The organism is Salipaludibacillus sp. CF4.18 (assembly GCF_051262595.1).
In the GTDB taxonomy this organism is placed as follows: Bacteria; Bacillota; Bacilli; order Bacillales; family Salisediminibacteriaceae; genus Salipaludibacillus; species Salipaludibacillus neizhouensis.
In genome coordinates this window covers 1-91,810 of record NZ_JBIMEV010000015.1, presented here as the reverse complement: position 1 = coordinate 91,810, position 91,810 = coordinate 1, and the positions used below count along the sequence as shown (strand labels likewise).

Annotated in this window: 75 protein-coding genes and 1 pseudogene; 16 read left to right on the top strand and 60 right to left on the bottom strand. The window is 36.4% G+C overall.

Annotation, left to right across the window (positions count from 1 at the left end; all coding sequences use genetic code 11):
• Positions 1-441 precede the first annotated feature (441 nt).
• The 8 genes and pseudogenes from ACHABW_RS11765 to ACHABW_RS11730 form a co-directional block, all read right to left on the bottom strand.
• Entirely contained in the window at positions 442-921 is a 480-nt protein-coding gene (locus tag ACHABW_RS11765; RefSeq protein ID WP_435755489.1) for a Ger(x)C family spore germination C-terminal domain-containing protein, read from the bottom strand.
• Between the two features lie 19 nt (positions 922-940).
• Positions 941-1,318, bottom strand: coding sequence for a hypothetical protein (locus tag ACHABW_RS11760; protein ID WP_435755488.1), 378 nt, complete (start codon positions 1,316-1,318; stop codon positions 941-943).
• A gap of 8 nt (positions 1,319-1,326) precedes the next feature.
• Positions 1,327-1,533: pseudogene (locus ACHABW_RS11755) on the bottom strand (spore germination protein); the annotation flags it as partial.
• A gap of 142 nt (positions 1,534-1,675) precedes the next feature.
• Complete coding sequence (locus tag ACHABW_RS11750; protein WP_435755487.1) at positions 1,676-3,316, bottom strand: response regulator transcription factor; 1,641 nt, start codon at positions 3,314-3,316, stop codon at positions 1,676-1,678.
• Between the two features lie 14 nt (positions 3,317-3,330).
• Positions 3,331-5,121, bottom strand: coding sequence for a cache domain-containing sensor histidine kinase (locus ACHABW_RS11745; protein ID WP_435755486.1), 1,791 nt, complete (start codon positions 5,119-5,121; stop codon positions 3,331-3,333).
• A 233-nt stretch (positions 5,122-5,354) separates the two neighbouring features.
• On the bottom strand, positions 5,355-6,707 hold the full coding sequence (locus ACHABW_RS11740; RefSeq protein WP_435755485.1) for an ABC transporter substrate-binding protein: 1,353 nt from the start codon (positions 6,705-6,707) through the stop codon (positions 5,355-5,357).
• Positions 6,708-6,822: 115 nt separating this feature from the next.
• Entirely contained in the window at positions 6,823-7,623 is an 801-nt protein-coding gene (locus ACHABW_RS11735; protein WP_435755492.1) for a carbohydrate ABC transporter permease, read from the bottom strand.
• A gap of 52 nt (positions 7,624-7,675) precedes the next feature.
• Positions 7,676-8,623, bottom strand: coding sequence for a carbohydrate ABC transporter permease (locus ACHABW_RS11730; RefSeq protein ID WP_435755484.1), 948 nt, complete (start codon positions 8,621-8,623; stop codon positions 7,676-7,678).
• Between the two features lie 220 nt (positions 8,624-8,843).
• Between ACHABW_RS11730 and ACHABW_RS11725 the strand changes: the two genes are divergently transcribed.
• Complete coding sequence (locus ACHABW_RS11725) at positions 8,844-9,473, top strand: YesL family protein (RefSeq protein WP_435755483.1); 630 nt, start codon at positions 8,844-8,846, stop codon at positions 9,471-9,473.
• 43 nt (positions 9,474-9,516) lie between these two features.
• Here the strand turns inward: ACHABW_RS11725 and ACHABW_RS11720 are convergent, their stop codons facing one another.
• From ACHABW_RS11720 to ACHABW_RS11705, 4 genes are all read right to left on the bottom strand, one after another.
• Positions 9,517-9,891, bottom strand: a complete 375-nt coding sequence (locus tag ACHABW_RS11720) for a DoxX family protein (protein WP_435755482.1) — start codon at positions 9,889-9,891, stop codon at positions 9,517-9,519.
• 157 nt (positions 9,892-10,048) lie between these two features.
• Positions 10,049-10,480 carry a DoxX family protein gene (locus ACHABW_RS11715; RefSeq protein WP_435755481.1) on the bottom strand — a complete coding sequence of 144 codons (432 nt, stop codon included), beginning with the start codon at positions 10,478-10,480 and terminating at the stop codon, positions 10,049-10,051.
• A 60-nt stretch (positions 10,481-10,540) separates the two neighbouring features.
• Positions 10,541-11,323 (bottom strand): dioxygenase family protein, encoded by a 783-nt coding sequence (locus tag ACHABW_RS11710; protein WP_435755480.1) that lies wholly within the window; start codon positions 11,321-11,323, stop codon positions 10,541-10,543.
• Between the two features lie 24 nt (positions 11,324-11,347).
• Positions 11,348-11,992: an alpha/beta hydrolase gene (locus ACHABW_RS11705; protein ID WP_435755479.1), complete on the bottom strand. Its 645-nt coding sequence runs from the start codon at positions 11,990-11,992 to the stop codon at positions 11,348-11,350.
• 265 nt (positions 11,993-12,257) lie between these two features.
• Between ACHABW_RS11705 and ACHABW_RS11700 the strand changes: the two genes are divergently transcribed.
• Positions 12,258-12,797, top strand: coding sequence for a helix-turn-helix domain-containing protein (locus ACHABW_RS11700; protein ID WP_435755478.1), 540 nt, complete (start codon positions 12,258-12,260; stop codon positions 12,795-12,797).
• Between the two features lie 716 nt (positions 12,798-13,513).
• On the opposite strand, the gene ACHABW_RS11695 is transcribed toward ACHABW_RS11700, so the two are convergent.
• The 6 genes from ACHABW_RS11695 to ACHABW_RS11670 form a co-directional block, all read right to left on the bottom strand.
• The gene (locus ACHABW_RS11695; protein WP_435755477.1) at positions 13,514-14,122 is read right to left on the bottom strand and encodes an ATP-binding cassette domain-containing protein; all 609 of its coding nucleotides are present in this window, start codon (positions 14,120-14,122) and stop codon (positions 13,514-13,516) included.
• The gene (locus ACHABW_RS11690; RefSeq protein WP_435755476.1) at positions 14,115-15,110 is read right to left on the bottom strand and encodes an ABC transporter ATP-binding protein; all 996 of its coding nucleotides are present in this window, start codon (positions 15,108-15,110) and stop codon (positions 14,115-14,117) included. The genes ACHABW_RS11695 and ACHABW_RS11690 overlap by 8 nt, the downstream gene beginning before the upstream one ends.
• A 17-nt stretch (positions 15,111-15,127) precedes the next feature.
• Positions 15,128-15,991, bottom strand: a complete 864-nt coding sequence (locus ACHABW_RS11685) for an ABC transporter permease (RefSeq protein ID WP_435755475.1) — start codon at positions 15,989-15,991, stop codon at positions 15,128-15,130.
• Positions 15,988-16,983, bottom strand: coding sequence for an ABC transporter permease (locus tag ACHABW_RS11680; protein ID WP_435755474.1), 996 nt, complete (start codon positions 16,981-16,983; stop codon positions 15,988-15,990). Before ACHABW_RS11680 ends, ACHABW_RS11685 begins: the two co-directional genes overlap by 4 nt.
• 48 nt (positions 16,984-17,031) lie before the next feature.
• Complete coding sequence (locus ACHABW_RS11675) at positions 17,032-18,633, bottom strand: ABC transporter substrate-binding protein (RefSeq protein ID WP_435755473.1); 1,602 nt, start codon at positions 18,631-18,633, stop codon at positions 17,032-17,034.
• A gap of 444 nt (positions 18,634-19,077) precedes the next feature.
• On the bottom strand, positions 19,078-20,472 hold the full coding sequence (locus ACHABW_RS11670) for a glycoside-pentoside-hexuronide (GPH):cation symporter (RefSeq protein WP_435755472.1): 1,395 nt from the start codon (positions 20,470-20,472) through the stop codon (positions 19,078-19,080).
• A 157-nt stretch (positions 20,473-20,629) separates the two neighbouring features.
• On the opposite strand from ACHABW_RS11670, the gene ACHABW_RS11665 reads away from it, so the two are divergent.
• The gene (locus tag ACHABW_RS11665) at positions 20,630-21,838 is read left to right on the top strand and encodes a helix-turn-helix domain-containing protein (protein ID WP_435755471.1); all 1,209 of its coding nucleotides are present in this window, start codon (positions 20,630-20,632) and stop codon (positions 21,836-21,838) included.
• 53 nt (positions 21,839-21,891) lie between these two features.
• Here the strand turns inward: ACHABW_RS11665 and uidA are convergent, their stop codons facing one another.
• The 20 genes from uidA to ACHABW_RS11565 form a co-directional block, all read right to left on the bottom strand.
• On the bottom strand, positions 21,892-23,694 hold the full coding sequence (gene uidA, locus ACHABW_RS11660; RefSeq protein ID WP_435755470.1) for a beta-glucuronidase: 1,803 nt from the start codon (positions 23,692-23,694) through the stop codon (positions 21,892-21,894).
• A gap of 316 nt (positions 23,695-24,010) precedes the next feature.
• The gene (locus tag ACHABW_RS11655) at positions 24,011-25,483 is read right to left on the bottom strand and encodes an MFS transporter (RefSeq protein ID WP_435755469.1); all 1,473 of its coding nucleotides are present in this window, start codon (positions 25,481-25,483) and stop codon (positions 24,011-24,013) included.
• 283 nt (positions 25,484-25,766) lie between these two features.
• Positions 25,767-26,975: an MFS transporter gene (locus ACHABW_RS11650; RefSeq protein WP_435755468.1), complete on the bottom strand. Its 1,209-nt coding sequence runs from the start codon at positions 26,973-26,975 to the stop codon at positions 25,767-25,769.
• A 103-nt stretch (positions 26,976-27,078) separates the two neighbouring features.
• Positions 27,079-28,359, bottom strand: a complete 1,281-nt coding sequence (locus ACHABW_RS11645; protein ID WP_435755491.1) for a TRAP transporter large permease — start codon at positions 28,357-28,359, stop codon at positions 27,079-27,081.
• Complete coding sequence (locus ACHABW_RS11640) at positions 28,359-28,862, bottom strand: TRAP transporter small permease (protein WP_435755467.1); 504 nt, start codon at positions 28,860-28,862, stop codon at positions 28,359-28,361. The genes ACHABW_RS11645 and ACHABW_RS11640 overlap by 1 nt, the downstream gene beginning before the upstream one ends.
• 71 nt (positions 28,863-28,933) lie before the next feature.
• Positions 28,934-29,962 carry a TRAP transporter substrate-binding protein gene (locus ACHABW_RS11635; protein WP_435755466.1) on the bottom strand — a complete coding sequence of 343 codons (1,029 nt, stop codon included), beginning with the start codon at positions 29,960-29,962 and terminating at the stop codon, positions 28,934-28,936.
• A gap of 346 nt (positions 29,963-30,308) precedes the next feature.
• Positions 30,309-31,682, bottom strand: coding sequence for a hypothetical protein (locus tag ACHABW_RS11630; protein WP_435755465.1), 1,374 nt, complete (start codon positions 31,680-31,682; stop codon positions 30,309-30,311).
• 59 nt (positions 31,683-31,741) lie between these two features.
• Positions 31,742-32,212 (bottom strand): nickel insertion protein, encoded by a 471-nt coding sequence (larC, locus tag ACHABW_RS11625; protein WP_435755464.1) that lies wholly within the window; start codon positions 32,210-32,212, stop codon positions 31,742-31,744.
• A 14-nt stretch (positions 32,213-32,226) separates the two neighbouring features.
• A complete protein-coding gene (gene larB, locus ACHABW_RS11620; RefSeq protein ID WP_435755463.1) occupies positions 32,227-32,973 on the bottom strand; it encodes a nickel pincer cofactor biosynthesis protein LarB in 747 nt (248 codons plus the stop codon).
• Between the two features lie 45 nt (positions 32,974-33,018).
• Positions 33,019-34,494, bottom strand: a complete 1,476-nt coding sequence (locus tag ACHABW_RS11615; protein ID WP_435755462.1) for a gluconokinase — start codon at positions 34,492-34,494, stop codon at positions 33,019-33,021.
• Between the two features lie 228 nt (positions 34,495-34,722).
• Entirely contained in the window at positions 34,723-35,523 is an 801-nt protein-coding gene (larE, locus tag ACHABW_RS11610) for an ATP-dependent sacrificial sulfur transferase LarE (protein WP_435755461.1), read from the bottom strand.
• Between the two features lie 47 nt (positions 35,524-35,570).
• The gene (locus tag ACHABW_RS11605; protein WP_435755460.1) at positions 35,571-36,341 is read right to left on the bottom strand and encodes an SDR family oxidoreductase; all 771 of its coding nucleotides are present in this window, start codon (positions 36,339-36,341) and stop codon (positions 35,571-35,573) included.
• Positions 36,342-36,359: 18 nt separating this feature from the next.
• A complete protein-coding gene (locus ACHABW_RS11600) occupies positions 36,360-37,628 on the bottom strand; it encodes a lactate racemase domain-containing protein (protein ID WP_435755459.1) in 1,269 nt (422 codons plus the stop codon).
• A gap of 354 nt (positions 37,629-37,982) precedes the next feature.
• Positions 37,983-39,056 (bottom strand): Gfo/Idh/MocA family protein, encoded by a 1,074-nt coding sequence (locus ACHABW_RS11595; RefSeq protein ID WP_435755458.1) that lies wholly within the window; start codon positions 39,054-39,056, stop codon positions 37,983-37,985.
• Between the two features lie 63 nt (positions 39,057-39,119).
• Positions 39,120-39,980 (bottom strand): sugar phosphate isomerase/epimerase family protein, encoded by an 861-nt coding sequence (locus ACHABW_RS11590; protein ID WP_435755457.1) that lies wholly within the window; start codon positions 39,978-39,980, stop codon positions 39,120-39,122.
• Positions 39,977-40,987: a Gfo/Idh/MocA family protein gene (locus tag ACHABW_RS11585; RefSeq protein WP_435755456.1), complete on the bottom strand. Its 1,011-nt coding sequence runs from the start codon at positions 40,985-40,987 to the stop codon at positions 39,977-39,979. Before ACHABW_RS11585 ends, ACHABW_RS11590 begins: the two co-directional genes overlap by 4 nt.
• Before the next feature lie 64 nt (positions 40,988-41,051).
• Complete coding sequence (locus tag ACHABW_RS11580; protein WP_435755455.1) at positions 41,052-42,209, bottom strand: Gfo/Idh/MocA family protein; 1,158 nt, start codon at positions 42,207-42,209, stop codon at positions 41,052-41,054.
• A gap of 369 nt (positions 42,210-42,578) precedes the next feature.
• Positions 42,579-43,433 (bottom strand): AraC family transcriptional regulator, encoded by an 855-nt coding sequence (locus ACHABW_RS11575; protein ID WP_435755454.1) that lies wholly within the window; start codon positions 43,431-43,433, stop codon positions 42,579-42,581.
• Between the two features lie 56 nt (positions 43,434-43,489).
• Positions 43,490-45,487 carry a transketolase gene (tkt, locus tag ACHABW_RS11570; RefSeq protein ID WP_435755453.1) on the bottom strand — a complete coding sequence of 666 codons (1,998 nt, stop codon included), beginning with the start codon at positions 45,485-45,487 and terminating at the stop codon, positions 43,490-43,492.
• Between the two features lie 79 nt (positions 45,488-45,566).
• The gene (locus ACHABW_RS11565; RefSeq protein ID WP_435755452.1) at positions 45,567-46,406 is read right to left on the bottom strand and encodes a LarC family nickel insertion protein; all 840 of its coding nucleotides are present in this window, start codon (positions 46,404-46,406) and stop codon (positions 45,567-45,569) included.
• Between the two features lie 185 nt (positions 46,407-46,591).
• Between ACHABW_RS11565 and ACHABW_RS11560 the strand changes: the two genes are divergently transcribed.
• On the top strand, positions 46,592-47,758 hold the full coding sequence (locus ACHABW_RS11560) for an ROK family protein (RefSeq protein ID WP_435755451.1): 1,167 nt from the start codon (positions 46,592-46,594) through the stop codon (positions 47,756-47,758).
• Between the two features lie 258 nt (positions 47,759-48,016).
• Here ACHABW_RS11560 and gndA read toward each other — a convergent pair whose 3' ends face one another.
• Positions 48,017-49,426 carry an NADP-dependent phosphogluconate dehydrogenase gene (gene gndA / locus ACHABW_RS11555; RefSeq protein ID WP_435755450.1) on the bottom strand — a complete coding sequence of 470 codons (1,410 nt, stop codon included), beginning with the start codon at positions 49,424-49,426 and terminating at the stop codon, positions 48,017-48,019.
• A gap of 33 nt (positions 49,427-49,459) precedes the next feature.
• Complete coding sequence (gene uxaC / locus ACHABW_RS11550) at positions 49,460-50,857, bottom strand: glucuronate isomerase (RefSeq protein WP_435755490.1); 1,398 nt, start codon at positions 50,855-50,857, stop codon at positions 49,460-49,462.
• A gap of 324 nt (positions 50,858-51,181) precedes the next feature.
• On the opposite strand from uxaC, the gene ACHABW_RS11545 reads away from it, so the two are divergent.
• From ACHABW_RS11545 to ACHABW_RS11530, 4 genes are all read left to right on the top strand, one after another.
• Positions 51,182-52,024: a MurR/RpiR family transcriptional regulator gene (locus ACHABW_RS11545; protein WP_435755449.1), complete on the top strand. Its 843-nt coding sequence runs from the start codon at positions 51,182-51,184 to the stop codon at positions 52,022-52,024.
• Positions 52,025-52,339: 315 nt separating this feature from the next.
• Positions 52,340-53,029, top strand: coding sequence for a sporulation protein (locus tag ACHABW_RS11540; protein ID WP_435755448.1), 690 nt, complete (start codon positions 52,340-52,342; stop codon positions 53,027-53,029).
• A gap of 277 nt (positions 53,030-53,306) precedes the next feature.
• Positions 53,307-54,839, top strand: coding sequence for an MFS transporter (locus ACHABW_RS11535; RefSeq protein ID WP_435755447.1), 1,533 nt, complete (start codon positions 53,307-53,309; stop codon positions 54,837-54,839).
• 48 nt (positions 54,840-54,887) lie between these two features.
• Positions 54,888-55,211, top strand: a complete 324-nt coding sequence (locus ACHABW_RS11530) for a hypothetical protein (RefSeq protein ID WP_435755446.1) — start codon at positions 54,888-54,890, stop codon at positions 55,209-55,211.
• A 228-nt stretch (positions 55,212-55,439) separates the two neighbouring features.
• On the opposite strand, the gene ACHABW_RS11525 is transcribed toward ACHABW_RS11530, so the two are convergent.
• The 8 genes from ACHABW_RS11525 to ACHABW_RS11490 form a co-directional block, all read right to left on the bottom strand.
• On the bottom strand, positions 55,440-56,513 hold the full coding sequence (locus tag ACHABW_RS11525) for an ABC transporter permease (protein ID WP_435755445.1): 1,074 nt from the start codon (positions 56,511-56,513) through the stop codon (positions 55,440-55,442).
• A gap of 25 nt (positions 56,514-56,538) precedes the next feature.
• Positions 56,539-58,122 carry a sugar hydrolase gene (locus ACHABW_RS11520; RefSeq protein ID WP_435755444.1) on the bottom strand — a complete coding sequence of 528 codons (1,584 nt, stop codon included), beginning with the start codon at positions 58,120-58,122 and terminating at the stop codon, positions 56,539-56,541.
• A gap of 1 nt (position 58,123) precedes the next feature.
• Positions 58,124-60,784 carry a family 78 glycoside hydrolase catalytic domain gene (locus tag ACHABW_RS11515; RefSeq protein WP_435755443.1) on the bottom strand — a complete coding sequence of 887 codons (2,661 nt, stop codon included), beginning with the start codon at positions 60,782-60,784 and terminating at the stop codon, positions 58,124-58,126.
• Positions 60,785-60,811: 27 nt separating this feature from the next.
• Positions 60,812-61,711: a carbohydrate ABC transporter permease gene (locus tag ACHABW_RS11510; protein WP_435755442.1), complete on the bottom strand. Its 900-nt coding sequence runs from the start codon at positions 61,709-61,711 to the stop codon at positions 60,812-60,814.
• Positions 61,711-62,574 (bottom strand): carbohydrate ABC transporter permease, encoded by an 864-nt coding sequence (locus ACHABW_RS11505; protein WP_435755441.1) that lies wholly within the window; start codon positions 62,572-62,574, stop codon positions 61,711-61,713. Before ACHABW_RS11505 ends, ACHABW_RS11510 begins: the two co-directional genes overlap by 1 nt.
• Positions 62,575-62,691: 117 nt before the next feature.
• A complete protein-coding gene (locus ACHABW_RS11500; protein WP_435755440.1) occupies positions 62,692-64,041 on the bottom strand; it encodes an ABC transporter substrate-binding protein in 1,350 nt (449 codons plus the stop codon).
• A 188-nt stretch (positions 64,042-64,229) separates the two neighbouring features.
• The gene (locus tag ACHABW_RS11495; protein ID WP_435755439.1) at positions 64,230-65,729 is read right to left on the bottom strand and encodes a response regulator transcription factor; all 1,500 of its coding nucleotides are present in this window, start codon (positions 65,727-65,729) and stop codon (positions 64,230-64,232) included.
• Positions 65,730-67,541: a cache domain-containing sensor histidine kinase gene (locus ACHABW_RS11490; RefSeq protein WP_435755438.1), complete on the bottom strand. Its 1,812-nt coding sequence runs from the start codon at positions 67,539-67,541 to the stop codon at positions 65,730-65,732. It abuts the gene before it with no gap.
• A 382-nt stretch (positions 67,542-67,923) separates the two neighbouring features.
• Between ACHABW_RS11490 and ACHABW_RS11485 the strand changes: the two genes are divergently transcribed.
• On the top strand, positions 67,924-69,216 hold the full coding sequence (locus ACHABW_RS11485) for an APC family permease (RefSeq protein WP_435755437.1): 1,293 nt from the start codon (positions 67,924-67,926) through the stop codon (positions 69,214-69,216).
• A gap of 94 nt (positions 69,217-69,310) precedes the next feature.
• Here ACHABW_RS11485 and ACHABW_RS11480 read toward each other — a convergent pair whose 3' ends face one another.
• The 8 genes from ACHABW_RS11480 to acsA all read right to left on the bottom strand — a co-directional run bounded on the left by ACHABW_RS11480 (position 69,311) and on the right by acsA (position 78,432).
• On the bottom strand, positions 69,311-70,861 hold the full coding sequence (locus tag ACHABW_RS11480) for a polyamine aminopropyltransferase (RefSeq protein WP_435755436.1): 1,551 nt from the start codon (positions 70,859-70,861) through the stop codon (positions 69,311-69,313).
• 326 nt (positions 70,862-71,187) lie between these two features.
• The gene (locus tag ACHABW_RS11475; RefSeq protein WP_110934649.1) at positions 71,188-71,580 is read right to left on the bottom strand and encodes a DUF350 domain-containing protein; all 393 of its coding nucleotides are present in this window, start codon (positions 71,578-71,580) and stop codon (positions 71,188-71,190) included.
• A 21-nt stretch (positions 71,581-71,601) separates the two neighbouring features.
• Positions 71,602-72,207 carry a DUF4247 domain-containing protein gene (locus tag ACHABW_RS11470; protein WP_435755435.1) on the bottom strand — a complete coding sequence of 202 codons (606 nt, stop codon included), beginning with the start codon at positions 72,205-72,207 and terminating at the stop codon, positions 71,602-71,604.
• A gap of 312 nt (positions 72,208-72,519) precedes the next feature.
• Positions 72,520-73,188 (bottom strand): PspA/IM30 family protein, encoded by a 669-nt coding sequence (locus ACHABW_RS11465; protein ID WP_110934647.1) that lies wholly within the window; start codon positions 73,186-73,188, stop codon positions 72,520-72,522.
• A gap of 22 nt (positions 73,189-73,210) precedes the next feature.
• The gene (locus ACHABW_RS11460) at positions 73,211-73,717 is read right to left on the bottom strand and encodes a DUF4178 domain-containing protein (protein WP_435755434.1); all 507 of its coding nucleotides are present in this window, start codon (positions 73,715-73,717) and stop codon (positions 73,211-73,213) included.
• 128 nt (positions 73,718-73,845) lie between these two features.
• Positions 73,846-74,862, bottom strand: coding sequence for a potassium channel family protein (locus ACHABW_RS11455; RefSeq protein ID WP_435755433.1), 1,017 nt, complete (start codon positions 74,860-74,862; stop codon positions 73,846-73,848).
• Positions 74,863-75,220: 358 nt separating this feature from the next.
• Complete coding sequence (locus ACHABW_RS11450; protein WP_435755432.1) at positions 75,221-76,483, bottom strand: L-lactate MFS transporter; 1,263 nt, start codon at positions 76,481-76,483, stop codon at positions 75,221-75,223.
• A 233-nt stretch (positions 76,484-76,716) separates the two neighbouring features.
• Positions 76,717-78,432: an acetate--CoA ligase gene (acsA, locus tag ACHABW_RS11445; RefSeq protein ID WP_435755431.1), complete on the bottom strand. Its 1,716-nt coding sequence runs from the start codon at positions 78,430-78,432 to the stop codon at positions 76,717-76,719.
• A 387-nt stretch (positions 78,433-78,819) separates the two neighbouring features.
• On the opposite strand from acsA, the gene ACHABW_RS11440 reads away from it, so the two are divergent.
• The gene (locus tag ACHABW_RS11440; protein ID WP_435755430.1) at positions 78,820-79,482 is read left to right on the top strand and encodes a LytR/AlgR family response regulator transcription factor; all 663 of its coding nucleotides are present in this window, start codon (positions 78,820-78,822) and stop codon (positions 79,480-79,482) included.
• A 146-nt stretch (positions 79,483-79,628) separates the two neighbouring features.
• On the top strand, positions 79,629-80,159 hold the full coding sequence (locus tag ACHABW_RS11435; RefSeq protein WP_435755429.1) for a DUF6241 domain-containing protein: 531 nt from the start codon (positions 79,629-79,631) through the stop codon (positions 80,157-80,159).
• A gap of 97 nt (positions 80,160-80,256) precedes the next feature.
• Here ACHABW_RS11435 and ACHABW_RS11430 read toward each other — a convergent pair whose 3' ends face one another.
• Positions 80,257-81,036 carry a manganese catalase family protein gene (locus ACHABW_RS11430; protein ID WP_435755428.1) on the bottom strand — a complete coding sequence of 260 codons (780 nt, stop codon included), beginning with the start codon at positions 81,034-81,036 and terminating at the stop codon, positions 80,257-80,259.
• A gap of 188 nt (positions 81,037-81,224) precedes the next feature.
• Complete coding sequence (gene nagE / locus ACHABW_RS11425; protein WP_435755427.1) at positions 81,225-82,625, bottom strand: N-acetylglucosamine-specific PTS transporter subunit IIBC; 1,401 nt, start codon at positions 82,623-82,625, stop codon at positions 81,225-81,227.
• Positions 82,626-83,061: 436 nt separating this feature from the next.
• On the opposite strand from nagE, the gene nagB reads away from it, so the two are divergent.
• The 3 genes from nagB to murQ are packed head-to-tail and all read left to right on the top strand — an operon-like array spanning position 83,062 to position 85,526.
• Entirely contained in the window at positions 83,062-83,811 is a 750-nt protein-coding gene (gene nagB, locus ACHABW_RS11420; protein ID WP_110934630.1) for a glucosamine-6-phosphate deaminase, read from the top strand.
• A gap of 54 nt (positions 83,812-83,865) precedes the next feature.
• Positions 83,866-84,591 carry a GntR family transcriptional regulator gene (locus ACHABW_RS11415; RefSeq protein WP_435755426.1) on the top strand — a complete coding sequence of 242 codons (726 nt, stop codon included), beginning with the start codon at positions 83,866-83,868 and terminating at the stop codon, positions 84,589-84,591.
• 26 nt (positions 84,592-84,617) lie between these two features.
• The gene (murQ, locus tag ACHABW_RS11410) at positions 84,618-85,526 is read left to right on the top strand and encodes an N-acetylmuramic acid 6-phosphate etherase (protein ID WP_435755425.1); all 909 of its coding nucleotides are present in this window, start codon (positions 84,618-84,620) and stop codon (positions 85,524-85,526) included.
• 18 nt (positions 85,527-85,544) lie between these two features.
• Here murQ and ACHABW_RS11405 read toward each other — a convergent pair whose 3' ends face one another.
• Positions 85,545-86,933, bottom strand: coding sequence for a cobyrinate a,c-diamide synthase (locus ACHABW_RS11405; protein ID WP_435755424.1), 1,389 nt, complete (start codon positions 86,931-86,933; stop codon positions 85,545-85,547).
• Between the two features lie 404 nt (positions 86,934-87,337).
• Between ACHABW_RS11405 and ACHABW_RS11400 the strand changes: the two genes are divergently transcribed.
• Positions 87,338-88,924, top strand: a complete 1,587-nt coding sequence (locus tag ACHABW_RS11400; protein ID WP_435755423.1) for a spore germination protein — start codon at positions 87,338-87,340, stop codon at positions 88,922-88,924.
• A gap of 19 nt (positions 88,925-88,943) precedes the next feature.
• The gene (locus ACHABW_RS11395) at positions 88,944-90,116 is read left to right on the top strand and encodes a Ger(x)C family spore germination protein (protein WP_435755422.1); all 1,173 of its coding nucleotides are present in this window, start codon (positions 88,944-88,946) and stop codon (positions 90,114-90,116) included.
• Positions 90,117-90,332: 216 nt separating this feature from the next.
• On the opposite strand, the gene ACHABW_RS11390 is transcribed toward ACHABW_RS11395, so the two are convergent.
• Positions 90,333-91,430: a GerAB/ArcD/ProY family transporter gene (locus ACHABW_RS11390; protein WP_435755421.1), complete on the bottom strand. Its 1,098-nt coding sequence runs from the start codon at positions 91,428-91,430 to the stop codon at positions 90,333-90,335.
• Positions 91,431-91,810 lie beyond the last annotated feature (380 nt).

Below are 91,810 nucleotides of genomic sequence, written 5' to 3'. Positions count from 1 at the left end.
TTTAACATGGCTTGTCCTAAACAGAACAGTTTAGGGCAAGTTTTTTGTTGGCTTTTGGCAGGGAATAACTTGGATTTATTCCAATATTTTTGCGAATGGTTTAAATATTTCTCCCACTAGGTTTGTTGGGCTAGGGGTATCTGGAAAATAGATAAGCATGACCGATTAGCAAAAACCAATGAAAGTAACCCAGATAAATGCTTTTTTTTCCTTTTTTTCTTTTCTATCTATTTTGGGCCATTCAATTACAGTCATGCACATAATCAGAATAATTATTAGTAATACAAATAGTATTTCCAACGTTAATGTTCCTTTCTTTATTTAATGGATAAGATTTTCTTCACAAGAGTGCTATTTATATGAGATGGTACACTATTAATAAGCTATGGAGAGCATCGGATTGAACCGAAAATACTTGAGACTCCAATGATTTTCTCTCATTCAGCTACCACCAGTCTCTAATCCTATTCTTCTTACATAAACTTTCATATCATACTCTACTTCAATACTAGCTATAAACTTGTTCCAGTCGTCTTTATGTTTAGCCCATTCATGAGGATACTTCCTACGGAAGACTTCTCCGAATCCTAACACATCTGTTTTCATTTCCTTTTGTACTTTTTTTGCTGTAGCTTCCATGATATTTTGTATATCATCTTCCAACACTTTTTCCACTGAACGAAGCGTATCTACTTTACTTAAATCCAAGTCTGTTGTATTTTGGATAACATCATCTTCGCATATCACGTTGATTGTTATTTTCCATTTCCCATTTTTAATTTCAGGAATTAATTCCGTTTCAGCCTTAATGATTAAAGCTGAAATAAACCCATCTTCCTCATCTGGTTTAATCGTAATAGTACCGAGGTCAATGTCATTTTTAAACCAAAGTAAACCTCTTGTGAGTGAAATATCTATCATGTCATGCATCTTATTTCCTTTAAAAATAGCTGTAAGAATTGGTTTTTTTCTTCAGCACCACCTGAAATATTTTTTGCTTTATTTGTTGTGACAAAAACGCGGTCTCGTAGACGTGCTTCTGAAAATGGAAAAAATAAACTAGTTCATCTTTAATTCCTTTTTCTCGTACAAGTTGTTCACTGAAAACAACGACTTGGTTATGTCCAAAAAAAATTCTTATTGGAAACTTCCTTTGTAAATGCGATATCGCCTCTGCCGTCGTTTTTCCTGTTGCCGATTGTACAAATGTTTGCTGCTCTCCTTCTCCATCACCCTCCTCTTCCGGTATTTTCGCTTCAATAGAAACCTCTATTTCTTCTTCATCGTGATAATCCAATCCAGTTGCTACCACGATCATTATTTCATTTATCTCTTCACGATCCCAACTGCTGCTCCAACTTGCTTAGGTAGACGTAGCCCTGCTTCAAGTAGTACTTCGAACATCATCTCCATCAATAGCGCTTCAATGAGAACAGGAAAAGGAACCGCCTCCCTCGTGTTTGCGATACTGATGGCGAGGATTGTAGGGTAACATTTCTGATGGATGGAAAGAACGGTAATATACATTGGAAGAAATAAAGTGGCTCTTTACATTACTACTATCAGTCTTTTTAACCAAAGTTTGGAATATTACTCCAAAGGGTGCGGAATTCATGGCCACCCATGTAAAAAATCCTCCACACAGCATCGTCATAATAATTGTTTGGTAAACAAATTAACTTTTTAGTGTAGGAAATAGTTTATTTATCTGTACTTCTTTATATTTATAAGCTCTGGGTGGCATACCATAAAACTTTTTAAAAACCTTTAGAAAATAACTTTTGCTATCAAAACCGAGATCAAATGAAATCTGGTCGATCGTTTTTCCTGTGATATCTAACATTTCTTTAGCTCGTTCCATTTTAACTCTAGTTACATACTCAACAAAACTCTCTCCAGTGACCTTTTTAAAGAGTCGACTAAAATAGCTAGGATTCAAGTGTAAGTAATTAGCAACATCACTTAATGTTATTTTTTGATTAATACGAGTTAAGACGAACTTTTGCGCTTTTACTACCTCACTATTGTGGGGGAGTTTATGAATACTTTCTAGATGCGACATTAAAAGTTTACAAGTATTAAAAATCATCTCTTCAAGTTGCTCAAAAGTTTCCAGCTGATCGACTATTTTATCTGTCATTGTAATAAAGTTTTTATCTTCAAGATTTGCAAGTGCTTGTATGTTTAGTTTAATATCTAAAATAAATTTTATAGCCCAGTCTTGAACAATTGGTGGCTGATGCCTTTTTTGCTTTAATTTTGATAATTGCTCTTTCAGATAGACTTCAACTTGTTGTTCATCTTCTTGGATCATTAATTTAGTAGTTTCTTGGACAATTTTCATATAGTTTTGAGCTGCTGGTTGATCACAAAGCGTTTCCATCTTCAAGTACTGAATGGAACAATTAGAATAATAAAAGCGCTGTACTTCATTGTGCAATAGCTCTCGCATTGATTCAACTAGCCCTTTGCGCAATGGACTTCTCTTACCAATAACGGATGTAATTGTTATTTTTAAGTAACTCTCTAATTTGATGTGAATTTCACGTAGAGCCCGTTCAATCATTGGATCCACTTCATTAACTTGGTTATCATGTGGAAAAATAATATAAAACTTTTGCTTTAAATAAAATATCTGTACATCTTTCTGGATTTTTTTTAATGTTTCACTAATAATATTATCTATACTAAATTGGAGTAATGGTTCTTTCTCAAATTTTGTGATTGCATCTGCATGTTTGTCAATGAAACATAAAATGGGTGTATAGTGCTCACTGGAAAATTTCATGCCAAGGAGTTCCCCTTGTTCTCGCAACCATACATCGTCATTTGCATATTTATCTTCCATTAACTTTTCGATGAATTGAGTTTTTAGCTTCATGTTATTTTGTTTCAAAAAGTATTCAATTTTATTCGTTTTATTAACAGTTTGCCGCTTTTTATCAATAGTCACTTTTAATCGTTTGAGTAGGTCAACAATATTTTCCTGATCCATTGATTCTTTTAAAATGTAATCAAATACTTCCAATTTTAGCGCTTGCTGAGCATAATAAAATTCGTCATGACATGACAAAATTATTTTAAACGTATCCATATCATTTTTTCTTAATAACGAAATTAATTCAATGCCATTTAAACGTGGCATCCCGATATCTGTTATCAATACATCGTAAGGATGTTGCTTCAAGTGTTCATATGCCACAACACTATCCTTAAATGACCCTAAAACTTCAAAACCATATTGATTCCATGGTATCATTTTCTCCATAAATTCAAGTACGAGTACATCATCATCTACCAATGCCACTTTGTACACTAATATCATTCCTCCTACTTCCTAGGGATATGAAAAGTATATACTGTTCCTCTTCCTAACTGACTAGAGAGCTTCATTTGAAATGCTTCTCCATAAATGATTCGCATACGCTGATAAACATTTTGCAAGCCAATCCCATTAAAAGAGTAATGATTTTTGGAGCTATCCGATGCAGATTCAAAAAATCTCGCTTCCACTTCCTGCATTATTTCTTGATTCATACCTGGTCCATTATCGCTTACTTTTATCGTTAAATTATTAGCTTTGTCCAATACAGCTGAGATTGTAACCTTCCCCTTTATTTCATTATATCCATGAGTAATAGCGTTTTCAATAACTGGTTGTAAGAAGAATCTTGGCACTTCTTCTTTGCCAGCATTTGGTTCAATTTCTAATTCCAGTACTACATAATGCCCGTGCCTAAAATTCATCAACTTTACATAGTGTTGAATAATATCAATTTCTTCCTGTAATGAAATAAACGCATTATTTCTGTTTATCGTCATGCGTAGTAGGGAGGATAGAGACTGAATTAATTTTGCGCTGTCTTTGTCACCATTCATTGAAATATTCAATCGAATTGCGTTTAACACATTAAATAGGAAATGTGGATTTATTTGCGCTTGTAACATTTCTAGTTCTGCGGAACGTTTACCTTCTTCTTGTATTTTAATCTCTTTAATTTTATTTTCTATTGTATCTAACATAAGGTCAAATGACTGGCCAAGCTTTGCAACATCGTTATTACCAATTACATCTGCTCTAACCTGTAAATTCCCTTTTTCCACTTCCCTTGTTACATGGCTTAATCTCGTTAGTGGCTTTGTTGTTTCTCTTATTAATACAATCAGCGCTATTAAGAACAAAAGTAGGAATGTACCTTGAATAATAATTGTCGTTCTAGTTACTAGATTAATATTTCCAATTGTTTTTTTATACGGAACGAGACTAACTAACTTCCAATCATTATAAGCTACAGGGTACGTTACCAATAAATGGTTTGTATCGTTATATTCTACGATTTGATATGATTTATCTTTAGATAAATCATAAGTAAGTTCTTCTCCTATTTCATCGGTAACAACACTTGAAAAAATGACACCATCTTTATCTGTTAAGTAAAACTTTTGCTCCATTTCGTTAGAAAAATTCCGGAAAATATTACTAATATCTGATTCATGAAAACTAATGATCACATTTGCTTGTACTTGATTTGATTGTTTAATTGAACGCCCAATACTAGATAAATAAGGTTCGCTGTCCACATCTGATTGAATATAAGTGGGATGTGTACCTATCCAATACGTCTCATAAAAGGTCAATTCACTTAGTCCATCGAACCATGGTTCATTATAAAAGGTTAATGGGTCATATTCAGATGCAGGATAGTTCATATAATATAACTCATCATTTAGTAGAATAGTAATGTAGGAGGGTCCAAGTAAATCTGTAACACCTTCTAAATAGTTGGTAATCTTGATATTATGCAAAGCTATCTTTTGGCTTACGTTTGGGGAATCTTGGTCAATTAATTGATATGATTTTAATAATTTATTAAATTCTGTATCAAATTGAACAAAATTCGATATATACATTAATTCATCCAATGAATTTATTAAACTCATTTCTATCATTCGTAAAGAATCTTCTGATTGCTTTACTGCTCTTTTCTCCAATACATCTTTCGTAAAATAATTCGATACAACATACGTCATTGCCCAAGGTAATAAAATACATAAAACAACGGCAATTATTAAACGATAACGTAACGAGATATTATTTAACCGTTTGATGTAGTTAATCATATCACTATTCACCTACTAAAATATATTTAAAGTGCGTGTTCAAAAAGTTGCCAAATTAGAAGAATTTAGGTCCTAGGCTGCTTAACTACGTAGGCTATTATTACGTCAGTAGCAAATAAGCAAGCCAAGAGATTCGACGCTTACCATATACCAATAGTTTACTAGCAAAAAAAATAATGCAGGGAGAATGACTGCTTCTCCCTACATTATATCATGCTTATTTTTGTTAGATATTATTGGTTTGCATCGATTACTGCTTGCGCTCTTTCCTCAATATTTTCCATTGTTGTATCAATGTCTTGTTCATCTAATAGATACATCTCTACTTCGGCATCAAATTCCGTTAAAACTTCTGTAATATAACTTTCTGGTGCAAACGTTTTAGTTGGATTAGAAACATCTAATGTGTGCTCCAGTGATTCCATATGAACTGCTTCAGGATTTGTCGTACCACTAGCCAAAGTTTCCAATATAATTGAAAGCTCAGCTTCCTTCCAGGATGGTACCCAAATCCCTTGTTCAGAAATCCCTTCTGTAGACAGCCAACGCATAAAGTCATAGGCTTCTTGCTTGTACTCTGAGGATTCCGCAATGCCAATTAAGTCGCCACCCATAACTGTATAAACTTCACTGTCTGGTTCATTTTTCGGCCATGGAGCCCATGCGATTTCAAAATCAGGTGTAAAGTTCCCCCACTCTGTAATCATAAAACTTGCAATAGGTATCATGCTTGCTTCCCCAGTAAAGAATTGCTGGCGGTAATCTAATTTTTGGGATAGAATTTCTGCATATGGAACAGATGATTGATCTTCTTGCTCTAACTGATAACGTAATTCTAACGACTCTCTAAGTAATGGATTATCAGCATTAGATGTTCCGTCTTCATTTAAAATAACTGTACTACCCTCTGTATTACCCATCAACTTTAGGGACGATTGGAAATTATGCCATGTGTGCAAATAAGAGCCATAATGTTCATCTGTCGTCATCGCTTTTGCGTATTCCCGGTAGTCTTCCCAAGTCCAATCTGTCGGAATCTCTAATCCGGCTTCATCTAAATGGGCTTTATTTAGCATGACTAAGTTAGTTACGTTCTTCATTGGTAAACCATAGTATTCCCCGTCCACTGGTCCGTAAGAATTATTATAATCTTCATCGATATCGATTCCTTCTTCTTCCATAAATGAGTCGATAGGTGACAATAAACCGGCATCGATCCGTTTTACGAGATCATTTACATTATTAAACATAATAATATCCATATCTTCTCCTGCTGATGCAAACAAGTCAAGTTGCTTAAAATAATCCAATGAATTCATATTGTCCACTAATGGTATAGATTCAATTTCCACACCTGGATTTTCTGCTTCATATTTTTCAATAACAGGTTCCCATTTACCATTATCTTCATTAATCCAATGAATAAATTTTAGTGTAACTACTTCATCACCACTACTTTCACTTGAAGAATCATCAGTCGATGAACTGTCTGAATCACTAGATGATTCATCGCTACCAGAACAAGCCACTAGACTAAAGGTAGTTATCAAAACAAGTAACCATACTAAACCCCATTTTTTCATCATTTCTTTTTCCCCCTTATAATAATTAATTTATGGTAAATTTAACTTCACACTTTTAAGTAAAGTCAAGTTATCCCCTTAATCCTCTGGCAAAGTCTATACACTATTCATTTAGTTATTAACCTTTTACTCCACCGAGTTGAATCCCTTCAATCACGTGCTTTTGACCAATAATAAAGATAATAAGTAGTGGTATGATCGCAGACACAGATGCTGCCATCATTAGTGAGTAAATGCTACCATGTTCATCAGCAAAGCTTTGTACACCTAACTGTATCGTATATAATGACTCTGTTCTTAAGAAGATTAATGGATACTGAAAGTCATTCCAAGTCCAAATGAATCGTAATATTGCATATGTTGCAATTGCAGGCCGAACTAGTGGTAATGCAATCCGGTAGAAAATTGTAAAATGTCCTGCGCCATCCATTCGAGCAGACTCAATAATCTCATTACTAATACCTAAATAAAACTGACGTAGCATAAAGGTCCCAAACACACTAAAGCTATTTAGCAAAATTAGTCCAGTGTGAGTATCGTATAGACCAAGCCACTTATAAAGTAAAAACTGCGTGACCAACAAGGTTTGTGGTGGAATCATGAATGTTGCAAGCACAATGATGAATAGTACATCTCTGCCTTTAAAATTAATTTTTGCAAAACCATATGCAGCTAAACCAGATATTGTCACTGATACAAGTGTTGTTAACACAGTTACTTTTATCGAATTCCAATACAGTAGTAAAAAAGGCATTGATCCTGTCCAAACTTCTTTATAGTTTGTTACAGCATTCCACGATTCTGGTATCCATTGAATCGGAAAAATTAGCACTTCTTCTTCTATTTTTAGTGATGCAGAGATCATCCAAATAAACGGCATTAAAAAGACTAAGCCAAGAATTAACATGATTATTGTCATAATAATTTTTCTAGTGTCTAAACGTTCTATCACAGTAATTCCTCCTCTCAACTTAGTAATTCACCCATTTTTTCTGACCAAGAAACTGAAAATACGTAATAATTAAAACGATAACAAACAGTACAAGCGCAACTGACGAAGCATAACCTGTTTTCAATTCTAAAAATGCCTGCTGATACAGATACACAACTGGTGTAATGGTTGAATTAGCTGGACCACCATTAGTTAGTACAATAATCAGATCGAAAACTTTAAAACTAGAAATGGTTCCAGTTACTAATAGTAAAAAAGTTGTTGGCGATACTAACGGAATTGTAATCTTTAAAAACTGATACCAAGCCGAAGCACCATCAATTTGCGCAGCTTCATAAAGTTCCTTTGGAATACTTTGTAAGCCAGCCAGGTAAATAATTAAGTTAAAACCAATACTTGTCCAAATCATTATGAGCATAACGGAAGGTAATGAAAAAGCAACACTAGCAATCCAGCCTGGAGGATTTTCGACTCCTATTGCCATTAAAAATTGATTAATTGGGCCGTCTGTTGGATGAAATAACACTTGAAATACAACTGCCACCGCAACAATACTGGAAATAAACGGCATAAAGTATATGACTTTAAAAAAGTCTTTGAAGTAAACATACTTATTAATAATTACCGCTAGTGATAAAGAAATAAATAATGTGACTGGTATCGCTAGTAAAATGATAAAATTATTTATTAAAGATTTCTGGAAAAGTGGATTTGTAAACAACTTTTGAAAATTTTCAAATCCAACAAAACTTGCATTGCGATATCCCGAAACAAAATTCCAATCTGTAAAGCTTAATACGAGTGAGGATATAATTGGAAACAAGACTAATAAGGAAGTTCCAAGAAACATAGGAGCTATAAAAATATAACCAGATAAATTTTCTTTCCACCCACTAAATGGATCACCATTTCTTTTCTTTCTTTTCTTTTGTGGGGATATTGGTTGGTTTTTTATCCCTGTTTGCATGTTGTTCACCTCTTTTTCTTAATTGGTGTTCTCATTGTATAAAAGGAAAACGCTTTCAACAATGTACTATCTTTACTAATTCGAGAATATTTTTACTACTTAGTCAAGAACCTAAATCACATGAAAATATCATGGTATATTAAATTGACGAAGATTATAAAGAGTAATGGAATCGCTTCTTTCTTTATCAGCAAATAATTTTATTTAGGGAGGATTAGACATGCAATTAGATGTTTTTTCTGGAATAATCTATCAATTTTGCACTTGGTTTGCTCGACTTGCTTACATCAACCTACTGTGGATATTTTTTTCAATTGTTGGACTGTTTATATTTGGTTTCTTTCCTGCAACAATTGCAATGTTTGCAACATTACGACAATTTCTAAATAAAAATCATTCACCAGTCTTTAAAACTTTTTGGAAGTATTATAAGAAAGAATTTGTTTTTTCAAATAAACTAGGGCTTATTATTGTAATAATATCTTTCTTTTTCTACCTTAATATTACTTTCTTGCAAACTAACATCGGAGTGTTACATCTACTTTATTATCCAATGATCTTGCTTAGCTTGCTATTTGTACTATCAGTTTGTTATTTATTTGCTTGCTGCGTCCATTTCAACCAAAACATAGGTATTTTATTGAAAAATGCTGTTCTAATTATGGTTTATAATCCATTACCGAACCTGTTTATCATTTTTGGTTCTACAGCTGTTTATTACGCAATTGTTTATATCCCTGGTATCAGTTTCTTTTATAGCGGTAGTCTAATCGCACTTGTCATCCTATCTTCAGCGACATTTGCATTTAATAAAGTGGAACACGATCAAAATCAACTTTTAATGTCCTAAAGATCGAGCATCTAACCATCATCAGATCTTTCATTAACATTTTTTAGAAAAAGCCAATCAATAAATATTGATTGGCTTTTTCTTTATTATTGGTTTCCTTTTTAATCCACTCTGCAACTTGAACAACACGTTTTGCTTGATATTTTGCAGCTTCTTCTAAATCTTCTTGCATTTTCCCATCTTGACCGACTGTGACACTTACTCCGTATGGACCTTTGTTATAATGGCTCCAATTAATATAAGTGATTAATGTGGAAATAATTCGAGTTCCTATCCCTAAAATTAATGCGATGCCTCCGACCATTTCAATTGTCGCAACAATGTAAGCGAGAAAACCTAGTATATCAATACTATCAAACCAACCTGCTGTATTTTCGATTCCTCCTAGAAACTTATCAGACCCGTGAGCCGGATTCACATTAGAAATTATTCATCCGTAGAAAATTTATATTTTCAGTATAATTATCATTTACGAAACCACCGTGACGCAGCCTCAACTTCTTCAGTAGCCTTTTTTACATTCACAAAAAAGAAAACACAACCTCTGAAATAGAAGTAATGCTCTTTTAACCAACCTAGTTTAAAGTAGTTGTGTTTCCATTTTCATCTTTTCCTTTTAAAATGACATTATCAAGAGAATATGCGTTTGTACCATTAATCGCAATAAATACTGCCATTGCCAAAAATGCTAGATCCAGTTCGTAGCCTGCCATTTGGCCATTTCCTAAAAAGCCAACATCTAGTTTTACTTTTACAATGGCCCCAACCATGATTAGTGCTATCAAACCAGACACAACTCTGCTAAACAAACCAAGAATTAACGCAATTCCACCAAGGAGTTCCACTAATCCAACGCCATACGCTAAAAATCCTGGTAAACCAATACTTTCAAACCAGCCAACTGTATTCTCAATTCCACCTTGAAATTTATCTAATCCATGAATAAAGAATGTTAAACCTAATACAACTCTTAGAATGAACGTACCAATTTCGTATTTTTTTATCATTTTAATTTCCTCCAAATATGTTTTATTATTAGACCATTTCATTTAAACTTACTTACTCGATTATCCAAATTGCCAAACACTATGACTAAGATTGCCATATCGATAACTTCGGTGTAATAATTTTGCACTCTTTTCATCGTCTGCAGCGCCCATGGCATAAAATATGGGAATAAAGTGTTCCCTGCCATAAGATGGTACGGCAAGTTCAGCACTTGGAGCTAAAGATTGATAGTTAAAAAGGTCATCTAAATTCCAATTTTTTAAGCGATCTTCTAACCATGCATCAAACTCTAGCGCCCATTGATCAATCGTTCCACCCTCGCTCCCCATTTTTACTGCTCCTAAGTTATGAACCGTTCCTCCACTAGCAATAATCAACATGTCTTGTTTTCTTAATTCTAGTAGAGACTTTCCAATGTGATATTGCTCCATTGGTGTGAGGTTTGGGTTTATAGACATTGAAATAACCGGGATATCAGCATTTGGATACATCATTCTAAGAACGACCCAAGCCCCATGGTCTAAACCACGTTTTGTATCTACACTATAAGGTATACCTTGTGATACAAAGCATTCTTCTATTTCCTTTGTAACGGAGGTATCCCCATTCGCTGAATACTTGATACGATATAATGCCTCTGGAAAACCACCAAAATCATACATAGTTTCAAATTCATCTACTTTACTTACATTTTGAGTACGTGATTCCCAGTGCGCTGAAAACAATACAATCGCTTTTGGATTTGACCATTTCGTACCTAATTGCTCCAAAAACTGTGTATACTCGTTATTTTCAATTGCTAATAACGGTGCTCCGTGTGCAACAAATAATGAAGGTACCATTATTTTTTCCTCCTTTAGTATTTATTATTTAGCTAAATCTGCAAGCAGCCAATTCGTAAAATCTTGTTGATTTTCTATGGAAACGGTATGTCCTTCTGAATAGGTTTTAAAGGTTACCTGTGCATAAAGGCTTTCAAAGTATTCCTTACTTTCTACTCCCCACTCATAAGGCAGAATGTTATCACATTCACCATGCGAGATAAACAACGAAATCTGATTGACTGGTTTAGTATTATATTCGGCTTTGACAAAGCTTGGTATATACCCGCTAAGGGCTACAATTCCTTTCATTCGATTCCCTAATGTAAGCCCAAGCGTCATAGATACAATCGCACCTTGACTAAATCCAAGTAGGTACAAATGGTCACTATCCACGTTATACTGTTCCACTGCATAATCAATAAAGCTAGTAAGCTGATTGATTCCATTGTCAAACACTTCTCTATGTGGCTTCCCGTATCCTTGAATTGTAAAATAAGCATAGCCAGGAGGGTGTGATAAATGACCACGAACACTAAAAATATAGAACGTATCTTTTAATCCTTCTAATAAGGAAAACATATCTTGTTCATTACTACCGATCCCATGCATGACAAATAAAGCTGGGTATTTCTTATTTGGCTCCATATGTGATGGTTTTTGTAGTTCATAAATCATTGGTGAATTCATTCTTATCATCCCTTCATCATATTGTCTTCTCTATAGCAAAGCAGGTTTATCAAAAGCAGTTCCTCTATATCAAAAAGGTAAAATTTAAATAGAGATAAAATGTTTGTATAGGAATACAAAAAGCTCAAAAAAATATGCATCGCCTTTGTTCTCCAATATGAATATTTGTTACTTACAGGATAACAATATCAAATGTAGATTGTCAACAGATTTTTTGTTAATATATAAATATGTTTCTTATTAGTAAACTTATGAGGTGATTAGTTTGGATATAGGTACTAAAATTCGCGCAATTCGAAACCGGAAAAAAATTACCATTGCACAAATGTGTGAAGGAACTGGACTTTCAAAAGGCTTCATTAGCAACGTGGAAAACAATAACACTTCACCTTCCATAAGCACATTAAGTACAATAGCTTCGTTTCTTGGAATTCCCCTACCGTACTTACTTTTGGAAAAAAAACAAAATATGCGTGTCGTCCGAAATGACACAAGATCAAAATCAACGTTTAATGGTCTAAAGATCGAGCATCTAACCTCTAAGGGAGGTTTAAGAATGATGATTGTAGAGTTTCCCCCTGGAGCAACAATAGGAGAGCCCCATGCTCATGAGGGGGAAGAATGTCATCTAGTAATGGAAGGGAAAATCTTAGCTGAACAAGGGGAAGACTCTGTAATTGTTGAAGCAGGTGATTCCTTTAGCTGGAATGCAAGTGTCCCACATTTTGTAAAAAACGTTGGAAATAAGAAAGCTGTGGTATTAATCTCCATTTATTCAGATACTGAGTTACACGATTTATTATAGGAGTCAACTTTCATATCAATAAAAATCTAGTTTATTCAATTGGCTGTAATACCCGTAGCTATTGAAGTATGGTCATTGACAAGAAATATAGGAATGAAAAAACACCCGAACGTTTGATATAGTTGATTTGTTGAGAATTACATAGCTATACAGAAGAGGTGCTTCCTATATGATATCGAATAATGACCAACAAGCGACTACCAAATGAACATACAGCCACATAGTATAACAAAGTCTTTCGGTTTTTCACTCCTGTTGGACAGAAAGGCACCGCGGGTATGTAACCAAGAATGAGTATTTATGAGGGGGAGGACAAAGGCGTCTCGACACCAACCAACAGTCCCACGAGCTGAAATAAGGACGAAACCGGCAGGGAGGAAGCCCCGTGTTCGGGGCCCAATAGAAATAACGAAATGTGATAGCACGAAGACTGTTCACCGCATAGCTTAGTCAAAAGGGAACCACAATTCCAACCGACAATCGTCAAGGTCTCTGCTCCAACGACCGACTTCGATGCTGTATGCATCATAATGCTTGTATGAGAGATCCTTAGGTTATCGTTGTGGTGACTTCCTATGGGTCTCTCTTTTTTCTTTAACTTCTGAGGACAGTATACCTTTCAGATTTTGGTCAGCAATACTATCAGCAATAGGACAGAATTATATAGCATTAACACTGAATGATTAGACAAATAAGAGAGTAGTGGTGTGGTCATCTCACTTTAGAAGCAATGCATCAAAGTCGATAACTCTCGCACTAATTTTTTCAAGTAGATTTATGTCATGGCTTATAGCAAGTACTCCAATCTTACGATGTTGAACTTGGTCCATTATAACATTCCATAAATTCGCTTGCGTCACCGTATCTAACATCGAACTTATTTCATCTGCGATTATATAACGAGTGGAAGGACCCAGTGCCCTTGCGATACATATTCGTTGCAGTTCCCCACTCGACAATTCACTAGGCATACGCCTAAGCCACGTCTTTTTGATTTCCAGAGACCGGAGAATGTCATCCTCTAGTTGTCCAGCCTCATTAAGAGTTTGCTCAAGAATCCATTTTGGATTAACTACTTTTTCCGGATGCTGCCATATTAATTGAACCGGATTTATGCCACTTATCGGCGCTTTGCTACCATCTACTATTACATCACCTTCTTCCGCCCTGAGATATCCTGCCATAATTTTGGCAAGGCTTGTTTTACCTGCCCCACTCACTCCAAACATACCCACAATCTCACCAGGATTTACAGTTATATTGACTTGCCTCATGAGCCAAGGATGACTACCGAACCGAAAACCGACTCCCTCTGCTTTAAGCATGATAGCACTTCACCATCCCGCCAGTCATTGTCCTTGACTCTGGTTCTTCTTCAGAACAAACGGAGGTAGCATAGGGACACCGTGGTTCGAAAAGACACCCTTTTTCCAGTTCAGCAATAAATGGTTGGGATCCCGCAAGAGGGGTGAAACCATTCTGTGGTAAAGCATTCCATAACGCTTTCGTATAAGGATGACGAAGGGACTTGCCACTCCCAGAAAAGTCTTCTGTACTAGCAACTTCAACACATGTACCTGCATAAAAGATAGCAACTTTATCAGCAATTTTCTTTGCTATATTTATATCGTGAGTAATAAACAGTATCCCTCTTCCTTCATTTGCTAGATCCCGAATAAAGTTCATTGTCTCTTGCAACGAGTGTTCATCCATGCCAGGCGTTAGCTCGTCCGCAATAATTAACTGTGCACCGCTAACCATAGCGGTTGAAGCAAGAACTCTTCTGGCCATGCCTCCTGATAATTGAAAAGGATAGTAATTCTCAACCTTGGAGTTTAACCGGAATTTACGAAAGATATTTCTTTGAATATACTTTTTATTTTTTTCTTTAATTGATGCTCGAACTTGTTTTCCAATTTTCATTAATGGATCTAAAGAATTAACAGATTGAGGAACTAATGCAATTTCCTTTCCTCTTAACATTGTTTGGCTTTCTGAATCAAGCGTTACTCCTCGAAAATTAATCGTTCCTGTTACTTCTGCATTTTCAGGAAGTAACCCCATAATTGCATTTGCTAACAAACTTTTTCCTGAACCGCTTGCACCAAGGATGGCATGCACTTCTCCTTGATTTACAGTTATATCAAGTCCACGAATTACCTGTAATTTTGATTCAAGGAGCCCACTTTTATATTCACGGAATGAAATACCCAAATTCTTCACTTCCAGCAGAGCCTGTTCTCCTCCTCTGGTAGTGCTTTTATTGTCATCCCTCTTAGTTTCAACTCCAGATAAGCTTTTATAGAGTTTCATCCTATCCCTTCTTTCTATTATCTTTTAGCATGAAATGGGTCAATAAGCCTTCTGATATTTTGGCCAAGAAAATCAAATAACCCAACCATAATTAATAATAATAATCCAGGAAAAAAAGCAAGCCACCACATACCAGTGGAAAGATATTTCATAGACTCTGACAGAATAATCCCAATAGCTGGTTTTTCGGCAGACAAGCCAAATCCTAGAAAGGTAATAGCTGCCTCGTGTAATATAGCATGAGGAAATAGTAGAATAAAGCCGACTAAAATTTGCGGTACCAAGTGTGGGAGGAAGTGATGATAGGCAATCCACATTCTAGATTTGCCTAATTGCCGCGATACTTCTACGTATTCCTCATGGCGAACTTGTAATAATTCTGAGCGAAGAACACGGGCCAAGCTCGGCCAATGAGTTAACGCTATACCTATGATGACTCCTTTAAATCCTCCCCCCATTACAAAAGAAATCAATATTAGTGTGACAAGGTGAGGAATACTGAGAAAAAGATCTGTCAACCAGCTGACAATAATGTCGGCAGCTTTATTCCAGCTTGCTAAAAAACTGATGATCACGGCAATCACTGTACTTATCAGAGCACCTAGAATTCCTACACCCATGCTTAACGTAAGACCACTTAATGTCCTAGCTAGCATATCTCTCCCCATCCAATCTGTGCCGAACAAGTTCCAGAAAGAAGGGCTTTGATTTCTCATTTCAAAGTTCACATTTAACTTTTCTGATCCGATAAATAAACCAATTATAACGATTCCAATGAGAAGAGACAAACTAATTAATATAGCAGCCAAAGTACGTTGCCTAAGATTCAGGCCAAATAAAAGAGAAGAAGATGTTGTTTTTAAAGACGTCCTGTATTTCATAGTCTTCTTCCTCCACTCCTGATTCGCGGATCTATAAATGTATATAAAAGGTCAGCAATAAGGTTGCCAATAAATACAAATATAGCACTAAATAGTACAATTCCTAGAAGCAAAGGTACATCTCCTGTTAGTCCAGCTTGGACAATGGCTTGTCCAAGTCCAGGGTACGAAAATACCTGTTCCGCAAGGATAGCTCCTCCAAACAACTCGCCGAATGAAGCAAAATGTAGGGAAATTGCCGGAAGAGAAATATTCCTCAAGCCGTGACTCCAAAATAGAGCAAAACCTCTTTCTCCTTTTGCTCTGGCAAACCGTATATACTCACTTTCCAATACTTCGATAAGTTTCTCTCTCGTATGCAATGCAACATTAGCCACACCTACAATACTTAAAGTTAACGCAGGTAAAAATAAATGTTGTAGTCGATCAATTATAGTTACCTCCTCCGTTAAAACACCTGCAGGAGTTCCTAACCCGATCGGAAACCAACCTAACCATACAGAAAATAGCATTAACATGAGTAATCCCAGCCAAAATCCAGGAGTTGATGCAAGAGTAAAGCAATAGCCTTTAATAAATCGATCTAGCCACTTTCCTTGATTCATTCCAGCTAAACTTCCTAAAATTAATCCAAATAATGCAGACATTAACCAAGCTGTCGCCATCAAAGCCAGAGAAGCATAAAAGCGTTCAGCTATCACTTCTGATACTGGACTTCTATAAATGAGCGATGTCCCTAAATCACCTTGCAATAAGGATGTACTCCAATTTATAAACTGCTGTAATTTAGGTTCGTTAAGTCCCCAGTATTCAGATACATTTTCTTGTTGTTCCGGGCTCAGTATCATCATATCCGCTCCAATATATGATTGAACTGGATCTACAGGAGAAAAACTTACTAAGATATAAGAAATCAAACTTATTGCAACTAGCAGTGTTGCCAACCTAATAATTTTTCTAAATATATATATTAGAACGTTTCTTGTTTTCAATATTAACCCATCTTCCCCTAAAGGATTCTAATACCCTTGAAATTCGGATTACTTCCCCACCCAACGCCACTGGGTGATATAATCGGTCACAGGCCAGCCATGACCGTGTGGCTGCACTTTCTGTTCCCCTATATCCAGCCCTTCCCTGACAAAATAGAGATGATCGAGATTTACGAGCCATGCCCAAGGTGCATCTCCCTTTACGCTGAAACCTGTTTCACCATCCCATTGTGCATCTTGCCAGTACTCATTTGCTTCATCCATTGATGTAGCTTCTAGTGCCTGACTCATGTATTGGTCAACTTGTTCATTGGAATAATAGTTAGAATTATACCAACCTTCTCCTTTATATTTACTGCTGTAAAGGAAGTACATTTCAAGAGGATCATGACTTCCCCAACCCATCATGACAGGATGAGAATGTGCGAGATCTTCAAGTTCACTCCAGTTTTCCCCTTCGGTTTGAATATCTATCCCCAATGGTTTCATCATTTCAGCAAAAGCCATGGATAGTGTTTGCCTCACCTCATCATCTGCTGGATACAATAATGTAAAACCAGCAGCCAGACCATCTTTTTCACGAACACCTTCCGCATTCAATTGCCAACCTGCCTCTTCAAGAATTGCTTTGGCTCTTTCCATGTCTGCATCTTCTATCGTTGTATCTGAATTCCACCAAGGTAATTGATCGGCTACGGAATAGGCGGGAGTCCCATACCCCTCTAAAACATCATCTACCAATGCCTGTCGGTTTACAGCAAGATTGATTGCTTTTCGTATAGCTGCATCGGCGGTGACATCGTTTCCTATCACTACCCCCTCTTCTGATTCTTCTTCTTTTACATAGGGAAACATAATTCCTCGATTATCAACACTTTCGAGTTCAAGCAAGTCCATACCAGGTACATCTTGATCAGCAAAAGTTGGAGGGACAGAAACAATATCGACTTGACCAGCTTGTGCTGCAGCGAAAGCTGTATCTTCAGACAAAAACAAAAAAGTCAGCCTTTCAAAATGCGGTCGGTCACCATAGTAATAAGGGTTCGCTTCGACAATCAGCTGTTGCCCTTTATCCCACTGGACTATTTGGTAAGGACCTGACCCTAGAGGATTCTCATGATAATCCTCCCCATATGCATGTTTTGGAATGATACCAGTAGAAACTAGCAATGAAACAAATGTAGACTGTGGCTCTTTTAAATTAAATTCAATTGTAGATTTGTCTACCTTCTCTACACTTTCTAAATTACTTAAGTCAACGACTGATCCACTTTCACTTGCTTGTTTAAATGTAAAAATAACATCTTCCACAGTCACCCGCTCTCCATCCGCAAACAAAGCATCTTCCCGTATTTCCACCATCCAAGTCAACCCATCATCATTTATATGATAGTTTTCAGCTAAATCATTTTTAATAGAAAGATCTTTATCACGAGTTAAAAGAGTGCTTTGAAAAAGTGGCGAACCATATCGTCCCCAGCCCGTTGACGGATCAAAACCTTCTTCCGGCTCTCCCCCAACCGCCAAGACTAACTCGTCCGTTTTTGCTTCATGTGATTGATTATCATTTGTCTGGTCATCACTAACATCTGAACAAACACTAACGACAAATAATAATAATAAGTATAGTATGACTTTGCTTTGTTTCATTATATTTACTCCCCCAACATCTCTTTTCCACTATACATTTTATAGTTTATCTTTACATACTACAACTAGAAAAGAACGATTAACCATTCTCATCAAGCAGTTAATCGTTCTTATAGAGGTTGTTCAAAAAGTCCGTAAGAAAAACAGCATAGCCGTCTTTTATAAAATTCAGCGTCATCTTTCGCCACCCCGAGTAGCACCTCTGTAATGCGTGTAGGTGCTGCTGAAAAGGAGGTGGGTTTCAACTTGACACGCGTGGCGTAAAGATAGCTGTCAACTAAAACTTTCATATCTGTTTATAAATGGCTGTCGTATTTCTTCGTTGGCTTGTCCCTCCGCTACTCACGTATTAAAAGTATACGCTTCGGTGCAGGGTACCACGCCGCCTCGACCTACTCCGCTCTTTTTATGCTCCTTTTGAACACGCACTTATATATAAATCTACTATTCTTTAGCTGCTAAATCTGCTGAAACCTTTTCAAACGTTTTATCATCTAGTAAATAACCAAATTTAAAGATTATAAAACAAATGAGACAGGCAATCGCAGGTAATAAAACCATCATTACCATTAAGCCCGTTAAAGTTTCAGGAGTTTGAGCGACATTTGGAACATATCCAATTAATGTCAAGCCCATCCCCGCTGCCCAGCCAGCTACTGCTTGCGATAATTTCCTCATAAAGCTGTACAAAGAATAAGTAGTACCTTCTTGTCTAAACCCAGTCTTCCATTCTCCATAATCTATGACGTCAGAAATGAATGCCCATACAAGAATGTTTGGAATCATAATACCTAGCATACCGATCCATAAAAACAAAAGTACCGTTACAGGAGTTGGTGGCATCATAAATAATGCTCCGAATGCTGCGGCTCCTAATAAAAATCCGAATAGTGTAAGTTTCTTTTTCCCAAACTTTTTTGTCAATTTTGGAATGAATATGACAAGAAGAATGGTGGATGGGATATTTAACATATTATAGATAGGGAATAGCATTTCATTTTCTAAATAATAGGTGAAGAAATAAAGCCCAACAGATTGATTGATTAACATGGCTAACAGAACAAAAAATGACATAAACGAAAGTGCTAAAAATGGACCATTTTTCAATGTACGAGTCAACATCTTTATATTCATTTTTTCAGGTCTTGCAGATGCAACCGGTTTGATTCTTTCTTTTGTATTTCTGAAAGTTAAATAATAAGCAACTAAAGCAAAAACACCTATAATCCCCATGACAAATGGGAATCCAATCTGTTGACTAGGAAATAAGGCAACCATTGGAATGACAAGAACCCCTACAACAAACACTCCTATCATAGACCCTAAACCACGGAAGGATGCAAGTGAAGAGCGATCTACAGGATCTCTGGTCATAACAGATGCTAATGAACCATATGGAATGTTGATAGCTGTATAAGCCATTCCAAATAAAATGTAGGTCACATACGCATAAACTAGTTTCCCTTCATAAGTAAGATCCGGAGTTGAAAATAAAAATACTGCTATGACGACTAACGGAATGCCCCCCCATTTCATATAGGGTCTGAACCTGCCATTTGGATTGTTTCTTCCATATCGATCAACAACCGTACCCATCATAGGATCGGTAAACGCATCCCAGACTCGCGCTACTAGAAAAAGTGTCCCTACAGCCGCCGCACTAATACCAAAAACATCCGTATAAAACACGAGCAAATAGGTTGTAACCATAGAAAATGTTAAGTTATTTGCCGCATCTCCCATTCCGTAGGACATTTTCTCTTTAAGTCCTAACTTATCGTTTTTGTTATTGGACCTGTCTATTTTAACGGTATCGTTTGTTTGTTTAGACGTTTCCATTTTAAAATTCCCCCTCACACTTGAAATCGTTTTCACTTTTACATTATAATAGGAAAAGCATCATTTTTATAAGGATAATTATTGCATAATAAGGATAATAATAACGTCTTCACTTGATAGTATATTGAGATAATATATAAAGGAGCAATTCTCTACCATGGAAGAATCTAACATCATTTCAACAGCTATGCAGATACACCATATTACAAATTTAAATGTTTATATAATTGATTATCGTAATAACTCCGTCTTTTATCACGAAGAGATTACAATCCCCTCTTTCATGCCTGGAAGCAAGCAAGAGGATATCAGTCACTTCCATAAAAATGTTGACTGGGGAATTAACCAATTGTACACGTACGCTAATGAATGGGGGTTACACTATTTATGTAATACTTTTAGAACCGATCAAACTTATGCTGTTATTATCGGTCCTTTTATGGAATTAACCCCTAATATATTTAGCTTATCCAGAGAGTATAAACTAGCTAATAATGACAGTGAGTATTTGAAAAATCTTTGTCATAAAATCCAAGTTTTAAGCATTGAAAAAGTAAATAGTTACTCAAGGATTTTGCAGGAGTTCGAAAAACTTATTGGAGGAGAATTTACCCCAATAAATATAGCACCTGATAAAAACATTCACAGAAATAGTATAGAAGGTAATAGTCAGCTTGATCATGATAGTAATGAATTTATTAATATGAGATACAAAATTGAAAACGACTTATTACATGCTGTCGAACAAGGGGATAAGTCTAAAGCTCTTGATTTGTTACATTCAAATGAAATGCTGTTTTCTTTTACTGAAAGATTACCTAACGCACCACTTAGGAGAATTAAAAACTTAGCTATCATTTTAAATACCCTTTTACGATCCGCAGTGCGAAAAAGCAATGTCCCTACCATTTTTATACATCGTGTGTCTGAAAAATTTGCTTTTAAAATAGAAGAAACCAGTCAATTATCAAAATTACAGGAATTACATCATAACATGATTGAAGAGTACTCGGACCTTGTCACTTCCAGTTCTCACAGTAATTATTCAAGGATTACAAAAAGTGTCATCGAATATATAGTAAGCTATTATGACAAAAAAATTGATAAAAATAAATTATCCGAACTTTGCTTCACCCACCCAAGTCATTTGTCTCGTAAGTTCAAACAAGAAACAAATATGACGATAACTGCATATCAACAAAAAATTAGATTAAACAGAGCAAAACATCTCCTTAAACATGAACCTATCCCTATCGAGGAAATAGCATGGATCATCGGTTATGAGGATTCCTCTTATTTTACAAGAGTCTTTAAAAAAGAAACCGGATATACACCTTCTCAATTCAAGGAAAGTATGAATATATAAAGACAAACTGCAAGCATACCGAAAAGGTAGCTTGCAGTTTGTTTAAATTTACCCTATCCTTTATACCCGAAGTTTGGAATTGCACTCCAACGCCTACGGAATTCATGGGCTGCCATTTTCGGCTTACGATCTCTAGTAAAGATTCCTTTTTTATTTCCTTGAACTCGTAATATTCCTTGACTTGTCTGGAAGTCAGCGAAGTTCCAAACCTGTTCACCAACAAAATTAACAAATTCATCAAATACTTCGTGATTAGCACGCAAATATTCAACCTGGTATTCTTCTGTAAACATAACAGGATCCACATCATGCATGCCAGCCACTGTATCTGCACCATATTCTGTCATCATGATTGGCTTGCCTGGACAACGCTTGTTCCATCCTTGAAATTCTTGACGTAATTTCAATTTTGCCATTTCAAAGTCTCCACCTTGAACGTACCAGCCATAATAGCGGTTTAATGCGAGAACATCGATTAATTCTGCAATTTTATCCGTTTCTGGTGTCGACATTAAGTGAGTCACAATGGTTACCGGTCTATTTTGCGGATCAAGCTCTTTTGTTAACTCTACTAATGGCTTGAAGTATTCATATGCTCCCTCTTCTTCTGAAGCAGGCTCATTAGCTACAGACCACATGACAACGGAAGGATGATTTTTATCACGTGCAATTAGTTCTTTAATGACATCTTCATGATGGTCATACGTTTTGATTTCTTTAAAAGTATCACGCTTTGCTCCACTACCTAATAGTGTCGCTGCAAAATTCAAATGAACCCCTACTGCAGGTGTTTCATCGATGACGACCATTCCTTCTCGATCAGCAAGTCGCATCATTTCTTCTGAATACGGATAGTGTGCCGTTCTAAAGGAATTCGCTCCGATCCATTTCATTAAATTAAAGTCCATCACATTCGCTGCTTCAGAAATCCCTCGTCCGTGAATAGGTATGTCTTCGTGTTTACCAAAGCCTTTGAAATAAAATGGTTTATCATTAATTAAGAATTTACCGTCTTTTACTTCTACTGTTCGAACACCAAACGGCTGCTCATAAATATCAATCGTTTTATCGTCTTTTACTAATTCCACTTTTAATGTATATAAATAAGCATTAAGTGGTTCCCACAATTTCACTTCAGGGAATTCAATCTTTCCATCTGCACCTTCTGATTTAGCTACAACGGCATTTGCTTCGTCGACTATACTTGCTTTAATAGTTACATTTTCGCCAATTGTATCAACGCTATAATCAATTACACCTGTTGTACCGTTATAATCCGTTACAACTGTTACATCGTTAACGTACGTAGATGGAGTAGTATATATTTTAACTGGGCGTTGTAAACCTGCATAGTTGAAAAAATCAAAGTTTGGAGAATTTCTCACAACTTTCCCAATTCCTTCTATCTCTTCCTCACTGTAATTCCCAACTGGTAACGTTGTTTCATCAACGATATTATTAACAGCTACCGTCACTCTATTTTTTCCTTCATTTAAATAATCATTGATTTCTGCTTCAAATGGAAGGAAACCACCTTTATTTTCAACTACCAATCTTCCATTAACATAAACCTTTGCTGTATGTGTCGCTGAACCGAAACGCAATACAATTCGTTCTTTCCTAAAATACGTTGGAACCGTAAATTCACGTTCATACCAAACCCAACCGACGTGATTTTTAATTTCAGCTGTTACTCCTATATCGTTGAAAGAGGAGGGGACAGCCATATTCATTGAATCTTTTAATTTTGACTCATACCATTTACCTTCAAGTCCTATACCATCGTCTAATTTAAAATTCCAAATTCCATTTAAATCAATTACCCCGCGCGTTTCTGTACTGATTGGATATAACATATGAGCACCCTTTCTTTCATTAAATGTAAGTGTTTATATCCTTTATTATAGCCATACTCACATTCATTAAACAGGACTTATATAACATATATAGGACTTATCATGCAATCCTTTTATAAAAACTGTCTAGCAATTAGGGAATCATCTTCACTCTGTATGCTAGTAGAGCCTGCGATTACTCGTCGCAGATAAACATTGCGCCTTGAGATGATAGCAGATTTTCTTTTGCATTGAACTGTAAAGTACCACCTTATATAATAAAAAATAGATGCTGTCTCGGTGATCGAAACAGCATCTATTTTAAGAAGCTTATATACTATATAACGGCTTCCTCTTTTGCCCTTGCTTTTATTTCTGCAATATCTTTTTGAATCTCTTCCATTTTCTTACTATCAAGTTTATAGAACTTCATAGCTATTAGTGAAATGATCAACCCAAGTATCGGTATTCCAAATGCTAGAATTAGTGTTACCACTAGTAAAGGTGTTGTTAACGCATCACCTATTTGTGGAAATTCATCACCATAGCCAATCATAGCTACGGCAACACCTACTATAGCTGGTGCTAAGGATGAAATTAACTTATCCACAAAGGAGAAAATAGTTCCCAACATTCCTGGGATATAACGCCCAGTTTTATGCGTTTCATAATCTGAAATATCTGCAATCATTGGGATAACTAAGGAAGATGGAAGACCTCCAAAGCCCATTCCTAAAGTATATAAAATAATAAAGATCACTGTTGTTATACCAATGCTCTGAATTGATATAGTCGTAGGATCTATCACTAATAAAAACACAGCCAGAGCAATAAAAGAGAACAACCCTATCCACGTTGATAATACTAAAGATTTTTTTAGTCCTAATTTCCTCGCTACTGCAACACCGATAAAGGTTATTATAATGATTGGTCCAACAGTAATTAATGAAATAGTCCCACTGAGCGCATAATCTCCCATCAAAATTCCAAATAACATTACAAGAACTACTGGATGACGTACTAGACTAAAGGCTAATTTATCAGTTGATGCTGCAATAACAAGCATTTGCATTGGTTTATTACTTTTTAATATTGGCCAGTAATCACGAAATCTTGTATTTACAGTCTTATTTGCCAATCCATAAAATTCTTTGCGATCCTTTTTCCAAATAGCCATGACCGCTAGGAGAGTAAAGATACCCGAAATTATAACGGCATATGAATTTAATTCAGTAAATAAACCCATATTAAATTCTCCGCCATGTTTTTCAACAAGATAGGAAGCAACAAAAATCTGCCCGCCAACAAAGAGTACCGTATTATAAATTCCGTCGAATATAGTAAATAAGGGGCGCTGCTTAGGGTGATTCGTCAATACCGTTTGGGCAGCTTTAGTTGATGCCGTTTGAAAAGTATAACCAATAATATAAATAGCATATATCAGTATAAAAAATATAAACTGTAGATTTGTTGGCAAAATATGCGTTACGTTATACATAAGTAATATCGTAGCAGCCAATATGACATTTCCTAAAATCATTAATGGCCTAAATTTGCCGAATTTTGATTCTGTCTTATCGATAACATACCCAACTATAGGATCTGTGACCCCGTCAAATACTCGCATTGATGTTAAAATAGCACTCACAACAACTACAGTCAATCCAGCAATACCTGTAGCATAATAAGAAACAAAACCTATTGCGAACATATAAAGATTTGTTGCAGTATTGTTTAAAGTGAAAAATCCAATCTGCCATAATTTAGCCGTATTATACTCATGACCGCTGTCCATTGTTTTTGTCGACATACAACTTCCCCCTTAATTTAGTAAACCCTTACATTTTGTTGATTATTCTGAAAGAAATAAGTGCAAAAAAACACATCATCTATTATTAAGTTTGTTTGCCAAACAAATTTAATATATTTACATCATATATGTAAGCGTTTTAAAAAGCAATCTTTATTTTAACATTTATTAAAACACTTAAATAACCCTATATACACAGTGGCTATGAGAGCATACGGAGTATACTTGTAATCATATCTCTTTTATTTCCAGAAAATAATAAACGAATTAACTATCGTTATTATCACCCTAAATGATTATGATTCATGGATGATGTTTTTCGTTCTTTCGCCATATGAGATTTATACCTCTTATATCTCTTGAAACTATTAATGAAAAAGCCTAGGCATGCAAAAATTAAACTAATAGTTAACACTTGATATGTAAACCTGATCGTTGGATTGCCAAATAATACTCCGACGAAATCAAATACAATCGGTGACAAAAATTGTCCTAAAAACAACATACTCGTTACGATCGCCATCGCTTGAACTGTCTGTGACTTTGGTACTTCCCTAGATACTTGATCAAATACTGTTGGGATGATCGATCCCATCCCAAACCCAGCTATAGCGACTCCCACCCCCATTGTTAGGGAATTAGTCGAAAGGCTGACAACAAAAAATCCAATCGCAAACAATAATACCTGCATAGGTATAAAGTATGTTTTTAACCATTGATATACATATCCTAAAATTAATCCCGATACAAAGCCTGATGCTGTTCCTGAAGAGATAACAACCCCAGCTAGCTGAGGATTCCCAATGTCCTCTTGAACCATGAAAAGTGCAATATTTGAAGGGATACTAAAAAAGACCATCATTGTTAAAAACATTCCTAATCCATATAGATAGATTATTTTTGGAAGGCGAGAAGTTGGAATTTGTGATGGCGTAAAATTGTCCTCTTTTTTCGGGAGAAAGAAATACACGATCACCATCGAGACTAGAGCCAACAAGTAAACACTAAAAGTCATTCTCCAACTATAGGACACTAAAAATCCAGAAAGTACAAATAATACTACACCTCCAAGATTAGTTGCCGCGCTTAGTTGCCCCATCATTGCCGTACGTTCTTTCCCATCAAAAAAATCAGATACAATAGATGTGGAAATTGGCATCATTAATCCTACACCAATACCAAGAATCGCCCGAAACAGCAAGAGCGTTTCTATACTAGAGACTAGCCCACCACCAACTCCACCAATTAAATAAAAAACCATCCCTACTAACAAGACACTTTTTTTAGAGAAACGTTTAGTTAAGCTACTGGAAATAAAAATGAAAGGAATAATCATTATGGAAGGTAAAGTTAATAGGAGTTTTATCGTTGTTTCATTTGAATCAGGAAATGCAAGAGCGATTTCCCCAAGTGCAGGAGAGACGGCAGCCCCAGCCATAATAGTTAGAACTGAAACAGAAAGTATTGCCAATTTTAATAACAACTTGTCCATTTTACTTCACTTCCAAACTCTTGAATGTAATTTTTGGACCATGTAGAAAGAAACATCCAAGAGCACCTAAATTAATACAGGTGATAAGATGTTTCTTTCTTACTTATTGTCCAAAAATCTCTGGTAAAAGTAATACAAAGGCTGGGACAAACGCTACAATTAATAAGACAATAATCATGGCTATATAAAAAGGGATCATCGCTTTCGATACCTTTTCAATCGATATTCGCCCAATTGCTGAACCTACGAATAGTACTGTCCCTACTGGCGGCGTCACTAACCCTATGGATAAACAGAGAATCATTAACACACCGAAATGCACTGGGTCCATTCCTACATTCATTGCAACAGGGAGTAGTATTGGGGTTGCAATGAGAATAAGCGGAGCCATATCCATAATCATTCCTAACATCAACAAAATAACTACAATCAAAAGAATAGTTACAATATCATTTGGAGATATACTAATTAATGAATTTGATACCATGGAAGGTACTTTTAATAGTGCTAATAGCCAGCCAAATGATGAAGATGCAGCAATCAAAAATAAAACCATACTTAATGTATTAAATGTCCGTTTTAAAATAACTCCCATTCTAGTAAAAGGAATATCTCTATAGACAAAGAACGTGATGATAAAAGCATACAGTGTTCCAATTGCTGCTGATTCAGTAGCTGTAAAAAAACCACTAACAATACCACCAATAATGATGACGGCTGTAAATAGGCCTAACAGACCTTCCCAAACGATTCTAGGTATTTCTTCTCTTTTTACTACTTCTCCCTTAGGATAGTTACGTTTAACCGCTATCATGTAGGTTAAAATCATTAAACCTAATCCAAGTAACAAACCTGGCAGCAAACCACCCATAAATAGTGCTCCGACAGAAACACCACCAGCAGCTGTTGAGTAAATTATCATATTATGGCTCGGAGGGATCATCACCCCTTGAGCAGAACTTGAAATTGTTACAGAAACCGCATAATCCGAATCATACCCTTGCTTTTTCATCATTGGGATTAACACGGAACCTACAGACGAAGTATCTGCGATTGCCGAACCAGAGATTCCTCCAAAAAACGTACTGGCCAACACGTTTACCATTGCAAGACCACCTCTGATCTTACCAATAAGTACATTAGAAAGGTTGATTAGTCTACGGGAAATCCCGCCTTCATTCATAATTTCACCTGCTAAAACAAAAAAAGGGATTGCTAATAGCGAAAATGAATTTAATCCGCCAACCATCCTTTGTACAAGAGCTGCTAAGTCAATTCCTAAATATATTCCAGTAACTAATGAAGAAAGAATAAGAGAAAGGGCAATTGGAACTCTAAACATCAGTAGTAGCATAAAACTGCCAATTAAAATGAATACATCCATCATTTCTCACCCCCACTTACATCGTCATAATTCTGATGCAATCCCTTTATAAAAAGTAATTCGATACCATACACTGTTACAAAAAATCCTGTGACAGGTATTGCAGCATATAAATAACTAGAAGTCAGCCCCAAACCAGGCATTGTTGATCCGCTCATCAATTGGGTAAACTGCCATCCATAATAAATCATAATAACTCCGAAACCTAAAATAAGTACTTTGGAAAAATAATCAAATACGTGTTGAATCTTTTTTGGAAATAGGTTTACAACAAGGCCGACACCGATATGGAGTTTTTCCTTAAACCCATATGCAATTCCAAGAAAAGCAACCCATACAAACAATAGTCTTGATAGTGCTTCTGTCCATGCTGGTGTTGTTCCTAATAATTGTCGAGAGAAAACCTGGTAAATGATGACAAGAACCATTATTGTAAGTATTGTCAAGGAAGCTACCAAAAGTATCCGATCAAAAACGTATTTGATCATTTTTAATGTTTTCATGTTGTATCCTCCTGCATCCCTGAAAATGACAGGGAAGTGAGGTTTCCCTCACTTCTGCCGATCAGTTTTCATTATTCTGTAAATCTGTCAATCCATTCACCATATTCTTCTCCATACTCATCATAGACTGGTTGAACAGCTTCTCTCCACTCAGCTATATCATCAACTTCAATAAGTTCATTTCCATTTTCCTCAATAGCTACTCGTGATTCCTCTGTCAATTCTGCCCACGCTTCACGCTGAACATCAACAGATTCTCTTGCTGCTTCTTCAAAAGCTTGCACATCTTCCTCACTTAATTCATCCCATAAGCTTTGAGATGCTAATAAAACTTCAGGCACACCTTGATAGCCATTAACTGTGAAATAGTTGGCTACATCATAATGACTCGATGTGTAAAAACTTGGAAAGTTATTTTCAGCTCCATCAATGACTCCTGTTTGTAATGCAGAATACACTTCTCCGTATTCCATAGGAGTCGCTGATGCTCCTAACGATTCTACAATAGCTATGGCTAGATCAGATGATTGTACACGAATTTGAAGTCCTTCCATATCTTCCGGTGTTTCTAAAGGGCGTTCTGTATTATAAAAACTACGTTCCCCAGAATCATAATACGTTAAACCAACTAGGTTACTTCCTTCAAATGTGTCTAAGAGGTCTTGACCAACATCTCCTAACAAACGGTCCCATTTTTCTTCCTCATCTTCAAAAAGATACGGCATAGCTAACACACCAATTTCATCTGAGAATTCTGTTAACGGAATGGCATTCACACGCGTCAAATCAATTGAACCTAATTGTACTTGTTCTATTACTTCCGACTCTTCACCCAGTTGACCGCCCGCATATACTTCAATTTCATAACGGCCATCCGTTTTTTCTTCTACTAATCTGGCAAACTCTTTCGCACCAAGTGTAGTTGGATAGTCTTCCGGTTGGTTCTCAGCTAACGTTAAAGTAGTAGTCTCAACGTCTTCCGTTGCTTTAGTATTGGCTTCAGTATTTACCTCTGTAGTTTCTTCATTATCTCCACATGCCACTAAGACAATCCCTGTTAGAAACATAGTTGAAAATAAACTTAATACTTTTTTACTCATAAATAAAATCCCCCTTTATTTGTATTAGTTCTCTAAAACAGCTATTGAGCCTCCTTTTTTTAATTTGTTTACCAAACAAACTAATATATAGCTTTATTATAAATGTAAGCGCTCCAACAATCAACCTTTTTAAATTGTTTATTACGTTTACTACCTAGCTGCGATTCTATCAACTACAGTTTAAAAAAGATGGCTGTCCTAATTTAGACAGCCACTTTCCTTTAATTCTATTAATGTCTATCTTACATGAGGATTTTCACATGATCTGGTTTTTCTATTCCTAGACCTGGTTGATATCAAAATAAAACAATACGCGTCGCCATTATTACTTTTTGTTAGAGTAATACTATAAAAGTAAATATGCGACCAACGTTCCTATCCCTCCAAAACCTAATGCATAGGGGATATTATTTAATGTAATTCGATATGGACTTTGTTGCGTATTTATTGATGTCAAGGTAACAACTAATCCATAGGTCCCAACTGTTAACGTAGCAATGGAACTAGTTATCAAAACGAGAGCAAGGCTTAATGGATTTATTACTTGTAATAGAGGAGTAATTACTCCACCTAAAATACCGATTGTAGCAATTGGATGAATACCAAACATACTCAGAATGAGGAAAACTACTTGGATTATTATTAAAAGAATTAATGGATAATCTGTAAAAAATAAAATTGGTTTTTGAATAACATTTAGAAACGTTGTACCGTTGATGCTAGCCGCAAAAAAAGATAAGGATATAAATAAAACAACAAAATTTTGCATCGAGTTTGTTTTCTGTTTCCATGTATTCGATCCTATAATCCAAAAACTGCGGCCCCTTTTCATAAGAATAGCCCAGATTAAAGCAAAAGGGAAAATGAGTATCGTTACTGTTAAAATGAAGTCAATTTGAAACAGATTCCCTAAGAAAATGACAAGTGATAAAAATAGGACAAGAGAAATAATTAAATGACTAACCTTTTTCATTAACTTTTTCACGTTTATTTCTTTTCGTTCTCCTACTTTATCATTTTCATAGGAGTACTTTTTAAAGTAATAACGCCCCCAAAGCGAATCAAGTAGAAAAGTAATAAAAGATATTAAGAGTAGCCAAGGCAACAGAAAAACATAATTAACTCCAGTTGTGAAGACCGATACGGCTACTAACATTTCTAAAGGACTCCATACTAGCGCTAAAGAATATCCCCTAAGTGTTGCCATACTAATAAATGAATCTCTTAATTTTTTATTCAGTGAAGCCAAATTATTTTTTAATACATCTTGGGAGATAGACGCAGCTGATAAATTTAAAAAAGCAGCCAACGTTAGTGTAACCACTGAGCTGCGTGGATAAAGCCTGCCTAAGTCTGAAACATTCACTTTAATTAGTTCATTGAGGCTACGGTCAAACCTCCCGCTTCTTACGACACTATTCATCCAAGGCAACATCGCTAAAAGTGTTAACAATGACATATTTGAAGTAAAGAAATCTGGAACGTCTAATATCGATTGATCCGTTGTCGAATAAAGAAAACCACCTACTACAATAAATGATCCTCCGAGAATTTTAAATAATCTCGAAGCGCCAGAAAAGGATACAATAAGCATTATAATCGCTAAAATTCCTATGGTGTAATTTAAACTCTCACTTTCTAAAAATATATTGAAAATATGGATCGAGAATACAAACGAATAAAATATATATAAATAACGAAAAAGAGGATGTTGTTTCATTTCTATTCTCCTTAAGTTGTATTCAACGCAAAAAAAGATAGACTAGAGCAACAACTAGTCTATTTGTTCAGTTCCTTCCAAACATGTTCATAAACCTTTTTCAAAGGAACACCATGACGTTTTGCGATCGCTTTACATTCTTCAAATTCTGGTGAACTTTGAATAACTTCATTCTTGTATATCCCCTGCTTAACTGTAACTGTGCCCCACTCTGTTTTCACTTTCTTAAAATTTCTTTCAGATCGATAGACCGTTAATGGATAATAACGAATGCCTAATGTTGTCGTTTCTTTAAGCAGAATTTCTTTCATTTTGTCTAGGTCTACACGACGACAGAGCAATTGGAGTAAAACTCCTGGTCTGTTCTTCTTCATATATATAGGAGTATAAAAAACATCGTTTGCACCCGCTTCAAAAAGGATATCCATGACATAGCCGAGCCATTCCCCCGAAATATCGTCAAGATTCACTTCCATTTTGACCATTTGATCATCGACATGCTCCTCATCAGGAGGGGGATTGGAAATCAAGTTAAAAACTCCTCTCAACCTTTATTGTTTGCTATACGATCGATGAGTACAGCATTGTAAGCACCGCCAAAGCCGTTATCAATATTAACAACACTGATTCCTGAAGCACAGGAATTTAACATCGTTAATAACGGTGCCAGTCCCTGAAAGCTAGCACCATATCCGACACTCGTTGGTACAGCGATAACTGGATGTGAGACAAGTCCTCCAACCACACTAGGAAGAGCCCCTTCCATCCCTGCTATTATAATAGACACGTTTGCATGTTGAATTTCTTCTATATTATCTAGTAGCCGGTGAATTCCAGCTACACCTACGTCATAAATACGACGAACGTCGCTTCCTAAGGCCTCTGCTGTTACTGCAGCTTCTTCTGCTACTCTCAGATCCGAAGTCCCTGCGCAAACAACAGCAATATAACCTGCCGATTCTGTGACCTTCTCTTTGTTTTGCTTCCAATACAAAATTTCAGCAATTTCATGATAAATTAACTCTGGGTGCTGTTTTAACACTGTTTCAGCCTTGTCTTTTGAAATTCTAGTAACTAATACATCATTGTTTTTCTCTTTTATTGCTGTGATAATGGAGGAAATTTGCTCGGAAGACTTTCCTTCTCCATAAATAATTTCTGGAAACCCTTGTCGTTTTTTACGATGATGATCAACTTTAGCAAACCCTAAATTCTCATATGTAGCCAGTTTTTCTTTTGCTTCTGCTACGGTTAACGTTCCTGCTTGGACCTGCTTTAGTATATCTTCCATATGATCACTTCACCTCTTTTATTTTCTGCACGCCATGTCACAATATTAAATGAAATGCTTTGCTAAATCCTTCGCTATACTCTCATATTTTTCATAGATATTCGAATACTTTTCATGATTTACCATGTTAGGTCTTATCACCTTTTCACTTGGTAAATTCTCTTTAATTCCTTCAAAGGACTCTACCTTTTTGATTCCGACTAAGGCTGTCCAAGCAGCTCCCCATGCGGCATTATGGTGAGTATCAGAAAGGTGTATATCCTGACCAAATATATCTGCCATGATTTGCACCCATAGTGGAGATCTTGTTAATCCACCATTGACACTGATTTTTTTGGGTTTTCCTGCTATTTCCTCCAAAGATTTTCCTATTTCATAAATATTGAACGTTATTCCTTCGAGAACTGCACGTACTAAATGTTCCTTTTTATGGCCTATGCTCAGTCCATAGAAATTACCTTTAGCCTGCTGATTCCAGAGAGGAGCCCTTTCGCCATTCACATACGGAAGAAAGATGATTCCTTCTGCCCCAGGTTCCACTTTTTCAGCTTCTGTGGTCAGTTCATCGTGGCTACCTTTAAAGTCTAATAAGTCTTTTAACCATTGTAATGCAATACCGCCATTATTTGTTGGACCACCGATAATAGCCGTATCTTCTGTAAAAGCATACGTAAATGTTTCATGCTTCTCATTAACTTTTGCACCATTGATAAATTGTCTAATTGCTCCACTCGTTCCTACGGAAACGTTTACTTCCCCGGGAGAAATCGATCCATTTCCTAAGTTTGCCAGTTGGCCATCAGCAGCCCCTATCACAAACGGAATCTCCTTACTAATACCGATTTCTTCTGCAATAGCAGGATTCAGATTCGTTAACACTTCGGTCGGATGCACAGTTTCAGACAGTTGATCTTTTTTTAAACCGGCAGTTTCTAATGCTAACTCATCCCAACTATACGTTTTTAAATTAAATAGCCCAGTAGCCGAGGCCATTGAATAATCTACCACACGTCTACCGAACCATTTTTCTAGCAAAAATTCCTTCATGGACATGAAATATGTTGCTTTCTCATATGGTTCATAATTTGTTTCCTTCATCCATACTAACTTTAGGAGGGGAGACATAGGATGAATCGGTGTTCCTGTTCTAGAATAAATGTCCATGCCTATTGTATTCATTAGCTTTTCTGCTTGGGAACTGCTTCTTCCATCAGACCAAATGAGCATTTGTGATAATGGTTGAAAGTTATCATCAACACAAATAAGCGAATGCATGGCACAGGAAATACCTACAGTTAATAATTCATTACTTTGTACCTCTTCCTTTTCCATAACTTCTTTCATAGCAATTACAGCTGAACGTTCGATTTTATTCGGATCCTGCTCTACCCAGCCTGGTTGAGGATACTCTGTGGTAATCATCTGTTCAGACTCAGTAATCATCTTTCCACTTAAATCAAACAGGACGACCTTTACACTTGTTGTTCCTAAATCAAGCCCGATGACTAATTCCCTTAACATTATGGCATCTTCCTTTTCAAAACATTTTAATTTTTAAAACCTGGCTTTCACGAACCTTAATGTGCTATAGAAAATATAACCCTGTATGACAGAGCAGTCTTTTATTAATTACAGTGTAAGCTTAGGTCCCAACGTGCGGCGTGAAGCTAGCTGCCATATGTATACTTTCTTGTCCTTTGAAAAAAAGCTTTGGAGCTTCCTCCAAAGCTTTAGCTATCTTGTTAAAATCTATGATAGAACTTTATTCATACTCCCGCTCTTATATCCAATTAGATCTAATGTGATATATTTATATCCAAAACCTTGCAGTTTTTCGGAAATCACTCCATGTTTTTCTAACACGACTTTCATATCCTTTGGTTCCACTTCAATTCTAGCAATTTCGTCATGAGTCCTGACCCTTACTTGTCGAATGCCTAATGATTTCAGATATGCTTCTGATTTATCAACTTTCGTCAGTTTTGCTTGCGTAATCGTCTCTCCATAAGCAATGCGTGATGATAAACAAGCAAATGAAGGTTTATCCCATGTTGGTAAATTTCTTTCACGAGATAACTCTCTTATTTCTTCTTTAAACAAATCAGCTTCCTGTAAAGGACCTCGAACCCCTTGTTCCTTTGCCGCCTGCATTCCTGGACGGTACTCACTCAAGTCATCTGCGATAACACCGTAAACAACATTCTCGTACCCTTTACCTTTCATGATAGGTATTAAATGATCGAATAAACTGTTTTTGCAGAAATAGCACCGATTCTTATCATTTTCCGTATATCCAGGGATCGCTAATTCAGATGTCTCGACAATTTGATGTTCCACGCCAATCAATTTCGCAAGTTTTTTTGCTTCCAATAACTCACTACTTGGGTATGTTTCTGAATCGGCTGTTACCGCCAGAACTCGTTCTTTCCCTAATGTGTCTACAGCAGCTTTTAAAAGAAAAGTACTATCTACCCCACCAGAAAATGCTACGACAACTTTATTCATATCTTGGAGAATTGACGATAACTTTTCATACTTTACATTTAACATTGTCTCATCTCCTTTCTAAAGCTAAACATGATAATGTTGCTTACTTCTTATATTGTCATACTTCCAAATCCGCCGTCAACACGAAGGAATGTACCTGTAACAAATCCAGAAGCTTTATCAGAAGCAAGATAAACTGCAGCTCCTTGGAGTTCCTCAGGATCACCAAAACGATCCATTGGTGTGTGCCCCATTATGGAAGCAATCCGCTCTTCACTCAGGATTTTCCGGTTTTGTTCTGCAGGAAAGAATCCTGGAATGATTGCATTCACCCGGATGCCATATGGCGCAAATTCTCTTGCTAAAAATTGAGTCACATTATTCACACCTGCTTTTGATGCGGAATACGTAAACACCTTAGATAATGGTGTTGTTGAAGAGACAGATGAGATGTTAATGATACTGCCTTTTCTTTCTTGCTCAATCATTCTCTTAGCAAATACTTGTGTCGTTAATACGAGTCCTTTTAAGTTGACATCCATAATGTCATCCCATTCATCCATCTCTAAGTCAAAAAACGGTGTCGGACTATTTTTACCAGAAGAGTTTAACAAAATATCCCAACCACCTGACCACGCTTCAATTTCACTCGCAAGTTGTTCTACTGAATCACGTGAACTGACATCTCCGTAAAATGCTTTTGCGGTACCACCATTTGCCTGAATTTCTTTTACTACCAATTCCGCCTTTTCGATATTACGACCAACTATCGCTACTTGCGCACCTTGATCAGCTAATCCTTTAGCAATTGAACTGCCTAATACTCCATTACCACCTATTGCTACAGCTGTTTTACCTGTTAAATCAAATAAGGTACTCATGATTAATATCCCCCTGTTTTAAAACAGATTTCCGTCATTATTGAATTCTAGTTCGTATAAATTAGAAATCTGTTCCGTATTTGAATTTTCGTTTACATCTTTTATTAGTGCTTCTGACACTTCTATCTCACTTAACTCTAATGTATTTTTAATTCGAACCATCTTTACTTTTGTAAAGTCCAATATATTACATGTTTTAATCGCTGCCTGAATTCCCTGTCGATCATCTGGTAAAGTTGTAGAAATATGAGTTGGTCTAACTACTGTTGATGTTAAACCATTTGCATACGTAGTATCACGGTCCATCTTGTCCACAAGGCGTTGTGTCGTAAAATCTGATGTTCCGACTCCGTTCGCATTTCCTTCTGTTTGATCTGTTAAGTCGAGTACCACCATTTTCGTTACATCGGGGCCTCCGTGTGGATAAGGTGTCGGATATCGACCGGTAATATTCGGATCCATACCATCTCCACTAATATTTTTACCGATTTTATCGATCACCAGAACATCTATTTGGTCAAAATAAATCTTAGGCAAAAGTTTCTTTGCCATTTTTTGCAGCTCCGTCTCTCGTTCTTCTACTTCTGCTGGAGCTAAGGCTTCTATTTTCACGACCTTATCAAACGCATTTTCCACAGACGCAACTGCAAATAGAATTGGCATCTTATCCATGATCATCTTGGCCATTTCAGGTACGAACTCGTGCATATGCTTAAAGCCTAGTTGATGGCACGCTTCAGCTCCTTTTTGTTTCCCAAGTCCAATACTGATCATTTTCATAATGCCACTCTCAACTGGACCCCGAAATGCTGTGTGTGGCTTGACTCTGTTAATGACCACAATCCCATCTGCTTGTGACGATATTTTATCTATATAGACTGGCAGACCATTATCCAATTCTCCTATTTTTATTACTTCCATAGAAGAACGTATTTCTGCATGAACACTTTCCTTCGTTATCCCTAAATGTTCAAGAACAGCTTTCTGCCCCTCGTCGGTAGCACCTCCATGACTTCCCATGCAAGGTACTATGAAAGGTTTAGCTCCTAAATCCTGAAGAAATTCCACTGTACCAGCGGTCAAATCTACAAGGCGGTCCAAACCTCTGCTCCCCACGGCAACAGCTATTTCCATTCCTGGTTTTACTGTTTTTCTTATATAATCCTTATCTAATTCTGCTTGTAAGACGGCATCAAAGTCTTCTACTTTGGCTGTTGAAAAATTCTGCTTCACTTTTGCCATCTTTGGAACAGGGATATCCTTTAGCAAATCTTGAATAATACCCATGGATTATGATCACTCCTTTTCTCTACAATGTTAATAGTAAGTCCCTTTTATATTTTTATTCCCATTAAAACGCACGTTAATCCCTCTTATATACAAGTAATGCTATTACTTGTATCCTTTTCAAGACATTAAGTATGTTCTTTACTTTCATTTCGAATTAATTTACCCGTCAAACAAATTGATGATTATAGATTATCATTGCATGTATATTTAGTCAAGAAAAGTATAGTGGTACAAGCATTAGTTGGACTATTTGTATGTTTTTGCACCTCTTAAAAGACGCTAGAGATAATATATAAAAAGTGCTGCCTTAAAATCAGTCATTGACTAATTTTGAAAACAGCACTTTAAAACCTACTTTGTTACAACCACTGCTTGTTCTTGTGCCTCTAAACACAGTTCTGCAGCTTTAAATGCGTGAGCCTGAGTCATCGCATTTTCCGTACGATGAATACAATCCTTGATGAACTCACCAAAGAATGGGAACCCTACTTCTCCTGATAGTTTAAAGTGTTTTTCACCATTTTTATTTACAAGGAATAAGTGATCACCGGTTTCTTCTCGAGCCACATCAACGTATTTACGAATTTCAATCGTTCCTTCCGTTCCCGTAATGAAAGTACGTCCATCACCCCATGTGCTCAATCCATCGGGTGTGAACCAATCTACTTTAAAATATTGTGTCGCACCATTATCCCCACGTAACGTGGTATCACCGTAATCCTCTAATTCTGGATAGTCAGGATTATTATAGTTCCCCACTTTACTGTGTAATATTTCCGCATCTTCACAGCCTGCATAATATAAAAATTGTTCTATTTGATGACTACCAATATCACATAGAATCCCACCATATTGTTGTTTATTAAAAAACCAATCCGGACGACTTGAAGCATTTAATCGATGCGGACCAAAACCAGTCACTTGAATAACACGACCAATGGCACCATCTCTAATAAGGTCACCCGCAAACACCGCACCTTCTACGTGAAGGCGCTCACTGAAATAAACCATATATTTTTGTCCTGTCTCTTCAACTACTCGCTTCGTTTCTGCCAATTGAGCTTTTGTTGTGAAAGGCGTTTTATCTGTAAAATAATCTTTTCCTGCTTTCATTACTTTATTACCAAGTGCACTTCTCTCAGATGGTATGGCGGCACCAGCTATTAATTTAATCGATTCATCGTCTAAAATTTGTTCTAAGGAGTCGGCTACTTGAACGTCTGGAAACTTTTCAAGGAATTCATTCACTTTGTTCGTATCAGGGTCGTACACCCATTTCAAACTAGCTCCTGCTTCCACTAATCCATTACACATTCCGTAAATGTGACCATGATCAAGTGCTACTGCTGCGATTTGAAATTCACCTTCTTTTACAACTGGGTTCGGTTTCCCTTTTGGCGCATACGTCATTCCGTCTTTACTCATGAAACATTACTCCTTTATTCCAATCTATTTGATATTCTTTTTCATTTTCTTTTTTGCTACTCATTAAAACCAGTCAGAGTAACCTAACTTTCTTAAGTTATCACCTGATCTTTTCAAACAGTCAAAAGGATCCCGACCGTAAGTATCATCTTGCTCAATCAAGAAATATTGCGATCCACTCTCAAGTCCAGTCTCAATAATCGCTTTCATATCAAGGTTTCCTTCCCCAATTTCTGCAAATTCAATGAGATTGGTGAACTTTCCGAAGAATTTACCCATGTCTTTGAAATCTTCTTCCTTCACATCTAATGTTCCGATACGATAATCTTTTAAGTGCAATAATGCAATTCGACCTGCATATTGTTTAATCATTTTAACAGGATCTTCGCCTGCTCGCTGAATCCAGTGAACATCTAATTCAAAACCTAGTTTAGATGTGTTATTTTTCATCATATCCAATAGATATTCTCCATCGTATTTCTGGAATTCAATATGATGTGTATGATAATACAATTCAATCCCATGTTCAGCCAAGCGCGCTGCCATTTCTTCAGCATCGTTGATAAACTCCATTATTTTATTTTTATCCGCCATTTTATTGAATGGTAACATACCAATGCGTAAAAAATTACAGTCTAAAGTTTTACAATCATTAACAATCTTGTCGAAGTTATCTTTCAAGGTTTCCCCTTCCATTCCAGGTAGCATTGGCTCTAAAGGGGCAGAAAGTGCGGCAATTTCGATATTGAAATCTTCACTTGCTCGCCTTAACTCTGATACATTTTCTTCTGTCATTGGAATTTGAGAAACTTCCACTGCATGGTATCCCAGTTCATTTAATTTCCTCATCGTTTCATAGACACCTAGCTCTTCAACCTTGCCTTTAAGCATCATCATCTGAACTCCGATTTTACCTTTTTTCATTGATAGACCCCCATATTAATCTCTTTTTTTAATTCGGATGATTTTCGAATTGTACTGATCATTTCCATTGATACTTGTGCTTCTTTCACATGGATATAATCGTCTGTATCATTTATAATGCAATCATAGAACTGATCTATCAATTTTGAATGGCTCGCTCCGTAATAAAACTTGCTTCCGGGTAACTTTGCATCTTCAATTACTTTCTCTTTTTCCCCATCACAATGAGCCTTTGTCAAGATGCTATCTTTAATTGTTAACTTTCCTCTTTCCAAAAGAACTTGTAGTTCAACGGATGAGTTTGTTGCATTGGTCACGGTTGCAAAAAACAATCCTGTTGCACCATTTTTAAATTTAATATTAGCTGTAGCAGTATCTTCTACCTCATATCCATAATCAACTAAATTATCGATAGATCCTCTTATTTTATGAATTTCCCCACCGATTAACTGCATGAAATCCAACGTGTGAATGGCTTGATTGATCATCACACCCCCACCTGCATATTTCATGATCCCTCGCCATGGTTTGACATCATAATATGACTTAGGTCGAAACCAAGTAACAAGTCCTTTTAATCCAGTTACTTTTCCGTACTCACCACTATTAATAATCTCTTGAATTTTTTCAACGGTTTCATTTAATCGGTTTTGAAGACTCACACATATTTTAACATCTTTATATTTTTCTTCTAATTTGACTAGAGCCATTCCCTCTTCTGCATTCCGTGCAAGGGGCTTTTCAAGGAAAACGTCGATCCCTTTTTCAACACACGTTTTTGTTGCAATATAATGAAGATAGTGTGGCAAACAAATGTGAATACAATCTAATTTTTCCTTTTCCAACATATCCAAATAATCGGTATAGAAAGTGACGCCTTCCACTGAATTTTTTAAAGTAACATCAATATCACATACCGCCACTAAATGTACGTTTGGGTTTGCTTCAATAGCTGGTATATGAATTTTAGAAATGTCACCAAGTCCAATAACAGCAACGTTAAGCATAGACCCACCCCCTTTTGAAAACTAACTCACAACCTTAATCGGCAATGAGTTAGTTTAGATTGTATTATTTATTACGTGTTTGTTTTTCTTCTTCAATCTTTTTATTTAATTCAGAAAGATACAATTCTTCATCAACTGGTAAATCGACTTCTTTCCCTAACCAACTTGACAAATGAATGGCATTTGCTAAAGCAACGCCATGAATGCCATCACTTCCTGGTGCTAATAAAGGTTCACCTTCTAGAATATTTGCAGCAAAGTTCTCCATAACGGCAGTGTGTTGCGCCCCCCATACACTTTCATACTCTAGTACTTCTTCGTCAAAAATTTCACCAGCACTATCACCCATGAAAATTTTCATCACATCTTGCATGGTCATCGTATCGCTCATCTCAGACTCAGGTTGCTTTAGTCTTTTAATCGTCACTTTTTTACTATCATCTACAACAATTTTACCTTTATCCCCTAAAATTTCGAAACGGTCTGTCCCCATAATGTCATGTGTACAAGTAACAAATACACCAGTTGCGCCATTTCCATAATCGAGTATTGTCGTTACCTCATCCTCAACGGCAATGTCTCGCTGATACCCGTATTTCACATTAGAATAAACTTTTTTTGGAATCCCGCAAATCCATTGCAGTAAGTCTAATTGGTGTGGTGCCTGATTTACAAGAACGCCACCACCTTCACCGTCCCATGTGGCTCTCCAAGCACTTTGGTCATAGTACCCTTGTGGTCTCCACCAAGTTGTAATAATCCAGTTTGTTCGACGGATGCCGCCAATATCACCATTGTCAATAACTTCTTTCACTTTTTGGTATAGTTCATTTGTTCGTTGGTTGAACATTATACCAAATGTTAATTCCGGTTTTGTTTCAGCAAATTCGTTGAGTTCTTTCACTTGCTTCGTATAAACCCCAGCTGGTTTTTCTACTAAAGCATGGATGTTTCTTTTTAACGATTCGATTCCCATTTCAGGATGTAAATAGTGCGGTACACAAGTAACGATGGCATCTATATCTCCACTATCTAACATATCAACATAATTTTCATAAAATGGGACATCAGAATACTTTTCTTCTGCTATTGCTTTTTTTTCTGGATCAGTGTCACAAATTGCACCAATTTCCATGTTTTTGACTCTACCCTCTTTAATAAATCCTGCATATGCAGCACCTTGTGCACCTAATCCGATAATACCAAGTCTTACTTTTTTCATAATCAACTTCCTTTCATTTTTTTAATATAAAATAAACAAACTTGAATATTCTTAATATACTTGCACGTTAGTGCAATTTTTTTATGCTAAATTATTACTAAATACGTAAACAGTTTCAAGTCATCTTCCGAACAATGTAATCCTTTTATTTATTACAAGACGTGTAGTGGAACTAATTACATTGTATAAGAAAAAGACATGTATATCATTACCTAGTACTGTTTATATTTTTCGTGAAATTGACTGAGACTGCTCTACTAATGAAAAAAGTTATTCTAAAAGATTCCTCTTTGAAAATAACTTCATTAAAAATCTATTTATTTTGACTGTGGAAAGGTAATGCATCAATAGACAAAAGGAGTAGCCTAGCTAGTTACGATATTCACTCAGTCGTAATCGTCGGTATCCCTTTGGTGTTACTCCCACTTTTTGGCGGAAATAGCGGCTAAAATGGGCTACACTTTCAAAACCACAATCATAAGCTATATCTTTTAATTGTTTATCGGGTTCCATTTCAAGAGTATACTTTACCTGCGTTAATCGACATGCCATTAAATATTCCATCACTGTAAATCCAGTCATTTCTTTGAAAACATGAGATACATAAGATTTACTTAAATTTAAACTTTGTGAAATTTTTTCTATCGATAGTTTTTGCTTGAAGTTAACTTGAACATAAGCTGCTATATTTTCAGCATGTTCGGCTTTTGCTCCCTTGTTATTCGGAATTTCAGTATATTCTTTTTCACTAAGATGATCGACTATAATCAATACTTGTAATAACAACACTTTAAGTTCTGTTTGTGTTTGAATAGCTTGATATTTATGATTTTGTTGTAGATCAGTCATTTGTTGTATCAGGCTTGATAAGCGCACAGATTCTCTGTTTTCATTCGTTCGAATCAGACAATGATGTAGCTTTCGGAATACTTCAAGTAAATAGTGGCTACCCATCTCATCCAACACACCGCTTAGCCATTTAGGTGAAAAATGAATATGACTCCTAGTATATTCACTATGGTTTAGAACATTCGCTCTATGCAAAGCCATACCATCCATCAATAAAATATCACCTGGTTGTAAATCATAAATTTGATTGTGAATCAAATACCTGCATGAGCCAGCATGGAACAAATATATTTCATATTCTTGATGAGAGTGATAGTCAAAAGAATATCCGTAGCTTCCTTGTAAACGATAATGAACCATGAGTTCTTCATTCAACTAAATCACTCCTTTCAAGATTAATGTTATGGGACCCTCGTAATCACTATAACAATTTATTTTTCTACTAGTTGTTTGAAACGGGAGACCACACTTTCAACTGTAAATCCATATTCTTTCATGATACGGTCTCCTGGTGCTGAGGCACCGAATGTATCAATTCCAAGAACGGAACCTTGGTCCCCTGTGTAACGATCCCAGCCTAGTGTGACAGCCATTTCAATTCCTAAACGGAGTTTAATATGTTTGGGTAGAACAGACTCTTTATATTCAACAGACTGCAGTTCAAAGCGATCCCAGCTTGGCATACTAACGACTGAAACTTGGATACCTTCTTTATCTAGAGCCTTTTGAGCTTCTACTGCTAATGAAACCTCAGACCCGGTAGCAAGAAGAAGTCCATCTACGTTCCCACTTGCTTTTGACACAACATAAGCACCTTTCTTCACACCTTCATAAGCGTTCTCCTTCGAAGCAGGAAGCGTAGGCAAATCTTGGCGTGTCAGCACAAGTGCGGTTGGCTGGTCTTTCGTTTCAAGGGCTATTTTCCAAGCAGCAGCGACTTCGTTTCCGTCAGCCGGACGAATGACAGACAAGCCAGGTATAGCACGCAGTGCCGATAACTGCTCAACAGGCTCATGCGTTGGACCGTCTTCACCTACAGCAACACTATCATGGGTAAATACATATGTGACAGGTACATTCATGATCGATGAAAGTCTTATAGCTGGACGTAAGTAATCAGAGAAGACAAAGAATGTAGCTACGTACGGCCTTACCCCTCCATGAAGGGCCATCCCATTGGCAGCTGCGGCCATGGCAAATTCACGCACGCCAAACCAAATGTTTCGTCCGCCATAATTGTTTCGGCTGAAGTTCTCTTCACCTTTTAACATTGTTTTATTTGAAGAAGCTAAATCAGCTGAGCCTCCAATAAGACTTGGAACTTTTTTCGCTAGCGCATTTAGTACATCGCCTCCTGAAGCGCGTGTTGCAGCTTTATCTCCTTCTTCGTAAACCGGTACATCCTCAGCCCAACCTTTCGGGAGTTCGCCTTTGATCACAGTTTTAAGCTTTGCTGCAAGCTCTGGGTGTGCTTTATTATATCCCTCAAACATGTCATTCCATGCTTCTTCTTTTTGTTTTCCTTTTTCAGCAAGCTTTTCATAATGAGCTCTTACTTCGTCCGGTACATGAAAGTCTTCCTCAAATGTCCATTTGTAGGCATCTTTTGTTAACTTTATTTCATCTTCACCTAGCGGAGCACCGTGAGAGGCTGATTTTCCACTTTTATTAGGAGAACCGTAACCGATCACTGTTTTTACTTCGATAAGGGTCGGGCGGTCATCATCTTTAGCTGATGCAATGGCTTTTGAAATTTCCTCTAGATCATTTCCATTTTCCACTCTAATCACTTGCCAACCGTAAGCTTTATAACGACCTTCCACACTTTCTGAGAACGACTCATGCAAATCACCATCTAACGAAATATTATTGGAGTCATACATTACAATGAGTCGACCGAGTTTCAAATGTCCAGCTAACGATGATGCTTCTGCAGAAACACCTTCCATTAAATCTCCGTCACCACAAATGCTGTATGTAAAATGATCAACGACATTGTACTGATCACGATTGTACGTAGCAGCTAGATGACGTTCTGCCATGGCAAATCCGACAGACATAGCAAGACCCTGACCTAAAGGACCGGTGGTAGCTTCTACTCCAGGCGTTTCCCCCACTTCTGGGTGTCCAGGTGTACGGCTTCCCCACTGCCTAAATTCTTTTAGATCTTCCATTTTTAAATCATAGCCATGCAAATGTAATAAGCTATACAAAAGCATGGATCCGTGCCCTGCCGACAAAATAAAACGGTCACGATTAAACCAGTCAGGATTAGCTGGATTATGATTCATATACTCGGAAAACAGTTTATAAGCCATTGGTGCCGCACCCATAGGCATTCCTGGATGACCAGATTGTGCTTTTTCAATGCTATCGATGGATAATGTTCTAATCGTATTAATAGATAAGTTCTCAATATTTGTTGCCATAATAAATCCGCCTCTTTTCTTATTTACATAAATTAGTTACTCAAATTTGTTGCTTTCACTTACTTAAAAATGATTACTGTTAATTTACATCTCCGATAATTACTCTAAGTACGTTAGGATGTGCTTTAAAAGTTTTTGTTCCAGCACCATAACCTATTGTCTCTACTTTCATCGAAGGTATTGAAGAAAATACCTCAGCTAGTACTGCAATGATTGCTGCTCCTGTTGGTGTTGTCAGTTCTGCTTTTATGTTCGTTTCAGCGATTGGTACTCCCCGTAAGATTTCAAGCGTAGCAGGTGCTGGTACAGGGTATACCCCGTGATCAATATGGATTTTTCCTGATCCTACAGGGATAGACGACGATCTAACTTCATCTATACCTAGGTCGTGAATTAATATGGAAGTCCCAACAATATCAATAATAGAATCTACTGCACCCACTTCATGAAAGTGGACCTTATCCAAAGGCATTCCATGAATTTTTCCCTCTGCCTCACCGATTTTCGTGAATATTTTTAACGCTGTCCTTGTGACTTCTTCAGAAAAATCCGCTGATTCAATGAGCTCCACAATATCTTTATAGGATCGATGATGATGATGGTGACCATCGGCGTGACTATGCGTATGATTATGGTTGTGGTTGTGATCATGAGTATGACCTTGATGGCGGTGGCTATGTTCATCGTCATCATGCTTGTGATTGTGATGGTGTTCTTCACTCATTAATACAACATCGAATTTCAGACTATTAATTCCGTTTTTAATGACTTTCGTCCACTTTAGTTCATACTCATCTTCCATATTAAGTTTCTTTAACTCTTCTTCTAATATTTTTTTATCTGCTCCAGCGTCAACTAAGGAACTAATGGTCATATCACCACTTATGCCGGAAAAACAATCGAAATATAGGATTTTCATTTCAAACACCTCTTTTTTTGCTATAATAATGTATTATTAGCTTTCCTATAAAAATTATAAATGTTTCTCAAATGTCTAGAGATGTATATAAGTTTAATTATATCGCCACTTTAGTATAAACTTAGTGTCTATTTTAGTATATAATTTGTTTAGCTAACAAATTAATGATTTGAAGGAGGAATTTCATGATCACAGCTGATGGAGCTTTTATAAAAAAAATAAACAGGAGTTTAATATTAAGCAAAATAAACGAAAATGGTCTCATTTCACGAGCTGATTTATCAAAAATCACAGGATTAAATAAAGCAACAATCTCCGTTCAGGTCGCTCGATTACTCGAAGAAGAATTAATTATCGAGACACGTCAAGAGCACAATGTAGTTGGCAGGCGACCGATCATGCTTTCAATAAATCAAGAAGCAGGATTTGTATTAGGAATCGACTTAGACAAACATGAGATTCAGTATACAGTGTCTGATTTGCTTGGTAATCCCGTTTACAGTTATACTAATAAACTTGAAACCGATAATTATGAGGAGATTGTTCAGATTCTCATCAAACAAATAAAAGCTTATATGGCCAAGTGTACTCACAGTCGTTATGGCTTGATTAGTGTCATGATTGGGGTGCATGGGACTGTAAATAAAAACGAAAGTATCTTGTTTATTCCAAAATTCCAATGGCACCATAAAGATTTGAAAACCGATCTCGAAAAAGAAATAAATATTTTCATATCCGTTGAAAACAACGCTAACCTTTCGGCATATGCCGAAAATGTTTACCGACATGATAAAAGTGATCATCTACTTACCCTCATCCTATCCTCCGGAATCGGAACTGGAATCATGATTGATGGGAAGCTCGAGAAAGGATACCATGGATACGCTGGTGAAATGGGACATATGATCATCTTCCCTGATGGAAAACTTTGTGAATGCGGGAATTTAGGTTGTTGGGAAGGTTATGCCTCGGAAACAAGCTTTTTAGAACAACTAGCGAGATCATTGAACAATCCTAATTTGTCATTAAACGATGTTCAAAAATTACTGGCAGATAAAAATATAATAACTTGCAAGCAGATGGACCAATTCATTAAAAATATTTCAATAGGAGTGAATAACATTATTAACTTGTACAATCCAGAAACACTTGTCATAAACAGTGAACTATTGCGATTGTACCCTGATGCAGTAGAGGAAATTAAAAGTAATTTAGTCTCCTCTGTGAGTCAATATAGAGAAATAGTTCTGTCAGATCTAGGGAAAAAAGCTTGTGTCATGGGAGCATGTGCACTAGCCATCCAACATTTCTTAGATATTTCTCTATCATTGGAAGAAAAAGAAGTAAATTAATCAGCTTTACTATTCCCAAAAGTATCGCTCTAAAACATAATATTCATTTACTTTCAAATTTTATTAATGCGGCCAGTATAAACAAAACTCCTCACACCTAGTAATGGCTTTTCTCTCCGCACGCAAATTAAAAAATGCGCTCCTAATTGGCTTTCAAAAGCTGCAGAGACTTTGCTCAATGCATCTGAAGGGCACTGAAAAAATAAAACTCGACTTTTTCAGTGCCCTTCAATTTTTACTATTTGTTGCATTTGTTATTTAAACCCACTTAGTATGAAATACACCTTCTTTGTCTTTACGCTGATACGTATGCGCACCAAAGTAGTCACGCTGTGCCTGAAGTAGATTAGCTGGTAAATCTTCAGAACGATAGCTATCGAAGTATGCTATTGCACTAGAAAGTGTTGGTACCGCAATACCTTGCTGAATGGCTAGTGAAACAACTTCACGAAGTGCAGATTGATACTCTTCAACAATTTCTTTAAAATACGGATCCAACATGAGGTTCTTTAAACCTGGTTCGTTATCATAGGCTTCTGTGATTTTCTGCAGGAATTGCGATCGGATAATACAACCTCCGCGCCAAATCATTGCGATATTTCCGTATGCTAAGTTCCAATCACTCTCTTCGGATTGAGCACGCATTTGAGCAAAACCTTGCGCATAAGAACAAATTTTACCCATGTAGAGTGCTTTACGAACTGCTTCAATTAATTCTGCTTTCTTTCCATCAAATTTAGTAGTTTTAGGTCCTTTAATTACTTTACTTGCTTCCACTCGTTCTTCCTTCATCGCTGAAATAAATCGAGCGAATACAGACTCTGTAATCAATGGGAGTGAGACCCCTAAATCCAATGCATTTTTACTCGTCCACTTCCCAGTTCCTTTTTGCCCTGCTGTATCCAAAATAACATCCACCAGTGGTTTACCGGTTTCATCATCGACTTTAGTAAAGATATCTGCAGTGATTTCTATCAAATAACTGTCCAATTCTCCTTTGTTCCATTCTGCAAAAACTTCATGAAGTTCTTTTGTATCTAGACCTAATACATTTTTCAAAATGAAGTAGGCTTCAGAAATTAATTGCATGTCACCATATTCAATGCCGTTGTGTACCATTTTCACGTAATGTCCGGCACCATCTGGGCCAATATAATCTGTACAAGGTTGTCCATCTACTTTTGCTGAGATAGCTTCAAAAATTGGAGCAACGAGTTCGTAGGCTTCCTTTTGTCCACCAGGCATAATGGAAGGACCTTTTAGAGCCCCTTCTTCGCCACCAGAAACCCCCGTTCCAATAAAGTGAATACCTGTTTTGTCTAACTCTTTATTACGACGGATGGTATCTTCAAATAGTGTATTCCCTCCATCAATGAGGATATCGCCTTTTTCAAGGTATGGTTTCAATGATTCAATCGTCGCATCTGTTGCAGGACCTGCTTGAACCATTAATAAAATTTTACGTGGTTTTTCCAAAGAATTAACAAACTCTTCAATAGTGGTACCTCCAACGAAGTTTTTCCCTTTTGCTTCTTCGTTTAAAAATACTTCTGTTTTTTCATAAGTACGGTTAAATACGGAAACAGAATATCCTCTACTTTCAATGTTTAATGCTAAGTTTTTCCCCATTACTGCTAAACCTATAACACCAATTTGTTGTTTTGTCATGTTCATTTCCTTCTTTCTATTTTAGTTTATGTTTTAGATAGAAAAGTATCGTTTAGCATTTTCATAACAAATTCCTCTTACGTACTTCTCAAGTAATGCCATATCTTTTGGTACCTTTCCTTCTTCTACCCAAGTCCCTAACAAGTTACATAGTATTCGTCTGAAGTAATCGTGTCTAGATAATGATAAGAAACTCCTAGAGTCTGTTAACATACCGATGAAATTACTAATTAGGCCAGTGTTAGCTAACGTTTTCATTTGGTCTTCCATTCCATCAATCGTATCATTATACCACCAGGCAGTTCCGAATTGAACTTTCCCAGGGACTTCTGCATTTTGAAAATTACCAGCCATAGCTGCAAGAACTTGATAGTCCTGGGAATTTAAGCTGTATAAAACTGTTTTTGGTAGTTTTCCTTTTACTTCTAAAGAATCGAGAAATTTTGCAAGTTTTTCCGCAACCCTTCTGTCGTTCATCGAGTCAAATCCGCTGTCTGCACCGATCCTCTCAAACATTCTTGTATTGTTATTTCGAAGAGGTCCTATATGGAGTTGCATTACCCATCCTTTATCAGCATATAGTTCACCTAATGTCTGCAACGTATGTGTTTTATATTGATTTGTTTCTCTTTCTGTTAATTCTTCACCATTTAGTCGTTTTTTAAATAAAGTATCTATCTCGTTACGATTCGATTCTTCGTAAAACATCACGTTAATACCGTGATCTGAACTGCGACAACCGATTTCACCAAAAAATTCGACACGCTTTGCTAATGCTTCCAAGAAATCACCATAACTATTAATCGAGACACCTGAAACTTCACTTAGATTTTCAACCCATGAGATAAATTCCTCTTTTTCAATTGCCAAACCTTTATCTGGTCGAAATGACGGTGAAACTTTACATTCATAACCTTCTCTCAACATCTTACTATGACTGTGCAAATTATCTATTGGATCATCCGTTGTACCTACAAACTCGACTTTATCTCTTTTCAGTAACGACCTTACTGAAAATTCCGGTGTTGCTAACTTTGCATTAGCTTCTTCCCATATTTCCGGTGCTGACTCTTCATTTAGTACCTTGTCGATATCGAAATATCTCAACAGTTCTAAATGCGTCCAATGATAAAGCGGATTACCAAATGTATTTGGAACTGTTTTTGCCCATGCCAAGAATTTTTCGTAATCGTTTTTACCACCAGTAATATAGGCTTCATCGATACCATTTGCACGCATTGCACGCCATTTATAATGATCTCCAGCAAGCCAAATTTCGGATAGGTTTGAGTAATTTTTGTCCTCCAAGATTTCTACATCGTTTAAATGATTATGATAATCAATAATTGGTAGATCTTTAGCGATGTTATGGTAAAGTTCTTTTGCTGTTTTATTGAAAAGTAAAAAGTCTTCTGTTATAAAAGTTTTCATCACACACCATACTCCCTTTCTATGATTTAGATCCTCTTAACCAAAAGATCCTATATGAACAATCTTCCCACTATCCTCCTTATTATTCTTAATTTGTTTGCCAAACAAACTATTTAAATATATATTAAATGTTAAAGGAAAACATTTCAACGATTATCGGGTGATTTAATCCGTTTTGCGAACCTTATGTTTTAACTCTTGGTTCCATTATATGATATTTCCTTTCTTTTTTCTACTATATTCAAAAAAAATATTTTTTTACCTATCCATTTACTCATTCTAACTGTAGATTTTATCAACAATAATTTATTTGGAGATGATCAAATGACTTCTAAAGAAAGCTGTCATTCTAAACATCGTATCCTTGCTTTATATTCTAGCTTTCGAGCAAAAGATAAGAAGATTGCAGACTATATTCTAGAACAACCTGACGAAATTATTCATTCGTCCATAAGCCAAGTAGCAGATAATCTTTGTGTTGCTGAATCGACTATTTTTCGTTTTTGTAAAAAAATTGGATTCAAAGGTTATCGGGCGATGAAAATCTCACTTGCCTCTGAAGTAGCTACTTGCAGGGCATATTTAAATGGATTCAACCAAGAATCAATCACAGAGAAAGTCTTTAAATCGAACATTCATGCGTTGGAAGAGACTCTATCTATTATTGATGGTGAGGTATTAAAAGAAGCTGTGAAATCGATTTTACTAGCTAATCTAGTACATTTTTATGGAGACGGAGGTTCTGGCGCAACAGTCTTAGACGCTCATCATAAATTCATAAACACGGGAATTCCGACTGCATCTTACACTGACTCACACCTTCAACTTATGTCTGCTTCACAGCTATCCGACCAAGATGTAGCTGTGTTTATTTCCCAAACCGGTTCAAATCATGACATCTTGAAAGCATTAGAAATCGCTAAAAATAATGGCGCAACAACGATAGGTATTACTACGCTAACTAAATCCCCCCTCAGTGATGGTGTCGACATTCCGCTTTATACTATTTCAGATGAAACTGATTACCGTTCTGAAGCCCTATCATCACAGCTCGCACAGCTTAGTATCATTGATGCACTTTATGTTAACGTCAGAATTGGCCTAAATGGACAGATGCAACAATCTTTATCTAAAATTCGTGATCTAAATTCAATGAAGAAAATCTAATAAAAGCGGTTAATTAAACACAATTTCTCGCGTTCATAATATCATGCCGTTGTAGTATTGTGTATGGTAGCTCGTGCTCTGGCTGACGTGACAGAGCACGAGCTACCAATTAAAAACAAAATTGTTTTTTCCATATAGGGATTGATATAGTGACAGGGTTGTAGTATGTTTTTTATAATTTGGTAGTTATGTTCTGAATATTTTTGACTTCACCTATATTATAGTGTGCGTTCAAGAATCTGTTGCAATAGCTACCCTTCATTGCTTCGAAGTTATTCAACAAGGGGAAAATCCATCTTTTGGAGGGAGTTTGTTATGTTTGAAAGACTATTTTCATCAATTGGAATTGGATCTACAAAAGTAAATACCGTTCTATTTCAAGGTAAGATTGAACGAGGGAAGGAAGTGACTGGCGAGATTCATGTCTTTGGGGGAGGAAAGGCTGAACAGACCATCTCTGAAATTTATATCCATGTTGATACAGAGTTCCATAGATTTGATGATGACATGACGGAATTTCCAGATCTTACAGAACCTATATTAGAAATAAAAATTACCGATCCATTAGTAATTAAACCACACGAAGAGAAAATTGTTCCGTTTTCATTTATTTTGCCTTTTTATACGCCCGTTACATTTAAAGAACAAAAAATTCATATTCAAACGGATTTAAGTATTAACTATTTCAATCATCCAATTAATACATATGATTTTGACGTCATTGATCCATTAGTTGATGAAATTAATAGTTATTTTATAAAACAAGGCTATCACCATGAAAGCCGGAGTGGGCTTTCTAGACTTAAACCACCTACCAACACAAATCCAACTCATTGTTTACAAACCTTTCAGCTTATCCACGACCAAGGAAATCAGGTTTATTTTGTAGGTAATGAGAAAGACATTAGTGTATATGTACGTGAAAAAGATACAGTGCAACATTATTCAATAAAAAGAAATGGAGATATAAAAAATCAATTACTTATGATTCCACTTCCTAAGTAAGATAAAAAAACAACTTCATCATGCCTCTTCTTAGTTAAAGGCTTAGTATGTTTGTTTGTCTCTGAGAGTAATCTTAAGTCTGTTATATCAACAAAATGTGCACAACATCAAAAAATCCGATGTGCTTTCTAATCTACGTAGTACAACAAATTATATTTATTTGTTTGCCAAACAAATAAATATAATCTATAATAACAAACTATGATACTAATAAACAAAATCGTTTACATTTTATTGGAAGCGATTGCACTTTGTTTTATTTTTAGGAGGGTAAATCATGGGAGTTTCAGAAGAAAATAAGAGAGAAGGCACGTATCACACTGCAAAAATTTGGCAAATAGCTTTTTTCGCTTTGAATAACACGGCGACGAATTTGTTCTTGTTTGCCATCGGTTTTGTGACTTATTATGCGACAGGTATTGTTGGACTATCTGTTATGATCATAAGTACAATCTTAACACTGATGAGAGTTTTCGATGCGTTCACCGACCCAATTATCGGATTCATCATCGATAGGACAGAAACTAAGTTCGGTAAATTCCGACCGATCATGTTAATTGGTAATATTATTTTACTTATCTCATTCTTGGTAATGTACAATGTTACTCACCTTGTACCAGAGGCCATGCAGTTGCCGTTTTTCATCGGTATTTATGCTCTTTACATTATCGGTTATACGTTGCAAACAACTGTCACACGTGCAGCACAAACTGTTTTAACAAATCACCCGAAGCAACGACCTTTATTCACCATTTTCGATTCTGTTTATAACATTTCTCTGTTTACTGGAGGACAAATTTATATTTCCTCTTATTTAGTATCTAAGCACGGAGACTTTTCAACAAGTCTTTTCACAGAATTGTCTCTTGTTGTCGTTATATTAGCCTTTGTGTTTACTATTTTGGCAATCCTTGCAATCAAGTCTAAAGACCGTCATAAATATTATGGTTTAGCAGAGATCGGTGTCAAGGTTCGATTCAGAGATTATTGGCCGGTACTTAAGAGAAACCGTCCTCTACAAATGCTTGTTATCGCAGCTTCTACTGATAAATTAGCTGGCCAAGTAATGAACCAACAAGTAGCGATGGTTATGTTATTCGGGATTATTCTCGGTGACTTTGCCTTAAGTGGCACCATATCCCTCATCGCCATTGTTCCAAGCTTTTTAATTACGTATTTGGGAGTTGTCTATGCGAGAAAGAACGGATTAAAAAGATCCCTTGTTCATTTTTCGTGGCTAGGGGTAATTGCATTTGGTATTCTCGTTGGTTTATTCACGTTTGGTGATCCGCAAAATATGACCCTTGATAATATTGGTATCATGACGATCCTTTTCATCTTGTTATTCAGTATCGGACGTGGGGTTTCCACTTTTACACCATCTATTGTGATCCCTATGATCGCAGATGTATCAGACTATGAAACACACCGAACTGGTCGATACGTACCAGGCATGATTGGAGCATTATTTTCCTTTATTGATAAAGCCGTATCTTCGCTTGCTCCCGCCATTGTTGGTGGACTCGTTGCAATCATTGGCTATCGAGATGAATTTCCACAGTTGGGCGAATCCCCTACTACGGATTTGTTCGCGATGACGATGATCATTTTCTTTGGTATCCCTATCTCCATGTGGTTAATATCAATCATCGCAATGCGTTTCTATACGTTGGATGGGAAGAGAATGGAAGTAATTCAAGAAGAAATGGCAGCCGTTAAAAATCAAATTTATGATGCGAAAGAGAAAAAAGCTCTTATAAAGGCTGAACAAGAAAAAAATGAAAATATTCATCCAAACAATGAAAAATAAGAGATAAACAAGGCTTGCCCTAAACGAAGAGTTTAGGGCAAGCCTCCTTTGCAGCTTCTTTTAGAGATGTTGTTCCACTTCTTCTTTTTTTATATCACGGAACGAGATCCGATAGGATTGCAACGAGAAAAACGGATTCAACAGGTACTCCATACCCATTTAAAATTAAACCGATTAATTGAAGATCTTTTTGAGATTCCCAAAATAGATCTAGACCAATTAGCCATGGAACAAACACTAGTAAATAGCGAAGAATATTTCACTAAGACACTTAAAGAATCAGAAATAGAACAAGGGAAGTCTTTTCTGGTGACAAGTTGTCGAAAGATTTTGTACTCTGTATTGAACCAATCCGGATGTACTTCCGAATGATTAATATCTTTTTCGTTAAAAGTCGTGATTACTGCGACTGCATAAGTTATCTCCTATTAAATAATGAAACTGTGGTTTTACTTTTCTAACCAATAAACTTTTCCCTATTATACTATTTAAACAGACTAGTCCGATTTTTTGCTTATATGTACAAACTGAGATCTTACTAACAAATCTCATAAATATAGTGCCTGCGCCCTGTGTTATACACTGGGAAAAGGCACCAATCTAATCTTTTTTCAACCGTGGATCTAATGTGTCTCGTAATGCATCACCAAATAAATTAAAGCCTAAAACAAATAATGCTAGTGTCAAACCTGGGAACAAGGTTATCCACGGTGCTTCAACAATGTACGATCTCCCTTCGCTCATGATTGAACCCCAACTAGGAGTGGGTGGTTGTACCCCTAATCCTAAAAAACCTCGTGTATTTAGATGAAAGGTGTACAAAGCTGTTGACCAAATCTCATTTAATCGATCGTTGGAGCTTTTAAAACTGCCACGGTAGTTGACTGGTAAATATTCATAAAGCATCGAGATCGACTCTATTTGAAAATCTTCCGTGGCTGGAACGATTTGGACATAGCGATAGGCTCGTGATTCCTTAAATGTAAAAGAGGAATCTGTTTGTGTGCTGTCTATTGAAACACGGTCTAACAATACACAGTGATCTCTATCTTCTGCCTCTTCTTTTGATTCCCCATAATAAACGGTAAGATCACTTCGGCCTTTTATTCCATTCAACTGGAGATATCCGAAAGTCTCTTTACCAAAGTCAACAAACCACCCATCGGTCCTCCGCTCTACAGTTAATGGCTGCTGCGTGCTCGTTTCCAATCGGAACTGGGAGGGCATTGTTTCAGGACAATTCAACACATCTTGCCAGCATCCGACGGTATGCCACTGTTTGTCATAACAGGATACTTGCCAATTACTGTCCGTCTTAATGTGTTCCCCTTCTATAAATAAGGCTGGAACACCAACATCATTAAAAACAGTAACGTTCAATTCATGCTTGCCTGCTGGCAACTTCATTCGATGATCGTGATATCTCTCATTATCTTTTTCATCTAAATATACTGCGAATTGTCCGTCTGCATGTATAGTGATTTCCTCAGGATACTCCAGTTCATACGCATAAGTGAAAATAACTGAACTATAATGCCGATCAAGTCTCCAATAGGCAGGGTAAATGACGCCACGCATTTGTCTTCTTACGGAAATTTGCTCATGTAAATAAATCTCCCAATCTCCTGGATACCAGATCCAACATCTATTTTCTCTAGTCAAATTCTTTTTCAATGCCTTCCTCACTCCTTACATGATTCTAGCTCTGTCTAGTATCAAGAAATGTACGAAGTAAATAAGTAGGTGTACAACTCCACGCATGACAATAACTATTAATCAGGTGATTACCGTACGGAGAAAATTCTTTGTCTTCTGGGTTATACAGCTCCCAAAATGTATCTGCTCCATCTTTAATCATTCCACCCCAATAGTGCTTTAAAAGTTTAATAGCTTCCTCTGTTTCACCGGTAAGGAAAAGTGCTTCTGCTAAATGATGATACATATATGGTGTATTCATACCGATTTCGGGTTTTTCTACTAGCAAATTTTGAAGCAACTTTCGACTTGCCTCCTTATCAAGAACCTCAGCTAATACCATCCAAACTTGGGTAGCCCACGAGATTTGGTTATTTTCTCCACTTACAAAAAATCCGGCTTTTTCATTCCATAAGTGAGTCTTTGCAGCCGTTGTTATTGTTTCTACTTTTAGCGTTAAATAAGCTTCTTCTTCTGTTTCTCCGAGTTCATTTGCTAGATTAATTGCTCGTTTTAACGCATAAATTAAGATTGCCTGGGAAGGTCCTTGCTTGTTTAAATCAGGATGCCAATCGATAAACGACCACCATGAAGAATCATCTTTTACGATCCCATTGTCCTTTACTCTTTCTAATGCTAATTCAATTTGCCGATGGGCTGTTCCCCAAAGTTCAACTAACGTTTCTTTGTCTTTCGTTACTTGATAATAATCAAAGAGTGTTGTTGTGAAAAAGAGAGAATAATCAAACAAGAAAGTATCATCCGGGATGAGGCTAGGTTCCACAAATAAATTTGCAGCTACTTGTCCGTTCTCATTTGGTACCGCTGCAAACTGATACAAATTCCGTTTCACTAGATCATTGTTTTTAAACGTGACATAATTTGCTAGTGCCTGCAATCGCAAGTCACCAAGCCATAGTCGCCGATCACGTTTTGGTCCATCTTCAAAAACGTCTTGCATACAATCCTGCAATGTTTTAATACTTACTTCATCTAACTTATTTAACAATGGATCCTCATGGTTCAGTTCCTTCACATTAGACACATCCGCCGAGGTTACAGCTTGGCACCGAACCTCGTCAAAAGACACATTAAATTTTTGGGATGTATCAAGGATTTCTACTTTCATATAACGGAAACTATAACGCCGCGGCAATTTAATCTCATTTGGTAGCACATCAACATGCAGAGTTTCTTCCTGTAACCACGAACTACTAATCCATCCATCATAGCTAGAAAATGGCTCAGATACCTCAACAGGCATTTCACCGAAAGTGAACCTCACATGAAGAGGAGCATCCGGTGGGCTGCCAACTGGGGACACATTCATGGAGACATATCCAACAACATGTTGACAAAAATCTAAAATAAAGGACTCCCCTTTTCCAAAACTTTGCGTTGCTAATTGCTGATAGTCTTCCGTTGGGACTACCTCCCAACCGTGAATGATATCCTCATTAGTTATCGTCTTCACTACACGATTCGGAGTAATAGTTTCTTGATAGATTTTCGGTTTAAGTGCGTCAGCTTTTTCTTCAAATAACTGATTACGTACAACTTTTTGATTAGGATCACTTTGAAAACTCATTTTATAAACCATCCTTTATATATTCAAAATGAAACGTACCTGATTCGACTCTTACAAGTAGTCCTTCTTTGACAGTCTCACACGAAAGAATACCATCAGTGGTTTCCATGTTTACACCACTTTCTTTCACGCGTTCTGCTTTAGCATTAGGAAGAATGATTTCTGCGGTTGTATTTGCCGGAACTGTAACTTCCATTGTCACGGTTTTCTCATCCGTTATTTTCCAATAGCTTCTAATTAATCCGTACGTCGATTCCAGTGAACCTTCTGCCCATTCTAACCCTGTTCCCATATGGGGAGATATCGTAAATGTTTTATAACCTGGGTTGTTTTCATGTAATTCGATACCAGCTACTTTACGATACAGCCAATCACCGATTGCTCCATATGCGTAATGATTGAATGAGTTCATATCCGCACTCCAAAAATCACCGTTTTCTTTCAGACCATCCCAATGTTCCCAAATCGTAGTCGCACCCTTTGTAATCTGGTAAAGCCACGATGGATAGTCCTTTTGAAATAATAATTTATATGCTGTTTCATTTTGATCATTTTCACTTAATACATGGTTTAAATAAGGTGTACCGACAAACCCTGTTGTTAAATGCCAATCACTTTCTTCGAGTAACTCCATTAGCTTTTCTACAGCACGATCTTTTGCTTTTCCTTCAAGTAAATCAAACATTAATGCAAGTATTTGTCCAGTTTGTGTGGAAACAGCTAACTTTCCATTCGGAGTCACAAATTCATCGGTTAGCATTTTAATGATATTCGTTTCGAGCTGTTGGTAATAAGCAACATCTTCTTCTTTTCCTAAAACCGCAGCAGTTTTCTTTACGAGTGACGTCGAGTATGCATAAAAAGCAGTTGCAATATACGAGCGGTCCGTTGCTCCGACATAGCTATCTGGTTTTGAATCCAGTGCTAACCAATCGCCGAAGTGAAATCCTGTATTCCAGAGATACTCGTTCTCCCCTTGATTGCGTATATACTCAATCCATGAAGTCATACTCTCATATTGTTCTTCCAAAATTCTTCGGTCGCCATAACACAAATATAACGTCCAAGGGCAAATAACTGCAGCGTCTCCCCAAGCAGCCGAGCTAAATGGGCGATCAAAAATATCCTCTTCATCATCGCCAGCAATCACATTTGGGACGACGAATGGTACTCCGCCTTCTTCATCCTGTTCTACTTTCAAGTCATGCAACCACTTTGTAAAGAAGGGAGCTACATTTGTTAAATAGGCGGCAGTTCTAATAAACATTTGCGCATCACCTGTCCAGCCAAGTCTTTCATCACGCTGTGGACAATCGGTAGGAACATCTAAGAAATTACCTTTTAATCCCCAAACGATATTGTGTTGGAGTTGATTAATCATCGGATCAGAACATTTAAAATCCCCTGTCACTTTCAAATCGGAATGTAAGACGATCCCTGTAAAATTTTCTAATTGAATTTGATCGGATTCAAACCCATCTAATTTAATATAACGAAAACCTTGGAAAGAAAAAGTTGGTTCAAAGGTTTCTTTTCCCTCTCCATTTAAAATATACCGAACGGTTTGTTTTGCTTTGCGTAAATTCTCTGTATAAAAATTACCCTGATGATCTAAAACTTCCGCATGACAGATTTCTACTTCTTGTCCTGATTTACCTGTAATCGAAAAACGAACCCAGCCTACCATGTTTTGTCCTAAATCAAGAACTATTTCTCCTTTTGGTGTCTCGATTAATTCGATTGGTGTTATTTCGTTCATTATTTTAACCGGTACATTTTCCTGCGCTACAAGGATGTCTTTTGAATAAGTGATGACTTCAGCTGATTTCCACTCCTGATGACTTTTCTTTATCCTTGCATCATAGGTTTCCCCGTGATAGATTTCTGACATTAAAATCGGACTTTTTGAAACTTTCCAACTATCATCTGAAAAAATTGAAATTGTTTCTCCACTGTGAAGTTCAATCTCTAATTGAGCTAATAACGCTAACCGGTTTCCGTAATGATTACTTTTTTCTTCAAATCCAAGGTTTCCTTTATACCAACCATTCCCTAGTAATCCAATGATCTCATTTAAACCTTGCTTCAATAAATCGGTAACATCGTAGGTTTGATATTGTAAACGATTCTCGTAACTGGTCCATCCTGGTGTAAAAAAGTCATCACCAATGCGCTGACCATTTAATTCAAGCTCATACAAGCCTAAAGCAGTTGCATATATACGAGCAGATTTAACAGGTGTATCTACTTGGAAATCACGTTTCAGTATTGGACAAGGTTTTCCATTGATATCGAGTGAAGGGGAAATCCAATCAGCTACCCAATCTCTTTGATTAAGCAGACCCATTTCCCAATAGTGAGTTTCTGACCATCCAGAAGATTCATCATGTTGGTTTTTCACTCGGATCCGATAATAGTATCTCTTCCGTGATTCCATCGTTAATTCTTTTAATTCTACAAGAATACTTTCCTCCGTGACTACTTCTCCGGAGTCCCAGATGATCTCTGAAAAATCATTTGATTTTGCTATTTGGATCTGATACGATTTTTGTCTTATGCCTCTTTGATCCGAAAGTGTTTTCCAACTAATTCTCGGTTGTGCGACATCAATACCCATTGGATTCTCTTTATATTCACACGTTATTTTCTCTATTTTGAACATTTGGTAACGCCTCCTAAATTAAATAGATTATCCCTTGACTGATCCTGCAGTCATACCTGCTACAATTTTCTTACTGAATATTAAAAATAAAATAAATGGAGGTATTGTTATAAGCAATACGTTTGCAAATAATAAATTCCAAGACGTATTATACATACTCATAAAGTTATATAACGTTAGCTGAACCGTCGCATTGTCTGCTCCCGGGAAAAAATAAAGCGGATGGACAAAGTCATTGAAAATCTGTACAGAATTTAAAATGATCACGGTCGCGTGAATTGGCTTTAGCATTGGGAAAATAATCTTGAAAAATAACTGCCAACTGCTACATCCATCGATAATTGCTGCTTCATCAATATCTTTAGGAATTGTTGCGATAAAGCCCGTATATAAAATAATGGAAAAAGGAATGGAAATAGCAACCATAACCAAAATAATACCTGGCATTGTTTTAAATAAACTTAATCTTTCCAACACCCAAATTGTTGGAACTACTGCAGGTGGGATCATTAAACCTGACAGGAATATCGCACCAATAACAGATATCGATTTCCCAGTACGTCGTTGTAAAATAAACCCTGCCATAGATGCTACTACCATCAATATTAAAATCGAGCTAACTGTAATAATAGAACTGTTAAAAAATGCACGGATTAACATGCCATTTTGTGCCTGGAGAACTTCTGTAAAGTTTTCAATAATTCGAAATTCCGTTGGCCAACTTATAGATAATTGAGAAGCTTCTGCACTTGTTTTAAATGAATTAACTAAAATAAAATAAAATGGAACTAGAAAAGTTAGAATTACAACAATTACTGCCATAACCTCAACAGCAATTTTAGTAAAGTTTACTTTCTTTTTAGGATTTTTATTTTTCTCATGCGCAGGTTGTGACATCGGTTTTTTATCATTCAAAGGTTGTTGCATCAAATATCCACCTCTTTTCTAGTGAGCATCTTAAATATCGGAAACACAATAAGGGCTACTAAAAGAAACAGAATTACGTTACCTGCCGTTGATAATCCATAGAAACCTGCTTGATATTGCTTGTAAATAATGGAGGCAATCAGGTCAGAACTAAACCCTGGCCCTCCGCCAGTCATAGCCCATACTAAATCGAATGTGCGTAATCCACCAATTAAAGCTAAAATAATAACTGCATTCGTTGCTGGACGAGAAAGCGGTAAAGTAATATTCTTAAAGGCATCAAATTTGTTTCCGCCATCAATTTGTATTGCTTCATAGTAATCTTTAGGAATAGACATCATCCCTGCGATAAATATAACCGTCGCAATACCGACACCCTTCCAGACATCTACTAATGCAACAGAATACAAAGCGAGGCTAGGATTTCCTAACCAGTTTGGTCCACTAATACCAAAAAACGCTAACACTTCATTGATTAATCCTTCTGACGGATGCATTAACACACTAAAAGCAATACCTACTGCGATCGTACTTACTAATACCGGAAAAAAGATTGCTGAACGTAAAAAGTCTTTTGTTTTTATTTTAGATGTTAAAAATACTGCAAACAGCAATCCGAAAATCACTTTTAAAATAGTCGTTACAAAAGCAAAGATAAACGTGTTTTTAAACCCAATTAACAAGGATGGATCATCAAAAAACATTTTAAAGTTATCAAAGCCGATCCAAGTCCATTCACGAAGATTCCACCTGGTAAAACTAAAAAAGAAAGACATAACCGTCGGAAATACAAACAAAAGGCCATAGATGATGGCAGCGGGAATTAATAATTTTAAACTATATATTTTATTTACTTTCAACATACTCACTCCCTTACTTCTAAACTTCATACATAATCAGACTTATTTAACTAATGCCCTGTTATAGAATCTATAACAGGGCATATAATATTAATAATATTGAGCTATCGAATAAGTTATCTATTCATTCCATCCTTCAAGGTCTAATTGTTGTGCTTGTCGTTCTACATCTTGATCATAACTTTCAGCACCTTCTTGAGCAGATGTCATTCCTAAACCTACTTCAACAAGGATTTGTTCTAAGTTTGGTCCTTTTAGTGGAGATAAGAATTCTAGTGCAGGTCCAACTCTACCTTCCTCTAAATATGGAACCATTTCCTTAACTGCTGGGTAAGCATCTTCTGGTAACTCGACTCCTTTAAGAACATATGGACCTTGCGCCTTCATTTCAGCCATATACAATTCCTGACCTTCTTCTGATAGGAAAAATTCCATGAATTGTGTCACTGCCTCAACATTCTCAGAATCTTTATTCGCATACAAACCTCCTGGCATCCATAGCGTCATTCCATGATCTTCAGCATTCTCTCCTGGTTGACCGAAAAAGCCAATGTCGTCGATTTGATCTGGATAGGTTTCTTCTATTGCAGGTAAAGCAAATGTTAATATTGGATAATGTGCTGCTTCGCCTTCAGCCAACATTCTCAAGGCATCTTCGTACGTTGTTGATGTTTCTTCCGAATTAAAATGTCCTGCTTCTTGTAGTTCTGAAAGTTTTTCAAAACCTCTTAATGCTTCTGGCGTATCTGCAAATTTTGCTTCATTTGCTGTAAAATCTTCTGCAAATGTAGGTGCTTGACTGTGTACATTATAGTAGTCAGCCAAAATTACGAGTTGAGATGTCCAAGTATCTCCATACGACGCAATTACAGGGACTTTTCCAGCTTCTTTTATTGCCTCATTATTTGCCATTAGTTCATCCCAAGTATTCGGTACTTCTAATCCTAGTTCTTCATAAACCTTTTTATTATATAACCAACCTCCAGCTGAAGCGGATTCACCTGGAATTCCATAAGTCGCACCATCTACTGAAACAGTTTCGATAAATGTTTCATCTATTTTTTCTACAAATTCTTCACCCGATAGGTCATAAAAGTACTCTTCAGGATTCAATGCTTTAAAAAGGGAACCAGAGTTATACCACATCATATCGGTCATTTCACCAGTAGCAAGACGGGTCTTTACAATATTATCTCCCTCTGTTCCGCCTGGACGAATTTCTGTATTCAAAGTGATGTTATACCTTTCTTTGACTTCAGCAGCAACAGCATCAATACCATCTGTTACAGTTTGGTTGTCTACAAGAAAGGAGATCTCTGTTTCTGGAAATTCCTCTTCCGTATTAGTTGACTCACCACTTGTCTCATTTGCTGTAGTATCTTCATTATTGTTTGAACCACATCCCACAAGAAACAATGATAATAATAATGCGGCACCTAAAAATAGCCATAACTTCTTTTGACTTTTCACTTAAATGACCCCCTTTGAATTTTAAGCACGTTTTATGTTTTGTGCTATGTCCTTATTATATAAGCGCTTTCATGTTTAAAAAACCGAATATTTTTACTATTTAGGGGGTGAGATTTTACTTTTCATCCTTGTTATAATTTTAAATTTGTTTATATAAACATATAAAGTCAATCCAATTATGCTTCCAACTAAAGGCGCTTTTTATATTCAGCCGGCGTCAAACCTTCCATTCTTTTGAAAACCGTAGTAAAGTATTTATCGTCTTCATACCCCACTAGTTTGCTCACTTCAGCCGTACGGGTAATCCCTTTGTTAAAATACTCTTTTGCTTTGTTAATTCTATAAATCATCAGATATTCCGAAAAAGTCTTCCCTGTTTGTGCTTTAAATTCTCTGGATAAATAACTTAAACTGACGTGATTTTCTTCAGCAAAGGTTTGAAATTTTAAATTGGTTTGATACTGTTGATGGATCCAATGCAGAACACGCGGTATCAAATTTTTAGGCGCCACTTCATGAATCAAATCTTCTTCAACAAGCTGATCAATCATTTGTTCTAATGAATGATATAATTCATTAAAGGTTGAAACTTCCTGCAAATAGTCAAAATTCTTTTTAACTGTCTCTATTTGAACATCTGAACCTTTTTGCTGTTCTAGTTTGAATATGAGTGCATAATACATATTTCTAAGAAATAAAGATAATTGCCTCAGCGTTATTTGTTTTTCTTTCAGACTTTGGACTATATGTTGAACATACTCTTTTGCTTTGATAATTTCCCCATTTCGAATAGCAGTTTCAATTACCCGAATGTTCATCCACTCACCTGCCAAGTCAATATTTCTTTCTGTTTCTTCTCCTTTTATAAAGGAAGGTTGTCCATAATTCATGTGGTTTTCTATTCTTTGCTCCAAGATGTGTACAATTGACATCAAGCTCTCATCACATTTTTTTCTCATGAAACTAAGATGAACATGAATATCTTGATTTATAAATTTATATAAATCATTGACTTTCGCTTCAAAAAGAGATTGTTGGTTCTCGTCTGTAGCAGCGACTAACAAAAGCTTTCGTTGATTATCTATGTTGATACAATAGATCTGCTCGTTAGTAAGATAAGTGTCTGATAAGATTTGCTTGAAATCTTCATCCGTGCCTCTTGATGAAGACCACCCTCGAGTAGCCTTCCAATTTTCAGCAAGCATATAAATAATATAATAGTCATCTTGGTTAAATACATTCATTTCGTCTAGTTCTTTCTCAGACTGCAACATTTTGTTCACCGACCAGTGCCTTTTCTCTTCAATTTCTTTATGCTCTTCTTCAATAATAGAAATCGAGCGATCTACAACATCATACAAAGCTTCTCTTTTAACCGGTTTAATCAGATACTCTATCACCCCTAATTTTATTCCCTGACGAGCATACTCAAATTGGTCATGGACGCTTAATATCACGCATTTTATCGATTCATCAAATGTTTTTATTTGTTCTATTAGTTCTAATCCACTCATACCCGGCATCGTAATGTCTGAAATCACTAATTGAGGTGTTACTTCTTCAAGCATATTTATCAAGTCTTCTCCATTAGCAAACGGGTATATTTTGTGCTTTGGTTCATATTTTTTTAAGAGTCCTTCTAATTCTAGCAACGACCAATACTCATCTTCAACAATAAAAATATTCATTTAATGTCCTCTCCCCTCAGGTAAATCATTCTCGGAATTGTAAGGAATTTTTAACGTTGTTATTGTTCCTGAACCAACCTCACTTCTGATCTCTAATCCAAAGGTTGGACCGTACATTAAACGTATTCTTTGTTGTATATTAATTAAACCTACTCCCATATGCGGTGCTTCCGTTTCAATTGGATTGGAATACGATAGTCTATTTTCAATTTGCTTCAATTTCTCTGGCTCAATTCCGTTCCCGTTATCTTTCACTTGTATCAATACTGTATTTCTATCTCTTAGTACATTTAATTCTACAATTCCCCCCATTTTTTTATCGGCTAAACCATGATTGATCGCATTTTCAATAATAGGCTGAATGGATAGCTTTGGAAGGAATGTTTCTTCTGCTCCTTCTTGCACATCAGATACAAGTATGAATCGATCCATAAAACGATGCTTTTGGATGTTAATATAATTATTGATATGGTCCAATTCCTCTTTTAATGGCACTGGCTTATCCAAATCTTTCATCGTGTACTTAAATAGATCGGAAAGGGATTCTGAAATCTCCGCGACTTCCTCCACCTGTTTTACCCGACTAATTGCCTTCATGACATTCAGAGTATTATATAAAAAATGTGGATTGATTTGTGATTGTAACGCTGATATCTTTGCGTTTTTCTCAGTGATTTTTGATTCATACACTTCTCTGATTAGTCGGTTAATACTTTCAAGCATATTGTTGTATACTCTTGTCACAATATCCATTTCCTTATTACCGGTAAAATTCATTCTTTCTGTTAAATCCCCTTGCTCTACTCCTTCCATTTTTAACGTTAACTCTCTTAATGGTTTTGCAATCTGATAAGAAAGAAAATAAGAAACTAACGCGATAAGTACAATTGCGATTAGACCCGTACTAAAAATAAACAATAAAATTTGATTTCGTTCATATATGATAAAGTCATCATCAATGAGAATGATTGTATCCCATCCTGTTTGTGGTGATTTATTATATGTATACAAGTATTGATCTTCCTTCCATACCAATTCTCCACCATCAGACTGATTTAAAAAAATGGATCTCTCAAAGCCGTCAATTTTAGCGCCCGTTAACTCTTCATCATAATCAAATATAACATTCTGGTCCTGATTCATAATGAGAAGTTGCATATACTCTTCTAATTCATTCACATCTTCAAATTCTAACAAATTAGTAAAAGCATCGATGTTAATATCAATTTTCATAGAGCCTATTTTTTGTCTCTGAGGAATATTGTATATATTTCGGACTAGTGACACTACTTTTCTTTTTTCACCATTTGCTAATGTAGTTTCAGTTGTTGGTAATAACATAAATTCGCTTTTCTCTAATGAATCCAATTCTTTTTTCCACTTTTGTTCTTCCAATAAATAGATAATATCCACATTTCCTTGCTTGACATATTCATAGGCGATATTTTCATTGGTGTAAATTGTAATTCTTTCTATGTCTTTACGTGGGTAAACATGATTAAACAACAAATTATATACACTATTTTTTATCAAATACGCTTCGTAAGCAGTTCCAATTTTTGTTTCTACTAAAAGACTTTCCTGTAAATATGGGTCAGTGAATATCGCCAATGAAAGTCTCTCTATATCTTGAAAATACAAGTCGATTGTTCGACTAAATTGAGTAGACAAGATATTTGATAACGACTCCGCTTGTTTTTTCATTTCATTCACGTTGCTAATATAAATAGCAATAGCTATGATACTGATTATAATAACGTTTACAATTGTAATTGTAATAAATAATTTCATTTTTAAACTGAAAGACTTCATTATTAACCCCACCTGTTCCTTGTGCCCTTTTTGACTAAGTCATAAGTTTTTTCTTTTGCTTACCTATGTTTAGATAGTAACACGCTATCTTAATTTATTGTTCTCGAATTCTTATTATATCCTAGGTAATGAGACTTTAGTTGGTTAAATATTTGAAATTTTTGTACACTTAGTGAATTTGTTTAGCAAGTACTGTCTCTGTTTGTTGCTTTCCCTGCTGGAGTCACCGCCAGCTTCTTTTATCCCTAAAAATAATGATTCAATAATAACAAAATCCCATCGTATTAATTTTCAAGTTATTATGCTAGTACTAGAAAAGATTAAACAGAACTAATAATGGGTATACATAAGTTCTATATGCAAAAAAATGAGGTGCTTTTATATGGAAGATTATAAAAAAAATAGTATTTCTCTTATTGGAGCAGTGGGGCTAGGGACGGGTGTCATGATCAGTGCAGGGATTTTTGCACTACTCGGACAAGTAGCCGAGCTTGCTGGATCATGGTTTCCAATTATATTTATAGTCGGTGGGATTGTAACAGCATTCAGTGCCTACTCTTATGTAAAACTAAGCAACGAGTTCCCTTCCGCCGGTGGTATCGGAATGTTTTTAGTGAAGGCTTATGGAAAAGGAACAATTACTGCCTCTGCAGCACTTTTAATGGCATTTTCCATGGTTATTAATCAAAGTCTGGTGGCAAGAACGTTCGGAACTTATACACTTCAACTCTTCGATGGGGAACAAAGTAGTTATTTTGTTCCTTTATTAGGTGTTGGTTTGCTTACTGTTGCATTTCTAATAAATATTTCAGGGAACAGTTTCATTCAATCGTTTACTTCGATTGCTTCTCTATTAAAAATTACCGGTTTATCGATCTTTGCAATAGCTGGTTTATGGGTGGCTGGCTTTTCATTCACACCTGCAAATGGAGGTGGCGATGTATCCGACCCATCATTTATTCATTACATTGCAGCTGTTGCTCTGACTATCCTGGCTTTTAAAGGGTTCACCACGATTACAAACAGCGGATCTGAAATAGTGAAACCGAAGAAAAACGTTGGCCGAGCAATCATGATTTCTATTTCGATCAGTCTCTTGATATACTTACTGCTTGCCTGGGCTGTATCAAGCAATTTATCTTTACCGGGAATTATTGAGGCAAAGGATTATGCTCTTGCGGAGGCCGCCAAACCCGCTTTCGGTAATTATGGTCTGTGGTTAACGGTTGCAATAGCCATTTTGGCAACGATATCCGGAATAATAGCTAGTGTATTTGCAGTGTCTCGAATGCTAGCCATGTTGACAGACATGAAACTTATACCTCATAAGCATTTTGGAATGCCGGGTAACATTCAAAAACACACTCTCGTCTATACGATTGTCATTGCGATGGCACTCACTATCTTTTTTGATTTAAGCAGAATTGCTTCAATGGGGGCCATCCTTTACTTAGTCATGGACATCATTGTTCATTGGGGAGTTCTGAAACATCTGCGAGAAAAAGTTGGGGCGAATATATTTATTGTAGCGTCAGCTCTTGTGTTCGACGCTGTTGTTCTCGGAGCATTTGTATGGGTTAAAGCGACTTCTGATTTGCTGGTAGTTGGCGTATCCATTTTGTTTATTGCTATTATTTTTGTCGGAGAGCGATTTTTTCTTAAGAATACCGCATAACTCTATCAATTTATAAAAAAAGATGTCTCAAAGTTAAATTTGAGTCATCTTTTTTCAATCGATCATCTATGAAGTAGTCCATGTTTGAGAAACTTTAATAGTTCAACCAGGCTTTACTGTACTTTTCAAGAATAATTGGGTGAATTAATGTATTAATTTCCAACGTAACTAAATCTCCATTTTCATCATAAATTTCTTCATCAATATCCTTACCGAAAAGAGTTAATCCTCTCATTACTTCACTCGTCAGAAAGGTGGTTTCTTTGTTAATTTCAATGTTGGATAAGTCGACCGGCTCTCTTTTGGCTAAAATAAAGCCCCAATTCCCAAAGCTAGGAATATCTACTTGAAAATTTTCTGTGTATAAATCTGTTGCTTCAATCGTCTTATTAATCGTCCAGTATACCTCTGTTGCAAAAGTTGGGCTTGTTGCTTGGACCATTAATGAACCACCAGGAGAAAGGTGGTTTCGCAACAGTTGATAAAATTGTAGGGTGTAAAGTTTACTCAGTGATTCATTGTTTGGATCAGGCAAATCAACAAGAATTACATCATAAAATTCAGCAGATTCCTTGATAAACTCAAAAGCATCGTCATTGATTACAGTTAGTCGTGAATCAGAAAAAGCCTCTTCATTTAGCTGTACAATATCATGATTATCTTTTGCTAAGTCGATGACAGCCGGATCTAAATCGACTAATGTGATGGACTGTACTTCATCATACTTTTTCAACTCTCTCACAGCAAGACCGTCTCCACCACCTAAAATAAGGACATTTTCCTTTGTTTCTGCCGTTGCCATAGCAGGATGGACAAGTGTTTCGTGATATCGGTACTCATCAACCGAACTGAATTGCAGTTGACCATCAAGAAACAACCTTAAGTCTCCTTGCTCTTTCGTTAAAATAATTTTTTGGTATTCACTATTCGAGTTATATATAATTGGATCTTTATACATCTTTTGTTCGAAGGAAAATGCCATCTCTTCTCCCCACAAAACACCTGCTGTAAGAAGAACTAGAATAGCGACTCCAGCAACACCATGTTTTCGGTACGTTGGAATCTCTTTTCGGAAATAAAATAAAAGCCACAGTGCAATGATCACGTTAATAATAGCTACAACAAACGCTGTTTTTACAAGCCCTAACTCAGGTCGAAGCAGGAAAACGAAAAGCAGTCCGCCAATTAAGCCGCCCGCATAGTCTGAGAAAAGAACGCGTGCAGCACTCCGATTAAGCGTTTCACCAATATCATTCGCTTTTCGAATTAAGATTGGCAGCTCTACCCCGGTTAATGTTCCAACAATTAAGGTAACCGTATAAAGGAAGAAAGCATCCGTACCACTGCTTAAATAAGCGGTAATACCAAAAAGAAGGAATGTGGATAATCCTCCAACTAAACCAATTAAGTATTCAATCCAAACAAAGGATAATATTAAGTTTTTCGTTACTTTTTCACTGATCGTTGCACCAATTCCCATTCCCGTCAAAAACAAAGAGATAACTAATGTGTATTGTTTTACTCCGTCTCCTAAAAGATAGGAACCTACCGCACCAAAAAGGACTTCGAAAATAATCCCACATATAGATACAATTCCCGAAGCCCAGTAAATTGCTTTTGTTTTGTTTAATTCTTCATTAACCACTTTATATTCTCCTTTATTTTGTATAAAAAGAGTACCCAACTCTATTCTCAAAGAGATTCTATAAGAAAAACGCAAAGCGTCTTTTATTAAATACAGCGTGAGCTTTCGCCACCATCATTTAAGCATCAAGAACGCCCCTCCCTTGATGCGTGTGGCGTAAAGATAGCTGTCATCTACTTTTTTACCTTCAAAAAAATTGAAATCTTTCAAATTCTTACCTTGTTATAAAAAACACCATGGTGTTCGTACCCATCCATTATGAAAGTGGGTATGTAAACACCATGGCTTCTCACTATATTTAATACTCATCGAGCGATGTCAATAAATTACGTGATGGATGCCCCAATCACTAAAGCAAGACCAATAGAAACAGCTAAACTAATCATCCCTACGGAAACATTGCCTTTCTTTAATTGTTCCTCAACAGAAAAGGATCGAGTCACTAATTCAAAAATAAAATAAGCAATCATTTGTAATGCTACACCCACGAGGCCCCAAATTAACGTTTCAACTAACTCGCTGCTGCTATATACTGCAAACGCTAAGATAATACATATACCAATGATTTTTCCTGAAATCGATAAAGCTACGGCATTATTGCCATTTAATACCTCATCCCAATCCTTGTATTTAGTTAAACTTTCAAATATCACTAAGCCGATGATAACAATAATGATAGCAAGTACGAAATACATAAGTGTTAATAAAAATGGTTCCATTTTATTACTTCCTCTCTCTATTTATTTACCCGATCCTGGGCCGCCACCTCGAACTGTACCGCCACGAACGGTGGGACTATTTTCGTATCCTTTATAATTTCCGCCTGAAGAACTATAGCCACCATAGCATTGACTTGGATTACTCCCACATTGAGACCTGCGATTACTACCCCAGTCGTTCGTATTCAGCGCAGAATTAAGAACCGACATTACCAACATTCCCTGGAAAAAACTTGGATTGTAATTGTCCTTGACAAATTCTTTATTTGCTAATTCAATTAACGTGTTTGAACTGTTTTCTTCATCTTCCGTTAACATGACAAAAAATTTATCATAGACAAGCACTTGTTTGTTGTCATTTTTATCACTAATTTTTTCTGGCTGTTTAGCTCCTTCTAGCTCAAGAGCAACGTCATCTATTTTTTTCCCTTCAGCCACGTAAACCTCCGAGTAATTAGATGAGTCAACAGCACTTCCTACAACGTCAAACAATGGATAATTTTCTTGAACAAAATTTGCTGGTTCCTCTTTGTATATTGTTTCATAATCTGAACTTTGTGATGAGCAGGCACTTAATAGTAAAAACACTGTCACAATAAAAGTTACAAATAAAAGATTTTTCACCACTCCCACCCTCTTCTAAGAAAAACGGCGTAGCCGTCTTTTATTAAATGCAGCGTCAGCTTCCACCGCCATCTTTTAAGTATCAAGGATGGGTTTCCCTTGATACGCGCGGTGTGAAGGTAGCTGCCAATTATATAAATTAGCTCTTAAGAAAAACGGCATAGCCGTCTTTTATTAAATTCCCCTCACTATGTAGCGCAAATTAAAATATGCGACAGGAAGGTAGTCCATTCCAATTTCTAACGATCGAAAAAATTGGAAACAACTTAAAGGTCTCCCCCCTCTAAAATTCAAAAGAAGAGAGAGACTTTTATATTAGTCTTTTGATATTTTCTTCTTTAACGCTGCGAGTTCATCATCAACATCGTTGCTGCCAAGCGAGTCAAGTTCATCGTCTAAGCTACGACTGGAAGAGCTTAAATCATCGCTTGTCTCAGCTTCTGCCTCAAGTTGCATGACCTTTTCTTCCATTCGGTCAAATCCTTGTCTAGACTGATCATCACCGATAGAAGACATGGAACGGTTAATATTCTTTCTTGTCTTTGCGGATTCTGCTCTAGCTTTTAACGTATCTTTCTTTATCTTCATTTCATTGTATTCCTGTTTCATTTCATCCAGCTTTGCTCTTAACATGTCAGCATCTGCTTTTGCACGCGTGTAGGATTCCTTGAACGATTCTGCTTGAGCCGAGTGAGTTTTTTTATCTTCCAATGCTCTTCTGGCTAAGTCTTCATTTCCTGATTCTAACGCTTTAAGAGCCTGTTCTTCTCGCTTTTGAACCATTTTATCTGCTTCTTCAAATTTCTTTTTTAGCAATTTTTCATTAGAAATCATTTTCGCTACAGAAGCTTCAGATTCACGAATATCCTCCGCCATCTCACGCATAAATTGATCTAGCATTTTTACAGGATCCTCCGCCTTATCAAGCATTGAATTTAGCTCGGAACCGACTACTGTCGAAACACGTTTGAAAAATTTAAACATTTATATTTCCTCCTCTATAAAATTAGTTGCCCGCTATGATTTTTATTTCATATTCTTCAATCGAAAACCCGTAACTTACTTCAATCTCACTGCCCCAAATTTCAACTGACAGGAAATGTTCTTCCTCGTCGTCACAGTAATCAAAGTAACGACAATCCTTATTGTTTACGTTTGCTCCTCTTCCTTCACCACTCACTCGAGCTGTACCCTTTTCATCTAAATAATAAGTAACATCATCATGCTCTATTTTTTTAGGTAAAGGTTCAGTTAGCTTCTTTGGTATCGATTCGTACATTCCTACTTCTAGTTCATCATCCATTTCAACACTTAACCACAATGTCTTCTCACCAAGAAGCTGATAGGCAGTCCATTCATACCCATCATCATTATACGTTAGTTTGCTAACAACTTGATAGTCTTCGAGATCATAATTTACAATATCATCAATCTCTATGTTCATCACAGTTCGTTCCTTCACCTTTGCGGTGTTTTCTTTTTTACCACCAAAAAGTTTTTGAAAGAATCCCATCCAGTCACATCCTTTACTGGCGTTAAATAGCCACTCTTACTCTTACGTAGGTTATTAATAAAAGTTTCACATTTAATCTTTTTTTTAGCATTTTTTTCAAAATCATCAAAAATTACGGCAACAGCCTATTATTTTAATAAAAGTTTGTATGTTTCCGTATCACATATAACATAAAGAACCGCTTCTTTTGGTATTTTTTCGTCCAACCGTCTGTTTATATTTAAATGATCACGGTCAGCAATTAACGTCGCTCCTTGCTGTAGCAAATCTTGAAAAGCATCACGATATGTCAGCCATTTTTCATTTACTTCCACTTTATAAAGATCATCACCATGTTGTCTACTCATAAGCTGAGAATAAATTTTACTAACCCCTTTATACATTGCTGAACGTACGGCTAAGGTAGATGTGGTATTCTGCGATAAAATAACTTCATCGACTTTCACGTGCGCAAAGTTAGAAGCATTTTTCTCAACCATAATTTCAACGGTGGTATGAACATTTGGAGCAACTCGTTCTACTGTTATAGCTATTGATAATGTTTTAGCATCCTGCAGGGAGTAGCCTTGAATTTTATCATCTGAAAAAACAATCACTGATTTTGCTTTTGTAATATTGGCTTTTAGTAATGTATCTTCCTCTGTGGCCTCACCTTGAATATAATGAAGCCTGTTTTCAGTTATATCAAAAGGAGACTTTGGTAAAACATCGATAACAACAACTTCACCATCTACACTTGATTCTAATAGCTCCGTCACTGCAGATTCTGTTTTCTTTCCCCAACCGATGATAATAATGTGATTTTCATTCACATAATTCAATTTACCTTCCTCCTTTTTTCTCCTGAATATCGAAAATGCATCAACAATTTTACCAATAACGACACCTAACAAACCTATACCTAACAAATACATCAAGACAGCAAACATTTTTCCAGCTAATGAAACCGGAGAGTAATCACCGTATCCAACAGTGGAAAACGTTGTCATGACAAAATAAAAGGAGTTTGCAATACTTTCGAAATTATCAGGTTCTAGCCAATAAACAATAAGAGAGCATAGTGCAACAAAAATTAATGTGAAAAGAATGATCGTAGAGTTCCTCATTTTTATGAGGTTAAGTCCAAACTTGAAAAAAAAGTGCATCTATTTGTCTCCTTCACTTAGAATGTCGGATGTATAATAATATTAACTCTAACATTGTAACATAGGGAAAAAGAAGCGTGTGGTGACTACAGAAATTTCCAAATTTAGTTGCAAAAAAACAATAAAAAGCGAAATGACTTCTTCCATAAAATAAGAAGTCATTTCGCAATTAAGAGTCAAAAGGGTTCCTTAAGAAAAACGGCATAGCCGTCTTTTATTAAATACAGCGTGATCTTTAGCCACACCGAGTAGCACCGACGTAATTTCGTGTAGGTGCTACTCGAAAGGAGAGTGGGTTTCCCTTGATACTTGTGGCGTAAAGATAGCTGCCAATTTTATAAATTCTCTTAAAAAACTATTAAGCAGTAATTTGTTGTTTTTCTTGTTTTTTCTTTTCGACACTTTTAATTTCTAATTGAAGGAAGATAGCAACTACAAAGGCAACTAATATTAACCCTGTAAAAACATAAAATACCGGAATATAACTATCCGTTCTCTCTCTAATTTGTGAGACTAAGACAGGTCCTAAAATCCCTCCTAAAGACCAAGTCGTTAAAAGAAAACCATGAATGGCACCCAGTTGTTTTGTCCCAAATAAATCACCAATGAAAGCTGGAAGATTTGAAAATCCACCTCCGTAACAGCTGACAACTACTAATATCAGTGCTTGAAACACTAATACGCTTGTGATATTTGGAAGCGTGATGAATGTAATTAGTTGGAGGATAAAGAAAATGATGAATACAGTTGGTCTTCCAATGTAGTCTGAAATAGCAGCCCACGCAAGTCTACCGCCACCATTAAAAATCCCCATAATTCCTACTAACGTTGCAGCAGCTGCCGCAGTTAATCCAACAACTTCCTGCGCCATAGGAGAAGCGACTGAAATCATCATAATTCCTGCAGTCGTGTTAATGAGCATCATTGTCCACAGCATCCAAAAACGTCTTGTTTTCACTGCTTGTTTTGCAGTTAATTCTGACAAGTCTTTCTTAACAACTTTTTTACCAGAAGCAATGTCTTTTTTCATCCCGTCCGGCATCCAATCCTTAGGAGGTGGAGCAATATAGGAGGCTCCTAATAAAATAAGAACAAAATAACTCGCACCTAAAATATAAAATGTGTTTGTAATTCCCACAGAACCCATCAGGCTAGCTGCCACTGGTGCAGTGATAAGTGCTCCTGCACCAAAACCCATGACTGCCATTCCTGTAGCTAACCCTCTTCGGTCAGGAAACCATTTAACGAGAGTGGAAACCGGCGCGATATAGCCTATCCCGAGCCCTAGTCCACTTGCTAAACCGTATGTTAAGAGAAAAAGAAGAAGCGAATCAATCTGAGTGGCAAAACCTGCTCCTGCCTGTCCCAGACCAAACAGAATTGCGGCCAGTATAGCAGATTTTCTTGGACCGTTTTTTTCAACAAAACTGCCAAAGAAAGCAGCTGACAATCCACCGAGTGCCATCATGATTGTAAACGCATACGTAATTTCCGTTGTCGACCACCCCATCGCATCGTTGATTGGATTTGTATAAACACTGTAGGCATATGCTGCCCCAATGGAAAGGTGAATAGCAATTGCAGATAAGGCAATGAGCCACCTGTTTTTTGTTGTTTTCATATCTATTCCTCCTTCGATTCTATCGAGCTTTGGCATCCTTTTTTAAGTACAGATCACCTTGTTCAATTAACGGTGAATTCCCAACCTACTAATCACTCTTTATAAGAAGGTAGTTATTTCAGGGCGGATCTTTCCGCGGAAAATGTTTTTTTCCGCTGGAACCGCCGCCTTTTGTTACTTTAATCTTCTTTCCTAAACAACAAAATATGCTGAAACAGTCAAAACGAAGTTATTTAAGATTCCATTGTAGATAAATCACCTGTTGGAAGGTCGAGGTCCCATGCCTTTAACACTCTTCTCATGATTTTTCCACTTCTGGTTTTCGGTAAAGAGTCTCTAAATTCAAATTCTCTTGGCGCCACGTGTGCAGACAAGCCTTTTTTAACGAAGTTACGAATCTCTTCTTGAAGTTCATCACTAAGTTCATATCCATCTCTTAATGAAATAAAGGCTTTAATAATTTCCCCACGAACAGGATCCGGTTTACCGATTACCCCAGCCTCTGCTACAGCAGGGTGTTCAAGTAGTTTACTTTCTACCTCAAATGGACCGACACGTTCTCCAGCCGTCATGATGACATCATCAACCCGCCCTTGGAACCAAAAGTATCCTTCTTCATCCATGTAAGCCGAGTCTCCTGATACATACCAATCACCAGCAAGGAAATACGAGTCAAACTTTTCCTGGCGATTCCAAATGGCTTTCATCATCGATGGCCACCCTTTTTTGATCGCTAGATTTCCCATGCTGTTTGGAGGAAGCACATTCCCTTCGTCATCGACTATCGCCGCTTCGACCCCCGGAATTGGTTTTCCCATTGATCCGGGTTTAATATCCATCGACGGATAATTACAGATAAGTTGAGCTCCAGTTTCTGTCATCCACCATGTGTCGTGGATTCTCAAGTTCATCACTTTCATCCCCCATCTAATCACTTCTGGGTTTAATGGCTCTCCGACACTTAACACATGCCTTAAAGAAGAAAGATTGTGTTTCTCAATAATTTCTTCTCCAGCACCCATTAACATACGAAAAGCTGTCGGGGCACTATACCATACCGTGACTTGATATTTTTCCAAAGTTTGATACCAGTCATCGGGACTAAATCGGCCTCCACGAATCACATTTGAAACTCCGGCTAACCATGGTGCAAATATGCCGTAAGATGTCCCTGTCACCCATCCTGGATCTGCGGTACACCAGTAGACATCATCATCTTTTAGATCAAGCACCCATTTTGCAGTTTGGTATTGTTGGATCATGACATTATGAACGTGTAAAACTCCTTTAGGCTTTCCAGTTGAACCAGATGTATAATGTAAAATCATTCCGTCTTCGCGATCCACCCATTCCACCTTCAACGAGCTACTCGCTTGTTCAAAACGATGATAATAATCAATCGTCTGTTCATCTTCTTTTACGCCATTTCCTACGAGAACAATCTTCTCAAGTTCGGGAAGTTCATCAACCGGAACACGTCCAATCAATTCAGGAGTTGTGACAAGAACTTTTGCACCACTATCTTCCAAACGATCCTTTACAGCACCCTCCATAAAAGCTTCAAATAGTGGTCCGGCAATTGCACCTAGTTTAATCGTTCCTAATAAGATGAAATAGAGTTCAGGAGATCGGGGCATAAAAATGAATACACGGTCTCCCTTTGTTACACCAACGCTTTTCAAGACATTTCCTGCTTTATTAGAGGAATCCCTCATGTCTTTAAATGTATAATTGTCTTCTCTATTTTGGTCAGAATAATATAATGCTATTTTACTTCCTTTTTCCGAATTCGCGTGACGATCTATCGCTTCGTGAGCCATGTTAACAAGACCGGTTTTATGCCAAGAAAAGTTTTTTTCCACTTGCGACCATTCATGGGAATTGACTTTCTCCTCATAGTTTTTTAAATTGTGATTGGCATTTTGTGAAGAGATTGTTTGTGATAACATGTTTAATAGCCTCCTTGATAAATTGTCCCTTATTAACTACTTATTGTAGGACTCTTTTAATCTTACATCTTGTTTCAGAACCTGCTGTTTCTACCTATTGAATCTTTTTTCAAAGACTCTATTCATTATTGATTTAACAAATTTTTTTTAACAGGTTCCAAATTAAAGCGCTTTCATTTTAAGTTATAAAAAAATTTGTTGCTATGAAGAAACAGTGATTCCTTTCCTTTACACTGTTTACAAGTGGAATATATTGTTTATTGTATAATAGAAGAGTTCTTTTTACGTCGTAAATTGACAGAACATAATATTTCTGGATAGAATGAAAATAATCATGATTAATCGAAAGATTCGGAAAAGTATATCAAAGAAGAAGGAGTGAAAATTTTGCAGAGTAATGTCGTTCAACAATTTTCTTCGTTCATTGAAGATTGGGTTCCTGAAGAAGCCTCTATTGCAATTGCGAGTGGAGATAAGTACATCACTTACATTCCTGGAAGGCATGATATTCATATTAGTCAAGGACAACTGATTCCTTCTGGAAGTATTACTGAACGTGTTTATATGCAAAAAAGCAGAGTAGAATCTTTGGTTGATAAGTCAGTGTTTGGTACCTCTTATTATGGAGTTGGTTATCCACTTGAAGATGCAGATTCCGGTTTAAGTGGCGCTTTAACCGTCATTTTGCCACCAGAATATTCTATTGCCATTCAAAAACCGCTTTCTTTTATCGTTGGTAAAAGTGACGAGCTTTGGATCCCAATAGCTGTGGAACGGATTATTTATATAGAAAGTAACCAAAAGAAAACAATCATCTATACAGACGATGATTGCTTCACTTCAAAATACCCTCTTAAAACATTAGAATTAAGATTATCAGACTCTTTTATTCGTATTCATCGATCCTATATCGTAAACATCGCTTATATAAAACAGTTTTCTCGTGATATAGCGTCTAATTTAGAGGTTACATTAAAAGAACCAAGAGGTGCTAGCCTTCCAATTAGCCAAAGTTATGTTCAAAGTGTGAGGGGGATTTTAGGTTTTTAGTTATCGGATTTAGAGAAATAACTCATTGATTTTGAAAGCCCATCATGTCATAGTAAAATGATGGGTTTTTAAACAACTTTATCCATTGAATGAACATGGTGCAATCACCTCAATACGTTATTTTAATGGAAGGAGCTTGAAAGAAAGTGAAATTAGTTTATATCACACTTACTGTTATTGCAGTTGCTGCAGGAATCCTTACATACGTTTTTCTAAATACAGAAAAAGTTATAGAAAAAATTGTGGAGTCTCCTGATGAAGCAGAAACCATGAATAATGATAACGATGAAATTGCTGAGGATGTTGAAGTTATTGTCGGAAATATTCCATCTTCTGAGGAGGTAGCAGAAGAATTTGCAGACGATATGCCAGAGAATAAAGTGAAAAAAGCTATGCATCATATGAGCCATCAAAAGATAACTGCAGACCGAAAATGGGGAAAGATATTTATTACAGAAGGACGTATTAAGCGATTAATAGATGTAGTTGAAGCAAATGAGTATGAGAATAAGACTATTTATCTTAGTATTCTTGAAAGGTGGGAAAGTGGTGACTTTTCTCGTGCTGACGAAGACCACAACACAATCTGGAAATTACAAGGCGGAACAATCGGCCGAGCAACTGGTTTAATGACTGAGGAAGAAGAAAACAGGTATATAAAAGAGCATTTTGAGTAATCTATAACGCCTTAATATTCTGTTAAAACGTCCAAGAGACTAAAGTCTCTTGGACGTTTTTCGTGAAAATGAACCTTCGCTTTTAACACAAACGTTATTACTGCATTGGATTAACGCCGTTGGTAGGTGGAGTTCCATGAATGTAGTTTGGTGGTAGTTTTAGCGAAGGTACTTGACCATTTGCTCCTGGATTTTGTACATAGTTAAACGTTCCAACTCCATCTAGCGCTTTACCATTTGCCCAGCGCCCAGTACTGCTTTCTTCGCCTTCTGAAAAATTCATGAAAGAATAAGCAACTTCCTGCTTTTCAAATTCAGGATTAAAGGTACTGGGTACAACTGCACCTTGTGATTTTTCGAGCTCTTCTATTGCTGCCATCCACTGGTTTTGATGCATCTTATCCCGTGCAATTAAGAAGGAAAGCATATCTCTTACTCCCGGATCTGTCGTCATTTCATAGAGACGAACTACTTGGAGCCGCCCTTGTGACTCTGCATTCAGATTCGCCCTGAAATCTGCTAATAAATTTCCACTCGCAATGGTGTAACGTGCATTCCACGGATACCCGGAAGCATCATTCGGCTGTGCACCGAGTCCATTTACAATTGCGTGCTGAGGTTTCATCCCACCAAGAACTGCTTCAACCGCTGGATCTTTTACTCCTTGCTCTTGATCATGAGCCGGCGCCCCATCCAAAAGTTGTGCAATCATCGTGGCAATCATTTCGACGTGAGCGATTTCTTCCGTGCCAACGACTGAATACATCGTAGGAACGAGCATTACTTCCGAGTATGCTTCGAGTGGTCTCGACGGATGTCGCTTCAGAGTGTTGTTGGCAGAGAAAGAAAAATGGTTTGCCCGAGTTATCATGAACAAAACTAGCTTCTTACTCCTAAATTCGTAGGTTTGTTTGGTAAGAATATTTCCTGATGTAAAACAAAACTAAAAAGAAAATAAGAACTGTATAAATCTAAAATAGACGTTTCTTAATTACGATGTAATTAAGAAACGTCTTGATTTATAAGCTAAAAACCTATTATTTATTCATTAACTCTCCGTGTGTATCAGTCAGATTTAACATTTCTTTTCATAGCATCCGCGACAAATTCCACGTTTGTTCCAACGATCACTTGATAATTCTTTTCACTAATCTTCATCGTACCTTTAGCACCATTTGCTTTCAGAGACTTTTCATTAATTATCCCTGTATCTTCAACTGTTAAACGAAGGCGAGTTGCACAGTTGTCAATGTGAGAAATATTTTCTTTTCCACCTAAGGCGCGGATAAACTGATTTGCCATATCTTCGTATTTATCCCCAGTGCCCTTAATTGGCACAGTAGTTTCTTCGTATTCTTCTTCATCTTCATCTTCACGACCAGGAGTTTTAAGATTTAGGACTTTGATTAAGCCGACAAATACAAAGAAGTAAATTAAACCGTATAGAATTCCTATCCCAAATAATAACCATGGACGCTGTGCAATACCTAAATTCAAGAAAAAGTCAATTGCCCCTGCTGAAAAACCAAACCCATGATGAATATCCAATAGGTATACAACAACAAATGAACTTCCTGTGAGTACTGCGTGAATAACATATAGTAAAGGTGATAAAAACATAAACATAAATTCAATTGGTTCCGTAATACCTGTTAAAAATGCAGTAAACGCAACACCACCAATAAGTCCAGTCACAGCTTTTCGACGATGCTTTTTCGCTGTAACAATCATCGCTAAACCAGCAGCCGGGAGACCGAACATCATTACTGGAAAGAAACCTGCCATGAATATCCCTGCGGAAGGGTCTTTCGCAAAGAAACGGGATAGATCCCCCCTTACAACATCTCCTGCAGCATTAGTAAACTCCCCAAACTCAAACCATACAAGTGTGTTTAATACATGGTGAAGTCCAAGTGGGATTAACAAACGATTTAAGAAACCAAATGCACCAACTCCAACTGCTCCTGCACTGATCATCCACTGACCAATTGCATTAATACCTTCCTGAATAGGAGGCCATACGAAACCAAATATTCCAGCAAGTAGAACCATTGTAGTAGCGGTTATAATAGGAACGAACCGACGTCCCCCAAAGAAACCTAACCACTCTGGTAATTTAATATTATGAAAGCGGTTGTATAAAAGACCAGCAATAACACCGGTTATAATGCCACCTAACACTCCCATATCAATACTTTCATTAATTGCTTCAATACCATTTGTTAATACCAAGTAACCAATTGCACCTGCTAAACCAGCTGCTCCATTACCATCCTTCGAAATTCCAATCGCAACACCAATAGCAAATAATAATGCTAAGTTCGCAAAAATTGCATCCCCTGAATTTGCGATAAATGGGACATCAAACATATCCGGTTGTCCCAAACGCAGCAGGAGAGCCGCTGCAGGTAAAACTGCAATTGGTAACATTAAAGATTTACCAATTTTCTGTAAAAAACTCATCATCACTTTTCCACTCCTTTAGATTAATAATGAAATAATTACTACTAAATATAAATAAATAAACTAACAATATAACTAATATAAATCTTAGCACGGTATGTTATAGTTGTCTATACCTTTAACTATTTATTCTTAATAATATAGTATACATACATTATTAAGCCTTTTCATTTTGATAATCCCCTCTCGATTATCATATATGTATAGACAACTATATTTATAGGTGATATTATAAAAGTCTTATAAGTGTAATATCAAATGATGGCAAGTGTGTAAAACATTTTTAAAATTAGTATCTGAGTACTATTTTTTTCTATTCATTTTTTGATGGAGTTTTGCTTTTTATGAGGAAGTATATTTAATAGAGGTGTACTTTAGTCAATGATGGTAAATACAAATACATGCTGAAGTCTTTCATTTCGTAAAGGAGCTATGAAAATTGAAATTAATAACCGTTAAAAATTATACCGATATGAGTAAAACTGCCGCTGATATTATTGTTGAACATATTCATAAACATCCACAACTAGTACTTGGATTAGCAACTGGTAGTACCCCGATTGAAACCTATAAGTGTCTCATTGAAGATCACAAGCAAAATCAAACTTCTTATCAAGAGGTATCGACGTTTAATTTAGACGAATACATCGGTTTAGACCCCCTCAATCAAAACAGCTATCATTACTATATGAAGTCTAATTTTTTTAATTACATTAATATTCCCGAACAGAAAACTCATATTCCTAATGGAGAAGCAATAGATGTTGAAAAAGAGTGTGAAGATTACGAACAACAAATTGCAAATCATGATGGAATTGATTTACAATTACTAGGTTTAGGGAGTAATGGACATATTGGGTTCAATGAACCTGGCACCTCTTTTAAAACCGCAACACATGTTGTCAATTTAACTAATGATACCCGTCAAGCAAATGCTAGATTTTTCGACAATATGGAAATAGTGCCCAAAAAAGCAATCACAATGGGAATCGACACGATAATGAAGAGTAAAGAAATACTTCTTTTAGTATCTGGAGAAAATAAAAGTAAAGCTTTGGCAAGATTACTTCATGGTCAAATTGATCCAACTTTTCCTGCTTCTGTTCTTAATCAACATTCCCAAGTTACAATTATTTCAGATTATGATGCACTACAGAATACTGTTGTACCTTCATCAATTCTGCTATAAAATTACTAGGAAAGACCAAAAATTGGTTTTCAATTACCGGAAGGGTGACCTGATGTGATAAATAAAAATTCCCCTATACCTATATATCATCAACTGGAAGAATATATCAAGCAGTTGATTGACAGTGGGCAACTAGTCCCTGGTGATATTCTTCCTTCTGAACGAGAATATTCCGACAAATATGGAATTAGCAGAATGACTATTAGACAAGCAATAATAAACCTTGTAAACGAACGATACCTTTATCGTGTTAAAGGCAAAGGAACTTTCGTTATGGAAAAAAAATTCGAACAAGATTTACAAGGTTTAACTAGCTTTACTGAAGATATGAAAGCTAGAGGAATGAAGGCAAGTAGTAAATTAATTAAATTTAAAATTATTCCAGCTCATCTTAAACTTGCTAAATCATTAGATATCCAAGAACATGATCCAGTCTATGAGATAGTAAGGATTCGTTTAGCAGAAGAAATTCCCATGGCTCTAGAGCGAACCTATATCTCTGCTAATTTAGTGCAAGGATTAACTGAAGAAATTGTTCAGAATTCATTGTATAAATATATTGAGGATACCCTTCATATGAAGATTGCTAGTGGAACACAAATAATTGAAGCTGCCATTGCAAATGAACAAGAAGTTAAGTATCTTGACATTTCTGACCAGTCACCTATCATGCTTATGGAGCGAAGTTCGAAGCTAGATGATCAAACCATATTTGAAGTTGTCAAATCATCTTATCGTGCGGACAGATACAAATTCATGATTGATCTAAAAAGATTTTAGCCCTTGAGATTGGGAGTGTGTAAAGAATGAATGATCTTAATGTAACAGAATCAGTGAATGTAAATAGCTTAACAATTGATGAAATGGGATCAATGAATATCGTTACTCTTATGTTAGAGGAAGACCGAGCCATTCATCAAGGCATCAAACAAGCTTTACCGAATGTCGCTAAGGCTGTGGATTTGATTGTTGAACAGTGGAAACTTGGTGGACGAGTAATTGTAGTGGGGGCTGGTACAAGTGGAAGGCTAGGTGTACTTGATGCAGTCGAATTAGGTCCAACCTTTTCCATTGAAGATAATCGATGGATTGGCTTAATTGCTGGTGGTAAAGAAGCGATGTGGAGTCCGCTTGAACAACACGAGGACGAAATAGCAATTATAGAAAATGAACTGAGAAACCATTCTTTAAATAAAAAAGATGTTGTTATTGGGGTAAGTGCAAGTGGTTCAACACCTTATTCCGTTTCAGCTATCAAGTATGCTAAAAAACTAGGGGCCAAAGCAGTCTCAATAAGCTGTAATCATAATACTATTTCTTCACAATTAAGTGATTGCGGGATTGAAGTTATTGCCGGACCCGAAGTCATCAGAGGTTCTACTAGATTAAAAGCAGGAACGGCACAGAAAATTATTTTAAACATGATATCAACTGCAACGATGATTCAGCTAGGTAAGGTCTACCAAAACCAAATGGTCGATATGCAACTAATAAACAAGAAACTAGTAAAGCGAGCAGAACAAACCTTAATGGATTTAGTAAACATATCAGAAAATGAAGCAAAAGATTTAATGACTAAAAGCAATCATGATCTAAAGGCCGCTATTTTTATAAATATTACCCAAACAGAACTCCCGCTAGCTAAGAACTATCTAGAGAGAGAAAAGGGACATTTAAAAAATGCAATTTCTAGTTACTTTAAAGAAAATAGTTAGAAGTTTGTCTCCAAGAGTTTAACTTTGGAGATCTTTACTTCCCTTACTCTCCAAACACTTTTCAATCCAATTATCGACAATGGCTGGACAAGATGCAAAATGGATATGAGTATACCCGGCTATTAAATTGTATGTGACATAGCCTTCTTTATTTAGTCCTCGCATCCCTTTTGTTTCAAAAGCATATGGAAGAGATTCCTCATCTGTATGAAAGGAAGAATAATGAAATTCATGCCCTCTCGCGGTTTCGTCTCCAAGTATAAAATTGTTATTCTGTCCAGTGACCTCTCTGTAACCTAATGCCGCTAATTTTGATTGCATTTGGATATTACCCGGGATTACGCCAACCATTTGATGTTTTGTCTCCCCGGAGGTTTCAATAGAATCTGTTAAATACATAAATCCCCCGCACTCGGCCAGTGTAGGTAATCCGTTTTCAATCGCATCCTTTAAAGAACGTTTTACTTTCATATTACTAGCAAGCTTGCCTGCGAATTCTTCAGGAAAACCGCCACCAATGTAGAGCCCGTCCACTCCCTCTGGTACTATATCATCCGCTAAAGGAGAAAAATAAACAATTTCCGCACCTTTAGCCTCGAGGATTTCTATATTTTCAGGATAATAAAAATTAAATGCAGCGTCTTTTGCTACGGCAATTTTGACTAATTTCTCTTTTTCCCTTCCAAAAAGGGAAGACTTATTTTTCACCGTAATTGGTTCAACAACAGATAGCTCAAGAAGTTTATCTATGTCTATCGTTTCAAGAATCAACTCTCCTAACCTATCAAAAAAGGAATCCAGATCACCTCGTTCAATTGATGGTATCAACCCTAGGTGCCGCTCAGGAATTTCAATATCCAATTCACGTTTTAAATAGCCGATTACAGGAATATCACATTCCTGTTCGATTGCTTTTTTTACTAGCTGAAAGTGTCCTTCGCTACCCACTTTATTTGCAATAACGCCAACTATATGTGGCCCCTCTGCAAATACTTGAAACCCTTTGACAATGGCAGCTGCACTTCTAGCCATGCTTGAACAATTTACAACGAGTAATACAGGACTTTTCGTTATCATGCTAATATCAGCAGTACTTCCTTCATTTGTTTCCGGACTCTTTCCATCAAAAAAACCCATGACTCCTTCCATAATCGAAATATCTGCTCCTTCTGCACCATGGGTGAAAATATCTAAAAGCGTATCTTTCGAAAACATCCAACTATCTAAATTACGGGACGATCGGTTGGTGACAGCTGTATGGTAAGACGGATCAATAAAATCAGGTCCGCACTTAAATCCTTGTACCGTTAGACCACGTTTTTTTAATGCTGACATTAAACCAATTGTCATGGTTGTTTTCCCGACTCCACTTCCCGTACCTGCAATCACGATTCGTCGTTCTGTCAATCAAATCTCCACCTTTCCAAAATTCTTTATTACCTCGTTCTCTGGCGAAATGGCAGACCAAACCTTATCCTATTAAAAATCGTGCTCCCCAACATATCTTCGTATTTCTCTCTTAAGCTAATGACTACTCTCAGTTCTTGCACATAAAGTTCAGTTCATATATTACAGGTAAACTTAGCCATCGTCTATCTCGTATTCAGTTTACAACCTTGAATCTTATACGTCTTCTTATCGTATATGGAGTACGTATATGAGTAATCTTCCGATATATAAAGCCCCATTTAGCTCCTCCAGCCCCTGATTATGCAACCCTCTTTATCTAATTTCTCCCCTTCTCACATGAACATTCTATGCATTTTTTTCTTACTTTAACAAAGAATACAAAAGAATAGGAGGTACCTAAAATGATAAAAAAATTTCAAATTGCAAAAAGAATTCAATCGTTAAAATCTTCATCTAAAAAAGAGAATCAAAAAGAGCAGAACAATGCTCAGTTCGTTGATAAAAAAGTAGAAATAAATTCACGTGAATTGCACCGAATCTTTAAAAAAAGTGTAGATGTAAAGTATAGGAATTTAGAGATTTACAATCAAACCCCTGTCAAAGTATTTATCAGTTTTATCGATGGGTTAGTTAATGAAGATTATATTAATTTACATATTATGAAACCATTAATGGAGCCTGGTTTTTTCAAAGAGACTGAAAACATGATATCAACCGACTTTTTTACAAATGTAAAAAAAAGGATCTTAAGCACCTCAAACATGAAAGAGGTTGATACAATTGATGATGTAATCGATGGTGTCTTATCAGGAGAAACTGTTATTTTTATCGATGGCTATAAGTCGGCTTTTCTTGTAAGTACGCAAGGGTTTGAGTCAAGAAGTGTAGAAGAACCTCAAACGGAAGCAAATATAAGAGGGCCACGAGAAGGATTTAATGAAGTATTGAAAGTAAATACCACCTTAATCCGTAGAATAATTAAAAATTCAAACTTAGTTTTTGAGGACATTAAAATTGGAAAACAGACAAAAACAAACATTCGCATTAGTTACATAGAAGGTATTGCGAATTCTGAAGTTGTAGAAGAAGTGAAAAACCGTTTAAAACGAATCGACACAGATACAATATTGGAATCGGGATATATTGAACAATTTATTGAAGATCATCCTTTTTCACCATTCCCTACCATCGGGAATAGTGAAAAGCCTGATAAGGTTTCAGCAAAAATATTAGAGGGCAGGGTTGCGATTTTTTGTGAAGGGAGTCCGTTTGTATTAACGGTGCCACAATTATTAATTGAAACGTTTCAAGTTCCAGAAGACTATTATTCAAGACCCTATTTAGCCTCAATTTTGAGGTTATTAAGATTATTAGCTCTTTTTTTAACAGTTTATACACCAGCAATTTATGTTTCCATTGCAACATACCACCATGAAATGGTCCCTGCGCAACTGCTTACAACAATGGTAGCATCAGCTGAAAAAGTTCCCTTCCCTATATTTTTAGAAGCTATGATAATGATTATTACTTTTCAATTACTTAGTGAAGCAGGTGTTCGAATGCCACGTCCAATTGGTTCTGCTATTAGTATTGTAGGGGCGTTAGTCATTGGAGAGGCTGCTGTGACTGCTGGATTAGTAAGTGCACCTATGGTCATCGTAGTCGCCCTTACTGCAATCACGGGGTTCGTTGTACCCGCTTTAAATGACTCCATCATTTTATCTAGGTTTTTTCTCCTTTTCCTGTCCGCAGCTCTAGGGTTTTATGGAATGTTAATAGGGACGTTTATTTTGGTAACACACTTATGTTCCTTACGTTCTTTTGGTACACCTTATTTAACTCCAGTGGGACCAATTTTCCTAAACGAATTGAAGGATTCCATTATCCGTATGCCATTATGGCTTCTTCGATCAAGACCTCAGTCGATTAATTGGGAAAAATCCGAAAGGCAAGGTTCAGAAAATAAACCGAAACATCCTAAAACATAGGGAAGGAGAGGAACAAACGTTGAAAATATTTTTGTGCTTTATTTCCCTTTTTTTATTAACCGGATGCTGGGATAGAAATGAATTAACTGACGTTGGAATTGTTGTGGGAATGGCTATCGATAAGGATCCCGATACGGGCGATTTTATATTAACTTCACAGTATCTAAGACCAGCAGCGGAAAGTACACAAACTCCTACCCCTGATCGACCATATTTAATGGTTTCGACTACGGGAAAAACAATCTCTGAAGTAATGCGAAAAGCAAATCAAACCATAGATCGTAGAAGTTTTTTCGCCCATAATAAGGTGATTATTATAAGCGAAGATGCAGCAAGAGAAGGATTGATTCAAATTATTGACACGTTTCAACGAGGCAAAGAAGTTCGAGGATATGTTTGGTTTTCAATTGCAAAAGATATAGGTGCTAAAGAACTCCTTGAAATAAAAGCAAATAATATCGCACGCGTACCTGCTAATTTTTTAAACGATCTTTTTGATAATACGGAGCATAATGCCACTGCCATTAATCTTCTTACTTATTATAAAAAAACACTGGGCGCAGGAATAAATCCGGTAGTAAGTGTTCTGACTCGTGAAGAGACAGACATAGAACCTTTTGAACTTTTAAAACTCTCAGGAAGTGCTGTTTTTAAAGAAGATAAGTTAGTTGGATTTCTAGATGAAAGCGAAACAAGAGGATATAACTGGATAACAGAAGAAGGCCCACCTAGTAATAGAGGTGCCATTTATCTTCCTTCTTTATTACAAGAGGATAAGTTTGTGACCATTCTATTGAAAGAAATCAATTCTAAAATCATACCAAAGGTTGAAAATGGAGATCAAATTTCCTTCACCATTGAGGTTGACCAGAAAGCAAGCCTGATTGGACAAGAAGCTACTGTTGAACTTAAAAACCGAAAACAAATCACTCAATATTTAAATCAAATACAAGGGGAGGGTGAAAAAGAAATTGAAAAAGAAATTAAGAAGGCAATAGGTAAAGCACAGCAAGACTTCCAATCAGATATTTTCGGCTTTGGAGAGGCTTTAAATAAAGAATATCCAAAGGTTTGGAATAAAGAAAAGGACAATTGGGCTGAAACATTTGCTGAAGTACCATATACTGTAAATGTTCATTTAAATATAAGAAGTTCCGGATTAATACAAGGGCCGTTTAAACCCCAGGAATAAGGAAGAAAAATGTCCACTGCTAGTTTCCTTGGTAGTGGACTCTGGCTTTTTAATTGTCATTATTGTTTGGTAATTGAATTTATTTCTAAGATATCTTAACTTTTAAATAGTAACGCCAACACATGGTAGAAAATAATCAATAATAGAACTAGGGTATAAAAGCTTCCCCCAATTATAATGATTGTAAACAATGGGTCTGCTTTAAATATTGTTAAATCAATTTGCATCATTATTCCCCTTTCGAGAGGAAGATTTTCTTTTTATAAACATAATTATTAGTAATAAAACAGGAATAAATCCAAATAATAGAATACTATAAATTCCATTCTCTATCCCTTTCCATCTTTGGTCATCAAATCCAGAGAAACGATACACTGTCAATAGTGGTAAAAGAAGCCCGAAAATGGAGATTGACCACTTGGGGTTGCTACCATTAAACACCCAGGTCATCGCTAAATTGAAACCCAAAAAATGTAAAGATGTTTTATAAATCCCTCCAATAAACATAATAAATACACCAATACTATCTAAGTTTGTAATAATTTCAGCGATATTTATTGATAATAATGTTTCTAATAAAGGGATTTCTGTATTTGCAGTTAGCTCTGGACCTAAAACACCAATCATTACAACCACAGATGAGATTAGCAATAATGTTGAAAGACTTACAGCTAAAAAAGTCATTTTACGTATGGATTTTTGGTCTTTTACATAGTGCCAAAACATAATAAATACAACCGTTTCAGCAAATGGGAATGCAATAACTGTAGGTAATTCTCCTAACACAGGTTTCAGCCCTTCCCCTAAAACGGGTCGTAAACTATCAATTTCAAATGGCCCTAAATTCACAAAAGTAGTAATTATCAAAAAAAGTATAAAATACGGGAATAATATTTCCAATGTTCGCATCAAAACTTCAAAACCTAAAATAAGAACGTAAATGATTACAATAGTAAATAAATACAAAATCACTAAAAGTGGCGTTCTTGGTAATGCAGTCATATTGATCAGCATACCAAATTCATAAAAATTGTGTGTTGTCTGACTTAAGAAATATAAACCGAAAAGAAGGAGCAAGGGTTTGGCAAGTTTTTTTCCCACAGTATTATTAAGGATTTCAGAAAAATTTTGATTAGGATAGTACTTAGGAAATTGAGTGAAAACCAATAGTAGAGGTAAACATATAACAAAGGCCATTAAGATAACAATCCATGCATCCTGTTTTGCTCCTATCCCTAAGGCAAAGAGGGTTGTGCTACCAACCTGAAACACCATAATAGAAGAAAATAACTGAATGTTTGAGATACGCTTCATTTAAGATAACTCCTTTGAATTGGTAAAGGAACACTGGCAAGTATGTCAATATCAATCCTTTATTTGAAGATATATATTAGCCTCAATATAAAATGTTTCACCTGATAACATTTTAGCCCTAAATGTACATGCGTATAACAGAATTGAGAATAAGAATAAAATATAACAACGGAAGCAAAAAAAATTGAAATTTTATGCTAGAAAAGGTACTTCAAGTTCAAATCAAAAATAAACTATGACACTCTGCTCGATAGAACAAGTAACTGAGTTGTTGATAATACTATCTATGGGGTGCCAAGAAGTCTTCCTCCCCATGTCCCAAGCTATACCTTATTGAACATTTATATGAATTTCAAAAAATAGTAGGATACATGACAAAT

What these genes read in the sequence shown, in the direction of transcription:
- ACHABW_RS11765 (WP_435755489.1), bottom strand. Translation starts at nt 921, where the DNA reads ATGATAGATATTTCACTCACAAGAGGTTTACTTTGGTTTAAAAATGAC.
- ACHABW_RS11760 (WP_435755488.1), bottom strand. Translation starts at nt 1,318, where the DNA reads ATGATCGTGGTAGCAACTGGATTGGATTATCACGATGAAGAAGAAATA.
- ACHABW_RS11745 (WP_435755486.1), bottom strand. Translation starts at nt 5,121, where the DNA reads ATGATTAACTACATCAAACGGTTAAATAATATCTCGTTACGTTATCGT.
- ACHABW_RS11740 (WP_435755485.1), bottom strand. Translation starts at nt 6,707, where the DNA reads ATGATGAAAAAATGGGGTTTAGTATGGTTACTTGTTTTGATAACTACC.
- ACHABW_RS11735 (WP_435755492.1), bottom strand. Translation starts at nt 7,623, where the DNA reads ATGACAATAATCATGTTAATTCTTGGCTTAGTCTTTTTAATGCCGTTT.
- ACHABW_RS11730 (WP_435755484.1), bottom strand. Translation starts at nt 8,623, where the DNA reads ATGCAAACAGGGATAAAAAACCAACCAATATCCCCACAAAAGAAAAGA.
- ACHABW_RS11725 (WP_435755483.1), top strand. Translation starts at nt 8,844, where the DNA reads ATGCAATTAGATGTTTTTTCTGGAATAATCTATCAATTTTGCACTTGG.
- ACHABW_RS11715 (WP_435755481.1), bottom strand. Translation starts at nt 10,480, where the DNA reads ATGATAAAAAAATACGAAATTGGTACGTTCATTCTAAGAGTTGTATTA.
- ACHABW_RS11710 (WP_435755480.1), bottom strand. Translation starts at nt 11,323, where the DNA reads ATGGTACCTTCATTATTTGTTGCACACGGAGCACCGTTATTAGCAATT.
- ACHABW_RS11705 (WP_435755479.1), bottom strand. Translation starts at nt 11,992, where the DNA reads ATGAATTCACCAATGATTTATGAACTACAAAAACCATCACATATGGAG.
- ACHABW_RS11695 (WP_435755477.1), bottom strand. Translation starts at nt 14,122, where the DNA reads ATGCTTAAAGCAGAGGGAGTCGGTTTTCGGTTCGGTAGTCATCCTTGG.
- ACHABW_RS11690 (WP_435755476.1), bottom strand. Translation starts at nt 15,110, where the DNA reads ATGAAACTCTATAAAAGCTTATCTGGAGTTGAAACTAAGAGGGATGAC.
- ACHABW_RS11685 (WP_435755475.1), bottom strand. Translation starts at nt 15,991, where the DNA reads ATGAAATACAGGACGTCTTTAAAAACAACATCTTCTTCTCTTTTATTT.
- ACHABW_RS11675 (WP_435755473.1), bottom strand. Translation starts at nt 18,633, where the DNA reads ATGAAACAAAGCAAAGTCATACTATACTTATTATTATTATTTGTCGTT.
- ACHABW_RS11670 (WP_435755472.1), bottom strand. Translation starts at nt 20,472, where the DNA reads ATGGAAACGTCTAAACAAACAAACGATACCGTTAAAATAGACAGGTCC.
- ACHABW_RS11665 (WP_435755471.1), top strand. Translation starts at nt 20,630, where the DNA reads ATGGAAGAATCTAACATCATTTCAACAGCTATGCAGATACACCATATT.
- uidA (WP_435755470.1), bottom strand. Translation starts at nt 23,694, where the DNA reads ATGTTATATCCAATCAGTACAGAAACGCGCGGGGTAATTGATTTAAAT.
- ACHABW_RS11655 (WP_435755469.1), bottom strand. Translation starts at nt 25,483, where the DNA reads ATGTCGACAAAAACAATGGACAGCGGTCATGAGTATAATACGGCTAAA.
- ACHABW_RS11650 (WP_435755468.1), bottom strand. Translation starts at nt 26,975, where the DNA reads ATGGACAAGTTGTTATTAAAATTGGCAATACTTTCTGTTTCAGTTCTA.
- ACHABW_RS11645 (WP_435755491.1), bottom strand. Translation starts at nt 28,359, where the DNA reads ATGGATGTATTCATTTTAATTGGCAGTTTTATGCTACTACTGATGTTT.
- ACHABW_RS11640 (WP_435755467.1), bottom strand. Translation starts at nt 28,862, where the DNA reads ATGAAAACATTAAAAATGATCAAATACGTTTTTGATCGGATACTTTTG.
- ACHABW_RS11635 (WP_435755466.1), bottom strand. Translation starts at nt 29,962, where the DNA reads ATGAGTAAAAAAGTATTAAGTTTATTTTCAACTATGTTTCTAACAGGG.
- ACHABW_RS11630 (WP_435755465.1), bottom strand. Translation starts at nt 31,682, where the DNA reads ATGAAACAACATCCTCTTTTTCGTTATTTATATATATTTTATTCGTTT.
- larB (WP_435755463.1), bottom strand. Translation starts at nt 32,973, where the DNA reads ATGGAAGATATACTAAAGCAGGTCCAAGCAGGAACGTTAACCGTAGCA.
- ACHABW_RS11615 (WP_435755462.1), bottom strand. Translation starts at nt 34,494, where the DNA reads ATGTTAAGGGAATTAGTCATCGGGCTTGATTTAGGAACAACAAGTGTA.
- larE (WP_435755461.1), bottom strand. Translation starts at nt 35,523, where the DNA reads ATGTTAAATGTAAAGTATGAAAAGTTATCGTCAATTCTCCAAGATATG.
- ACHABW_RS11605 (WP_435755460.1), bottom strand. Translation starts at nt 36,341, where the DNA reads ATGAGTACCTTATTTGATTTAACAGGTAAAACAGCTGTAGCAATAGGT.
- ACHABW_RS11600 (WP_435755459.1), bottom strand. Translation starts at nt 37,628, where the DNA reads ATGGGTATTATTCAAGATTTGCTAAAGGATATCCCTGTTCCAAAGATG.
- ACHABW_RS11595 (WP_435755458.1), bottom strand. Translation starts at nt 39,056, where the DNA reads ATGAGTAAAGACGGAATGACGTATGCGCCAAAAGGGAAACCGAACCCA.
- ACHABW_RS11590 (WP_435755457.1), bottom strand. Translation starts at nt 39,980, where the DNA reads ATGAAAAAAGGTAAAATCGGAGTTCAGATGATGATGCTTAAAGGCAAG.
- ACHABW_RS11585 (WP_435755456.1), bottom strand. Translation starts at nt 40,987, where the DNA reads ATGCTTAACGTTGCTGTTATTGGACTTGGTGACATTTCTAAAATTCAT.
- ACHABW_RS11580 (WP_435755455.1), bottom strand. Translation starts at nt 42,209, where the DNA reads ATGAAAAAAGTAAGACTTGGTATTATCGGATTAGGTGCACAAGGTGCT.
- tkt (WP_435755453.1), bottom strand. Translation starts at nt 45,487, where the DNA reads ATGGCAACAAATATTGAGAACTTATCTATTAATACGATTAGAACATTA.
- ACHABW_RS11565 (WP_435755452.1), bottom strand. Translation starts at nt 46,406, where the DNA reads ATGAAAATCCTATATTTCGATTGTTTTTCCGGCATAAGTGGTGATATG.
- ACHABW_RS11560 (WP_435755451.1), top strand. Translation starts at nt 46,592, where the DNA reads ATGATCACAGCTGATGGAGCTTTTATAAAAAAAATAAACAGGAGTTTA.
- gndA (WP_435755450.1), bottom strand. Translation starts at nt 49,426, where the DNA reads ATGACAAAACAACAAATTGGTGTTATAGGTTTAGCAGTAATGGGGAAA.
- uxaC (WP_435755490.1), bottom strand. Translation starts at nt 50,857, where the DNA reads ATGAAAACTTTTATAACAGAAGACTTTTTACTTTTCAATAAAACAGCA.
- ACHABW_RS11545 (WP_435755449.1), top strand. Translation starts at nt 51,182, where the DNA reads ATGACTTCTAAAGAAAGCTGTCATTCTAAACATCGTATCCTTGCTTTA.
- ACHABW_RS11540 (WP_435755448.1), top strand. Translation starts at nt 52,340, where the DNA reads ATGTTTGAAAGACTATTTTCATCAATTGGAATTGGATCTACAAAAGTA.
- ACHABW_RS11535 (WP_435755447.1), top strand. Translation starts at nt 53,307, where the DNA reads ATGGGAGTTTCAGAAGAAAATAAGAGAGAAGGCACGTATCACACTGCA.
- ACHABW_RS11520 (WP_435755444.1), bottom strand. Translation starts at nt 58,122, where the DNA reads ATGAGTTTTCAAAGTGATCCTAATCAAAAAGTTGTACGTAATCAGTTA.
- ACHABW_RS11515 (WP_435755443.1), bottom strand. Translation starts at nt 60,784, where the DNA reads ATGTTCAAAATAGAGAAAATAACGTGTGAATATAAAGAGAATCCAATG.
- ACHABW_RS11510 (WP_435755442.1), bottom strand. Translation starts at nt 61,711, where the DNA reads ATGCAACAACCTTTGAATGATAAAAAACCGATGTCACAACCTGCGCAT.
- ACHABW_RS11505 (WP_435755441.1), bottom strand. Translation starts at nt 62,574, where the DNA reads ATGTTGAAAGTAAATAAAATATATAGTTTAAAATTATTAATTCCCGCT.
- ACHABW_RS11495 (WP_435755439.1), bottom strand. Translation starts at nt 65,729, where the DNA reads ATGAATATTTTTATTGTTGAAGATGAGTATTGGTCGTTGCTAGAATTA.
- ACHABW_RS11490 (WP_435755438.1), bottom strand. Translation starts at nt 67,541, where the DNA reads ATGAAGTCTTTCAGTTTAAAAATGAAATTATTTATTACAATTACAATT.
- ACHABW_RS11485 (WP_435755437.1), top strand. Translation starts at nt 67,924, where the DNA reads ATGGAAGATTATAAAAAAAATAGTATTTCTCTTATTGGAGCAGTGGGG.
- ACHABW_RS11475 (WP_110934649.1), bottom strand. Translation starts at nt 71,580, where the DNA reads ATGGAACCATTTTTATTAACACTTATGTATTTCGTACTTGCTATCATT.
- ACHABW_RS11465 (WP_110934647.1), bottom strand. Translation starts at nt 73,188, where the DNA reads ATGTTTAAATTTTTCAAACGTGTTTCGACAGTAGTCGGTTCCGAGCTA.
- ACHABW_RS11460 (WP_435755434.1), bottom strand. Translation starts at nt 73,717, where the DNA reads ATGGGATTCTTTCAAAAACTTTTTGGTGGTAAAAAAGAAAACACCGCA.
- ACHABW_RS11455 (WP_435755433.1), bottom strand. Translation starts at nt 74,862, where the DNA reads ATGCACTTTTTTTTCAAGTTTGGACTTAACCTCATAAAAATGAGGAAC.
- ACHABW_RS11450 (WP_435755432.1), bottom strand. Translation starts at nt 76,483, where the DNA reads ATGAAAACAACAAAAAACAGGTGGCTCATTGCCTTATCTGCAATTGCT.
- acsA (WP_435755431.1), bottom strand. Translation starts at nt 78,432, where the DNA reads ATGTTATCACAAACAATCTCTTCACAAAATGCCAATCACAATTTAAAA.
- nagE (WP_435755427.1), bottom strand. Translation starts at nt 82,625, where the DNA reads ATGATGAGTTTTTTACAGAAAATTGGTAAATCTTTAATGTTACCAATT.
- murQ (WP_435755425.1), top strand. Translation starts at nt 84,618, where the DNA reads ATGAATGATCTTAATGTAACAGAATCAGTGAATGTAAATAGCTTAACA.
- ACHABW_RS11400 (WP_435755423.1), top strand. Translation starts at nt 87,338, where the DNA reads ATGATAAAAAAATTTCAAATTGCAAAAAGAATTCAATCGTTAAAATCT.
- ACHABW_RS11390 (WP_435755421.1), bottom strand. Translation starts at nt 91,430, where the DNA reads ATGAAGCGTATCTCAAACATTCAGTTATTTTCTTCTATTATGGTGTTT.